The sequence below is a fragment of the Ruegeria sp. YTSA144 genome (genome assembly GCF_059610125.1).
The window spans coordinates 111,228-222,879 of sequence record NZ_JBXWNA010000001.1 but is presented as its reverse complement, the minus strand read 5'-3'; the positions used below and the strand labels follow the sequence as shown (position 1 = coordinate 222,879).

Here is a 111,652-nt window from a genome sequence, read left to right as displayed (position 1 = left end):
GGTTGCTGCGACATCGGGCAACAACGCTCCGGCCAGAAAGAACCCAAGAAGCAGACCCATGGTTCCACCGATCAGGGCCAGCCCCGTCAGTTCGGTCAGGATCAGGAAGACCAGCCGCCGCATCGAAACACCCAGCGCTCGCAGGGTACGGATCATGCCTCGGCGTTGGGCAAAAGCCAGCCCGACAGTGCCGTTCACGATGAACAGGCCAACGGCAAAGGACAACAGGCCAAAAGCCGACAGATTCAGGTGAAAACTGTCAGTCAGCCGTGCAGTATCGACTTGCGAGGATGGGCTGGCGCGCTCCAGTTCGGGCGCGATTTCGGCCAAGGGGGGGCGATCACGCGGCTGATCCGGCAAAACAATGAGGCGCGAGATGAAACCGGTTTGGTTCAGCAGGGCTTCGGCTGTGCCGATATCCGTCAGGATAACGTCTGGTGGCAGTGCCGTGGTGAGTGAAAACGGCGGAAGGTTGTCCTGGTCGCGCAACAGCGGCGCGAGTTCTGCCGCGATCAGAAGCCGCCCCGGGGCGGTCAGCATGTCCGCCGGCTCAGTCGGCGCGGTGCTTTGGTCGGCTTCGGTAACGGCTGGCAGGGCCGGGTAGGCAACCATGTCCACACCCATCAGACGCAAAGTGCGGCCTGCGATCCGATAGGGGCCCTCCAGAACGGCCGCCACCTGCCAGCCAGCACGACGCAGATCGACGTAACGCGAAACCGGGATCAGACCGGATGGATCGCGCAACTCGTCGAACTGGCCAAGGGCGAGTTGCGCGTTGGCCCGGGCATAGCTGGCACGAGCTTCGGCATTGATGGCCTGAACCGCGGACCAGAGACCCGTGGCCAACGCGATGCCTGTCAAAAGCGTTGCAAGCTGCAACCAGTGCACCCGCCAATGTGACATCAAAGCCTGAATGACGGCAGCTGTCATTGGATACGACCACCGCAGAGCTGGAGGCTGCGATCCAGTCGGGCCGCAATCTGTTGGGAATGCGTGACCAACAGAAGCGCTGCGCCGGTATCGGCCACAAGTGCCAGCATCAGATCCAGTACTGTTGCACTGGCGGTTTCATCCAGATTGCCCGTGGGCTCATCCGCCAGCAGCAGTTTCGGGCGCGCAGCCATCGCACGGCCAATCGCGACCCGCTGCTGTTGCCCGCCGGACAGGTTTTCGGGAAATCGGTCCAAAAGATCGGACAGGCCCAAGCGTTCGGTCAGATGCGCGGTCCAACCGGAATCCTCGACGCCGGCAAGGCGGGCGTGAAAGGAAAGGTTCTGCGCAACGGTCAGCGAAGGGATCAGATTGAACTGCTGAAACACCAGCGAGACCTGCCTGCGCCGCAACTCGGCCCGCCCGGCATCGTCCAAAGGGGACAGAGGCGTACCGTTCAGAGTGATTTCACCGCCGTCGAAACAATCGAGCGCAGCGGCAAGGTTCAGCAGAGTGCTTTTGCCACTGCCGCTTTCTCCGGTCAGGGCCAGAGTTTGCCCGTGATCAAGGGTCAGCGACACATCGCGCAGAACCGGGCGCCCGCCGGGATAGGTTTTCTGAACACGGTCGATGGTCAACAGCATGATCTGGCCTTTTTTCTTCCAAGGATGTGCGACGGAATTCCAAACTGTCCAGTGCGGACCGGTACCCGGTTCCATTCGCCGCAGGCTTGCGGCACGATCGCCGGGGTTGTGCCCCGCACCTCAAAGGGCCATTCTGCCCGGACGGTCCACTGTCGTAAATCAGGATGAAAAACATGACGTTGCTGCATCAGATCATATGGGGCAGTACATTTCTGGCGCTCTGCTTCTTGGTCGAGATTCTTTTGTTAACCTGGTGTACCGTTGCGATCATCAAGTGGGATGAAAGATGGTCCGCCAAGGGGGTGTTCTTTGGAACGGCAACACCAATCGCGGTATCTTTGGCGTTTATCGTCGCCACGCATACGATTCAGGTCTGGATCTGGGCCATCGTCTGGGTGTTGCTTGAGGTTCTGCCGGATTGGAACTCGGCCATCTATTTCTCACTGGTGACGTTCACGACTCTGGGATACGGCGATATCGTTTTGGGCGAAGGATTGCGTATCTTCGGGTCTTTTGCCGCGGTTGCTGGTCTGCTGGCCTTTGGTCTGTCGACCGCTTATCTGGTGGCGATGATGACGCGCGTCTTTCAAGAGAAATTCTTTTCCTAGAGGATAGGCGCAAACAGCCGCGCCAAGGGGGCGCCAAACCGGATATGCGCGGGTTGCTGGGCCAGACGGCGCGTCAACTCATAGCTCGCCTCGAAATCCGCGCGCAGCATGTGATCAACAGCCAAGGCTGCGCGGGCATCGAAAAACAGGGCCATCGCCTCGAAGTTCAGCCGGAAGGACCGGTTGTCCAGATTGGTCGTGCCGACCGCGGCCAGCGTGTCGTCAACCACCAGCACCTTCTGGTGCATGAATCCATCCGTATATCGGAACACTCGCACGCCGCAGTCGCGGATTTCGTCGAAATAGGCAAAAGCGGCCAGCCAGGGTAGCCGATGGTCGATCACATCCGGGACAAGGATGCGCACGTCCACCCCGCGCATCGCTGCATGTTGCAGGGCGGTCATGACGTCGATGTCGGGCACGAAATAGGGCGATGCGATCCACAGTCTTTCTTTCGCCTCGGCGATTGCCGAAAAGAACATCATGGCGCCGGTTTCGGTTTCGTCTCCGGGTCCGGTCGCCACCAATAGGGCATTCATGTCTTGCTCGGCCACGCTGCCTGCCCAGTCGAGATCATCAATCAGGTCTTCATCGCGGGCCCAGTGCCAGTCTTCGGTGAAGATGAGCTGCAATTGCCGGACGATGTGGCCGGTCATCTTGATATGCGTGTCACGCCAATGGCCGAAATGCGGGTCTTCTCCCAGGTATTCAACGCCCACGTTGTGACCGCCGATAAAGCCTGTTTCTCCGTCGATAACGACAGTCTTTCGGTGGTTTCGGTAATTCAGCTGAAACCGGAAATTCGGGCCGCGTTGACGGCGAGGGTCGGCCACGTCAATTCCCGCATCGCGCATCGTGTCCAGGTAGGTGCTTGGCAACCCATAACTGCCGACAGCATCGATCATGAAACGGACATGCACCCCACGTTTCGCGGCCTCGATCAGCTTGGTCTGAAGCTTGCGGCCCAGCGCGTCGTCTCGGACGATGTAGAACTGGATCAGGATATAGTTTCTGGCCTCGTCCAACGCCTCGAAAATGGCATCAAACGTTGCCTGACCATCAATCAGAAGCTGAGCGCCATTGCCACTGGAGACCGGAAGGTGAGCCAGAAACTCGAATGGTCGTGGATTGATCGACATCGTGGTCGGATCAGGTCGGGAATAGTCGGCAAAGGTCTTGATTCCTTCGACGACCCGTTCGCTTTGCTGGCGCGAGATGCGATAGCCGCGAAACCTGTGGTGCCCCAGAAACAGGTACATCGGCACCGCAAAAATCGGTGCCGATACCAAAAAGACCACCCAGCCAACGGCTCCTTGCGGCGTGCGCGCGGTTTGTGCAGCGCGCACCGAAAACACAATCGCAATTGCATAGAGCAAAAAAACAAAGGTGGAAACCAGCAATGTCCACATGGGCGGTAAGTCTTTCGGGTCGTTCAGTTTCCTCCAGTGTAGACCCGCGACCAGTCTTTCGCCATATCGACGATGACCCAGCCTTTGTCCGGCCCCTGATCCAGACCGTCAACCAACCGCCCAATCGGGCTTTCCCGATCATAGGCCCATTCCCGCTCGGCATCGGTATGGTGGATCAGAACACCCAGCCGTGGCCCATTGCCCGAGGTTGTCCAATCCAGCATGGCGAAATCGCCGTCTGAGTTTCCGGCGGCCAGAATGGGGCGTTTGCCGATTGTGCGTTCGATGTTGATGGGTTTGCCTTCCTTGTCGTCGATGAACGCAATCCCGGGGGCCTTGATTACGGTCGGAACGCCATCGACATCTTCGAAAGTCGAGTTTCCATAGGTGCCCAGAATCTGTTCCGGCGGAATGCCATAGGCTTGTTCCGCAAAGACCCGCATGAAGTGAATACCGCCACCCGAGACAATATAGGTCTTGAACCCTTCGTCCCGCAGATAGCGCAACAGCTCGACCATGGGCTGATAGGTCATCTGGTCATAAGGCAATCCGGTGTCCGGGTGTCGCGCTTCGGCCAGCCATTCCGCGACTGCGGCCTGAAACGCCTCGACAGTCGTCCCGGAATGTGACGCGTTGACAACTTCGATCAACGCATCGTGACCGCCTTGAAGAACCGTCGCAAGATCACCTTCGGCAGCGGCTTTCAAAGCAGGTGTGGACAGGATCGAAGGATCTTGTTCGGCCAGTTCAGAAAGCCGATCCATGGCGAAAATGAACTGGAAATACACCGGCTGTTCAGCCCAGAGCGTACCGTCATTGTCAAATACCGCGATCCGGGCTGCCGGGGTTACGTAGCTTTTGTTTTCAGGGTCTGTCACCGCCTCGACAAAGTCAACGATATGGTCCCGTGATTCCGTGTCCGCCCATGAGGGCAGCGGATCTGCGGATGCCGTGAAGCTCGCAAGTCCGCTCAGTACGACTGCAACAGCCAAGGCTAGGGGCTCTCTTGTCATGGCCTAATTCCTTCGACGCATGTTTCGGTAAGAAATACCGTGGATAAAACAAAAAACCCGCAGCGCCGATCAGGTGCTGCGGGTTCAGGTGTCGCGATTTTACTTGGAGCCGACCTGACTGAAGATCTTGTCCTTGGCGTCGCCAATCGTAAAGCTGCCCGGCTTCTGACGCGGCGGGAACTCTTCGAATGTTTCCAGGAACTGGCCCACATATTCTGCCGCAGGCAGCAGTAGGTAAACACGGTCGATATACCAATCCCAATAGGTGTTGGAAGTGACATTGGACCGTTCGTACGGATCGCGGCGCAGGTTGAAGAGCAACGGAATACGCAGTTCGGTCCAGGGCTCTGCCCAAGCACGCAAAGTCTGCGGATAGCGGTGCTCAAGAAACACTGCTTTCCAGTCATCGTAACGCAACGCAGTCAGATCACCATCGTCGGAGAAGTAGAAAATCTCGTGACGTGGGCCTTCATCTGTTTCACCCGTCAGGTACGGCAGGAAGTTGTATCCATCCAAATGCACTTTGTAGTCGCGTCCGCCGCCAACTTCAGCCACGGTGATCCCTTCAAGCAGCTGTTCCTTGATGTTCGGATTACCTGCAACCGCCAAATAGGTCGGCAACCAGTCCATGTGATGCATGATCTCGTTGCTGACCGAGCCGGCGTCGATTTTGCCGGGCCAGCGTACCATTGACGGAACACGCCAACCACCTTCGTAGTTTGTGTTCTTTTCCCCTCGGAACGGTGTCATCGCCGCATCCGGCCAGGTGTTCATGTGCGGGCCGTTGTCGGTGGAATAATGAACGATCGTGTTGTCCGCGATCCCCAGTTCATCCAGCAGGGCAAGGAATTGGCCGACATGCATGTCATGCTCGATCATCCCTGCTTGGTATTCATCCATATGCTTGCCGGCGATTTCGTCGGCTTTCGTGCGCATTTCGTCTTTGACATGAGTACGGAAGTGCATTCTGGTGCCGGACCACCAAACAAACCACGGAACACCTTCTTCCGTTTTGCGCGTGATGAAGTCGAGCGCGGCCGCAACCGTTTCGTCATCCACCGTTTCCATACGCTTTTTGGTCAGTGGGCCGGTGTCTTCGATCATTCCGTCAGCACTGGATTTTATGACCCCGCGCGGACCAAACCGTTCGCGGAATTCCGGGCTTTGCGGGTAGTCTTCGTTTTCAGGCTCTTCCTCGGCGTTCAGGTGGTAGAGATTTCCGAAAAACTCATCAAACCCATGATTGGTCGGCAACATTTCGTCCCGATCGCCCAAGTGGTTCTTTCCAAACTGACCGGTTGCATAACCTTGAGCTTTTAGTAGGCCGGCAATCGTAGGATCTTCAACCTGCATGCCCTCTTTTGCGCCCGGCAAACCAACTTTGGACAATCCGGTGCGGAACACAGACTGGCCCATGATGAACGAGGACCGACCAGCCGTACAGGATTGTTCACCGTAGTAGTCGGTAAAGATCATGCCTTCCTTGGCAACCCTGTCGATATTGGGGGTTTGATATCCCATCAGGCCCATGGTGTAGGCAGAGATGTTGGATTGACCGATGTCGTCGCCCCATATCACAAGAATATTGGGTTTTTGATCCTGCGCCCAGGCGGGCACGGCAAGGGCGGCAGTAACGGTCGCCACGGCGAACCGGCGCAGTGTTCTGCGCCAATTGTCTGCAATCATTCGTGGAGATGACATGAAGTGCTCCTGATCAGTCGGGTCTTAACGACCCGGAAAAGAAAAATAAATTTGAAGCCGCGAGCCTATACTTTGAAGCTGCAAGCAAGTTGTTGATTGCCCGCACAAAAAACAGATACTTGTTCGAGCAGTGAACACAGTTATTTTAAGCGATGAAACGTATCGAAAACTTATCATATGATTATTTTGAAAGATACAAATGTTTGATTCTGATGAGGATATGCGGATTCTGACCCAAACCGACTGGTTTGGCGCGCGCGATTCAAGGTTTCAGAATGATCTAATGACCGTCGCAGTTCACAGAACCTTCGATTCCGGAGAAACCCTTTACCACCACGGCGATCAGGCCAATGGTATTTTCGCGGTGCTTTCAGGCGCGCTTCAGATCACCGCACCTGCCGATGACGGACGGGAATTCGTCTTGCATCAGGATGGATCGGGTTTCTGGATCGGGGATCTTGCGCTTTTCTCCGGGGCGAAACGGCTGGTCAGCGTCGTGACAACGCAAAAGACCCGCACGTTGTTTTTTCCCGGTTCCCGCGTGGCAAGATTGGTTCGGAAAAATCCGGAATACATCCGTGATTTCTATGCGTTGACGCATGAAAACATGAAGACCGCACTGCGCATCATGGCCAATCTTGCGGTTACGGGGTCTGAAAAGCGTCTGGCGCTGCGCCTGTTGCATCTTGATGAAGGCACCTTGAAATCGGATGGGTGGATTGTCGTGTCTCAGGAAGAGCTTGCTGAAATGGTTGCGGTATCTCAGCCGACGTTGCACCGGCATCTGCACCACCTGGCGGATCTGGGCCTGGTGGAATTGGGCTATGGCCGGCTACGGTTGATCGATCGGCGCAAGCTGATCAGCAACTGTCAAAGTTGAAATCTAAGGGTTGAGCGGGGGCAAAGACCCGCCCTTGCGTTCTTTTGCGCTGTTCAGTGCACCCAGGTGTTGCATGGCCGCTTGCCAATCTTCCGGGCTGTTGCCAGCCGTCGCTGAATACCGCGCAGCACCGATCTTCATCAGGCTGTTCTCAAGATCCAAAGAACGCTCGGGATGCGCGCTGCGTGATTTCCAAAGATCCAATGCCTGATAAACCGCGCGCAGATCCCGTGAGTGCAAAGCGGATTGCAAGGCATCGACGGCATATCTCTCCGAAGCCAGATACCTGCGGCGCCGTTCCGTTTTCCAGGTTGCATAGCGCGGGCGCAGAAACCTTCCCAATGTCCACAATGCGAATACTGCAATGACAAGGAAAAGAACTGATTTGATGATGGTTTGCGCGTCTGGTGGCTGTCGCTTGGGGGGTGTCAGTGAAAGCGTGGTCGCGGGAAGTGATGCCGTTTCGATCTGACCGGTGTCCAGATTGAACCAGTCGATCGAAACGGCCGACAATTGTGTGTCGCCACCATCTTGGGCGATGTACACGGTTTCTTCGACCCGCTGCCCGGACAGGATGCCCCGGTCCTCTGTTTCTGAAAAGCGGGGTTCCTTGGGATAGGCGCGAAGCAGTTGGCTTTGATCCTGCGGCGTCAGCGCCGGGATTGTCAGGGCCGTGGTGCCAGAGATCTGCGCGCTTATCTCACGCGTGATGGAATCGCCGGCCTGCATATCGGTCGGGCCGTCCAGTTTCTGATCAAGAGAGAAACCGCTTGCGATGATCAGCGGGTCAAGACCCTGAGCGCCATCCGGGATTTCTGCATTGAGCTGTATGGGGGGAAGCGCTACCGAAACCTGAACCGGGTCATTGGACTGCGGATCGGCAAATGTCACGACAACCTCTTGCGCGTCATACGCGACCGGCCCTGGTGCCAACGGATACAGGCGATAACTGCGCTGCACCCCCGACCACGTCTCTCCGTCCACCGTTTCGCTTACCGGACCAGAAGCCCTTTCAGGCAGGCGAACCAGGATGTTTTGTTGCTCCAATGATGGGAATACGGGCGGTTGCGGCATGAAGGTCGGAACCAGAACCTTGATGCGGACGATGGCGGGCTGGCCGACGATGACGGCCTGGTTCGGGATGTCGACTGAAACCTGCGGTTGGTAGGATGAACTGTCCTGTGCGGACAAGGAAACCGGCATCAGCAGAATGAAGACAGCAAGGTATCTCATTCTGTTTGCTCCTGATTTTCCAACAGGAAACGGTTTTTCAGAAAGTCCTGCATATCGGTGTCGATCATACTGATCCACTGGTCGGCGGACAGTGACTGCGGCCCGTCCTCAGCGGCTTGAACCGTGGTGTCACTGCCGCGTGCTGCGTCGTTGTCAAACACCGTATCATCTGCACCGATGCCAGCTTCTTCGCCGGTATCGGACTGTTCGCGCGTCGTTTCGACATAGTCCAGGATGGCTTTGGATACCTCGAGATTATGCTGGGCTTCGGGCCAGTCGGGGCGACGGTCCAAGGCGGTTTCGAACGCCGATATGGCTGGGCGATACTCGCGGTTCCTTATGCGGGCCATTCCTTCGGCAAACGCAGCTTCCGGCGTGTCCAGCGTGGAAAAGACGGACGACGCCTTTTCGTATTGACCATCCCTGAGATAGGCATAGCCCCTGCGATATGGGTCTTCGAACATCTCGGCCGCGTCGCCAAACCGTTTTTGGTTCATCGCAATCTGGCCCTGTTGGTCAGGGGTGAAAAACCAGTCTCTCCATCCTTCCGCGCGCGCTCCGGATGCGGGCAACACAATCAAAGCCAGAATTGCCCATCGGACCACCCAGCCTTTCCGGAACCATAGCAGGGACAGCAGTGCAGCAGGCCAGGCCAGAATCCAGCCTTTGTCCTGCCAGTCCAGGCGGTCATCGTCATCCAGGGCGGCAGTATAGGCTGATTGGATACGGCGCGTCAGTTGAGTGACGTCCCGGTCGTCGTTCGAAAACGCCACCACTGATGCATTCTGGAGGTTGTCCAACTGAGCAATACGACCACCGTCAGGCAGCATGGTGAGAAAGAAAATATCAGTATTCGAAGCACTTAACCCAGATACCTGAGATGGATCGAGGTCATCCAGCACGAACAACACAGCCCCCGGGCCGTCGCTGTCATCCAGAATGGACAGAGCCAACGCAAGCGCATCGGCTGCGGCATCGCCGTCCTTCGGCATCACCTCGGGCGTCAACCCCTCAAGCAACGGACGAAGTATGTTCGCATCTTCGGTCAAAGGGGCAACGCGATGCGGGGTTCCTGCATAGGCGATCAGGGCGGTTCGAGCACCGGCGCGTTCGTTGATCAGGTCGGAAATCTTGAACCGTGCCCGATCCAGTCGGGATGGCGCCAGGTCCGAGCTTTCCATGCTGTCGGTGACTTTGAGAGCGATCACCAACGGAGCTGTATCCGCGATCAGCGGGTTGGGCGCACGCGACCATGTCGGGCCCGAGGCTGCCAATGTGACAAGCGCCGCAATGATCATCGCAACGTCAATGGGCTGGACGCGCCGGTTTTCTTCCTTGCCCAACAGCAAGGCCTCGGCAAGATGCGGGGCGATCCCTGACGGCCGTTTGGTTTCTGCCATCGGTCTGGGTCTGATCCGCCACCACAACGCAAAGATGGGGATGAGAAGCAGCAGGTAATAGCCTCGGATAAAATGGAAATCAGCCAGATCCATCGTCAAACGGCCCCCTGGTGTCGCTGTGAGAAATGAAACCCGGCCATGCTGACCAAAATGACGATCAGCGCGAATAGCAACGGAATATGGGCAAGGCTTTGTTTGGGGCGATAGCTTTGCGTTTCCACAATTCTGGGGTTCAGTGAATCAATGCGTTCATAGGTCTGTTCAAGGGCCGTTGCATCGTCGGCAAAGAAATACTCTCCGCCTGTGCGATCGGCTATGTCCTTCAATGCCTGAAGATCGACGCGGTCTTCGCCCGTGGCATTCGGGTCTCCGACACCAATCGTATAGACAACCACGTTCTTTTCCGCAGCAATGGCCGAAGCGTTGACCGGTGTCATGCGACTGGACGTATCGGCGCCATCGCTGAGGACAATCATCAGGCGCTGGTCAACCTCGCTGGATTCAAAGGTTCGAATGCCAAGTCCTATGGCATCGCCCAAAGCGGTGTTCGGACCCGCCATGCCAACTTGAGTTTGGTCCAGAAACCCATTCAAACTGTTCAGATCTTCCGTGAAGGGCGCTTGAATGAATGCGCGTGTTCCAAAGATGATCAGCGCCATCCTGTCACCATCTCTTTCAGAGATGAATTGCTTCAGAACCTCTTTGACCGCCTCCAGCCTTTGCATCGGGGCACCGGATCCGGTCTGAAAGTCGCGCTGATCCATCGAGCCGGAGATATCCAGTGCCAAAACCACATCGCGGGCTGACTTTTCCATCACGACGGGATCGCCCAGACGCTCCGGACGCGCCAGCGCCAGAACCAGAAGTATCCAGATCAAGGCGGCGCTTGCTGTTTGCAGCCGGGCCCGGGTTCGGATCATTGACCCGGATTGCGGCTCGACACCGGCCGCCTGGGCCACGCGGCGGAAAAACGGAATGCGAATGGACGCGGTTGTTTCCCGCCGGGGCGGAGCAATGGCGTAGACCAGCAGCGGCAGCGGCAGGAGCAAAAACACCCAAGGCGCAGAGAAGGAAAACATCACGGTCCCCGATGCGGTTTATGGGACTTGACCCAATGCCGAGCAAGTTGTGTCAAGGCGCGGTTTGGCGGCAGGTCCTTGTACGGCGCTTCGATCAGTGATTGTCCTGTGTTCGATAAAAATGTGGAATCATCAGATGTTTGCGAAAGGAAGCTCAACCAATCATCCCCGTGAATCCCTGCAACCTGCTTGCGCGGATATGCGACCAATGCGGTGCGGCGAAGGATTTCGGCAACCTTTGCCGACGTGATATCCGGGTCTGCCAGCTCGGCCAGCGCTTGGTGTCGATACGCGTTCGCCCGCCTTCGCCGGACGAAAAGAACACTGACCAGTCCAACAAACCCAAGCAGTATGACGGCCAGCGCCAACCATCCCCATGTCTGTGGAACCATCGAAATAGGCGTGGGTTCCGGTGCCGGCTCGAGCATATTCAGCAGATCAACCAGAGATTTCCCTGTCGTGTCGATGCTCATTTCTGCCCCCTGCGATGCCCGAACAGATACAGCAACTGATCCAGGGCGGGTTCCGCCGTTGTCAAAGGAACAACGGGAAAACCGTGTCGCCGGGACCATGTATGCAGGTGGTTCAACCTGTCCTCCATGGACTTGCGAATTTTCCCGGACAATTCGGGGTCGGAGCTGTCGATTTCGATCTGGTCGCTGCCGTCCGAGACCGTGAGTTTCAGATTGGGCGTCAGTCCCTTTGCTGTTTTGTCCGCAATATTGAACACGATCAGATCGTTTGAGACCGCAATGCGGCGCAGCAAGGATTCCGATCTTTCGTCAAGCCCGTCACAATCGGAAAACAGGCAAACCAGCCCGTTGGTTTGGGACATACGCGCGGCTTCCGACAACATGTCATTCAAAGCCACGGTTGGTTGCGGGTTCAAGGCAGCATGCAAGGCCGAATTGGCAGCCCCGATGGATGACAGAAACCGCATGAGCGCAGCAGCGCGGCGCTGCGGCCTGTGTTCCGCAACGCTCGTGTCGTTGAAGACCAGACCACCGACACGATCGCCCTGGCCGAGAACGCGATGCGCGGTGATTGCGGCAGCTTCGGCGGCGATGACCGATTTCATGTAGACCTCCGTTCCGAAAAACATCGAAACGCGTTGATCGACCAGCAACAGGGCAGGGCGGTCTCGTTCCTCGGTATAGACCCTGACATGGGGCTCACCGGTTCGCGCCGTGACTTTCCAGTCAATGGTGCGGATGTCGTCGCCCGGTTGGTAGTTGCGCAATTCTTCGAAGTTCAGGCCGCGTCCGCGCAGGCGTGATGCGTGTGTTCCATTCAGGATCGACCGGGCAGGCTGACGTGGCAAAAAGCTCAGGGCACGGGAATGCAGTTCCAGACGCAACAGGTGATCCGCAGTGACGTGAATGCGGGGATCATCGGGATATGCTGAGGATTGATGCACCCGGCCAACCCGAACCGTCAGGGCAGCGCGACGAGACGCAGGATTTCCGCGATCACGTCATCTGCCGTTTTGGCGTTCCCCTGCGCCTCGAAGCTCAGCGTGATGCGGTGACGGAACACGTCATGTGCTATGGCTCGAATATCCGCAGGGTCCACATAATCACGCTGGTTCATCCACGCATGCGCCCGACCGCATTTGTCCAATGCCAATGAGGCACGCGGGCTGGCACCGATTTCGATCGAGCTGGCCAGTTCTGCGCTGAACGCCGCAGGCGTCCGGGTCGCCTGAACCAGATCGGCCATATACCGGTCCATTGCATCCGAAACATGGATCTGCCCGATTTCCGAACGCGCTGCAAAAACGGCGTCCTGCGGGATCGTCGGTGGTGGCTCGCTTGACGCGCCTTTCCCGGCGGCGATCTCTTCGCCCCGTACCAGCCGGATCACTTCAACCTCGTCTTCGACCGGCGGATAGGTGATCTGAACATGCATCAGGAACCGGTCCATCTGCGCTTCGGGCAGGGGATAGGTGCCTTCTTGTTCAATGGGGTTCTGGGTTGCCATCACGATGAACAATGGTTCCATCTTGTGGGTGGTTCCGGATACAGTGACCTGCCGTTCTTCCATCGCTTCCAGCAAAGCGGCCTGTACCTTTGCCGGTGCCCTGTTGATCTCGTCAGCGAGGACGATGTTGGCAAAGATCGGCCCGGGTTCAAAGCGAAAGGTGCCGCCCTCATCAGTTTGTTGAAAAACCTCGGTTCCCGTCACGTCTGAAGGCAGCAGATCAGGCGTGAACTGGATCCTGCTGAACTCTGCGTCCAGATTGCGTGCCATCGCCTTGACTGCACGTGTTTTGGCCAATCCGGGCAGACCTTCGATCAGAAGGTTTCCGTTGGCCAGCATCCCGATCAGCAGTCGGTCGATGACCTCGGTTTGCCCGATGATGGACTGGCTCATGCGGGCCTTGAGATCAAGTATCTGATTAAGTGCATTCATAGGAGGTGGTCCAATCGGTGCCAAACTGAAAGAATTGAATTGATGACGGAACAGGGGTTGGGTCGGTCAGGAATATCCCGAAATGTCGGAATGTTAGCAGGCTTTGAAAGGCCGATCTACTGTCAATGTCTGGCGGTGAGGCGACGTAAACCGTCCTTCACTTCCTGTCGTATGGGGCCGGGGTTTGGCGCGTCTCGCAAACTGTTCAGCCAGTGGGGTTGAGGCGCCTGTCCTGCGGCCCTGCTCCAGGTCAGATCCCGCAGGATTTTCTGTGGAGCGTCGTCAAGTGTGTCAGGAACTTCAAAGTCATTCAGGGTGGCCCAAACGCCGCTCCACAATCGCCCTACGGACCAGGGGTTGTACCCTCCGCCGCCCAGAACCAGAAAACGAGCCGAAAGCTGCTTCAGCGCCGCGACCGTTCGCCAATGTGCGTTGTTGGACAGGGTCAAACGCGAAAGCGGGTCTTCGGCCACGGCGTCGGCCCCGCATTGCAGGACAATCGCTTGCGGTTTGAACGCCTCGGTGGCTGGCAGGATCAATTGATCCAGAATGGCGGTGAATTCTTCGTCATTCAGATGTCTTGGAACCGGCAGGTTGAAGGCCGCGCCACCGGCGTCTTCCTCAAGTTGGCCCGTGAACGGCCACCGCCGCGTTTCATGCACCGAGATCATCCGGACTCTGTCCGACCCGCGAAACGTAAGTTCAACCCCATCGCAATGATGGGCGTCGATGTCGACATAGACCACGCGATCCAGGCCAGCGTTCAATAGGGTCTGTATCGCCAGAACCGGATCGTTCAGATAGCAAAACCCGTTCGCCCGGTCCGCAAGGCCATGGTGGGTGCCGCCCGCAGGGTTGAAAACGATCCCTCCATCCCGGATCAGTTCGGCGGCCAGCATGGAACCACCGGCGGCGGTTGCTGGCCGGCGATACATCTCGGCGAAGACCGGGTTCGACAGAGTCCCCAAACCGTATTTATCCCGTGTTTCGTCCGTGACATGCTGGTCCGCTTCCGCCTTTTGCAGGGCGGCGATATAGTCCGGCGTATGAAACCTTTCCAATACACTTGGCTTTGCGCAGGGGCTGACGCGGTAGTTCTCGGAGGTCAACCATCCCAGTTCGCGACACAGATCGATGACGGTTGAAACCCGCGGGATGGCCAGCGGGTGTTTTGAACCGTAGGTCGAGTTGCGGTAGATATCGGATCCGATGAACAGGGGACGCTTCATGACCTAGCTTGCTGCGGCCTGACTGTTGTCCTCGCCCAATCTGCCATCCAGAGACATCAGTATGGCAACCGGCCGAAGGGCCGGGATGTGGCTGAAAACGATCAGGATGCATACGGTCAAAGGCACACTCAGAAACGCTCCGATCAGGCCCCAGACCGTTGTCCAGAAGGTCAGGGCCAGAATGACAAGAAAGGTCGACATGTTCAGGGATCGGCCAAGCATGGCCGGATCAAGGAAATTGCCGATCAGGAATTGGATCGTTCCACATCCCAGCACGATGACCAGGAAGGGGATGATCGTTTCGAATTGAACAAGTGCGATCATGGCCGGAAAAAACACCGCTATGATCGAACCGATCGAAGGAATGAAGTTCAGGGCAAAGGTCAGTACGGCCCATGTTTCCGCGTATTCCAGACCAAGCGAGCGGAAAACCGTATAGCTGATGGTTGCCGTTATCAGGCTGATCAGGGTTTTGACGCCGACATAGCGTTGCAAGCTGACCGAAATCGCATCGAGCATGGCGGAAAACTCGGCTGCGGCGACAGGATCTCCGGCGGCCAGTTGGATCTTTTTCCGAAACGCCAGTCGTTCGGCCATCAGAAAGGCGACATAAAGGCTGATCAGGAAGAACTGGTTCAACAATGAGGTGGCGCTGCCCAGCAATACGCGTGCGACATAGGACATGTCGATACTGACCAGATTGTCACGAATGAAGGTGGTCACGTCGTTGCCGACCAGCCCCGTTACACGCTCGACGGCACCATCAAACTGGTTTTCATAGGTGCTGATCGAGCGTGCAAACTGCGTCGCCTGACTGCCCAGCACGTACATGATCATGAACAAACCCGCCAGAACGACGGTCACACCGGCAATATTGGCCAGCCAGACCGGAGCGCGGGTCAGGGCGACGACGCGATCGCTCAGCGCGATGATCAGAACATTGACCAGCAGCGCCATGGCAAGCGGGATCAGGAAGTTTGCCCCGGCATAGAGGCCCAGCACGATCAGCGTCGCGATGATGCATGTATCCCGGACAACAGACAGTCGAAGCCTGGGACTAACCGTAATGTCTTTTTGATCCGGGGTCATTCGGTATCCTGTGTCTGGCGCATTTCCCGTCCTGCGCGACCCAATCCTGCACGCGAGGTCTTGTTTATGCAATGCGTTCAGGCGTTTGTTGGCCCTCATTCTCCAAATAGATATTCATGACGGGTTCTGTGTTCCATTTCGGCAGGTTAGGGTTGCCGCATGACCACTGCCGCGAATCCCCTGTTTGGCCGACCTGTTCAGGCGCTTTGGCTGTCGATCCGTCGGTTCAGCAGAAAGAACGGCTTTGTCATGAGCAGCCATGTGGCCATGTCGCTGATGATGGCGCTGTTTCCTTTTGTGCTGTTCACCGTGGCGCTGGCAGGGGCGTTGTCGCAAGGCTATGTCACGGATGAGTTGATTGACCTGATTTTCGGAGCGTGGCCCAAGGATGTCGCAGATCCCATCGTGGCCGAACTGCGGGCCGTTCTTGCCGGATCCGGTTCGGGTGTCATCACCTTGGGTGGTTTGCTGGCGATCTATTTTGCTTCCAACGGCGTTGCTGCCGTACGTGCAGCCATGAACCAGGCCTACCATGACGAAGACAGTTGGCCGTTCTGGAAAACCCGGCTGCTCTGCCTGGTGCTGGTCATTCTGGGTGGGTCGGCCATTCTGATCATCGCCGCCGTCGAGGTGGTTTTGCCGGTCTATACGAAACTGGTGGCCGAACACACGGAAGTTGCCGTGGCCAACTGGTTTTCCGTGGATCGCCTGCGCTGGACGTTCACGGTGGCGGTTCCTGCGGGCACCGTTCTTCTGGCACATCTCGTGCTGCCGACCCGCAGGCACAGCCTGATGCAAATTCTGCCCGGCGTCCTGCTGACTTTGGCCTTGTGGGCGGCCGGTGGATGGGCGTTTTCGATTTATATCAGTCAGTTCGCCACCTACAGCGCCACCTATGCAGGATTGGCGGGGGCCATGGCGGCATTGATTTTCCTGTATCTCTATTCCGCGATCCTGATTCTGGGGGCCGAATACAATGGTGCATTGATTGATCTGCAAAATGCCTCAGAAGGAGAAACGGCATGAGATTTGCCCTGATACTGGCCTGCCTTGCAATCGCTGGCGAAGTTCAGGCGCAGACCCCAGAATATGTGGGCTCAGATCAGTGTACTGACTGTCATCAGCAAGAAGCCGAAGCCTGGGCTGGGTCACATCATGCGCTGGCGTGGACAGATACCACTGACGGCGCTCTTGCGGCCGATTTTGACGGAACCCGGTTCGATCATGACGGTATGTCCGTCCAGTTCAAACGTGAGGCAGGCAGGTACTCGGCCCGCGTAACGGAAAAAGACGGTGCGACGACGGAATATGACGTGCATTCCGTCGTTGGAATCGAACCCTTGCAGCAATACCTTTTCGAGACCGAACCGGGCCGTTTGCAAAGTTTCGACGTGGTTTGGGACACAGAGCAAAAGCGCTGGTATCACCTGTACCCTGATCAGGACCTGCCGCCTGATGACGGGTTGCATTGGACAGGCCCCTACAAGAACTGGAACGCGCGCTGCGCTGAATGTCATGCCACGGGTTTTGAGAAGAACTACAATCCTCAAACCAGATCCTACACGTCTCAGCAGGCCGAAATCGGGGTCGGGTGCGAGGCCTGCCACGGGCCGGGGTCCGCTCATATCGATTGGGTCCGGGAACAGGGGTCTTCAGATGGCCTGGGCAATGCCGGCTTTCTGTTGAGTTGGGGCAAGGGGCGGACCGAAGAAGAAATACAGCAATGCGCCGGATGTCATTCCCGGCGCGAAGCGCATGGCAACGGAAACCCGGTTCCGGGAACTCCGTACCATGATGCGTATAATCTGGCTGTGCTGCGCCCCGGGACCTATCATCCCGACGGGCAGATACTGGATGAGGTTTACGTCTACGGCTCGTTCCTGCAATCCAAGATGTACGCGCAGGGCGTCGGATGCATGAACTGCCACGAGCCGCACAGCGCAGAATTGAAAGCCGAAGGAAACGGGGTTTGCACCCAGTGCCATTCGCCTGCCGGAAATCCGGAATTCGCCACCCTTGCCGCAAAGGACTATGACACGCCTGCGCATCACAATCACCTGGAAGGCGGGGAAGGGGCCCAATGCAAAAGCTGCCATATGATCCAGCGGACCTACATGGGTGTCGACGGTCGACGCGATCACAGCTTTCGCATACCCCGACCGGATCTTGGGTTGGGCGTTGATGCCTGCACTGACTGCCATCAAGACCAGGACCAGGCCTGGGCTGCAAGCCAGATTGAAGGCTGGTTTCCGGAATCGCCAAATCGACGCCCGCATTATGGGACAGTTTTCAAGGCTGCGGCCGAAAGGCAGCTCGACACGCCCGAGGGTTTGCTTGCCGTCGCAATGGATGCGTCGCAGCCCGGGATCGTAAGAGCAACCGCCGCATATCTTATGCAGCCGTTTGGCTCGCCAGAGATAGCCGCTGTCACAGCGTCGCTTTTGCAGGAAGATGACCCGCTGATACGAGCGAATGCAGCGGCGCTGCAACGTCAGGCCAGCCCGGCAGATCAGGTGCGCAGGCTCGAACCGTTGCTGTCTGATCCTCTGCGAAACGTGCGCATCGCTGCCGCCAAAGAGTTCCTGAGCATACCGCCGCAGGGTTTGACGGCCGAGCAACGGACCAAGCTTGGGCAGGGCATGTCGGAATGGCAGCAGTCGATTTCGAATAGGCTGGATGCCCCGGAAACCCACCTTGTACTGGGGGGCATGGCTTTGACGCTTCGCAATGCTCCTGCGGCTGAACAGGCCTTTCGCGAAGTTGTGACGCTGGACCCGCAGCGGGCCGAGGCGTGGCCGATGCTGGTACAACTGGCGCAGATCAATCGCGGTCCGGAAGCTGCGCGCATAGTGCTGCAAGAGGCGCTGGACAGGCTGCCGGATGATCCGAACCTGCTGCAATTGTCGCAACAACTCAGCCCCTGAACCGGCATATACGTGCCCGATTTGCTCCATGTTCGCGGCAAAATTCCCCGCTAACAACATTTCAGGTGTGCTGTTCAGAGGTGACGGATGTCCATTGAAGTGTCAAAGCAGAGACCAACGGGTGTACGATCTATTTCGTTGGCGCAACGTATTGAAGAGTTGCGCAGCCGCGAACCTGAATACCTGACCCATGGTGACACATTGATGTTGCAGGGCATGGCGGCCACGTCGTTGCGCGAACAACGCCTGAGCGGAATTCGCATTCGGTTGGATGATTAAGAATCGCCGCGAAACCCTGTTGCCACAACGAATTTTTCCGAACTGTCCGAGCGTGACGCAGGCGGTTTGACGTTGGCAACTTTCTGAAATTTCTGCTTCAGCAGTTTTTGCAGATCGCCTTCAGCACCACCGGCCAGAACTTTGGCGACGAAGGTTCCGCCTTCTTCCAGAACGTCAAACGCGAAATAAGCTGCGGCTTCGCACAGCGCCATGATTCGCAGGTGATCGGTCTGCTTGTGACCAGATGATGCCGCGGCCATATCCGACATCACGACGTCTGCCTTGCCGTCCAGCCAGTCTTTGACCTTCTGGTCGGCGTCATCTTCCATGAAGTCCAGCACATGGATCTCGGCGCCGGCGACCGGTTCGACCTCTTGCAGGTCAATGCCCAGCACCGATCCGATCCGTTTGCCTGATTTCTCGCCCAGCGCGTTCACCCGCTTGACGGCGACCTGACACCAGCCACCGGGCGCGCAACCCAGATCCACCACGCGCGCGCCGGGCACCAGAAAGCGGAATTTGTCGTCCAGTTCCAGAATTTTATATGCCGCTCGCCCACGATATCCATCGGCCTGAGCGCGTTTTACATAAGGATCGTTCAACTGCCGCTCGAGCCAGCGGGTCGAGCTGAGCTTGCGCCCGCGCGCTGTCTTGACCTTGACCTTCAGGTCGCGCTGTCCGCGGCCTGAATTGTTTTTTCCACTTGGTGTCTTCGCCATCAGAACGGTCCGTCTTCTAATACACCGTCCGCGCTCATCTGTGCATAAAGCAGACCTTCGCGCAGCCCCCGGTCCGCCACCGAAAGGCGGTCAGTGGGCCAGCAACGAAGCAAAGCCTGCAATATGGCCGAACCGGACATGATCAGGGCTTGCCGGTCTTCACCGATGCGAGGGTCCCGGCGCCGCCCATGAGGGCCGAGTTCTAAATACCCGCGTATGACTTTGTCAATCTGATCGCTGGTCATGCGCAGCCCGTCCACTTTGGTCCGGTCATACCGCTTGAGGCCCAGATGCGAGGCCGCCACAGTGGTGACCGTGCCGCTGGTGCCGACGATCTGAAACCCTTCGCGCGTCTGTTCGTCCTTGTAGGGCGCAAAATCGGCAAGGTTTTCCTCGAAAAACCAACTCATCAACGCGAAACGGGCGGCGTCATCCTCGACATCATTGAACTGGTCCCGCAGCGTGGCGACGCCCAGCGGTACGCTGATCCAGTCAACGACCTTGGCCGCGGGAAAAGGGCTGTCGACAGTGTGAAACCCGTGATGCAGCCGCATGATGGCCGCGGGTCGGTCGCGGCGTGGAACGGACGAGATGTCGATCCAGACCAATTCGGTCGAACCGCCTCCAATGTCGACGACCAGCAACTGCTCGGTCTTGGTCGAAACCAGCGGGGCACAGGAAATCACCGCCAGACGGGCTTCTTCCTCGGGCTGAATGATCTCAAGCGTGAGCCCGGTTTCGCGCTTCACCTGCCGGATGAATTCGCGCGAGTTCTTGGCGCGGCGGCACGCCTCGGTGGCGATCAGACGCATCCGTTTGACCTTGTTGCGTTTCAGCTTTTGCTGACAGATTCGCAATGCCTGAACGGTGCGCGACATCGACGCCCGCGACAGTCGTCCGGTGCGTTCCAGACCCGCGCCCAACTGCACGGATTTGGAGAAGCTGTCGACCACATGAAACCCACTTCCCTTGGGCTGGGCTATCAACATGCGGCAACTATTTGTCCCCAGATCCAGTGCCGCATAAAGAGCATCCGGATCGGGTCTTGCCGGCGCGGGGCTTTCGACCGCTTTCGGGAACGCGCCCGCACCTTTGGGACGCTTGGGCGCCATCGTTACGCCCTCCGATTTTCGAGTTACCCCGACCCTAGGCGGGGGATCGCCGACGTGCAAGTGATTTCAAGTTTGAAATTAACGCGCGTGTCACGTGCCGTTCATACTGGGGTGCGATGGGCATCCACGGAACCCTCAGCGGGATTCTTTACGAGCTTACAGCCAGGTATGGAGATTGCCATGAAAGACGATCACACCCTTTCCTTTGATGAATACGATGAAATCATAAGCCCACGACCCGAAGAATGTGACTTTGACCGCGTTGTCGAGCGTTCGTTGTCGCGTCGCGGGTTTATGGGGGGCGTTCTGGCGATGGGCAGTTTCGCTGCCGTTGGCGGCTCGGTTCTGCCGACAGGTGCCCGCGCGGCGGCGGACCGTTTCTCGTTCGAGGCGATTCCGGTTTCGACGGCGGACGAAGTGACTGTGCCTTCGGGCTACAAGGCCGAGGTCATGGTGCGCTGGGGTGATCCGCTGTGGTCGGACGTTCCGGAATTCGATCATGACACCCGAGGCACGGCGGCCAGTCAGGAACGCGCATTTGGTGACAACACGGATGGCCAGGATGTGTTTTTCCACGACGGCCATGTTCTGCTGGTGGTGAACAACGAATATACCAACCGCGGCATTCTTTGGGGCAACAATCCGGACGCCAAGCCAGCATCCGATGACGACATCGCAAAGGGCATGATGGCGCATGGTGTCACGATCGTGGAAATCGCGAACACCGATGGCAACTGGGGCATCGTAAAGGACAGCCCGTATAACCGCCGCGTTACACCGCAGACCGAAATGACCATCACGGGTCCGGCCGCCGGCCATGACTTGATGAAAACCGCCGCCGATCCGTCCGGCACGACGTGCAAGGGAACATGGAACAATTGCGGAAACGGCATGACACCGTGGGGCTCGTATCTGGCCTGTGAAGAGAACTTCAATGGTTACTTCTCGGCTGAGGATGAAAACCACGAGACCAGCCCGGAACTGAAACGCTATGGCGTATCGGCCAGCGATTGGGGCTATGGCTGGGCCAAGATCGACGACCGTTTCGACGTGTCCAAAAATCCCAATGAACCAAACCGTGCCGGTTATGTCGTCGAGATCGATCCGACCGATCCGGCATCGACACCGCGCAAGCTGACAGCACTGGGACGCTTCAAGCACGAAAACGCCGAAGTCATAGTGAACAATGACGGCCGTGTCGTTGTTTACATGGGCGATGATGAACGCGGCGAGTTTCTTTACCGCTTTGTCTCGGAAGGGGTTTATGCCGCTGGTGTGGATACCAACGCGCTGTTGGAAAAAGGCACACTTTCGGTTGCCAAGTTCAACGACGACGGAACCGGTGAGTGGCTCGATCTGACACCTGAAACCACCGGGCTTGCATCGCAGGCCGAGGTTTGCATCCACACCCGTCAGGCTGGTTCGGCGGTTGGAGCAACCACCATGGATCGTCCCGAGTGGGTCGCGGCCAATCCAAACGCGCCCGAGGTTTACTGTTGCCTGACCAACAACAAGAACCGTGGCGTCAAGCCGAATGCAGGGGGCGACGATACCTCGACCAACGGCCCGAACCCGCGGGACAAGAACCATTACGGTCAGATCCTACGCTGGCGTCCGGATGGCGGCGATCATGCTGCGGCTGGCTTCGGCTGGGATCTGTACGTGCTGGCAGGCAATCCCACGGTCCACGAAGACGCCTATGCCGGATCCGAGAACGTGAACGCCGACAACATGTTCAACTCGCCCGACGGTTTGAAGTTCGACAGCAATGGCTTGTTGTGGATCCAGACCGATGGCAATTACGGCAACGAAGGTGACTTTGCCGGTCAGGGCAACAACCAGATGCTGGCAGGTGACCCTGTCACCGGTGAAATCCGCCGCTTTCTGGTTGGACCGAATGGATGCGAGGTCACCGGTCTCAGCTGGTCGCCGGACCGTCGTACGATGTTCGTCGGCATTCAGCACCCGGGCGAAAAAGGCAACAGCCACTGGCCTGAAGGCGGTGACTCGGTGCCGCGTTCGGCCATTGTCGCCATTACCCGCGAAGATGGCGGTCTGGTCGGCTAAGGCCATTTGATCCATCACTTCTTGCCTCGGGCGGTTTTTCCCGTCCGGGGTTTTTCTTTTTCATGCAGCGCTTTCATAGTGACGATGAGAATTATGATATGCGCGTTTGCCGGAAAACTGGTTACAAGCCCGATACACCACCGTGGGCAAAAACGTCGCTGGAAAAGCGCCGTGTGTCGAAAATCGACCGACCCAGGCCTACATTGAAGTTTAGAACCGGCCCATCGGGTTAGGAGGAATCACAGCAATGCCTGACGTCACCATCGTGTATTGGCGCGACATTCCCGCTCAGGTCATCGTCGGCAAAGGCCGTCGTGGCGCAAAGCGGCAGTTGGAGGAACGGTTTGAACAAGCCATCGACCGTGCCGCGATGAAGGTGAACGCCAAGGACAGTGATGCCTATCTGGCCGAATGGCGCAAAGCCGAACCTTTCGCGGTCGAAGGCGATCCTTCCGAGATCGCCGAAGCCGAAGCTGTGCGTCTGGAAACGGAATACGATCAGGACCGCGTCAAAGCGCTGATCGCCAATGACGGTTGGGCATGAGCCCCAGACTTTATGGGAGGCCGAAATGGCTTTGCTGAACTTCAAGAAACGTGATGCGGTCGAAAACGGCCCAGTAAATCCGACCGTCGAAGCCTTTTTGCAGGGCTATTCGATCGAGGTCATGCCGCGTACCGCCGAAAAGGTCGATGACTTCCGCGCGCTGTTGCCCGAGGGGACGCGCGTTTACATCGCCCATATCGAGGGCACGCCGATCGAAGACATGGTAAAGACCGCCAAGCGGATTGCGGCGGAAGGTTACCCTGTCATGCCGCACTTCCCGGCACGGATCATCAAGGATGCGGCGACGTTGGAAAACTGGATCGCCATGTACCAGGGCGAAGCAGGCGTTGAACAGGCGTTGTTGCTGGCCGGCGGTGTCGCCAACCCGCTCGGCGATTTCGACAGCTCGATGCAGTTGCTTGAAACCGGTCTGTTTGACAAGGCGGGCTTCAAGCGCCTGCACGTGGCGGGCCACCCCGAAGGCAACAAGGACATCGACCCGGACGGCTCGACCAAGAATGTCGATGACGCGTTGCGCTGGAAGCAGAAGTTCAACGAGACCACGGATGCCGAAATGGCGCTGGCAACCCAGTTCGCCTTTGACGCCAAGCCGATCATCGCCTGGGCCGACAGCCTGAAAGAAGCGGGTATCGATCTGCCGATCCATATCGGAATCGCGGGTCCGGCCAAGCTGCAAACCCTGATCAAATTCGCCATCGCGTGTGGCGTTGGCCCGTCTCTGAAGGTTCTGCAAAAGCGTGCCATGGATGTCTCCAAGCTGTTGCTGCCCTACGAGCCGACCGATGTCGTGACCGAACTGGCCAACCACAAGGCGGCCAACCCGGATTTCAACATCACCAACGTACACTTCTTCCCGCTGGGCGGGATCAAGACCAACGCCAACTGGGCGATCAATAACGGCAGCGCTTCGGCAAAGCCTGTAAACTCCTAAGGAACGGACATGACCCGAACAGTCGTAGAATCAAAAACAAAAACAGCCGTCCTGGGCTTTGACGAACCGTTCTGCGTGATCGGTGAGCGGATCAACCCGACAGGCCGCAAGAAACTGGCCGCCGAGCTGGAAGCGGGCGATTTTTCGACCGTCGAAAAGGACGCCTTGGCTCAGGTGGCAGCTGGCGCGACCGTTCTGGATATCAATGCGGGCGTTGTCTACAACTCGAATCCCAACCCGAACGAGACCGAGCCGCCGCTGATGCGCCAGATTGTCGAACTGGTTCAGGGCCTGGTTGACGTGCCGCTGTGCATCGACTCGTCGGTGCCGGGTGCGTTGGAGGCCGGTCTTGAGGCGGCTGAAGGGCGTCCTCTGCTGAACTCGGTCACCGGAGAAGAAGAGCGTCTGGAGCTGGTTCTGCCGCTGGTCAAGAAGTACAACGTACCGGTTGTGGCGATCTCGAATGACGACACGGGTATTTCGGAAGATCCCGATGTGCGTTTCGAAGTGGCCAAGAAGATTGTCGAGCGCGCGGCTGATTTCGGCATTCCCGCGCATGACATCGTGGTCGACCCGCTGGTCATGCCCATCGGTGCGATGGCAACTGCTGGTCTGCAGGTATTCGCGCTGGTCCGTCGCTTGCGCGAAGAGCTGGGCGTAAACACCACCTGTGGTGCGTCCAACGTGTCGTTCGGCCTGCCAAATCGCCACGGCATCAACAACGCTTTCCTTCCAATGGCGATGGGTGCGGGCATGACCTCGGCAATCATGAACCCTGTTGCGTTGCCTGTAGGGCCCAAGAAGATCGCAGAGAAAAAGGCTGAGATTGAAGCCAAGGGTGTCATTCTGCCTGCGGACATGGATGATGAAACCTTCTGCCAGCTGTTCGGTCTTGGCTCGACCAAGCCGCGCGCCGGTAAGGAAATGGAGGCCATTCGCGCCGCCAACCTGCTGACCAACAACGACCCGCATGGCGGTGAGTGGATCCGGTTCAACAAAGCACCGGACGAGGCGGGCGCCGCTGGGGCCGCCGGTGGCCGTCGCGGTGGTGGCCGTCGCCGCCGCGCCTGATCTGAAGGACACGGACAGCAAAGGCCGGGCTCAGCGCCCGGCCTTTTCATTTGACCCTGATCAATGTCGAATTTGCAGAAGGCTTCAGGATATCCTGATCCAGGATGCATCGATCAGGTGGCAGCATGAGTAAACATCACCCCCCAAAACTCTCGGATGCGGATCTGACCAGGAAACTGGACAAAAAAGCCTACTTTGGTCAGTTGGTCGAATTGCAGACAAGATTGGCCAGAATTCAGCAAGCCTATCTGTTTCATGGGCTCAAAGGTGTGTTGGTGTTCGAAGGGTGGGACGCTGCCGGAAAAGGCGGAACCATTCGCAGGATCAGTCAGGCCCTGGACCCGCGCAGCTTCAAGGTCTGGCCCATCGGCGCACCCCGGAACTATTATCTCAACCGGCATTATCTGCTGCGGTTCTGGGAACGCCTGCCGCCTTCGGGAGCGATTTCCGCTTTCGACCGCAGCTGGTATGGTCGGGTTCTGGTGGAGCGGATTGAAAAGCTGACCCCGGAAACACGCTGGCGGGCCGCTTATCAGGAAATCAATGATTTCGAACGAATGCTGGTCGATGACGGGACTCGAATCGTAAAACTGTTCTTCCACATTTCACAGGAAGAGCAGATGCGCCGTTTTACCGAGCGTCTGACCAATCCGATGAAACGCTGGAAGCTGACTTACGAAGATTTCAGAAACCGCGAAAAATGGGATGTCGCTGAAGTGGCCGTGGACGAAATGCTGGCGCGGACGTCGACGGAAGTTGCGCCTTGGCACGTGATCCCGTCCAACAACAAGAAATACGCGCGGATCACAGCCATGAAGGCCATTGTTGACGCGTTTTCAAAAGGGGTGGATCTGAACCCCCAGCATCTCGATCGCCGAACTTTGGAGGCAGCAGGCGCCGCCTTGGATGTCGACCAGTCCCTGATCGACAGCCTGCGGGCCCGAACCGAGTAAGAAACCGAAAAAAGTTGGTTGCGATCCGGGTTGAACGTCTGGTTGTTCTGGTGCTATTTCATCTTACAGGGCGGGTATGATGTAATGGTAGCCTGTCAGCTTCCCAAGCTGAACGCGCGGGTTCGATTCCCGCTACCCGCTCCAGCAACGATCTGTAAAGTGCTGTTAATCAATCAAAAAGATGACGCCGCGTGGCTTTCCACCACCTTTACGGATCTAACCGGCGCATGTTTCCGTGGATCTGCTCAACGGGTTGATAAAGCCGGCGCTACCTGTTGAGGCCAAGCAGAGACTCTCTGCCTACGATGCGGGTCGGCAGTTCGACAGATTTGCCCGGTGCGTTGGATTCGATCATCTGTATCAACGCCAAAGCAGCCTTGCGTCCCATGTCACGATGAGGAACATGGACAGTTGTCAGGGCAGGGGCGACGATGCGCGCAAGCTCGATATCATCAAATCCGGTGATCGATACATCTTCGGGTACCCGAAGTCCCATCTGCTGAGCTTGCCGCACCGCACCGACGGCCAGAACGTCGTTGCCGCACAAAACCGCGGTCGGCGGGTTGTCATTCGACATGAGATGCTTGAATGCCTCGGCACCGTTTTCAATCTCGTACGAGGTTTCGATCACGACCAGATCGTCTTGCGAAAGGTCATGTCGGGACATCGCGTCTTTTATCCCCTGGATCCGTAGGCGCGCACGGTCGTTGCCCTTGCTGATGCCTGAAATCGTTGCCAACCGCGTATGGCCTAATTCGATGATCTTGCTTGTCAAAGCCTCCATCGCCCGTCTGTTGTCAAACCCGACGGACGGTATTGGTTCGTTTGGCAGGAAGGACCACGCGACCAGGGCCGGCACTTTACGCCTTTCGAGATAGTCGTAGATTTGCGCGTCACGGTCATGCCCGATCAGCAACAGCCCGTCGGCGCCCCGCGCAACCAGCGTTCGGATCTGTTCTTCTTCTGCGGCCGGTTGATAGGCCGAGCTGGAGACCAGCAAGGTGTAGCCCTGTTTGTGGATCTCCTCTTGAAACGCCTGCAACCCCCTTGCGAAGATTGCATTTTCCATCGTCGGGATTATCGCGCCAATCGTGAAAGAACGCCGTGCAGCCATCACGCGTGCCGCAAAGTTTGGCGTGTATCCCAGGGAGTCCACGGCAGACAGAACACGTTTCCGCGTTGCCTCGACCACCTGTTGCGGGGTGTTCAGGCACCGTGACACGGTGGCAGTGGAAACGCCTGCTGCCTTGGCAACGTCATCCAGCGTCGGTGCGGACCGATGTTTTGACATTCTCGAACTCTCAATTCCGGTTCGCCTAAGTTAGTCGCATTCTTCCAAGGATGAAAGCGTTTATGTAAGCGCTTGCATTTATGATGTAAGCGCTTACAAAGGTATTTGAGCCGATTCTGAAGGGAGTCCCGGAAATGTATCTCGCTGCATCAGTCATCGTTTTTGCGATCTATTTCGCAAATGTCGCTTTGGGTGCTTTTGCGAGCAGCGCGTTTCTTGGCGACGTTGGAGAGATGTTGGTTCTGTTCGCGGCTTCGATCCTGTTCGTTGTCGCAATTCTGAAAAAGGAAGCTGACCGGAACGCACAAGACGGCAGCTGAACTTTTGCTTGGGAGGGCAATTGATGAAAACCGACAAGACCGAACTGGCATCGGCCGAGCGCCGCAATTTTCTGAAACTGAGCGCCAGTGGCGCGTTCACGGCCGCAATGGTGGCTGGGGCAGGGGGCGTTTTGTGGTCTTCCGAGGCCGCTGCGCAGACCGCGAAGGAAGAGAGCGAGCGTGAAAAGGCCGCAGATCACGTGATGACCGTGGCCACGGCCTATGTGCTTGGCGCGTCGCGCAGCTATCCGATCATGCAGTTGGACCTGAAAGAAAACATTCAGAACGCCACAAACGGCAAGGTCTATGTCAAACTGGCCCCCGGCGGTCAGCTTGGTGCGGGTGGCGCACTGGTCCAGAAGGTGCAGGGCGGCACCATTCAGGCCGCGCAGCATTCGCTGTCGAATTTCGCGCCGTTCGCGTCGACAGTCGACCTGATCAACATGCCGTACCTGTGCGGCTCGAACCAGCGTTTCACCAACCTTGTCCATTCGGACACGTGGAAAAATGAGGTTCACCCCAAGGTCGAGGCCGCAGGATTCAAGGCCCTGTTCTATGTAAACATCGACCCGCGCGTGGTTGCGGTTCGTCAGGGCGGCAATGCCGTACTCACCCCCGGTGACATGAGCGGGATCAAGTTCCGCGTGCCGGGATCGAAGATGCTGCAACAATACTACCGGATGGTCGGCGCGAACCCGACGCCGGTAGCCTGGGGCGAGACCCCGTCGGCCATCAAGCAGGGCGTTGCGGATGCGCTCGATCCTTCGGTTGGCGCGCTCTATGTCTTCGGTTTCAAGGATATCCTCAGCCATGTGACCTTCACGCAGGCGGTGCCGGACAGCCAGGTTTATTCCTGTAACCTGGAATGGTTCAACTCGATGCCTGCCGATGTACAGGAAGGCATCATGTGGGGATCGGAAATGACCAGCCACCAGAACCTGTCCAAGGTTCCGTCGGCCCGCGCCTATGCCATGGCCGAGCTGAACAAGGCCGGGGTGCAGTTCCATTCGCTCAGTGACGATCAACTGGCGGAATGGCAGGATGCAGGCGGGTATCAGAACGCCGATTGGGATCCGTTCAAGATGGAACTGGCCGGATCGATGGAAAACTTCGAAAAGCTCGTCGAAGCCGCCGGTACTCAAGGCAAATATTACGTCCACGACGCCTAAGGCCCAAGCCGTGGACGCCTGACAGGCGTCCACGAACCTTACTTTCAGTCAGCCCGACAACATCCCGCTACGGCAGGCGCGGGCCTGGCTGTCCTTTCGTCGGAGGATCAGATGACCATTCTTCAAAACATAGACCGGAATGCAGAGCGCTGGTTGCTGCTGGTGTTCTACGTGATGCTGGTGATTACCATGGCCATCGAGGTGCTGCGGCGCGAGATTTTTGCCTATTCGTCGATCTGGGGCGAGGAAATTGTCCGGTATTCCTTCATCTACCTTGCCTGGATTGGTGCTGCCGCTGCGGTGAAGGAGCGGGCGCATATACGGATCGATGTGATCATGCACTACATCGGGCCACGACCCAAAGCGGTGCTTTATATTTTTGGCGATCTGGTGATGTTCGGCGTGGCGATCATCGCGCTCTACTGGTCGTATGAGGCGGTTCATGTTTCGGCCAAGTTCGGCTCGGTCACGGATGGGCTTCGGGTCTCGAAAGTCTGGTTTCTTATGGCCGTGCCTACTGGATTTGCCCTGATGATATGGCGGCTGATCCAATCCTTCCTGCGTGACCTGAAATCACTTCGTGACGGCACCCCCGTCTTCGAAGGCGACAAGCTGTTTGACTGAGGAGAATACGGATGCTTTGGAATTCCCTCAATCAAACCGTTGAACTGGGCTGGGATTTTTACCTGCCGGTGATCCTGTTCGTAGGCCTGATCGCCTTGGCCGTGCCCGTTTGGGCCGCCATAGGAACAGCGGCGATCGTGATGCTGATCATGTCCGGTGATCTACCTCTCAGCCTGGTCGGAGAAAGCCTGTTCACAGGTATCGACGCATTTGCCCTGACCGCGGTACCCTTGTTCATCCTGACCGGGGACGTTCTGGTACGGACCGGTCTGTCGCGCAAATTCCTGGACGTAGCCGAGGCGCTGACCTGCTTCGCCAAGGGCGGGTTCGGGTCGGCCACGGTTCTGGTCTGCGGTATGTTTGCCGCGATTTCAGGGTCGGATGCCGCCGGGGCGGCGGCGGTTGGTCGGATGACCATCAACCGGCTGGTGGAAAGCGGATATCCGCGCCCCTATGCCTGTGCTCTGGTTGCGGCTGGTGCCTGTACCGGCATCCTGATCCCGCCTTCGATCGCCTATATCATCATCGGCCTCGTGCTGGGTATTTCCGCCTCGACCCTGTTTCTAGCAGCCTTGATCCCGGGTCTGGCCATTCTGGTGTCGATCCTGATCACCAACATCATCATGAACCGTCTTTACGCCTATGAGGGCGGCGGCATGATGACCATGGGGGAATGGCTGGCCAATCTGGGCAAGGCGCTGAAATCGGGCTGGTACGCCTTCATCGTGCCGGGGATCATTTTCTACGGCATCTTCTCAGGTCGCCTGACCCCGACCGAAGCCGGCGCAACCGCCGTGATCGTCACCATCATCATGGGCTTCATCCTGCGCACACTGACGCTGGCGGACTTTCCATCGATGCTGGTCAGTTCGGCCAAGGTGAACGGAGTCATCCTGCCGATCATCGCCTTCTCGGCACCCTTGGCCGAAGCACTGGCGATCATGGGCGTGCCACAGGGCTTCGTGGCCTCGGTCACGTCGCTTACCGATGATCCGTATCTGTTGATCTTGCTGATGATCGGCATCCTGATCGCAGCGGGCTGCGTCATGGAGACAACGCCGAACATCGTGATCCTGGCGCCGATCCTGAAACCGCTGGCCGACAATATCGGCATGAATGAAATCCAGTTCTGCATCATGATGATCACCGCGCTGGGTGTGGGCTTCATCACGCCGCCGCTGGGTCTGAACCTGTTCGTCGTATCTGGCATTACCGGTGAGTCCATTCTGAAGATTGCTGCCCGGGCCATTCCTTTCGTATTGACCATGCTGATCGTGGTGATCCTGATCGCCTACGTGCCTGCTGTGTCGACCACACTGCTTCCTGAAATCTACCAATAGGACCTGCTGAACATGCCTCGTGAATATTTGAAAAAGGCGACTTTAACCGCTCAATCACATGCCTCAGAGGTGCATGATACGGTCAAGACCATCCTTGCCGATATCGAGGCCGGTGGCGATGCCAAGGCGCTGGAATACGCCGTCAAGTTCGACAAGTTCGAAGGAAACGTCCTGATGACGCAGGACGAGATTGATGCCGCCATCGCGCTGGTGCCGGAAAAACTGAAGGCCGATATACGCTTTGCCCATGACAACGTCCGACGCTTTGCCGAGACGCAGAAGGCTACCGTGTCGGACGTACAGATGGAGATCGTTCCCGGTTTCGTTGCGGGGCAAAAGGCGATCCCGGTGGATGCGGCAGGATGCTATGTTCCCGGTGGGCGCTACAGCCATATCGCCAGCGCGATCATGACGGTGACAACGGCCAAGGTCGCCGGGTGCCGTCATATCACCGCCTGTTCTCCTCCGCGACCGGGCGAAGGTGTTGCGCCCGCGATTGTCTATGCCGCGCATATCTGCGGAGCCGACAGCATTCTGGCCATGGGCGGTGTACAGGGCGTGGCTGCCATGACCTATGGTTTGTTCGGTTTGCCGCGCGCCAATATCCTTGTGGGGCCGGGCAACCAGTTCGTAGCCGAAGCCAAGCGCATCCTGTACGGCAAGGTTGGCATCGACATGATCGCGGGTCCGACCGACAGCCTGATCCTTGCCGACAGTTCCGCGGACGCCCATGTGGTGGCAACCGATCTGGTCAGTCAGGCAGAGCACGGGTACAATTCGCCCGTTTGGCTGGTAACGGATGATCGCGACCTTGCGCGGAAAGTGATGGAGCTGGTTCCGGTTTTGATCGACGATCTGCCAGAGCTGAACCGCGAAAATGCCTCGGCCGCGTGGCGCGACTATGCCGAAGTCATCGTCTGTTCCGACCGCGAAGAGATGGCCGCCTGTTCCGATGAATATGCGCCCGAGCACCTGACGGTTCAGGCCGAGGATCTGGATTGGTGGCTGGATCGGCTAACGTGTTATGGCTCGCTGTTCCTGGGTGAGGAAACCACCGTGTCCTACGGAGACAAGGCGACCGGGACGAACCATGTTCTGCCAACGTCCGGTGCGGCCAGCTATACCGGCGGTTTGAGTGTTCACAAATACATGAAGATCGTCACCTGGCAGCGGGCCACGCGTGAAGGTTCCAAATCGATCGCCGAAGCAACCGCCCGGATTTCCCGACTGGAAGGAATGGAGGGTCACGCCCGTGCAGCGGATGTGCGTCTGGCCAAGTATTTCCCGGATGAAACGTTCGACCTGACCGCCGATGGATGACCCGCGCGCATTGTTTGACCTGACGGGCCGGGTGGCCTGCATCACCGGCGCCAGTTCGGGGCTGGGGCGGCAGGTGGCGCGGACACTTGCCGCAGCCGGCGCGCGTGTTGTCGGCGTGGCCCGGCGCAGCGACGCGTTGGCGCAGATGCAGGCCGAAATCGGCAACAACGCAGAAGCGGTGGTCGCCGATGTTTCGGATCGTGACGGAATGAGCGAGCTGGTGCAGACGATCAATTCGAAGTTTGGAGCACCGGACATCATTGTACATGCGGCTGGGGTCAACACACGCGAGGCTGCCGACGATGTTACTCCTGAAGGATGGGATGCCACGCTTGCACTGAACCTCAGCGCGCCGTTTTTCCTCAGTCAGGCCATGGTGCCCGAAATGAAAAGGAAGGGGTGGGGGCGTATCGTCAATTTCGCCTCGCTGCAAACAACGCGCGCGTTTCCGGGCGGCATTGCCTATGGGGCCACCAAGGCCGGGATCGGGCAACTGACCCGCGCGATGGCCGAGGCCTGGTCGCCCTTTGGCATTACCGCCAACGCGATCGGTCCGGGGTTCTTTCCCACTGAACTGACGCAGGCCGTGTTCGACGACCCCGAGCGCGCAGAGCGGAACGCCGCTCAAACCTGCATTGGGCGCAATGGACAGATGCAGGACATCGATGGACCGATCCTGTTTTTGTGCTCGAACGCGTCCGGCTATGTCACGGGGCAGGTTCTTATGGTTGATGGAGGGTTCACGGCCAAATGAAGGCGCTGGTTTACCAAGGTGTGGAACAGATGGTGTTCGGTGAGGTGCCGGATGCCGAGGCCGGTCCATCCGAACATTTGATCCGGATCGAGGCGGTCGGCATCTGTGGATCGGACATGCATGCCTATCTGGGACACGATGCGCGTCGTCCGGCACCGCTGATCCTTGGGCACGAGGCGGCCGGTGTGATTGTTGACGGGAAACGCGCCGGTGATCGTGTGACGATCAACCCGCTGGTCAGCTGCGGTCAATGCGCGGCCTGCCTTGCCGGCCGGGAAAACCTGTGCCCGGATCGCCAGATCATCTCGATGCCGCCGCGCGAAGGGGCGTTCGCGCAATACGTCACCATGCCTGCCAGCAATCTTGTCGAAGTTCCGGAAGATATATCGTTTGCCAAAGCCGCGCTGGCGGAACCGCTGGCGGTAAGCTGGCATACGGTCCGGTTGGGGATCGAGGCGCTGCATCCGGCGATGGACCGTCGCGCACTGGTGATCGGCGGCGGGGCCATCGGCCTTGCGGCGGCCTTGGCCTTGCGGGCAATGGGCGTCGATGACGTGACAATCGCGGAACCAAATGAGCTGCGTCGGACTTACCTGGCGAAAATCGAAAGCTTTGCGCTGGTGGGTTCAGCCAAGGGGACTTACCCGTTGGTCATAGATGCCGTGGGCTATGCCGCGACGCGGTCGGTTGCCTCGGCCATGGCCGAACCGGGGGGCGTGATCGCGCATGTGGGGTTGGGAGAGGATGCCGGTGGCCTGGATATTCGCCGGATGACCTTGCAGGAAATCACATTCATCGGGACTTACACCTACACCGCCAAGGACTTTCGCCAGACGGCTCAGGCGATCTTTGACGGGCGGCTGGGGGCTCTGGACTGGATCGAAGAACGCGCCCTGGCCGACGGCGCGCAGGCGTTTTGCGATATCCGATCTGGCGCCGTGGCCGCACCCAAGATTATCCTGAAACCCTGGGGATAGAACTGACAGAACTGGAGACCTTCATGTACACGAAAATACTGGTCCCGTTGGCTTTGGATCACGGCATATCGCAACACACTCTGGAAATCGCACGGGCCTTGTCAGGAAAGGGCGCGGAAATAATTGCGCTGCATGTCTACGAGATGCCTCAGGGATCGGTCAGCGCCTATCTGGACAAATCGGTTGTCGCCGAAGGTTTCGAAAGGGCCCGTTTGCAATTGCTGCAAAAAATCGAGGGGCTTGAAGGGGTGACGGCCGAAATCGTCAAAGGCCATACCGCACGGTCCATCATCGATTATGCCAGCAGCAAAGATGTCGACTGTATCGTAATCGGCTCGCACAAACCGGACCTGAGCGACTACTTCCTGGGATCGACCGCTTCGCGCGTCGTCCGCCATGCCCCCTGTGCCGTGCACGTGCACCGAAGGGCGTGAATTCCTCAATCGCGCGTCTAGCGCCCCAAACAGGACCAAAAGCTGGATCATGAACATAGACAAGAAGATCACCGACGATCTGGTGGCGAACGATATCTCGTTTGTCACCACTGTCCCGTGCAAGCAATTGGCAGGTGTCATCGCGGAAATCGATGAGCGTGATGGCATCTATCACATTCCGTCCAACAAGGAAGACGAAGGGATGGGCCTGTGTGCAGGGGCGTGGATGGGCGGCAAGCGTCCCGCGATCATCATGCAGAACACGGCCATTGGCGTGACGATCAACACGCTGGCGACGCTGATCCAGTATTACCGGATGCCGCTGCCGATGCTGATCTCGTACCGGGGCGAACTGCGCGAGCCCATTGCCTGCCAGGTTGAAATGGCGGTTCACACCAAGGCGCTGTTGGCCCAGTTGAACATCCCCACCTACCACTTCCACCATCAGGCGGATGTCGAGGAGCTCGACGCGATCCTGAAATACACATTCATGTGCAACAAGCCGGTCGCCATCCTGACCGACGCCAATTTCTGGGGAGGCTATGGCGACCAATGATCCGTTCTGAAATACTAAAAGAAATCGCCCCGATCCTGCGTGATCAACTGGTTGTCTGCAACATCGGCATTCCCAGCCAGGAACTGCACGCCATCGACGACCAGCCAACCAATTTCTACATGCTGGGGACAATGGGCCTGGCGTCCTCGATCGGTCTGGGGCTTGCGCTGGCCCAGCCTAAACCGGTGATCGTCATTGATGGGGATGGCTCGATCCTGACCAATCTGGGGACGTTGCCGACCATCGCCAACAACGTGGCAGACAATTATATCCTGCTGATTGTTGACAATGGTTCGTACGGTTCGACCGGCGATCAGCCGACCTATGCCGGGCAAAAGACCTCTCTGGCCAAAATGGCCGAAGCAGCCGGGTGTGAGCGCGTGATCGAATGTGCCGCCGAAGACACCGGACGCGTGCTGCAAGAGGCGCTGGACGCCAAACAGATGACAATCATCGTCAGCAAATGTGAAAGCGGCAACGCCAAGATGCCGCCGATCACGATGGATCCAGTCGTCATCCGCGACCGCTTCATGAAGGCCGTTCAGGCCTGATGGGCGCAAGCGCCATCCACAGTGCCGAGGACGCCCGCCGCCTGGCGCGGCGGCGTCTTCCGTGGATGGTGTTCGACTATATTGATGGTGCAGCCGGGGCCGAGATGGGTGCCGGTCGCAATCGGTCCGCTTTGGATGCAATGACCTTGCGCCCGCGTATCCTGCGCGACGTCAGTGAAAGATCTCTGGCAAGTTCCCTGTTCGACCGGCCCGCGAAACGCCCGTTTGGTATCGCGCCGATGGGCATGTGCAATTTGTCCGCGCCGGGGGCCGACTTGATGCTGGCCCGCATCGCAGCACGCCATGAAGTGCCGCTTGGTGTTTCGACTGTCGCCTCGACCGCGATGGAGGATCTGATCGTCGAAGCTGAAGGCCATGCCTGGTTCCAGCTGTATTTCAGCGGCGATGGCAGCGGCACGTTCAAGCTTGTCGATCGCGCCAAGGCAGCGGGGTATGAAACACTGGTGCTGACCGTGGATGTGCCCGAGGTTGGACGACGCCCGCGCGAGTTGCGCCATGGGTTCAAGATGCCCTTCAAAATGGGTCCCAAGCAGGTGATGGATTTTGCCTTGCACCCGCGGTGGTCCTTGCCGGTGCTGCTGAAAGGCAAGCCGGAAATGGCGAATTTCCTGATGGATGGCTACGATTTCGACCGAACCGAAAGCCGCGCCAAGGCCACATGGGAGACATTGGCCCGCCTGCGCGACCAGTGGGCCGGGAATCTGGTAGTCAAAGGCGTATTGGATGCAGACGACGCGCAAAGGCTCAAGTCAGCGGGCGTGGACGCCATTCAGGTCTCAAGCCATGGTGCACGCCAGTTGGAAAGTGCGCCCGCGCCAATCACGGTTCTGCCCGAGATACGCAAGGCCGTCGGTCCGGATTTTCCGCTTTTCTACGACAGCGGGCTGCGCTCGGGTGAAGACGTCCTCAAGGCACTTGCGAACGGGGCGGACTTTGCCTTTTTCGGTCGCATCCTTCAGTTTGCAATAGCGGCCGAAGGCGAAGCGGGCCTTGAACAGCTATGGTCGGTACTCAGCGAAGAAATGAGCATCGCCATGGCCCAACTAGGCGTCACGTCGCTGGACGAGGTCCGACGCAACGCCTGTTATGGGTGAGGACAATGACCCGAGGTTTCCCACGGGTCACTGAACTGTCGGTTTAACCGCGACGCCTGCGACGACGTCCGCCACCTGCTTCGGTCTCGCCGCCGGTGTTGAAGCTTGGGTTGGGCAGTGTGACAACCTGGGCCAGTTCCGGGAACGGGTCGGTCTTGTGCGGGATCGCATTGGCGGCCACGAAATGATCCTGAAACTTCGGCTCGATGGCGGTTTCGATCTTGGTGATCTCGCGCACGACGCGTTCGATCTCGGCGCGCGATCCGATATTGCACAGCGCGATACGCGCGCCGGTACCTGCGGCGTTGCCCGCGCTCGAGACTTTCTCCAGCGGCGCATCGGGTATCATCCCCAGCACCATGGCGTGTTTGGTCGAGATATGCGCGCCGAACGCACCGGCCAAAACCACGCGATCCACCTTTTCGACGCCCATTTCGTCCATCAGCAGGCGTGCGCCTGCGTACAATGCGGATTTCGCAAGCTGAATGGCACGGATGTCACCCTGCGTGACGGTGATGCGGGGGCCGCCTTCGGCGCTGGCGTCGTGGATCAGATAGGCGTGTGTGCGACCTTCGGGCACGCAGCGGGCCGTACCGGTCTGTTCCGCCGATCCGATCAGGCCGCCTTCGTCCAGCAGGCCAGCGATACGCATCTCGGCCACTGCCTCGATTATACCCGAACCGCAGATGCCGGTGATCCCGGTCGTGGCGATATCCAGATCAAAGCCGTCTTCGTCGGACCATTTATCGGACCCGATGACGCGGAACCGGGGTTCCTTGGTGACGGGGTCTATCTCAATTCTTTCGATTGCGCCGGGTGCGGCGCGCTGGCCAGAACTGATCTGAGCGCCTTCGAAGGCAGGCCCGGTGGGCGAGGAACAGGCGAGCACGCGGCTGGTATTGCCCAGCAGGATTTCAGCGTTGGTGCCCACGTCGACGATCAGAACCAGATCTTCGGACTTGCCGGGTTCTTCGGACAGGGCCACCGCCGCGCAGTCCGCGCCCACATGGCCCGCGATACAGGGCAGGATATAGACCTGCGCGCGTGGGTTCATAGTGGTCAGATCCATCTCGCGCGCGGGCAGGGAGATGCTTTCCGACGTTGCCAGTGCAAACGGCGCCTGACCCAGTTCCACCGGGTCCAGCCCCAGCAGCAAGTGATGCATGACCGGGTTGCAGACGAATACCGTTTCCACGATCAGAGAGGCATCGATGCCCGCCTCTTCGGCAATCGACGTGGCCAGGTCATTGATCGCCTCGCGCACGGCCCTGGTCATCTCCTGATCACCGCCGGGGTTCATCATGGAATACGAAACACGGCTCATCAGGTCTTCACCAAAACGGATCTGGGGATTCATGAGGCCGGAGGATGCCTTGACCTCGCCGGTTTCCAGATCGGTCAGATGCGCGGCGATGGTGGTCGATCCGAGGTCGATGGCCAGACCATACAGCCCGCCTTCATGCAGGCCGGGCCAGATTTCGACGATACGCGCTACGCTGTCCTTGTGACCTTTGTGAACCGCCACGGTGACTTCCCATTTGCCCTTGCGCAGAACTGGTTGAAGTTTGGACATCAACGACAGGTCCGCCGTGACGGCTTCGATGCCCCACTGTTCGCGCAACGCGCGCTCGAGCCGTTCCAGATCGCCGGTGGGCGAATGCATGTCGGGTTCTTCCACCACAACGAAATAAAGGCGCGTGGCCGGGTCCATCGTGATGGCACGCGCGGCGGCCGCCTTGCGCACGACCTGCCGGTGTACCTGGCTTTCCGGCGGTACGTCGATCACCACGTCGCCCTGAACCGAGGCCTGACAGCCAAGACGGCGGCCCGGTTTCAACCCGCGCTTGTCGTCATAACGCTGTTCGACGGCGTTCCATTCGCTCAGCGCGCCCTCGGACACCGTGACGCCGTGCTTGGGAAATTCGCCATAGCTGGGTGTGATCTGGCACTTTGAACAGATGCCGCGGCCCCCACAGACCGAATCCAGATCCACCCCCAATTGACGGGCCGCCGTCAGTATTGGGGTGCCGACGGGGAAGTGCCCGCGTTTGCCGGACGGGGTAAAGACGACAAGAGGGTCGGTGGTCATCAGTGACATACCTTTTCATATTCGCGCGTATGCCGGGCAAGATATGGGTTTGAGCGAAAAGGGAAAGGCCATCAGCGGCACGATCTGCACAACGAGCGTCGTTTTCTTCCACTGCATCGACAGCCAGAGCCAAAGAGTTGCCCCCAAGGGCTTTTCCTTTGGTTCAATCCGTGTAATAGGGTCACCGCCAAACGGGCTTTTGCATGGGGTATTCAGATGCAGATTCGTGAGGCACTTACCTTTGACGACGTTCTCCTGGTTCCGGGCGCATCTTCCGTGCTGCCGGCAACGGCGGATACGACCACGCGTGTGACGCGCGAGATCACCATGAACATCCCGCTGCTGAGTTCGGCCATGGACACCGTGACCGAGGCGCGAATGGCCATTGCCATGGCGCAGGCGGGCGGCATCGGTGTGGTACACAAGAACCTTTCGGTGGAAGAACAGGCCCGCGAGGTCCGCCGGGTCAAGCGGTTCGAATCCGGTATTGTCTATAACCCCGTGACGTTGCGGGTGGATCAGACATTGGCCGACGCCAACGCGCTGGTACAGCGCTACAACTTCACCGGTTTTCCAGTCGTCGACGAGCAGGGCCGCGTGGTGGGTATCCTGACCAACCGCGACATGCGCTTTGCGAACTCGGACGATACGCCGGTACACGCGATGATGACTTCGGAAAATCTGGCGATGCTACAGGAACCGGCCGATCTGGAAGAAGCCAAAAGCCTGATGCGGGCGCGCCGTATCGAAAAGCTGCTGGTTGTCGATGGCGAAGGCAAGCTGACCGGTCTTCTGACGCTGAAGGATACGGAACAGGCCGTTTTGAACCCAACCGCCTGCAAGGACCGTCTGGGTCGCCTGCGGGTCGCTGCGGCGACGTCGGTCGGGGATGCCGGGTTCGAACGGTCCGAACAATTGGTGGATTCGGGTGTCGACATCATCGTCGTCGATACGGCGCATGGTCATTCGCAGGGCGTGCTGGACGCTGTGAGGCGGGTCAAGACCCTGTCGAACGAGGTTCAGATCATTGCCGGGAACGTTGCAACCGGCGAGGCGACCAAAGCGCTGATCGATGCTGGAGCCGACGCGATCAAGGTGGGTATTGGCCCGGGGTCGATCTGTACCACACGGATGGTGGCGGGGGTTGGTGTTCCTCAGTTGACCGCGATCAGCGATTGTGCGGCAGCAGCGGGCGACGTTCCGGTCATCGCGGATGGTGGTATCAAGTTCTCGGGTGACTTTGCAAAGGCGATTGCCGCCGGGGCATCCTGTGCCATGGTCGGGTCGATGATTGCGGGCACCGACGAAAGCCCGGGCGAGGTGATCCTGTATCAGGGTCGTTCGTTCAAATCTTATCGCGGGATGGGCAGCCTGGGCGCAATGGCGCGTGGATCAGCCGACCGCTATTTCCAGAAAGATGCAGCCAATGACAAACTGGTGCCCGAAGGCATCGAAGGTCAGGTGCCCTACAAAGGCTCGGCCAGTGCCGTGATCCACCAGCTGGTTGGTGGTTTGCGCGCGGCGATGGGGTATACCGGCTGCGCCACCATCGAAGAGATGCGCAAGAACTGCAATTTCGTGAAAATTACCGGCGCCGGTCTGAAAGAAAGCCACGTGCATGACGTTCAGATCACGCGCGAAAGCCCGAACTACCGGGTCATGTAAGCCATCCAGCAAGACACAAGGCACCCACGAGCGGGTGCCATTTTACCAATTGGATCGGCCAGCCGGGCCCATTTCCGCCGAGGTATTCCACCATGACACCCGCCGCCCGTGTTCAGGCCTCGATCGAAATTCTGGATGATATTCTGGCTGGCGCGCCGGTCGAAAAAGCACTCACCGGCTGGGCGCGGCGCAGTCGTTTCGCAGGGTCCAAGGATCGGGCGGCCATTCGCGATCACGTATTCGACGCGTTGCGACACAAGCGCTCGTACGCTGCGTTGGGAGGGTCCGACACCGGGCGCGGTTTGATGATCGGTGCGACCCGTGCGTCAGGCGGTGATCTGGCCGAGTTGTTTACCGGCGATCGTCACGCTCCGATGCCGGTTGAGGAAACGGAAACGGCGCGGGATTTCGCGTCCGAGGCCGAGAGATATGACATTCCGGAGTGGCTGTGGCCTCGGTTCGTTGACTCTCTGAAGGACGCCTTGGTTCCTTGCGCGATGTCATTGCAGAACCGGGCGCCCGTTCATCTGCGGGTCAACTTCCTTAAAACCGATCTGGGCGGGGCCATCGACGCCTTGAAGTCCGAGGGTATTGTCTCCCATCCGGTTCAGGTATGCCAAACCGCCCTTGAAGTGACAGAGGAGGCCCGGCGCATTGCCCAAAGCCAGGCCTATGCCCGGGGCCTGGTCGAGCTTCAGGACGCTGCAAGCCAGGCGGTTGTGGCCGCGCTGGATCTGCGGCCGGGAATGCGCGTTCTGGATTATTGCGCGGGTGGCGGTGGCAAGGCGCTGGCTCTTGCAGCGCACGAGGGCGTCGAAGTGTACGCACATGATGTGAATTCCGGCCGCATGAAAGATATTCCGACGCGGGCGGAACGAGCAGGCGCAAAGATAACCATCCTCAACTCCGATGACCTTTCAGGTGTTGATCCGTTTGATGTGGTTTTGGTTGATGCGCCGTGCTCTGGCAGCGGATCTTGGCGAAGGGCGCCAGCCGGAAAATGGGCCTTGACCGAGGATCGCTTGCGGGACCTCACCACCATTCAGGCCCGTATTCTATCCGACATTGTTCCTTTGGTGCATCCGGGCGGCCTGCTGGCTTACGCAACCTGTTCGGTTCTGAACGATGAAAACGGCGCGATCATAGACGGTTTTCTGGATCATTTTTCCCAGTGGCGGGAAACCTACCGGAAAACGTGGCACGTTACACACGAATCTGACGGGTTCTTTACGTCGCACTTGACGCGCTGAGCTTTTGGCAAATAACAACCTTGGGTAGATTGACGCTTTCCAAACGCCGTTAAGCGGGAATTAACCAATTTTGGCCGTTATAGCCGATAACTTTGCGCCCGAGCCGTTTATGTCTGACACAGCAGAATTTTTCAGCGACCCATCTCTTGCCCACACGCCCCCGGCATCTCGTCTTTGGTCGTTGGTGGCGGTGGCATTGTTGATCGGCATTGCGCCCTTGGTCGGGTTGCTGCCACCGGATTGGACCACGGGCATGATGGTCGCGGGGATTTCGCTTTTGATTGTGGCATTGTGCGTCGTGATCAAAGGCCAGGTCGCTGCCAGACACGCGCAACAAACCACTGCCGTCATGGCCGCTTTTGCAGAACAGGAAGAGTCACCCTTCCTGATCGCAAATGCCTATGGCGACATTCTGGCGTCCAACGCATCAGCGCGGGAACAGTTCGGCGCGGCGAAAGGAGCCAGCCTTGAAAGCTGCCTCGGTTCGACGTTCTCGACCCCTCAGGTGATTATGTTGAGGTTGCAATCTCAGGCCCGATCCTTCGGTCGGGCCCGCGAAGACTGCGTGATCAGGGGAAACACAAACAGTGTAACCGTGTTTCAATTGGCTCCCGACATTTTTTGCTGGCGGTTTCAACAGTCAGAACAGGAAAGCTGGCAGTCTCTCAACCTGCCGGTTCTGACCATCGGATGCGCGGATGAGGTGGTGCGCCCGAATCCGGCGGCGAAAAAGATGCTTGGGCCGCGTCCCGGACGGGTTCGCGACATCTTCGGTGATGCTGACCCCCAGGTCGGAGCCTCAAACATTATCAAGTCACAGGACGGGATGATTCCGGTGGCTGTGACGGAGCTTTCCCGATCCAGCAAGGAACGAAGCCTTGGGTTGGTGCCGCTCATTGACACTCAGGCGCCCGGGGCCAGCACGTCTTTTGCAGATCTTCCGGTTCCGGTTCTCACCCTGTCTCCGGCGGGGGCCATTCTGAATGCCAACAGGTTGGCGAACAAGTTGCTGGGAAATGAAAACCTGGAAGGCACCAACATAGCCGACATCATGCGGGGTATGGGGCACCCCATTCTTGATTGGCTGGCGCGGACAGCCGCGCAAGAAGACGCGCAACGATCCGAGTTTCTTCAGTTGACCCGAAAAGACAAGGAGGTCTTCGTACAGGTCACGCTGAGCCGTGTCGTTGTCGATGGCAAGATCTGTCTTATCGCGGTCCTGAATGATGCGACCGAGTTGAAAACTCTGGAAGCTCAATTTGTCCAAGGACAGAAAATGCAAGCTGTGGGCCAGTTGGCTGGCGGAGTCGCGCATGATTTCAACAACCTGCTGACGGCCATTTCCGGGCACTGCGATCTGCTGTTGTTGCGCCACGATCAGAATGACCCGGACTACGGGGATCTGGTGCAGATCAATCAGAACGCCAACCGGGCCGCTGCGCTGGTCAGCCAGCTTCTGGCATTCTCGCGCAAACAGACTCTCAGGCCCGAAGTTCTGGATTTGCGTGACACGATCTCGGACCTCATTCACTTGTTGAACCGGTTGGTGGGCGAGAAAGTTCTGCTGACTCTCAGCCATGATCCGGTATTAAAGCCGGTTCGGGCGGACAAACGGCAGTTGGAACAGGTGTTGATGAACTTGGTCGTCAACGCGCGCGACGCCATGCCGGACGGGGGCGAAATACGTATCGAGACCGAAGTGTTGAACCTGACGCAACCGCTCAGCAGGGACAGGGCGACCGTCCAGCCAGGCGAATATGTTACGGTCAGGGTCATGGACAGCGGCGTGGGAATACCTGCCGACAAACTGCAAAAGGTCTTCGAGCCGTTCTATACGACAAAGCGTACGGGCGAGGGTACAGGGCTTGGGCTTTCAACGGCCTATGGCATCGTCAAGCAGACGGGCGGTTTCATCTTTGTCGACAGCACGGTGGGCCGAGGCACTGAATTCACCGTTTTTCTACCGGTTTGCGCCACAGTGGCAGAGGCGGAACAGCATTCTCCGGCGCAACCCGAATCCCAAAGTGCCCGGCAAGGAGAGGGCGTCGTGCTTTTGGTTGAAGACGAAGCGCCGGTCCGCGCCTTCGCAACCAGGGCTCTGCGGCTCAAGGGCTATACCGTGCTGGAGGCGGATTCGGCCGAGGAAGCACTGCGGCTTCTGGAGGATCCGTCTTTGAACGTCGACGTATTTGTGACGGATGTGGTCATGCCCGGCATGGATGGGCCGACCTGGGTGCGCAAAGCTCGGGAAACACGCCCGGACGCCCGCGTGGTCTTCGTATCGGGTTATACGGAAGGTGCCTTTGGCGACTCAGAACCCGAGATCGCCAATTCGACCTTCCTGCCCAAGCCGTTTTCTCTCAACCAGTTGACCGAGGCGGTTTTCCAACAACTGAACTGAACATCCTACAATGCTGCATCGTGGAGCGCGAATTCCTCTGCGTGTCTTTTATGAAATTTCTGCCGTGTCTCGGGCGTCAGCGTCAGATCACCCGATGGTGATACATTCTCTTGCGGCAGGTCGATCTGCATGTTCAGTCGCGCTTGCAGGAAGTCGAGAATTTTGTCCTGGTTTTCGTATTTGAAGATATGAGTGGCACCGCGACCATTGCTGCGGGTACGGAAAAACTGGCTTTGGCTGCCAACATCGGCAAAATCCGGGCGCGGGTTTGTCATATAGGCCTGCACAAACGCGTCGAAACTCATGTCTCGGGTCGAATGGACGTGACCGATCAGGTCGGCGCGGCTGCGAAATCGATACCAGCTGCCCAGCCAGTCAACGGGTTCGCGAACAACTGCCAGGATCTCCATCTCGGTATCGTACATCTTGCGAAAAATGTTCTGGAAAAACCGATCATACCTGCGCACCGGAGCATGTTTGAGCTCGGGCGGATGAGTGACGACGATATCAGCGCGATCCCGCAACGCTGTGTGATAAGCCGTGCTGCCGGTTTTCGGAACGGCAAGGAAGGCAAGGCGTTCCTCATAGAAAACAAGCATTTAATTGCTCCAATTGTCACCCGGCTATGCGCGCAGATTGTCGTAAACGACTCCTTAATACAATTGAAGAAGAGTAAACCCTGTAAGTTTTTATTGAAATGTTCTCTTTTTGGTCCCATAAGGAACAAGAGGCGAACAAAGCAGCGATTGCCGCCCGATCAAGGGTGTGACAAAAGGGAAGGCGACAGGACAATGGCGGATCTTCTGACAATGAGCGACAAGAAAAACGCAGACAAGCAAAAGGCGCTCGACAGCGCGCTGGCCCAGATCGAACGGCAGTTCGGTAAGGGCTCCATCATGAAGCTGGGCGAAGGCGCCAAACAGGACATCGACGCAAGTTCGACAGGCTCGCTCGGGCTGGACATAGCGCTGGGAATTGGTGGTCTGCCGATGGGGCGGATCGTTGAGATTTACGGCCCCGAAAGCTCGGGGAAGACGACGCTGACGCTGCATTGCATTGCAGAACAGCAGAAACGCGGCGGCGTCTGCGCCTTTGTCGACGCCGAGCACGCGCTGGACCCGCAATATGCGCGAAAGCTGGGCGTTGATCTGGATGAGCTTCTGATCTCGCAGCCCGATACCGGAGAGCAGGCGCTTGAGATCACCGATACGCTGGTGCGTTCGGGCGCGGTCAACATGGTCGTGGTCGATTCGGTTGCGGCGCTTACGCCGAAATCCGAACTGGAAGGCGATATGGGTGACAGCAATGTTGGCGTTCAGGCCCGTCTGATGAGCCAGGCGATGCGGAAACTGACCGGCTCGATCAGCCGCTCGAACTGTATGGTGATCTTCATCAACCAGATCAGGATGAAAATCGGCGTGATGTTCGGCAGCCCCGAAACCACCACCGGCGGGAATGCTCTGAAATTCTACAGCTCGGTCCGTCTGGATATTCGCCGCATCGGCGCGATCAAGGACCGGGACGAAGTTGTCGGCAACCAGACGCGCGTCAAGGTCGTCAAGAACAAGGTTGCGCCGCCTTTCAAGCAGGTGGAATTCGACATCATGTACGGCGAGGGCATCAGCAAGATGGGCGAACTGCTGGATCTGGGTGTCAAAGCCGGTGTGGTCGAAAAGTCAGGGTCATGGTTCAGTTACGGCGACGAACGGATCGGGCAGGGGCGTGAGAACGCCAAACAGTATCTGCGCGACAACAGCCGCATTGCCTTTGAGATCGAAGACAAGATTCGGGCGGCTCACGGATTGGATTTCGACATGCCTCCGGGCGCAGCCGAAGATGATGACATCCTTGAAGCCTGACGGTCGCTGACGGGGGGCGTTACGTTTCCGGTCCGACGTGTTGTGTTGAAAATACCATGAACAAGGCGGTCCCCCGGGCCGCCTTGTTTCGTTCGGATACGCCTCTGCTGTGGACACTCGTTTGACAGGGGGATAAACCTGCGGGGACCAATTTTTTTGTGCGCCGAGAGAGCCCCATGCCAACCCTGAACGACATCCGATCGACCTTTCTGAACTACTTTGAAAAACAGGGGCATGAGGTCGTGGCGTCCAGCCCGCTGGTGCCGCGCAACGACCCGACGCTGATGTTCGTCAATTCGGGCATGGTGCAGTTCAAGAACCTGTTCACCGGCCTGGAAACACGTGACTACAAGCGCGCCACCACGGCGCAGAAATGTGTACGTGCCGGCGGCAAGCACAACGATCTCGACAATGTGGGTTACACCGCGCGCCACCATACATTCTTCGAGATGTTGGGGAACTTCTCGTTCGGTGATTACTTCAAACGCGAAGCGATCCCGTTCGCGTGGGAATTGATCACCAGGGAATTCGGGATCGACAAGAACCGCCTGCTGACAACGGTCTATCATACCGATGACGAGGCGTTTGAAATCTGGAAAAAGGTCGGTGTTCCCGAAGACCGGATCATCCGCATCGCCACCAGCGACAATTTCTGGCAGATGGGTCCGACCGGCCCCTGCGGCCCGTGTACCGAAATCTTTTATGATCATGGCGACCACATCTGGGGTGGTCCTCCGGGCTCTGCCGAAGAGGACGGCGATCGGTTCATTGAAATCTGGAACGTCGTCTTCATGCAAAACGAGCAGTTCGAAGACGGCTCGATGGTGGAACTCGACATGCAGTCGATCGATACGGGCATGGGGCTCGAGCGGATCGGCGCATTGTTGCAGGGCAGCCATGACAACTATGACACCGATCTGTTCAAGGCACTGATCGAGGCCTCGGCCGATGCGACTGGCGTGGATCCTTACGGGGATCAGAACGTACACCACCGTGTGATCGCGGACCACCTGCGTTCGACTTCGTTCCTGATTGCGGATGGCGTGATGCCCAGCAATGATGGCCGCGGTTATGTTCTGCGCCGCATCATGCGTCGTGCCATGCGTCATGCGCATCTGTTGGGTGCCAAGGATCCGGTCATGCACCGTCTTGTCCCGTCATTGGTACAACAGATGGGCGGTCACTATGCCGAGTTGACCCAGGCACAGCCATTGATCGAAGAAACCTTGTTGCTTGAAGAAACCCGCTTCAAGCAGACGCTGGACCGGGGGTTGAGGCTGCTGGACGATGAGGTGTCCGGCCTTTCCGAGGGTGCGCCTTTGTCCGGTGAAGCGGCCTTCAAACTGTATGACACTTACGGTTTCCCACTGGACCTGACGCAGGATGCGCTGCGTGAAAAAGGCCGGACAGTAGACACCGAAGGCTTTGAAACGGCGATGGCCGAACAAAAGGCCAAGGCGCGGGCTGCCTGGGCCGGGTCAGGTGAAGCCGCGGATCAGGCGGTTTGGTTCGATGTTCTGGACAGCGCCGGGGCGACCGACTTCCTTGGTTATGACACCGAGAAAGCCGAAGCTCAGGTTGCGGCACTGGTTGTCGACGGTGCCTTGGTTGACAAGATCGACGCGGGCAGCACCGGCTGGGTCGTGGTGAACCAGACGCCGTTCTACGGCGAAGCTGGTGGCCAGGTGGGCGATACTGGCGAGATGCGGCGCCTTGAAGATCGCGATCACCTCAGCCGGGTGGAGGACACCAGAAAATTCGCCGATGGGAAGGTCTATGCACATAAGGTGACGGTTGTCAGCGGTGCCGTGTCAAAAGGCGATGCTGTCGAGCTGGAAGTCGATCACGCACGCCGCACTGCAATCCGTGCCAACCACTCGGCCACGCACCTGCTGCATGAAGCGCTGCGGGAAACGCTGGGCGACCATGTGGCGCAGCGCGGTTCGCTGAATGCGGCGGATCGTCTGCGGTTCGACTTCAGCCATTCCAAAGCGCTGAGCCTGGAGGAAATCCAGAAGATCGAACGTGAGGTGAACGACTTCATCCGCCAGAACTCGGCCGTCGAGACACGGGTCATGACACCAGATGACGCGCGCAAACTGGGCGCGCAGGCACTGTTCGGCGAGAAATACGGTGACGAGGTGCGTGTTGTCTCGATGGGCAAGGCACCGACGGGCAAGGGCCATGATGGCGAAACCTGGTCGATCGAACTGTGCGGCGGTACTCATGTGCGTCAGACGGGTGACATCGGCACCTTTGTCATCCTGGGCGACAGCGCAAGCAGTGCCGGCGTGCGCCGCATCGAGGCACTGACCGGGGATGAAGCGTTCCGTTACCTTTCGGCACAGGATCACCGTCTTGCGCAGGTGGCGTCGGAACTGAAGGCGCAGCCGGATGATGTGGTGGCACGCGTGAAAAGCCTGCTGGAGGAACGCAAGTCATTGCAGAACGAAGTGGCGCAACTGCGTCGAGATCTGGCGATGGCCGGCGGGAGCGGGCAGGGCGGCGGTGCCGAAGCGCGTGATGTGAACGGCGTGAAGTTCATAGCGCAGGCCCTCAGCGGCGTGTCCGGCAAGGATCTTCCGGCATTGATCGACGAACACAAGGCGCGTCTTGGGTCGGGGGCGGTACTGCTCATCGCGGATACCGGCGGCAAGGCCGCGGTTGCGGCTGGCGTCACCGAAGACCTGACAGGAACCGTTTCGGCGGTCGACCTGGTCAAGGCCGCCGTGGTGGAATTGGGCGGCAAGGGCGGCGGCGGCCGCCCGGACATGGCCCAGGGCGGTGGTCGGGATGCGTCGAACGCGGATTCGGCGATCAAGGCCGCAGAACAGGTTTTGGGAGGATAAGATGGCTGCACTCTGGATTGCGCATGTGACGGTGACCGATGCCGAGGCGTATGGAAAATATGCGGAACTGGCCGGGCCAGCCATTGCCAAGCACGGGGGTACTTTCATCGCCCGTGCGGCGCGTTACGTTCAGTTGGAAGGCAAGGAACGGCCACGCAACGTGGTTGCCCGTTTCCCGTCGCTCGAAGCAGCCGTCGAATGCTACAACTCGGATGATTATCAGCAAGCATTGAGTCATGCGCGCGACGCCAGTGAACGTGAGTTGGTCGTGGTTGAAATCACGGAGTGAACGTCAGGTTTCACGGCTTGTAGCGCGGTTTACCCGGTAAACGGGCAGCGAATAGGCAATCATTGGCTTATGCCACGATCGGTCAGGGAAACTCAGCCCGCAAATATGGGCTGAGTTTATTATTTTATAATTTCAATTGCTTATCAGGCCGCGCTGTTGCGGATATGCGCGGTTTGCGCCTGAATTGTGGCTGCGCCACCCAAATTCTTGCGCAAAAAGGTCAGATTGACGGACGAATTTCCGCCCTTTTTCCCCTTCATCTTTTTAGGTGATTGCCTAGGTGGGTTTGTTCGCGGATAGTTTCACGAATCGGAATGCGACCCTGTTTGACGTGCAATCGTGCGAAAAACATCGGATTGGGGTACAGGCATGAAGCACTTTATAATTCTGGCCAGGCAGCTTGGCGCCAAACTTCTGCCAGTTTCAGCGCGGGTCGCTGGCATCAGTGTTTTGAGCATCTGTGCCATTACCATGACCCCTGTTGCGCATGCGTCTGGGAACGGGTTTATCCCAAGTGTTGCGTCTTCACCGCCTCCGTCCGGAGCCGCCAACTTGTGCGCTCAATACAATTGGGCCTGTGCAGGAAAGCGATCCGTGTCCATGTCCAGCCAGCAAGAACTGAAGGTTGTCGAACAGATAAACCGGCGTGTGAACAGATCGACGCGTGAAGTCACCGATCAATCTCAGTATAAAACGACCGAGCGTTGGGCGCTTCCGACGGCCAGGGGCGGCGATTGCGAAGACTTCGTGCTGTTGAAGAAAAGGGATTTGATCCATGCCGGCGTCGATCCAAGCAAACTCTTGATCGCTACTGTTCTGGACACGCGCCGAGTGCCTCATGCGGTGCTGGTGTACCGCTCTTCAAACGGTGATTTGGTTTTGGACAACCTCACAAACCGTATCAAACCCTGGACAGCGACGCGGTACCTGTTTCTTCGCATGCAAGACCCGAACCGGCCCGGACGTTGGGTTGGTGTTTACGGGCATAGCTGAGGAAAACTGAAAACTTTTTTGAGAAAGTGAAAACCGGTGCAATCGAATCTTGCACCGGTATTTTTGCTTCCAAATCAGAAGGTTTCGCCTTCACCTTCACCTTCACCTTCACCTTCACCTTCACCTTCACCTTCACCTTCACTTTCACCTTCGCCGCCGCCTTCACCTTCTCCGCCGCCTTCGCCGCCGCCTTCGCCGCCACCTTCGCCTTCGCCGCCGCCTTCGGTTTCACCACCGCCTTCGTTTTCACCACCAGTGCCGCCACCTTCACCGCCAGTGCCACCGCCTCCAGCGCCTGTGGTGCCAGTTCCACCACCTGAACCACCGCCGCCACCGAAAGCCGGGCTGCTGTCGACAGTCTCATCAGACGGACCATCTCCGGACCGTTGATCACTTGCGCCGATCGATGCCGTGGGAAAATCAGAAAGCAAATCTGCAAGTGGTGTGCATTCAGCTCCGACTCGCGCCAGAATTTGATCGAAATCGTGCCGGCGTTGAATGTACCGGATCATACCCGATGTCACCGCGTCGCACTCACATAACACCTGTGCGGAAGCTGCGGATTGTCTGGCTGTTTGAACGGTACATGTCCCGGCTGCGAAAGCTTCACCCGCAGGCGAAAACAAAAACGTCGTAGCAACAAAAAACAGCGGGATATTGCGGGACCGGATACCCATTTGGAACTCCTCGAAACTCGATACTTTACTACGTGTTCATATGAACCACCGAAGCGAGGGTGTTTATGAACGACGTCACACAACTGGCATATTTTCACCTTAAACGGGTCTCAATCACAATATGTGGGCCGGGGGAGTGGTGAAGAATTAATGCAACCTGAAGCAGAAAGCCGCCTGTTATCAAAAGAAAACCGGGCGAAGTGCCCGGTTGTCCATTTTTCGTCTTTTGTCCGTTTGGACGCAAAATTGCCACACTTGGGCAATTGTTTCTGATCGCGACGGTGGTCTGCCCGGAAAATCAGGCCGACTTGGCCATCCGCTTGCGCTCGTGCGGATCAAGATAACGCTTGCGCAAGCGCACCGCATTCGGGGTGACTTCGACCAGTTCATCGTCGTCAATATAGGCAATTGCCTCTTCCAGCGAGAATTGAACATGCGGCGTCAGGCGAACCGCATCGTCCGAGCCACTGGCGCGTACGTTTGTCAGTTTCTTGCCCTTCAGCGGGTTCACTTCCAGATCATTGTCACGAGAATGCTCGCCAATCACCATGCCTTGATAGACATCCGTTTGAGGGCCGACAAACATCCGGCCCCGCTCCTCCAGGTTCCACAGGGCGTAAGCGACGGCCTGACCGTTCTCCATCGAGATCAGAACGCCGGCCCGGCGGCCCGGGATCGAGCCTTTGTGCGGCGCCCAGCCATGGAACACGCGGTTCAGAACGCCTGTGCCGCGGGTGTCAGTCAGGAATTCGCCGTGATAGCCGATCAGACCACGGGACGGTACATGTGCGATGATGCGGGTCTTGCCGGCCCCAGCGGGGCGCATCTCGACCAACTCACCTTTGCGCGCCCCTGTGATCTTTTCGATCACCGAGCCCGAGTATTCATCATCCACGTCGATGGTGACTTCTTCGATGGGTTCCAGACGCTGTCCGTTTTCTTCGCGGAACAGAACCTGGGGGCGCGAAATGCTGAGCTCGAACCCTTCGCGACGCATGTTCTCGATCAGAACACCCATCTGCAATTCGCCTCGGCCGGCGACCTCGAAAGCCTCGCCGCCGGGTGTGTCGGTGACGCGGATAGCGACATTCGATTCGGCTTCTTTCATCAGGCGATCACGGATGACGCGCGACTGAACCTTCTTGCCGTCACGACCGGCCAGCGGAGAATCATTGATGCCAAAAGTTACGGTGATCGTCGGCGGGTCGATGGGCTGTGCAGGCAGGGCTTCTTCGACCTGCGGAGCAACCAGAGAATCCGCCACGGTGGCTTTGCTCATGCCGGCGATGGTGACGATGTCACCGGCTTCGGCCACATCGATAGGTTGCTGTGCCAGCCCACGGAATGCCAATATTTTTGAGGCGCGAAAGTTTTCGATCAACGATCCGTCACGGCTCAGGGCTTTCAGGCTGTCGCCAGCCTTCAATGTGCCGCTTTCCACACGACCGGTCAGAATGCGGCCGATGAAAGGATCGCTGCCCAAAGTGGTGGCCAGCATCCGGAACGGCTCACCCTTATGCGCGATCTGTTTCGGGGCAGGAACGTGATCGACGATCAGATCAAACAGGGCGCTCAGGTCCTTGCGCGGGCCGTCCAGCTCCATATCCGCCCAGCCGGAGCGGCCCGAGGCATACATGGCCGGGAAATCCAATTGATCATCATCGGCACCGAGGTTGGCAAACAGATCAAAGCATTCATCCAGTGCGCGATCAGGCTCCGCATCCGGCTTGTCGACCTTGTTCAGAACCACGATCGGGCGCAGGCCCAGCGCCAAGGCTTTCGACGTCACGAATTTGGTCTGCGGCATCGGGCCTTCGGCGGCGTCAACCAGCAGGACAACGCCATCGACCATGCTGAGGATACGCTCGACCTCACCACCGAAATCGGCGTGGCCCGGCGTGTCGACGATGTTGATGCGCGTGTCTTTCCATTCGACAGAAGTTGCCTTGGCCAGAATGGTGATGCCACGTTCGCGTTCCAGGTCGTTGCTGTCCATGGCGCGTTCCGCCACGGCCTGGTTTTCCCGGAACGCGCCGGATTGTTTGAGCAGCTCATCCACCAGGGTCGTCTTGCCGTGGTCCACGTGAGCGATGATTGCGATATTGCGCAGGTCCATGAGAGGTCAGCCTTTGAACGGGAAGTTGCCGCGCGCATAGCGCGGCGCGACAAAATATACCAGCCCTAACCGTGGATCAGTGGCCGGCAGTCTTGGAAAAGAGGTGAATGATCAGGATTCCGGACAAGATCAACGTCAACCCCAGGATCGCAGGCCAATCCAGCCTTTGGCCGAACGCGATGAATCCGATCACGGCGATCAGAAAGATGCCCAGACCTGACCAGATTGCATAAACGATACCGACAGGCATGAATTTCAGCGTCAGCGCCATGAGGTAAAACGCGACTCCGTACCCCATGACCACAAGGACGGACGGCCAGAACCGCGTGAATTGTTGACTGGCCTGCAAGGCCGTGGTGCCAATGGTTTCCGCAACAACAGCCAGCATCAGATACAGATAGGCTTGGGGCATTTTGATCCTCGAAACAGGAAAGATACCTCGCGTTGAGCATGAAACCGAAGGAGTGGGCAAGGCAATTTTGGGTCTGAAGATGGAAGAAAACCACCTGAGGTCAGGTATACCTGACTATTCAGAGAATCGAATTAGTGTAATGTTCTCAGCGTATTTTAGGATTTGTTATTGAGTATTGAGTTATGACGACATTTTCGAAATCCGTGATATTTGCTGCGGGTCTGATAGTGGCGATTGGGTGGCTTGCTGACGGGGGGTCCGTCGAAGTTGAAGCAGCCAACATGGTTGAACGGTTTGATGGTAGTAGTGTTTTTTAAGCGCCACGTAGAGCTTAGCAGGGAAAAAGGAGCCGTCGGGCTCCTTTTTTCTTTTCCGTCTAGTGATGTACAGCCTCGACGCTTTGGAAATGTGCTGCCAGTTGCGGTTGCAGCCAATCCCAAAGCCGAGGAGAACCTGCTGCAATCGCAGGCTGAACGCGTGCCTCAAGCTGGGCATATGTAACCTTGTAATCGACCCACGACCCGCCACCGGTTTCCAGATTGGCGACAGGTGTCTGAAAACGATCAACGGCTTTGGCGAACCTGGCTTCCGGGCTGTCTGCCGCTTCAAACTCCTGCCACAGTGTCGTGAAGGTGCTGCATTGCGTGTCGGGCAGCAGCCCGAACAAACGCTTGGCCGCCGCTTGTTCCTTGGCTGCTTGCGCTGCGTGGTCGACCTGCCCGTGGATCGGATTGTCGCCCGCGTCGATTTCAACGATATCGTGCAGCAGCAGCATTTGAAGGACCCGATCAACACTGATCTCTGAGGGCGCATTTTCAGCCAGAACCCAGGCGTAGAGCATGATGTGCCACGAGTGTTCTGCCGAGTTTTCGAAACGATCTCCCGCCATCAACCGCGAGGCGCGGAGAACGGATTTCAACTGATCGGCTTCGGTCAGAAACGCCAGCCGTGTCGTAAACGCGTTGGCCTTCGTATCTGCACCAGCCAGCAGGTTTGCGGCGTGCTCGTAGGCCAGTGGAAAAACCTGTGCCAGATAGGCGGCGCGACCGCCTTCGAGATTTGAACGCGCTATGTCCACGTGGTCCGGATCGGGGTTCGGGGCACACAGAACCTGAAACAGCGGCTGACACCGATCCAGAACTTTTGCAAACCGGGCGTCGGCGGTCTGATCCTCCTCGAATTCACGCCACAAAGCGTGGAGGGCATCAGCCTGATCCCCTGGCAACAGCCCAAACAGATCTTTGGCTGCGGCTTGCTCAGCCTCGGCAACCGAGTTCCAATCGGTTTCAAGATGAATGGGGTGGTCGCCGACGATGATCTCAACCAGGTCATGCAGCAACAGCATACGGATGACCCGATCAATCGAGACATCCGACCCTGCCAACGGGGCCATGACCAGGGCCCACAAGGCCAGATGCCAGCTGTGCTCCGCGGAATTCTCGGGTCTGGACTGGTCAAGCAGGACATTTGCCCGCTCGACCATTTTCAGTTCGTCGGCCCGTTTCAGAAATGCGATTTGCGCCGACAAACGGTCGGTCATTGTTTTTCGATCGCTTTCTGCTTCGCACGATGCGCAGACAAGCGTTTGATCACGAACTGCCTGGCTTTCCGTTCCGCCAACCGAACACGAATTTCCGTCAGAAACGCCTCTTCCAGAGACTGAGACGCAGCCCCGAGCACTTCTCCAACTTCGACGAAGAACCTGTCTTCGCCTGTCTCATCCATAACCTTCATCGTATCTTCGGCCAGTTTGGCGGCAAGAGATGTGATGGTGTCGGACATCAGCGGGTGTTCTCGGTCAGGCGGCGTTTCACATAGTCGCTGACATTGGTGATCAGCGTGTCCATGTGACGATCCTGAAAGAAGTGGTCCGCACCTTCCACTTCGGTGTGCGTGATGGTGATTCCCTTTTGCTCGTGCAGCTTGTTCACCAGCGAGGTCGTGTCAGCCGGAGGCGCCACCCTGTCAGCCGTGCCGTTGATGATCAGGCCGGAAGACGGGCAGGGGGCAAGGAACGAAAAGTCGTACATGTTTGCAGGGGGCGATACACTGATGAATCCCGTGATTTCAGGGCGGCGCATCAGCAGTTGCATACCGATCCACGCACCGAACGAGAAACCTGCGACCCAGCAGTGTTTCGAATTGTTGTTCATCGATTGCAGGTAGTCCAGCGCCGACGCCGCATCGCTCAGCTCGCCCACGCCCTGATCGTATTCGCCCTGGCTGCGACCGACGCCGCGAAAGTTGAAGCGCAACACGGTGAAGCCCATGTTGTAGAAGGCATAGTGCAGGTTGTAGACCACCTTGTTGTTCATGGTCCCGCCGAACTGAGGGTGCGGGTGAAGCACGATGGCGATCGGTGCGTCTTTTTCCTTTTGCGGGTGGTAGCGGCCTTCCAGGCGGCCTTCGGGTCCGGGAAAAATCACCTCGGGCATGTGTGCTTTGGTCCTGTCTTTTTCGTACAGATGCCCGGATATACTTGACGATAATCGTCGGGCACCTTAGAACGGTTCTAATTGCATTGCATGGCGCTTTTCTGCGCTGTCAGTCGGAGATACGCACTGGCAACGTCGGCGTCAATGATTTCGCGCAAATCCTGCTGAAAGGGGACATGGAATGAAGCTGTCGACCAAAGGGCGTTACGCAATGGTCGCTCTGGCGGATATTGCGCTTCAGCCGACGGAACGACTGGTAACGCTCGGGGAAATCTCCGAGAGGCAGGACATCTCGTTGCCATATCTCGAGCAGCTCTTCGTCAAACTGCGCCGGGCGAACTTGGTGTCCTCCGTGCGTGGGCCCGGCGGCGGGTATCGACTGGCGCGCCCGGCGTCCGAAATTCGCGTTGTCGAGATTCTGGCGGCCGTGGACGAAACCGTTGATGCGCTGCAAAAAGGGGCAGGAGCGTCCGGGGCTTCGTCCGGTAGCCGCGCACAATCGTTGACCAATCGGCTTTGGGAAAGTCTCAGCGCGCATGTCTATGTGTTCCTGCATCAAACCCGGTTGTCGGATGTGATCAAGAACGACCTCGCCCCATGCCCGGCCGTGCCGAGCCTGTTCTCTGTCGTAGATGAATGATCTGAGCGGGCGAGGTAAGAAATGAAGTCTGTCGGCAAAAAGATGTATCCATGAAACGTGTTTATCTGGATCACAATGCAACAACGCCGCTGCGCCCCGAAGCAAGGGACGCGATGATTGCGGCGATGGATGTCTGCGGCAACCCCTCGTCGGTTCATGCGGAAGGTCGGGCCGCCAAGGCTCTGATCGAGCGTGCTAGGGCTCAGGTTGCATCGGCCTTTGGGGCGGATGGAGCGGATATCGTCTTTACATCTGGTTCAACCGAAGGCGCGGCGCTGACATTGTCGGGGCGCAAATTGCACGGCGCAGCGATTGAGCATGACGCGGTAAGAGCCTGGATCAAAGAGGATCTTTCGGTTTCCGAGGCCGGAGACGTGCAGGTGGCCGCACCTGAAACGTCGACGTTGCAACTGGCAAACTCTGAGACGGGGATTGTTCAAACACTGCCGCCCGGTCTGGCCGTGACAGACGCCACACAGGCTTTTGGCAAGCTGCCCGTCGCGTTCAACTGGATGAATGCGCAGATGGCCTTGATTTCCGCCCATAAGCTGGGCGGCCCAAAGGGTGTCGGTGCTGTTGTGATGCATCGCGGAACAGATCTGGCGGCGCAGATCAAGGGGGGTGGTCAGGAAATGGGCCGCAGGTCAGGAACAGAAAATGTCATTGGTATCGCGGGGTTCGGCGCCGCAGCTGAAGCTGCTGCACGGGATCTGGCCAATGGCGTTTGGGAGCAGATCGAAGAATTTAGAAATATTCTAGAAAACGCTCTTGAGGCTGCTGTAAAATCACCTATTTTTGTCGGGAAAGGGCGGCAACGCCTGCCGAACACCCTGTGTTTTGCTGTGCCCGGTTGGAAGGGGGAAACCCAGGTCATGCAGATGGACCTGTCGGGTTTTGCCGTCAGTGCGGGCTCTGCCTGTTCCAGCGGCAAGGTTCGTGCCAGCGCGGTGCTTACCGCAATGGGATTTGACGAGGAAACTGCCAGCAGCGCAATCCGCGTGTCGCTGGGACCTCGGACAACGGAAGAAGATGTGCTGCGTTTCGCCGAGACGTGGCTTGAGAAAGAGAAAAAGCATCGCGCGCGGGCCGCGTGATCTGACGGAGGGCAAGTCATGGCCGCTTTGGACCAGACCCAGGTTAAAGAAGGTGTCGATCAGGAAACCGTGGATGCGGTGCGCGAGGCCGGAACCTACAAATACGGCTGGGAAACTGACATTGAGATGGAGTACGCGCCGAAAGGTGTGAACCCTGACATCGTCCGACTGATCTCGGAAAAGAATGAAGAACCGGAATGGATGACCGAATGGCGTCTGGCCGCGTTTGAGCGCTGGACCAAGATGGAAGAACCGAAATGGGCCATGGTCACCTATCCCGAGATCGATTTTCAGAACCAGTATTACTATGCCCGTCCGAAATCGATGGAAGAAAAGCCAAAGTCCTTGGATGAGGTCGATCCCAAGCTGTTGGCCACATACGAAAAGCTGGGTATCCCACTGAAAGAACAGATGATTTTGGCTGGCGTCGAAGGTGCTGAAGACACACCGGCCGAGGGTCGCAAGGTTGCTGTCGACGCGGTTTTTGACTCGGTTTCGGTTGGCACGACTTTTCAGGCCGAACTGAAGAAAGCCGGCGTGATCTTCTGTTCGATTTCAGAAGCGATCAAGGAACATCCTGAACTGGTCAAGAAGTATCTGGGCACTGTAGTTCCGGTGTCGGACAACTTTTATGCGACACTGAATTCAGCCGTGTTTTCGGATGGGTCTTTCGTCTACATTCCGCCCGGTGTCCGCTGCCCGATGGAGCTGAGCACCTATTTCCGCATCAACGCCGAAAACACCGGCCAGTTCGAACGAACATTGATCATCGCGGACAAAGGCTCGTACGTGTCCTATCTGGAAGGCTGCACAGCGCCCCAGCGCGACACCGCGCAGTTGCACGCAGCCGTGGTCGAAATCATCGTCGAGGAAGACGCCGAGGTGAAATACTCGACCGTCCAGAACTGGTTCCCCGGGGATGAGAACGGCAAGGGCGGCATCTACAACTTCGTGACCAAACGTGCCGACTGCCGGGGCGACAGGTCCAAGGTGATGTGGACGCAGGTCGAAACCGGCTCGGCCGTGACGTGGAAATACCCGTCCTGCATTCTGCGCGGCAACGAAAGCCAGGGTGAGTTCTATTCGATCGCGATTGCCAACAACTATCAGCAGGCCGATACCGGCACCAAGATGGTCCATCTGGGCAAGAACACCAAGTCGCGCATCGTGTCCAAGGGCATCAGCGCAGGCAAGGCGCAGAACACCTATCGCGGTCTGGTTTCGATGCATCCGAAGGCCAAGGACAGCCGCAACTATACCCAATGCGACAGCTTGCTGATCGGCGACAAATGCGGCGCGCATACGGTTCCGTATATCGAGGTCAAGAACAACTCGTCCCGGGTTGAGCATGAGGCGACGACATCCAAGGTGGATGACGATCAGCTGTTCTACTGCCGTCAGCGCGGCATGGACGAAGAAGAGGCCGTGGCCTTGGTGGTCAACGGGTTCTGCAAAGACGTTCTGCAAGCACTGCCGATGGAGTTCGCCATGGAAGCGCAGCAATTGGTGGCAATCTCGCTGGAAGGGTCGGTTGGCTGATGACGCGGGCGTCACGAAACGGCATCCGGAAAGAGGACGTGCTGACCTGGCTGGGGTACGCGTTGCCGGTTCTGGGCGGTCTGCTGGGTATGGCTTACGTCAACATCAACCACATGGAATTCATCAACCCGGTTTGGGCGGTTGGCGGAGGGGCGATCCTGGGTTGGATCGTCGCGCGGCTGATCCGCAAGTTTCTGGGATAGGAAGGTTTCGGGGCCACGGTGCCCCTTGCGATACGCAAAAGGATAAAAAATGCTGGAAATCAAGAATCTGCACGTGAAGCTTGAAGAAGAAGACAAGCAGATCCTCAAGGGTGTGGACCTGACGGTTGAGGCCGGCAAGGTACACGCGATCATGGGGCCGAACGGGTCAGGCAAGTCAACACTGAGCTATGTGCTGTCGGGCCGCGACGGGTACGAAGTGACCGAGGGTTCTGCCACGCTGGATGGCGAGGACCTGCTGGAGATGGAACCGGAAGAGCGCGCCGCTGCTGGCGTATTTCTGGCGTTCCAGTACCCCGTGGAAATTCCGGGCGTGGGCAACATGACTTTCCTGCGCACCGCCGTAAATGCTCAGCGCAAGGCGCGTGGTGAGGACGAGCTGTCCGCGGCGGATTTCCTCAAGGAAGTGCGTGCCAAAGCCAAGGCGTTGAAGATCGACGCGGACATGCTCAAGCGTCCGGTCAATGTGGGCTTCTCGGGTGGTGAGAAAAAGCGCAATGAAATCCTGCAAATGGCCATGCTGGAACCCAAGATGTGCATCATGGACGAAACCGACTCGGGTCTGGATGTGGACGCGATGAAGCTGGTAGCCGAAGGTGTGAATGCCCTGCGCGATGAAGGTCGTGGGTTCCTGGTCATCACCCATTACCAGCGCCTGCTGGATCACATCAAACCCGACGTCGTGCACATCATGGCCGATGGCCGTATTGTCAAGACCGGAGGCCCCGAACTGGCGCTTGAGGTTGAAAACAACGGTTATGCCGACATTCTTGCCGAGGTGAACTGATGGCCTTGCCCGAAGTCAAACAATCCGCAACCGAGGCCCGGCTGTCTGCCTTGACCATGCCCGATGCGGGCTGCACCCGCGTCGCGCGCGAAGACGCGCTGGCGCGTGTTCTGGAAACCGGTCTGCCCGGACGGCGTGACGAATATTGGAAATACACTCAACCGGATACGCTTGTCTCGCCAGACGCGCCTCCGGCGGCGGTGTTTGCCGATGATGAGCCGTTGATGTTCAGCGAGCTCGACCGGCTGAACATCGTCTTCGTGGACGGTGAATTCAGTGCCGAAGAGTCGGACGACCTGTCGCTGGAAGGCGTGACCATCGACCGGCTCGAGGATATCTGCTGCAAGGACATTCATTGGGCGAAAGACCTGTATGGCGTACTTGAAGCGCGCGGTCAGTCCCCGGTCCAGCGCCCGTTGGCGGCGTTGAACACGGCCTTTGCGTCGGATGGTGTGGCGATTCACGTTACTGGCAAACCGTCCAAACCGATCAACCTGATCTATCGTCATGCGTCGCCGACCTCGGATGCGATCCTGCACCATGTCGTTCGTGTGGAAAGCGGGGCCGAGGCCACCATTCTGGAAACCGGCCCGGCTGCGTCACGCTTCAACAAGTGCATGGAGATCGACATTGCCGACAAGGGCACGCTGCATCATGTGCGCGCGCAGGGCAGGGACCATGAACGTCGGGCCGCGACCCACATGTTCACCCGTCTGGGCACGGAATCGGTCTACAAGTCCTTCACTTTGACCGTGAACGGCGTGCTGACCCGCAATGAGCAGGTCGTCGAGCTGACCGGCGATGACGCGGTCGCCCATGTGGCCGGGGCCTGTGTTGGCGATGGCGACTTCCATCATGACGACACGGTCTTCATCACCCATGACGCGGTAAACTGCGAAAGCCGGCAGGTGTTCAAGAAAGTGCTGCGCAACGGGGCGACCGGCGTGTTCCAGGGCAAGATCCTGGTCAAGGAAGGCGCCCAGAAGACCGACGGTTACCAGATCAGCCAATCGCTGCTTCTGGACGGTGACAGCCAGTTCCTCGCCAAGCCCGAGCTTGAGATCTATGCTGATGACGTGGCGTGTTCGCATGGTTCGACCTCGGGTGCGATAGACGAAACCGCGCTGTTCTATCTGCGGTCCCGTGGCGTGCCGGTCAAGGACGCGACCAACATGCTGACTTTGGCCTTTCTTGCCGAAGCGGTGGATGAGATCGAAGACAGCGCCTTGACGGACGAGATCGTAAGCCGTCTGGAAGGGTGGCTGGCGCGTCGTGGCTGATGGCTGTCTCGTCTGACATACTGGCCACATACCGGGGGCCGGGGCGCGTGGTGCACCGGCTTCTAGAAATGGGTCAGCGGGAAGACAGGGCGCTGGTGTTTGTCATGGCCTTTTGCGTGGTGGCCTTTGTTGCGCAAATGCCCAGCCTTGCCCGCAAAGCGCATATTGAAGGCGTCGAGCTGAACATGCTTCTGGGCGGCGCCTTGCTGGGGTCGGTGTTCATATTGCCGTTGTTTTTCTATACGCTGGCGCTGGTTTCCTATTGGGCGGCGCGGATGGCGGGCGGGCAGGGCACAGCCTATGGCGCACGACTGGCCCTGTTCTGGGCGTTGTTGGCATCCGCCCCCCTGGTCTTGTTGAATGGTCTGGTTGCCGGGTTCATCGGGCCCGGGCCCGCTTTGACAATTGTGGGTGTCGCCTGGGTTGCTGTTTTTGTCTGGTTCTGGTTATCCGGTCTGAGACAAGTGCAAAGGTCCGCTGCATGACGATCAATTCCCTTGGCGCTCTGGCGGTTCTGACGATCAGAAGCCCCGACCAAGCCGCCCGCCAGCTGTTGTCCCTGAAGCCGGGGCGGGAAGGTTTGTGGTTGGCCTTTGCGCTGGCAGTGGTTCTGAACTGTCTCGTGCAGTTGGGCATCGATTTGTCGGTCCCCGTGCCGCAGGGTCAAATCGCACCGCCACCCGAAAGTATCCCCGTTGTTTTGCTGCGGTCCGCCGGAGCAATGCTGCTGAGCATCCTCGCGTTCTTCGTCGTCGGAAAAGCGATAGGCGGCAAAGCAAGCTTTGACGATCTGATGGTCCTGACAGTGTGGTTGCAGTTCCTGCAAATCGTTGCCCTGGTCATGACCCTTGTTCTAAGCCTGACGATGCCGTTTCTGATGATGATGATGCTGTTCGCGACGGCGATCCTGAGCCTTTACATCACGCTTCATTTCCTGAACGAAGCGCATCAATTCGGATCCCTTTGGAAATCCTTCGCCGTAATTCTGTTGTCAGCCCTGATTGCGGTTCCCTTCGTCCTGTATTTAACACCGGCCGCGCCTGTCTAGGAAAACCGTATCATGTATGATGTGCAGAAAATTCGCTCTGACTTTCCGATCCTGTCACGTCAGGTGAATGGCAAGCCGCTGACCTATCTGGACAACGGTGCGTCGGCTCAAAAGCCTCAGGTCGTCATCGATGCGGTGACCCGTGCCTATTCCGAAGAGTATTCGAATGTTCACCGTGGATTGCACTATCTGTCCAATCTGTCGACCGAGAAATACGAAGCCGTTCGCGGCATCATCGCCCGTTTCCTGGGGGCATCGACCGAGGATGAGATCGTTCTGAATTCCGGAACGACCGAAGGGATCAATCTTGTTGCCTATGGCTGGGCCATGCCGCGCCTCGAAGCCGGGGATGAGATCGTCCTGAGCGTCATGGAGCATCACGCCAACATCGTGCCCTGGCATTTCCTGCGGGAACGGCAGGGCGTCGTTCTGAAGTGGGTGGATGTGGACGCTGACGGAGGGCTGGATCCCCAGGCGGTGATCGATGCGATCGGCCCAAAAACCAAACTTGTGGCCGTGACGCAATGTTCCAATGTTCTGGGTACTGTCGTTGATGTCAAAGCCATCACCGAAGGTGCACATGCCAGGGGCGTTCCGGTGCTGGTTGATGGCAGTCAGGGCGCGGTGCATATGCCGGTGAACGTGCAGGACATCGGTTGCGACTTTTACGCCATCACCGGCCACAAGCTGTATGGCCCGTCGGGGTCGGGTGCGATCTACATCAAGTCCGAACGCATGGCCGAGATGCGCCCCTTTATCGGTGGCGGTGACATGATCAAAGAGGTCAGCAAGGATCAGGTGATCTACAACGATCCGCCTATGAAGTTCGAGGCCGGAACACCCGGCATTGTCCAAACCATCGGCCTGGGCGTTGCGCTGGAATACATGATGGATTTGGGAATGGAAAACATTGCCGCCCATGAATCCGGCTTGCGGGACTATGCGATGCAGCGCCTGAACGGTCTCAACTGGCTTCAGGTTCAGGGCACGCGGCCAGACAAGGCAGCCATCTTCAGCTTTACGCTGGACGGGGCCGGCCATGCGCATGATGTATCCACCATTCTGGACAAAAAAGGCGTTGCAGTCCGCGCCGGGCATCACTGCGCAGGCCCGCTTATGGATCACCTGGGCGTCACGGCGACCTGTCGTGCCAGCTTTGGTCTGTATAACACGACGGATGAGGTCGACACGCTGATCGAAGCGCTTGAATTGGCGCATGATCTTTTCGCCTGATTTTGGTTTCAAAGAGGGTGCAACAATCACGATTTTCAGTTGCACCCGGATTGGAACAAGGTTAGCTAACGGCCAAGGCACCTGTAGCTCAGCTGGATAGAGCGCTGCCCTCCGAAGGCAGAGGCCAGAGGTTCGAATCCTCTCAGGTGCGCCACCATCGCCATATTTCTAAGGTTTGTTGGGAAAAACAGCCGCTTCTGTACCACATTTGCAGGAGTTTAAGTACCACATGGCTATCGTGATGAAGATCAAATATCTCGACAAACTCAAGGAAGGCTTCAGGTTCAAACGAAGGTTCCCTAAGGACGTTGCTCAGATCACCGGACTGGAATTCTTTCAGGCTCGTTTCGCTGTGAAGGAAGAGGGGCCTGCTCTGCTCCGAGAACATGCCGCCTTGCCGAGTATGAAAAACGCGATCAGCAGCGCCTTGCGCTTTGGAAGAACAGATCTCGGGTCAATAAAGCATCCTTTTTGATTCAGGCAGCACCCTTGAGGCCCTAGGTCAATGTTTGGAGGATCGTGTTCAGGGGTGCGTGCGGTGTTCCGGGCTGCAATCCTTTTCGCAAGCCCCGAACAAGATCGAGACAGGGTTGCCGCGATTGTTCCATGAATATGCGTCTGGGAGATGTAAGATTGATTGAGTTCGGCAACTGCATCTCGAGACACGACCTCTCGCATTGATCATGTCAGCGCCTTTCCGTCTTATCGCTGCGCAGGCGGCCTTTTCAAAATTGCCAGCGCCGCCATGCTGATCGCAGTTGACGATTGCTTTCGAGGCTTGACCTCTCTGTCAGTGGTTTCTTGATGTACACTTTCCGAACAAGGCTGGCTTGCGTCAACTTTAACGGAGGAAAGAACGTGAAAGTCATCTCTTCAAAAAAAATGTTGATGGCCGTCGTGATTGTGGCCCTGTTGGTGTTGGGCGGCACAATTATGGGCCTTTCACTCTTAAACCTTTTGGGTTGGATCGTGGTCGCCGTAATTCTGGCGTTCATCCTTGGCAAGCTGACCGACAACGAAGAACCCGACAGCGACGAGGATTCAGAAGGCGACAATGCTTCCAGCTCCAATGCTGCCTCTGATACCGGGGATGAAAAGTCCCGTGAGACCAGCGCCACCACGGAAACGGCTTCCAGCAATGATAGCGGTGGCGGGGATGTCGGCGGCGGAGGTGGAGACGCAGGGATGTAGCCGGCCCTCCCGGCAAGCCCCTGTCAGACCGGCCGAGATTGCGAAGGCGCCGTCTTAGCCGCGCCAGGTGCGCACGACGCCGCAGTCCATATGCACGAAATTGGACCCGTAGTATTGGCCGACACCACCGGCCCGGCATGACATAGCTGCTTTGGCCATCTGCGAGACAGAGCGGGACGCCAGGCGCAAGTCTGCGGCTTGTCCCTGCATATGAAGCGATTTCCGGGCGACGCCACGAGAGCGGGCGCGGAGCATGGCGTTGGTCTGTGGAGAGCGATAGCCCGACAGCAACATATAAGGTTCATTGACATCCAGAAGGTTGTGTGATGCCGCCATGATATCAATCGTGCGTAAATCGATGGATTTTACCTGATCCGTGCGCCAATCCCGCATGAAATGGTTCACTTCTTTGACAGCGTCCTTGATATACTTACCATCGACCCAATAAATCATGTCCAACCGTTCGCCTGTGCGACCGGAATACATGCGAATGCGACGGATATCGCCGCCGCCGCGCAAAAAGCCTGCTGCATTGGAGTAGGTGGGTGCGGCTGCGACTGCGGTTGCTGCAAACGCCCCCAAAAGGGCACGCCGGGTCAAGCCCGAGGAACTGCTCTTGGTCATTTTGGTTCGTCCCGTACTGTTCCTGCCTGCGCACGATGTTACGCGCGCTGTCTTAATTTTTTCCCATCCCAGATGCGGAATTTATGACACAATCGGATTCGGCGGCCAAGAAGTGATTCACAGTCATCTTTTCAAGGGGGAATTTTCGGCAGTTTTTTGCGCAAATGTCACAGGCGGGCGCAGAATATTGGCAGGTGTCGGCTGCGCGCCACCGGGTCGATGCAAACGCGCATCAGACGACAACAGAAGCAATTTGGTAAGGAATTTGTGAATAGACAAGTCTGCGCAGTGGAATTCATAGTTGTTCGGCGCATGTATCACCAACCAAGTCATTGATTCCAAGGCCATCCAATGCTTTCTGTTTTCCGAGCCAGTACCAGTATCCTGTTTGCCGCCTGTTTTGCGGCCACGGCCAGTGTGGCGAATACCACCTCTGAACCCACGCACAACACGGCGTTTCAGATGGCCGTCGCAGAACATACTCCACGGGACTCCCAGATCGCAGAGTTTTATCGGACAAACGGGTTTTCGCCGATTTGGGTGGGTGAATCCGATGAGCATATGCAACGCCGGGCGGCATTGATCCAGGCACTGTCACATGCGCATCTGCACGGTCTGCCGCAGGCCGATGCGACAGTTTCATCCTTGATGCAGAAAATGCAGGATGCACGCTCGACACGTGACCTTGGCGCCGTCGAAGCGGAGCTGACCCGGGTTTTCGTGAAATTTGCCGACGCATTGTACTCGGGTGTTCTGCGACCGGGAAGCATCGACGACGGACTTGTTCGGTCGGTGGATCGTCGCAGCGCGGCCGAGCATCTGAACGGCCTGAACATACATGGCGCCGGGTATTTTACGCAGCTTGCTCCTCAAAGCCGTCAGTACCGGGCTTTGATGAAACAGAAGCTGGCGCTTCAGGCCTTGATAGATCAAGGCGGTTGGGGGGCAACTGTCCCGGAAACCAAGCTGGAATACGGTGATACCGGGCCCAATGTCGTGAAGCTTCGCAATCGGCTGGTGTTGATGGGCTACATGAAGCCATCGGCCAGCCCCTCCTTCGACGCCGCGCTGCTGGAAGGGGTCAGGGCCTTTCAAATCGCGCATGGATTGGAACCTGATGGCGTTGCAGGCAAGGGCACGATTGCCGAGTTGAATCGCCCGGCCGTGGACCGGCTCAAGGCTGTATATGTCGCTCTGGAACGGGAACGCTGGCTGCCTCGGGATCGCGGCGCACGTCATATTCTTGTCAACCAGACAGATTTTTCGGCAAAGATCGTGGATGACGGTCAAGTCACTTTTGAAACCCGTGCGGTGATCGGCAAGAACACGCATGATCGCCGCAGCCCGGAGTTCTCGGATGTGATGGAGCATATGGTGATAAACCCCAGCTGGTATGTTCCCCGCTCGATCATCACCAAGGAATACCTGCCGAAGCTGAAAGCGAACCCAAACGCGGTCGGTCATATCCAGATCACGGACAGCAGGGGGCGGCAGGTCAATCGCGGGGCGGTTGATTTCAATCAGTTCACCGCCCGGAGCTTTCCATTTGCGATGCGCCAGCCGCCCAGCAAAAGCAATGCTTTGGGGCTGGTCAAGTTCATGTTCCCCAACAAGTACAATATCTATCTGCATGATACGCCTCAGAAAAGCCTGTTCGCGCGTGAGGTGCGGGCGTTCTCGCACGGCTGCATCCGGCTGGCGCAGCCTTTCGAGTTTGCCTATGCATTGCTGGCCAAACAGGAAGAGGATCCCAAGGCCTTCTTTCATCGTGTTCTGAGCACGGGAAAGGAAACCAAGGTCGATTTGGAACAAAAAGTTCCGGTCCACCTGATCTATCGAACAGCCTATGTCGGACCAAAGGGCGACGTGCAGTATCGCCGTGATGTCTATGGCCGGGACCGCAAGATTTGGGAGGCCCTGCAAAAGGCAGGGGTGGCCCTGCCGGACGTTCAGGGTTAAGCACAGGGCAAATCCTGCCAAAAGGAAGCCCGAGATGCAGTTTACCATTCAGCAAATCGCCGACGCTTTGGGTGCCGAGTGCCAAGGTGATGGCGGCCTGACGATCGTGCGGGCGGCCGAACCGGGCGATGCCGGCCCAACCGATCTGGCCATGGCCATGTCTCCGAAATACGCCGAAGCGCTTTCGAAAGGGGACGCGCGCGCCGCCGTTCTATGGGAAGGCGCGGATTGGCAGGCCATGGGCTTGCGGGCGGCCGTTTTCGTGAAACGTCCGCGCATGGCGATGGCGGGGATCACTGCAATGCTGGATCGCGGGCAAGGGATTGAACCGGGCATTCACCCTTCCGCGGTAATCGATCCAACGGCTGAAATCGGATCTGACGTGGCCATAGGACCGCTGACCGTTGTTGGTGCGCGGGCGCGAATTGGTTCGGGCTCGGTCATCGGAGCACACTGCGTGGTGGGTATCGACGCCGTTCTAGGCGAACAGGCCCTGCTGCGGGAAATGGTCAGCATTGGCGCGCGGGCCCAAATCGGGGATCGGTTCATCGCGCAGCCCGGCGCAAGGATTGGCGGTGACGGATTCAGTTTCGTAACGCCCGAGGTCTCTGGCGCCGAGAACGCCCGAAAAACGTTGGGCGACCAGGGCGGCGCCAAGGCCCAAAGCTGGCTTCGCATCCATTCTTTGGGCGCGGTTGAGATCGGGGACGATGTCGAAGTTGGCGCCAATTGCACCGTCGACAATGGAACCATCCGCAACACGCGGATCGGTGACGGCACCAAGCTGGATAATCTGGTCCATGTCGGGCACAACACCCGCGTCGGGCAGGATTGTCTGCTGTGCGGTCAGACGGGTGTGTCCGGCTCGGTCGAGATCGGCAACAACGTTGTTCTGGGTGGTCAGACCGGAGTGGTCGACAATATTTTCATAGGGGACGGCGTCATTTCGGGCGGGGGCACGAAGATTCTGTCAAATGTGCCCGCCGGGCGCGTCATCATGGGGTATCCGGGCATCAAAATGGAGACCCATACCGATGTCTACAAGGCGCAGCGGCGACTGCCCCGCATGGCACGCGACGTTGAGGCATTGAAAAAGGCTGTTTTCAAACAGACCCCAAGCGATTAAATCATCGTCAAACTGAAAATCAGGGGATCGACATGAGCATCAGCGACCGCGTCATCGCAATCATTGCAGAGCAGGCCGTGCTGGAGCCATCGGACGTGACGCCCGAAAGCACGCTGGAAGATCTGGGAATCGACAGCCTTGGTCTGGTCGAAAGCATATTCGCCATCGAGGAAGAGTTCGACATTTCAATTCCGTTCAACGCCAATGAACCCGAGGCCAACGATTTTGATATCTCGAATGTTGCTGCGATCATTGCCGGGATCGAAAAGCTCGTGTCGGAAAAGGTCTGACAAACGCTCATGAAACGTGTTGTCATTACCGGCGCAGGTACGATCAATTCACTGGGCCATTCGGTTCCTGACACGCTGGAAGCCATGCGAGAAGGTCGCTGTGGGATCTCGGAACTGAAGTTCCGGGACGTTGACCGGTTGGCCATCAAGATCGGCGGGCAGGTTCGTGACTTTGAGGCCGAAGGGCGGTTCAACCGTCAACAGATGTCGCTGTATGACCGGTTCACCCAGTTCACTCTGACCGCCGCCAAAGAGGCCATTGACCAGTCCGGCATCGAGTTTCACGGAGAGCTTGCTGCAAAGTCAGGTGTTGTCCTGGGGACCGCCGGGGGTGGCGTGTCGACGTGGGACGACAATTACCGATCGGTCTATGAGGATGGCAAGAACAGGGTACACCCTTTTGTTGTTCCCAAACTCATGAACAACGCGGCGGCCAGCCATGTTTCCATGGAACACAACCTCAAGGGCCCCAGCTTCACCGTGTCGACCGCCTGTGCATCGTCGAACCATGCCATGGCTCAGGCCTTTCAGATGGTCCGCAGCGGTATTGCACCGGTCATGGTCACAGGCGGGTCCGAATCCATGTTGTGTTTCGGTGGCGTCAAAGCCTGGGAAGGGCTGCGCGTGATGTCGAAGGACGCATGCCGACCGTTCAGTGCCAACCGCAACGGAATGGTACAGGGGGAAGGGGCCGGTATCTTTGTTTTCGAAGAATACGAACACGCCCATGCCCGGGGCGCCGAGATAATGTGCGAAGTCGTCGGTTTCGCTATGTCGTCAGACGCGGCCGATATCGTGATGCCCAGCAAACAAGGGGCTTCGCGGGCCATGTCAGGTGCTTTGGCCGATGCCAGGTTGAATGCAAGCGATGTGGGCTACATCAACGCGCATGGCACCGGAACGGCCGCGAATGACAAAACCGAATGTGCCGCAGTGGCGGATGTATTTGGACCCCATGCCGACGATCTGATGATATCGTCGACCAAATCCATGCATGGTCACTTGATTGGTGGAACCGGTGCGGTGGAACTGTTGGCATGTATCATGGCGCTGCGGGACGGAGTGATTGCACCCACCATCGGATACGAGGAACCGGATCCGGAATGCGCACTTGATGTTGTGCCGAACGAAGCTCGGGAAGCCAAAGTCGACGTCGCGCTCAGCAATGCCTTCGCCTTTGGCGGGCTGAACGCGGTTTTGGCGCTGAAGCGAGTTTAAAGAACAACGCTCAAAACAAGGCCGCCGCATTCAGAGCGGCCTTTGTCTGCGATGTGTCAGTTTTGCAGGACTTCCAACTGATCGTAACCAACGGTGAATCCATCCAGCGACATTTCGATTTGCAACAGTTGGCTGGGGGCCAGAATGGACACCAGCGAAATCGTTGCCTTACTGCCTGCTTTCATGGCGTCTATATCGCCTTGCGTAAAGCCCAATTGCGCGACGCAGCCTACCGGGTTGCAGTGATGATAGTTGTATCTTTTGCCCGGTGCGCCGTCTATGGACACAGCAATTTGCGCTTGCAGCATGGTCTCCAACGGCACAGTCAACCTAGCTCCGGCAACGGCCTCTGTACCTTCGGGAAGCTTGTTTATCGAGATTTCCGCAATCGGCTGGCCTTCGGCACCGGAAAGAACTTGACGCAGCAGGCAAGGATCATCGCCCTCTTCGGTCCGTAGACAGGTTATGCTCCAGGCACCACTTGTTTCTTTGACGTATTGTTCGCCTATACGTGGGCCGGTTTCTCCCAGATCCAGTTCCTGTGCAGCTTCGGTTTGGGCCGACTCGTCCTGCTGCTGGCTTTCGTCGTTGGCCTCCTGGGCGTAGACTGCGCTGCTTAGAAAGGCGACGGCCATTGCATTTGCGGTTAGAAGTTGCTTGATCATGAGTGCCTCGATTTGATGCTTGAGCTTTTTGCTTCGTTTAACACTCTTCTGAACTGGTGTCAGGCACTAACAGAACGGCAGGTCTGAACGTGAACGGATTCTTGCCAGAACACCAGAAACGACCTGCACTGAGACAGAAAAAGAGAGCTGTATAAACCAGCTCTCTTCTCCAAAAGGTTCTCCCCGTCGGACTGGCCGACTTATTTATGCGCAAACCCTACGAGAGGGTCGCAGACGGGTCAACAGCTATCCTCAAATTTTAATACTGCGGTCAGAGCTTTGAAACCATTTTTGAACCTGCAAAAAAGCCGTGCCCGAAGGCACGGCCAGTCGACAGGGAGGAAGTCTGCCCCACGTGAGGGAAACAAGCGCGGGGCAAATTGACTATCGCAGTCAAAGGTTAACTTTGTATGCTGGTCACGGATCGGTGAAACATAAGGCAGTGTTAATGGGCAAGAATGTATTTTTGGGTGGCGGAGGCGAAGGCTATGGCCAACCGCAGGAACTGGCGCTGAAATATGCGAACCGCCACGGGCTGATTGCCGGCGCCACCGGGACCGGTAAGACCGTAACTTTGCAAATCCTCGCGGAAGGCTTTTCCCAAGCCGGGGTTCCGGTGTTTTTGTCCGATGTCAAAGGTGATCTGTCGGGCCTGGCTTTGCCCGGAAGCGACGCGCACAAACTGCATCAGGCATTTATGGATCGTGCCAAACGCATTGGGTTCGACGATTTTTCCTATTCTGCCTGTCCGGTTGCGTTCTGGGATCTTTTTGGCGAACAGGGCCATCCGGTGCGGACGACGGTCACTGAAATGGGCCCTTTGCTGCTGTCCCGGTTGATGGAATTGAGCGAAGCGCAGGAAGGTATTTTGAACATCGCGTTCCGCGTGGCCGATGAAGAGGGAATGCCGCTTCTGGATCTCAAGGATCTTCAGGCGCTGCTGGTCTGGATCGGCGAGAACCGGGCCCAGCTTTCATTGCGATATGGCAATGTATCGACATCTTCGGTCGGTGCGATCCAGCGGCGTTTGCTGGTGTTGGAAAACCAGGGTGGAACAAAGCTGTTTGGCGAACCCGCGCTGGATCTGTCCGATCTGATGCGCACCGATGAAAACGGGCAGGGGATGGTGAACATCCTTGCCTCGGACAAACTGATGGCCGCGCCACGGCTGTATGCGACGTTCCTGCTGTGGCTGCTGAGCGAATTGTTTGAAGAGCTTCCCGAAGTCGGTGATCCTGAAAAACCCAAGCTGGTGTTCTTCTTTGACGAGGCGCATCTGCTGTTTGACGGCGCTCCGAAAGTGCTGGTGGACAAGGTCGAACAGGTTGCCCGCCTGATCCGGTCCAAAGGGGTGGGGGTCTATTTCATCACCCAGAATCCCGCCGATATACCCGAGGATATTCTGGGACAGTTGGGCAATCGCGTTCAGCACGCTTTGCGGGCGTTCACGGCGCGTGACCGAAAGAACCTGCGTCTGGCGGCGGAAACCTATCGCGAGAACCCCGCCTTCGACACCGAAGCCGCAATCCGCGAGGTGGGCGTCGGTGAGGCTGTCACGTCGATGCTTCAGAAAAAAGGCGTTCCAGGAATCGTCGAGCGCACATTGATTCGTCCGCCGGGGTCCCAGTTGGGGCCTATTTCCGATGCCCAGCGGCGGGCCATTCTCGATGCCTCTCCGATGGCGTCGAAATATGACAATGGTATTGATCGACAGTCGGCCTTTGAAATCCTTCAGGCTCGGGCTGAGGCTGCCGCCAAGGCCGCTGAACAGGCAGAGGCCGATGAAGTGCTGGAGGCACAATCACCGATGGAGCGAGAATATTCTTCGGCTCGCAGATATTCGGGAAGCCGGGTCGGCAGATCCTCGTCCCGGGTGCAACGCCGGAAAGACACGTTTGCTTCGGCGATGACCGACGCGGTGATCAAGGAATTGAAGGGAACGACCGGACGCCGGATCGTTCGAGGTATTCTTGGCGGTTTGTTCCGCAACAGATGACGGAACGGCGCCCATCACGGGCGCCGTAATGTTCACTTCAGACGGCGCTGGCCTTCCTGACGGCAATAGGCGTCAGCCTCTGACACGGACATTTTCGTAGCTGGCAGGTCAATCGCCCGGTCCCAGGTCACCCGATCGTGACGATACAGCTGACAGGTTACGACACCCTTGGGCGTCTGGACCTTGACGGGGGTCGTCTCAAGGTCTTCCGGAGACGGAATACAGGCAGCTGTTACAACGGCAACAACCGGAAACAGAAGCAGTGTCTTGAACCGTGGTGCTTTCATTTTTGACTCTTTTCAAAACGTGTGAGTGATCGTTACAGATCGGTGTAGACGGGTGTGAGTGCCGGCAACATACCGCAAAAAGAAAACACTGCGGTGGGTCCGTTTATTCAGAAAATCGTTAAGAATCAAGAAACCGTGCCGAAGTAAAGGCACGGTTTCGCTTATTGAAGGGGGAAGCGATCTATTTCTCCGGGATCAGCCCTCTTGGGCTGAATCTGAGAACAATCAACAGGATCAGGCCCATCGTGAACAGGCGCATATGTGCAGCACTGTCCAACAGGTGGGCTTTCAGTGCGCTTCCGTCCGGCATGCCCGCGGTAACGACATTCATCAGCCACAACCCGATCGGTTCAACCTGAACCCACAGGAACCAGATCAGGAATGCACCCAGAACTGCCCCGAAGTTGTTGCCCGAACCACCCACGATCACCATCACCCAGACCAGAAAGGTAAAGCGCAGCGGTTGGTAGGCGCTTGGCGTCAGCTGGCCGTCCAGCGTTGTCATCATTGCCCCAGCGATACCGCAAACGGCCGAACCAAGTACGAAGATTTGCAGATGACGACGGGTGACATCCTTGCCCATGGCCTCGGCCGCGACTTCATTGTCACGGATTGCGCGCATCATCCGGCCCCACGGGCTTTTCAGCGCCATCTGAGCCATCCAGAGCAGCACCAGAAGCACGATCATGAACAGCAGCGAATAACCGAGTTTGACCGAAAGGGTGGACGCGGTGACGGGATCCAATCCCAACCATTCAGCCCGCGCAAGAAAGGCCGGGTCGTTCTGCAAATCCACTTCGTAGCCCACAACAGGGGACGGGCGTGGGATGCCGTAGACGTTCTTGACGCCTCGGGCCAGCCAGTCTTCGTTTTTCATGACTGCAATGATGATTTCGGCGATACCCAATGTGGCAATCGCCAGATAATCCGAACGAAGGCCCAGCGCCGTTTTACCGATCAGCCACGCAGCGCCCGCCGCCAGCAAACCGCCCGCCGGCCAGGCCAGCAGAACGGGTAGGTTAAGACCTCCGATATTGCCGGAAATCGCCGGGTCGATTGCCTCGACCGCTGAAATGCTGGGGTCGAAAACTGCGCGATAGACGAAAAAGCCGACGACAAGAACGGCGATGATCGTCAGGGTTTGCACTCGACCTTTCGGTATTCTCGTTGCTACCAGAACAGCCGCCACCACTGTCGCGGCGCCCAGCAGCAAAGCCAGAACGATACCATAGCCGCCCGCAGCCCATGCACCGGGCGTAGGCGGTGTTGAAACCAGCACGACGGCCAGACCGCCCAGGGCGACAAAGCCCATGACGCCCACATTGAACAGACCGGCAAAACCCCATTGCAGGTTTACACCGATTGCCATGATGGCGGAAATCAGCCCCATATTCAGGATCAGGATCGCGGTGTTCCAGCTTTGCGTGAAACCGGTCAACAGGATCAGGCCGCCGACAATTGCGAAGAGCAGCGAATTTTTGACAGCGTCGGTCATACTGCTTTCCCCTTGAAAAGGCCCGTGGGCTTGAACAGAAGCACGATCAGCAGGATGACAAAGCTGACGGCGAATTTGTAATCGGTCGAGAGGAGTTGCACCAATCCTGACGGCTCAAGGTTTTCCGGCGCAAGATATGTCAGCACCTTCTTCCAGGCGTATGTTATCGTCACCTCGGAAAACGCGATGATAAACCCGCCTGCGATGGCGCCCAGTGGGTTCCCCAAACCACCCACGATGGCCGAGGCAAAGATTGGAAGCAGAAGCTGGAAATAGACGAAGGGTTTGAAGCTTTTGTCCAGCCCGTAAAGAACGCCGGCAGTTGTGGCCAGCGCCGCAACGATGATCCATGTGATCATCACCACACGTTCCGGGTTGATGCCTGACAATAGCGCCAGATCCTCGTTGTCCGAATAGGCCCGCATCGACTTGCCGGTGCGCGTTTTGTTGAGAAACCAGAACAGCAGCGCCACGGCAACAACGGCGACGATCACCGTGATACCTTGCGACGTCTTGATGGCCAGCCCCTCGCGCAGACCGGTCATCGCCTTGAAATCGCGCGCCGACACAATGAACCGAGCACCGTCCGAAAACCTTTGGTCGTCTGGCCCGATGATGAACCGGACAAGGCCGTTCATGATGAACATCACGCCCATGGAGACGATCACCAAAATGACGGGCTTCGCCTTCTGTTCACGGTAGAATTTGTAGACCAGCCTGTCGGTGATCAGCACCAGCACGATACAGCCCAGGATGGCAAAGGGCAGGGCGAGCAGGGCGGTTGGCAACGGTCCAAAGCTGATCCCGGCGGCCTGCAACCCCCATGTGACCAGCACGGCGATCATCGCGCCAAAGGCCATTGTGTCGCCATGGGCAAAGTTCGAAAACCGCAGAATGCCGTAGATCAGGGTCACGCCAAGCGCGCCCAACGCCAGTTGGCTGCCATAAGCGACCGCAGGCACCAACACAAAATTCGCAAGCGCAACAAGCGCGTTGAGTAGATCCATTATTTCTTCTCACTGTCCGGGTGCGGTCTTATGGCATGACGGTCCGCGCAGGCACAATGTTTCCTGCGCTGTTTTGCGTCATATTTTTCTGCTGGTTGTGAAAAAAAATCCACGAGAAAACCGGAAGCAGGCAAGACTATTCAGTTTTGGCCTGGCTCAGTCACGCACCGGCCAATTCCGGTGGGTGACTGAGATGGTAAGAAGCGGGATCAGGCGTCCGTCTCGGTGCAGGTGCCATGATCGGTTCCCGCGTGAGGACCCTTGACCGAGAGGTCAAAGGACATGTCGTCATAATGCACGACAAAGGTCATGACATCTTCGCCTTCAATATGGACAAACGTCATGTTGCCAACGCCTTTGAACACCATCGCGTCGCCGGAGATGTTCGCAGTTTCGATATTGCCCTTGTCTCCTTCCGGTGCCCGGTTGAGGCGCACTTCGCTGCCGTCACGATCCGAGATGCAGACAAAGTGGCGTTCTTCGGCAATTGCGGCGGTTGCGAACAATGTGGCGACGGCCACACACATCCATTTTTTCATTTTTGGGTCCTGAACAGAGTTTTTCATTCAGAAGGTTCGCTTGATTTCACGGAACTTGATTTGTTTGGCCGGGAAACCGTTTCCTTCACAGCGCCCGGCGCTAAACGCACAATGTGACCGGATTGCAGCCGACGCATGGAAATCTTGGGATGGCGGAATAATTTGAGCGTGGGGAGAATACGTGCCCAGTCTCAGCCCGTTGGCTCAAACAACAACGGGAATAGTGAGGAGGCCATTAGTTGGCCACCTGACAAGCGCCACGAAAAGAAGCTACGGACGGTACGCCGCTCGTGAGTTTCACGTGAACACTGATTCGTCCGCTATCTGACAACATGACGTCCCAATTCTCAAAATCATCCAAAGGCGGCTGACCTTTCAACAGTACCAAAACTTCATTCTGTTGGTTTTCCAGAGCAATCTTTGCGCCTGATAAAACGAACTTTTCATGGCCAGCAAGAGCGAACATGCCATACTGTTTTTGATCGTTAGTATCTTCCGCCTTAAGAGGCTGAAAAGCGAAGCTCAGGGAATCCTTGCAATACCCCTTGCGCGGTTTGCAGTCCTTGAAATCATCTCCACCGCAATCAAGAGGCGGGTTGCAATCGTGTTTTGCGGTGCAGTGCATCTCAGCACCGTTCGCCTTCAAACGCAGAATTTCTGCGAACCCGTTTCCGGGCATAAGAAAGAAAGTGGAAACCGCGACGAATTTAGCAAAGTGTTTCATCCTCACCCACCCAAGAAACTCTTCCGAACCTCCGGATCGGCCAGCAGTTCCTTGCCCGTGCCGGTATAGGCATTGCGCCCCTGAACCAGAACGTATCCCTTGTCGGCAATCTCCAAAGCCTGGCGGGCGTTCTGTTCGACCATCAGGATCGGCAGGCCGGTGCGGGACACTTCGATGATCCGGTCGAACAGTTCATCCATCACGATCGGCGAAACGCCCGCAGTCGGTTCGTCCAGCATCAGCACCTTGGGCTGGGTCATCAGCGCGCGGCCAACTGCGACCTGTTGGCGTTGTCCGCCCGACAACTCTCCGGCGGGCTGGTTGCGCTTGTCGCGGAGGATCGGGAAGAGGTCATAGACCTGCTCCATCGTCTGGCTGATGTCGTCGCGGCGGATGAAGGCACCCATTTCAAGGTTCTCTTCCACCGTCATCGAGGTAAAGATGTTCTGTGTCTGCGGCACGAAACCCATGCCACGCATGACCCGGTCTTGCGGGCTGAGATTGGTGATATCCTCGCCATCCAGACGCACGGACCCTGAACGGACATCCAGCATCCCGAACACAGCTTTCATCGCCGTCGACTTGCCCGCACCGTTGGGGCCGACGATGACTGCGATTTCACCCTTGTCCACGGCGATGGTGCAATCATGCAGAATGTCCGGCCCTTTGCCGTAACCACCCGTCATGGTGTCGCCGATCAGAAACGGGCCACCTTCGACCTTATGGGTCGCACCACTTTTGCGATGGGCCGGGGTCATGGTGCCGACACCGTGCGGATTGGTGATCGAGGCGTCCTTGTTGCCCTTGTCATCCTGATAGGGGTTGTCGCTCACGCGCCTGCCTCCAGTTTGTCTTTGTTCTTCAGGCCGGTGCCCAGATAGGCTTCGATCACGTGCTCGTTCGCCTTGATCTCGTCCAAGGTACCCTCGGCCAGTACCTTGCCTTCGGCCATGCAGATGACCGGATCACAGATCTTGCCGATGAAATCCATGTCGTGCTCGATGACGACGAAGGTGTATCCACGCTCCTTGTTCAGACGCAGGATCGTGTCGGCAATGGTCATCAGAAGGGTGCGGTTCACACCTGCGCCGACCTCGTCCAGAAACACGATCTTGGCGTCGACCATCATGGTGCGGCCAAGCTCCAGCAACTTTTTCTGACCACCCGAGACCTGACCCGCCTTGTGATCGGCCAGATGTTCAATCGTCAGAAACTCCAGCACCTCATCGGCCTTGGCCTTCAGTGCGCGTTCTTCGTCAGCGATGCGTTTGCGGCCGAACCACGTGTTCCACAGCGACTCGCCTGATTGCGCGCCAGGCACCATCATCAGGTTTTCACGGCAGGTCATCGACGGGAATTCATGTGCAATCTGAAACGTGCGCAACAGCCCCTTGTGGAACAGCTCATGAGGGGGCAGGCCGGTGATATCCTCGCCGTCCATCACCACCTTGCCGCTGGTCGGCGGCAAAACACCCGCGATCACATTGAACAGAGTGGTTTTTCCTGCCCCGTTGGGCCCGATCAGGCCGGTGATCGACCCTTTCTGGATTTCCAGCGATGCCCCGTCCACCGCATGAAATCCGCCGAAATGCTTGTGCACGTCCTCGACGACGATCATCTTTTCCCCTTGCCGCCTGTCCGGCGCTGTTGTCTCGACCCCGTTGATCGGGTGCGGTCTTTTTTCATTGAAACAGCCCGGACACAAGGCCCGGGCTGCTTTCATTCATAGCCTTTGAAGATCAATCAACGGAAGTTGACGGTCTTGTTTTCACCGTCGGTCACTTCGATCTCACGATAGGAACCAGCGCTTTCGCCGGGGCCGATCAGTTCGACACCGGACGCACCGACATAGTCGATGTCCTGACCGTTTGCCAGCAATTCCAGACCCTTGGCCAGTTCGCCGGGATAGATCTTTTCACCCGGAGCGTTGGCAACGTCCATGATCTTGCCGCCATAGTCGGCCGGATTGGTCGATCCGGCAGCCTGCATGGCCAGCATGAACAAAGCCGCAGCGTCATAGGATTCGGGCGAATAGGGCGACGAACCGTCGAAGCCTGCGGCTTCGGCCATGGCGAAATACTTCTCGGCGCCTTCACCACCCGAACCGGCGATCTGACCGAACGAGCCGTTCAGGTCGGGGCCGACATTGGCCGGCAGCGAGTCACCGATCATGCCGCCCGGCAGGCCAAAGGTGTCAAACGCACCGCTGTCCAGCGCCGACTGGATGATGCCCAGGCCGCCCTGATCCAGATAGCCCGCAACAACCAGAATGTCGCCACCGGCCGAGGCCAGAGCACCAACTTCGGCCGAGTAGTCGGCTTTGCCGTCCTCGTGCGCTGCAACGATGGTCACTTCACCACCTGCTGCCTCGAAAGAGGTTTGGATCGCGTCCGCCAGACCCTTGCCGTAGTCATTGTTGGTGTAGGTCAGAGCAATCGAGTTGATGCCGCGATCTTTCAGGATATCCGCCATCACCTGACCTTCGCGCGCATCTGACGGCGCGGTGCGGAAGAACAGGCCGTTGTCTTCCATGGTCGACAAGCCCGGCGAGGTCGCCGAGGGCGAGATCATGACCATGCCATTCGGAATCGCGACATTCTGAAGGATCGCACCGGTCACGCCCGAGCAATCGCCGCCGATGATGCCGGCAACACCGTCCGCAATCATGCGTTCGCCGTTCGAAGTCGCCAGACCGTTATCAATGCAGCCGGTGTCAGCGCGCGATGCGGTCACTTTGGATCCATCCAGCAGTTTTCCGGATTCGGTGACTTCCGCCATCGCCAGTTCAGCGCCCGAACCCATTGCAGGTGCCAGCGATTCAATTGGGCCGGTGAATCCGAACAAAACACCAAGCGTGATGTCTTCGGCCAACGCAGGTCCGGCCAGCAAAGCGGATGCTGCAGTTGCTGTAAGCAGCTTTTTCATATGGTTACTCCCTATTGTGAACGTGTTCGTTCTGGCCACGAACCTAGGCAAGCTGCCCGGAAAAGAAAAGTCCTAACGCAATCGTGTTTTTATCGATCGGAAATCTATCTGTTTTGTTAGGGTTTGCCTTGGATTGTCCGGAGAAGGATCAACATGCTCAGAGCTGCCGCGATTCTGTTCGTCACTTTTTGCACCGAAAGTGCCTTGGCACAGGTGTTGTCGACCTCGGTCGGGAATACTGAAATCACCGAAATGGCAGGCGGGTTGGATACGCCCTGGGCCGTCGGCATCCTGCCAGACGGCAGTTTTCTTGTCACCGAACGGGACGGAAACCTGCTGTATGTTCAGGACGGAGAGGCGAATGCCGTATCCGGGGCTCCCAAGGTTGCAGCTTCGGGGCAGGGCGGATTGCTGGACGTCACGATCCCGCGCGATTTCAATAAAAGCCGCGAGGTTTTTCTGACCTTTTCAAAACCGCAAAAGGGTGGCGCAGGCACGGCTGTCGCAGTCGCACGCCTGTCCGAGAACGGCACGCGCCTGACGAATCTGCGGGTCATTTTCGAGGCTTCTCCCGGCGGATCAGGCGGGCGGCATTTCGGCTCTCGCGTAGTAGAAGCCAATGACGGCACGCTTTTTGTAACCATTGGAGATCGAGGGGATGGGCCGCAGGCGCAGGATCGCTCGAACGTCATAGGGTCCGTGATCCGTATCAACCGCGACGGCTCGGTGCCGTCAGACAATCCTTTCATCGGACAGGCAGAGATCCGACCTGAAATCTGGTCCTATGGGCACCGCAACCCACAGGGGGCCGATCTGGATACGCGCGGCCAATTGTGGGTGTCGGAACACGGTGCGCGCGGCGGCGACGAGGTGAACCTTGTCAAACCCGGCGCCAATTACGGCTGGCCGGTCATCTCGTACGGCAAACATTATTCCGGAGAGAAGATCGGCGAAGGCACCAGCAAGCCCGGCATGGAACAGCCGCGCCTGTATTGGGACCCGTCGATCGCGCCGTCGGGGTTGATGGTCTATTCGGGCGACATGTTTCCTGAATGGCGGGGCGACATTTTTGTGGGCTCGCTGAAATTCGACTATGTCGCGCGGCTGTCCGGAGACCCGCTGCGCGAGGTCGAGCAGATCAAGGGCCCCGAGACCGAACGGGTCCGTGACATCGTGCAGGCCCCGGATGGGGCGATCTGGTTCATTTCAGTCGGGCAGGGCGCGGTTTACAGGATGTCTGTGAAACAGTGACATACGAGGCATGCCAGCAGATTCTACAATTCCATTTGCGCGTTTCCATCGTCGCAGTCACTCTGTCCAACAGGTTACACGGTTAAGGGGATATCAATGAGTGATTTCGACATTGAATTGTGCACAAGTATCCCGCCAAGAACCGAGCTGAATAAGATTTTGATGCAATATTATGCTCTTATCGCTCAAAGAATGCAGGATATGGGGTTTGAATTGGATCCGTCCGCACCGCAAAGCGCACTTGCGGAATTCTGGGCAAATACGGATGACTACATGCCTCCGAACGGATGCCTGATCGTCGCAAGAAACCGCGGTGGCAAAATCGTGGGGTGTGGAATGATGAAACGGTTTGATCAGTATACCGGCGAGTTGAAACGTGTATTTGTAACCGAAGACGCTCGGGGCTCCGGAGTGGGGCGCGCATTGATTCAAGCACGAGAAAAAGCCGCCAGAGCCATGGGGCTGAAGCGGTTAATCGCAGATACACTCACCCCAAATGTGGAAATGCGATCTTTGTATCCCAAGCTTGGGTTTGTTGAACTGGACTCTCCGATCAAGACAACAACCTACAAAGATCAGCCCATGCTCCGACCGTACTTGCACTATTTCGTCAAAGAGCTTTGACGCTGGGCTTTAGACCGACAGCCGTCCGCTCTGCGCACCACGCTCGCGATAGGGCGTGGTGTTGTAATGCGCCCGATAGCATTTCGAGAAATGGCTGGGCGAGGCGAACCCACAGGCCAGCGCCACGTTGATGACGCTCATATCGGTCTGCATCAGCAGGTTCCGGGCCTTGTGCAGGCGCAGCTCCATGTAATAGCGCTTGGGGGAACGGCTGAGGTACCGGCGGAAAAGACGCTCCAACTGGCGGGTCGACATACCCACGTCCTTGGCCAGAATCGAGGGCGAGATCGGCTCTTCGATGTTCTTTTCCATCATCAGGATAACCTGGCTCAACTTCGGATGCCGCACACCGATTCGGGTCGGAGTTGACAGGCGCTGCGTGTCCTGGTCGGTTCGGATCGAGGAATAGATCATCTGATCCGCCACCGCGTTGGCCAGATCCTCGCCATAGTCATCCGCAATCAGCTTGAGCATCAGGTCGATCGACGAGGTGCCGCCCGCGGTCGTCATGCGGCTGCCATCGATCTGAAAGACGGCTTTGGTCAGTTCGACCTCATCGAATTCCTCGATGAAACTGTCAGAGTTCTCCCAGTGGATCGTCGCTTTCTTGTTGTCCAGCAACCCGGCCTTTGCCAGAGTATAGGCCGCCGTGCAGAGGCCCCCGATCCGCAAGCCCCTTCGGGCTTCGCGCCGCAGCCAGTTCAGCACGCGCTTGGTGGTGGCCGCCTGAACGTCCACACCACCGCAGATCAAAACGACGTCGTCGCGCTGTAGCTCTACCAGATCACTGTCCAGCTTGAACTCGGTCCCGGCCGAGCAGGTTACCGTTTCCCCGCCTTCTCCCATCAGCTTCCAGGTATAAAGCTGTCTGTTCGCCATGCGGTTGGCGATGCGCAGACTGTCAAGCGCCGAAGCAAAGGACAGCAGCGAGAATTTGTCCAAAAGGACAAAAACGAAATTCCGGGGTGGGGCCGCAGTGTCTTCCACCGTGACAACTTGGCGTTGCTCTTGCATGGCGAGATGTCCTTGCTTCGCTGCTGGTCAGTTTATTATCCAGCAGCAGATTTGACAGCCACCATGATCAAAGCTTGTTTACGTCGTCAAGAGGCGCAAATGGGATATGGTCACTCTTCATTGCATTTTGTATAGAGACCACCTGAAAACTTCAGCGGAGACCAAAGCTATGACCGAATGGCAAAAAACGAACTGGCGCAACAAGCCCCGGGTTCAGATGCCAGATTATACCGACGCGGCCGCGCTGGCCAAGGTCGAGGCTCAGCTTTCAAAGTATCCCCCGCTGGTCTTTGCCGGCGAGGCGCGGCGTCTCAAACAGCATCTGGGTGCCGCCGGGCGCGGCGAGGCCTTCCTTCTGCAAGGCGGGGATTGCGCTGAAAGCTTTGAACAATTCAGCGCTGATGCGATCCGTGACACGTTCAAGGTGATGCTGCAAATGGCGATGGTTCTGACTTATGGCGCCAAGGTGCCGGTGGTCAAGGTCGGTCGTATGGCCGGACAATTTGCCAAGCCACGCAGTGCCCCGACCGAAGTTGTGGATGGTGTGGAACTGCCCAGCTACCGCGGCGACATCATCAACGAATTGGCCTTCACACCCGAAGCCAGGATTCCGAATCCCAACAAGATGTTGCAGGCCTATACGCAAGCGGCGGCGACACTTAACTTGCTGCGCGCTTTCTCAACCGGTGGATTCGCGGATATGAGCCGCGTGCATGCCTGGACTCTGGGTTTTGCGGATGAACAGGACGTTCAGAAATACTCCGAGGTAGCGGACCGTATTCAGGACACCATCGACTTCATGGAAGCCGCTGGCATCACTGCGGAAACGACCCATGAGTTCTCGACCGTTGAATTCTACACCAGCCACGAAGGGCTGTTGCTGGAATATGAAGAGGCGCTGACGCGTCTGGATTCGACCTCGGGCAACTGGCTGGCCGGCTCTGGTCACATGATCTGGATCGGCGACCGAACCCGTCAGCCCGATGGCGCGCATGTCGAGTTCTGCCGCGGGGTTCTGAACCCGATCGGTCTGAAATGCGGCCCGACCACCACGGCCGAAGACCTGAAGGTTCTGATGTCCAAGCTGAACCCCGACAACGAAGAGGGGCGTCTGACCCTGATCGCGCGCTTTGGCGCGGGCAAGGCGGGCGAGCACCTGCCGCGTCTGATCAAGGCGGTCAAGGAAGAGGGCGCCAAGGTGACCTGGGTCTGCGACCCGATGCACGGCAACACGATCAAATCGGCCACGGGTTACAAAACCCGCCCGTTTGATTCAGTTCTGCGCGAGGTGCGTGACTTCTTTGGTGTGCATCAGGCCGAGGGCACCATCCCCGGCGGCGTGCATTTCGAAATGACCGGCCTGGATGTGACCGAATGTACCGGTGGTGTACGCGCCGTGACCGAAGAGGATCTGTCGGATCGCTACCACACCGCCTGCGATCCGCGCTTGAACGCGTCGCAATCGCTGGAACTTGCGTTCCTGGTGGCGGAAGAGCTGACCAACCTGCGCCGCAACGGCTCGAAACGCGCGGTAAGCTAAGCGCAATTGTAACACTGACAACAGCGGGCTATCGGTCCGCTGTTTTTTGTTCACGGCTATCTTACGTGTTTCAATCGTCGCGAGACACCACCAGATGAAGATGGCCGGCAGAGCGTTTGAATTCGCGTTGTTCCTCGGCAAAACCTTCCACAGGACGGCGCAGATTGGGCGCGGGCACCTGAATTTCAGAAACCGGTTTGATCCGCGTATCGGCCAGTGAAAACCGGCGCGGTGTCTTGCCGATTGCGCCATCGGCGATCATGACCCCCAAAACACGACTGACATCCCCAAGGTCGCTTTTCAGTGGCAAAAGGATCATCCGGGCCTGCATCCGGGTACGTCCCAACACCCCGCCCGAGGTCAGACTCAATTCGGCAACAGCGGGGGATGCAAATACCTGCTCCAGAACATCCTTGGTCTGCGCACGGGCATCCGGTTGAAAGAACGCGGTCAACGGCATCCCTCGCACTTCCATCCCTGCTAGTGCGTTCAGATGGCTGCCTGCCAGACGAAATCGTGCCAGGCCGGGTGCGATGCGTTCCAGGATGAAAGTATATTCAAGAACATTCTCAAGACCGCGCGGGTCGATTTGAGACCGCATTGGTACGCTGTCACCGCTCAACAACGCGATCCAATACGCCTCGGCCTGGCGGATCGGCGATAGGCTGCGCCCACTGTCAAAGCGATCCATTGCGACGATCTTTCCAAATTCTGACCCGGAACCTATCCCGAAAAAGGTTTTCATTTTCATCACCCTAACGTCAATTGGCCGCCTTTTTCATAAAATGCAACACATTGGAAGCATCCACGGCCCGCAAACCATTGCTATGGGCAGTTTGACTCGGGTTAATTCAATTTTGGAGCAATTCTTTAACGAATGGTTAACTTGCGCCAAACAAATGCGTCTTCAGCAAACTCTTGCTCTGCACCAGTCAATAGCATTAGGTGCGGCACATGCTCGAAACAGCAAGGGAACAGGAAAGGGCCATCATGATCAGATCCATGACCGGATTTGCCTCGGGGAAGGGAACTTTCGGACCGCACAGCTGGTCGTGGGAACTTCGCAGCGTAAACGGCAAAGGGCTGGACATGCGACTGCGCGTGCCCGACTGGTTGACCGGTCTCGAAGTCGCGTTGCGGGCGTCGCTGTCCAAATCCCTGAGCCGGGGAAACGTGACCCTGTCGATGCGCTTGAACCGCGAGGATTCTGCCCCGGACCTGGCCTTGAACGAAACCGCGATGGCTGCGGCCCTGACCGCTCTTGAACGAACGGAAGCGCTGGCAGCTGCGCGCGGCATCACGCTTGCGCCGTCGCGTGCGTCAGATCTTTTGGCGCTCAAGGGGATGATGGATGCAGGAACCGAGGCCGACGATCCGGCTCCGCTTGTTGCTCATCTGACGTCCGAGTTCAAAGATCTTCTGGCGGCGTTCATAGATATGCGCAAAACCGAAGGGGCAGCTTTGGCGGTGGTCTTGAACACGCAACTGGGACGGGTCGCGGAACTGACGACGCAAGCCGCGGCCATTGCCGAGCAACGCAAGGACGAGATGACCGAGGGGCTGCGTGAGAATCTCGCGCGGGTGCTGGAGAACACGCAAGGCGCGGATCCTGATCGTGTCGCGCAAGAGCTGGCGATGATCGCGGTCAAGGCGGATATCACCGAAGAAATCGACCGCCTGACCGCGCATGTAGGGGCCGCGCGTGAGTTGTTGGCACAGGAAGGGGCCGTGGGCCGCAAGCTGGATTTCCTGATGCAGGAGTTCAATCGCGAAGCCAACACGCTGTGTTCCAAGGCGCAAAGCTCGGACCTGACATCGGTCGGGCTGGAACTGAAAGCGGTGATCGATCAGATGCGCGAGCAAGTGCAGAATGTGGAATAAGAATGGGAACGACTGACATGGCGGACCGCCGAGGCCTACTAATCATCCTGTCTTCTCCGTCCGGAGCGGGCAAATCGACCTTGGCCAGACGGCTGATGGCCTGGGATACGGATCTGAAATTCTCGATCTCGGCGACGACCCGGGCTCCGCGCCCCGGCGAAGAGCATGGGCGCGAGTATTTCTTCCTGTCCGAGGACGAATTCAAACAGCAGGTCGCTGATGGGCAGATGCTGGAACATGCCCATGTATTCGGAAACTTCTATGGCTCGCCTGCCGAGCCGGTCAAAAATTCGATCAATGCCGGCAAGGACGTGCTGTTCGACGTCGACTGGCAGGGTGAAGTGCAGATCCGAAATTCGGATCTGGGCAAGCACGCGTTGTCGATCTTCATTCTGCCGCCGTCCATCCCCGAGCTGCGCCGCCGGCTGGAAACGCGCGGACAGGACAGTGATGACGTCATCGGCCGCCGTATGCTCAAAAGCTGGGATGAAATCAGCCACTGGGGCTATTACGATTACGTCCTGATCAACGATGACCTCGAGGCAACCGAAGAAAAGCTGAAAACCATCGTCAGCGCTGAACGGATGCGCCGCATTCAGCAACCCAGGTTGCAACAGCACGTCCGCAAGTTGCAGAGAGAATTCGAGGGACTGTCATGACCATTTACGCTTTGGGCGAGCACGCTCCGCACATTCACGAGGACACCTGGGTCGCGCCGGATGCCAATCTGATTGGCAAGGTTGTGCTCGAGAAGGGGGCCTCGGTCTGGTTCGGCTGCACGATTCGCGCGGATCACGAAGAAATCCGGATCGGCGAGGGCAGCAACGTTCAGGAAAACTGCGTGATGCATATCGATGCCGGTTTTCCCCTGACGATTGGTCGAAACTGCACCATCGGGCACAAGGTGATGCTGCATGGCTGCACCATAGGCGAAAACACCTTGGTCGGAATGGGCGCAATCGTTCTGAACGGCGCGAAGATCGGCCGGAACTGTCTGATCGGAGCAGGGGCCCTGATCACCGAGGGCAAGGAAATTCCCGACAATTCGCTTGTCATGGGATCGCCGGGTAAGGTCGTGCGCCAGCTGGATGAGGCCGCGGCCCAAAGGATCACCTTCAGTGCGCTGCACTATCAGGAAAACATGCGCAAATTCCGCGAAACCCTGAAACCTGCGCTTTGACGCGGCGGAATGAGTGGGTTTTGAACCATGACCGAAGACGTTCTTGAGGACATTGTTCTTGCGATCCCGTTGCCGGCGCTGATGGTGGATCAGACCGAACGGATCATTGCGGCGAACACGGATGCAACGTCTCTTCTGGGCCAGAACATTGTTGGACGTCATTTTGCGACCATATTGCGACAGCCGCAGGTTCTGGACGCCATCGAGCAAAGCCTGACAAGCAGAAGCGCAAAGAAAGCACGTCATCTGTCCAATGACGGCGCGCAGGACACAACATACACAGTCGAATGCAGATACATGAACGGTGTCGCTTCCGAAGGGGCCGTCATGGTCACGTTTCAGGATACCACCCATCTGGAACACGCCAGCCAGATGCGACGGGATTTCGTAGCCAATGTCAGTCATGAATTGCGCACGCCGTTGACCGCCTTGATGGGTTTCATTGAAACCTTGCGTGGTCCGGCACGCGAAGACCCCGCGGCACGGGATCGGTTCCTCAAGATCATGGCCGATGAAGCCAACAGGATGAATCGTCTGGTCGGGGATCTGTTGTCGTTGAACCGGGTCGAAAGCGAAGAACGTGTTCGACCCAGGCAACAGCTGGAGCTTACCGGTCTTCTTCAATCCACGATAAACTCTTTGCGGCCCCTTGCGGAAGACGCTGGCGTGGTTCTGTCGCTGGACGTGAAAAACGGTCCGCTTTCAGTCACCGGCGACGGTGATCAATTGCGACAGGTTTTCACCAATCTCATCGAGAACGGGATCAAATATGGCGCCAGTGGCGGCAGCGTCACCGTACGTGTCTTGCCTGTGGACAGGGATCCGGCGATGCGCGGCCCGGCTGTCCGAATCCAGTTCATAGACAAGGGGCCCGGCATAGATGCCGTTCACCTGCCGCGCCTGACTGAGCGATTCTATCGCGCCGACAGCCACAGGTCGCGGCAACTGGGCGGAACGGGGCTTGGTCTTGCGATTGTGAAGCACATCGTCAATCGCCATCGTGGAAGACTTCGCGTCGAAAGCGAATTGGGAAAAGGCTCTGTTTTTACAGTTGTTTTACCTCGTTGAAACAACTTGGAATGCAAGTCTGCTTTTATTCTGACCCTTTGGGGCATTGGCGTTTCTTTGAATAAAACGCAAAAAAACGCCTGCTGTCATAAAACCGTTACGCATGTGTCACAAAAGGCTTACGCACGCGCCATAAGGGTCCCCGCAGGATCATCATGGTGGTGATCAAGCATACCTTTTCAGGGAGACTGAAATGTCCTTTGTAAAACTGTCGGCATCTGCGCTGGCTATCGCTGCCGTCTCGGCGACCACTGCTGCGGCGCGTGACAACGTTCAGATCGCCGGTTCGTCGACCGTTCTGCCTTATGCCTCGATCGTAGCCGAACTGTTCGGTGAAAACACAGACTTTCCAACTCCGGTTGTTGAATCCGGCGGGTCGTCGGCTGGTCTGAAGCGTTTCTGCGAAGGCGTTGGCGAAAACACCATCGACGTTGCAAACGCGTCGCGCGCGATCCGTGAAAAAGAGATCAAAGCCTGCGCCGAAAACGGTGTGACCGACATCATGGAAATCCGCATCGGTTATGACGGCATCGTATTCGCAAGCCAGCAGACCGGGCCTGACTTCACCGCGTTCGAGCCGTCCGACATTTTCAACGCTCTGGGCGCAAAAGTTCTGAAAGACGGTCAGATCGTTGACAACCCGTACAACACCTGGGCCGAGTTCAACCCGGACCTGCCCGATGTTGAAATCGCTGGCTTCATCCCGGGCACCAAGCACGGCACCCGCGAAGTGTTCGAAGAAAAAGTTCTGCTGATCGGTTGTGAAGAAACCGGCGCCATGGAAGCCATGATTGCTGGCGGCATGAGCGAAGACGATGCCGAAGATGCCTGTCTGGCGGTTCGCACCGATGGCAAATCGGTCGATATCGACGGTGACTATACCGAAACCCTGGCGCGTATCGACACCAACCCCAACGGTATCGGCGTGTTTGGTCTGGCGTTCTACGAGAACAACACCGACAAGTTGAAGGTTGCCACCATGTCGGGTGTCGCACCGTCGACCGAAACGATCTCGACCGGCGAATATCCGGTTTCCCGCCCGCTGTTCTTCTACGTGAAGAAAGCTCATATCGGCGTAATCCCCGGTTTGAAGGAATACGCGCAGTTCTTCACCCATGACGAAATCGCCGGTCCGTCGGGCCCGCTTGCCAACTATGGCCTGGTCGCCGATCCTGAGCTGGCAAAAACTCAGGACGCAATCGCCAACGAAGTCACCATGGGTTCGGGCAGCTGAGCCTGACGTCAGTGTAACGCAAATGGGGGCGACGGATCAGTCGCCCCTTCACTGTCTTTTTACTACTCGCAATCGAAGGCAATGGGGGTGTCATGCCGATACTTTGGCTCTTTCTGATCGTTTCGGCGATCGCGGCTGTCGGCTATCTGTTGGGACGTACGCGCGCACTGCAAAACGCAGGGGGTGACAGTCGGAACCTGCATTCCCTGCCATCTTTTTACGGTGCAAACGTTGCACTGAAGACACTTGTGCCGGCCTTCGGTCTCTTGATTGTATGGCTGTTGGCGCAGCCTTTCTTCCTCAATGCGCAGGTGTCGGACATGATACCGGACTCCGTGATAAAGGAAGGTTCCTCCCGCAGCCTGGTGATGGCCGAAATACGCCGCACCGCCGCCGGGCTGGACAACGCGGTTGCGCAAGGCACTCTGACCCAGAACGCCGCCAGTGATGCCGATGCAAATGTCGCCGAGATCACCCAGCTTTTGAAGGACGCGGGGCAGGTGGTGACCTCGGACATCACTCAACCGGTACTGCGCGCTGCGCAGAGCTATCGCGCCATGAGTTCGACCGGGTACGCAATCATGTCCGTTGCCGTTGTCGCGGTTGCCTTGATCGGTGCCGTAGCGGGCTGGTTGCAAACCAACGCCGAATACCGTGCGCGCAACGTTGTGGAACAGGGGGTTCGTGTCCTGCTTCTGGCGGCCGCGTCGGTTGCCATTCTAACAACGGTGGGCATTGTCCTGTCCCTTGTGTTCAACACCTGGGAATTCTTCAAACTGTACCCGGCGTCAGATTTCTTTTTCGGCATGACTTGGGCACCCAGCTTTTCGGGCCGCGGCGGGTTGTCCGAACTCGGTATCTTGCCGCTGCTGTGGGGGACGCTCTACATCTCTGTCGTGGCGCTGCTGGTTGCAGTGCCGATCGGATTGTTCGCCGCGATCTATCTCAGCGAATACGCTTCGTCCCGCTTGCGGTCTGTCGCCAAGCCGCTGCTTGAGGTGCTGGCCGGGATTCCGACCATCGTTTACGGTCTCTTCGCCTTGTTGACCGTTGGCCCGCTGCTGTTGGACGTATTTGGTGAAAGTGGCCTGGGCTGGATGAAAGCGGGCACTGCCGTCATGACTGCGGGCCTGGTGATGGGGATCATGTTGATCCCGTTTGTCTCATCGCTGTCTGACGACATCATCAACGCGGTGCCGCAGGCCATGCGCGACGGTTCTTATGGCCTTGGCGCCACGCAATCCGAAACCATCCGTCAGGTCGTTCTGCCCGCCGCGTTGCCCGGTATCGTCGGCGCGATCCTTCTGGCGGCATCGCGCGCCATCGGCGAGACCATGATCGTGGTTCTCGGGGCAGGGGCCGCGGCCCGCCTCAGCCTGAACCCTTTCGAAGCCATGACAACCGTGACAGCCAAGATCGTCAGCCAGTTGACGGGGGACGCCGACTTTGCCTCACCCGAGGCGCTGGTCGCCTTCGCACTTGGCATGACCCTTTTCATTCTCACCTTGGGGCTCAACGTGTGTGCCCTTTATATCGTGCGCAAGTACCGGGAGCAGTACGAATGACCGACACCAGTATGCAAAGCCCCCAATCCGGTCGCCATACGATCTCGCTTACGGCTTCGGATGAACGCACGAAAAAACGCGCCAAGGCCGAGAAACGGTTCCGTGCTTATGGCATCGCCGCAATCGCAACCGGTCTGTTCTTTCTGGTTGTTCTGTTTGCTTCGATCCTGTCGCAGGGGATTCCGGCCTTCCAACGCACGGTCGTCAGCATTGATTTCACACTGACCGAACCGCAGCGGGACGAGGCCGAAGGGGCCCTTTTCAAGACAAAAGTCTATTCCAACCTGTTCGTCGCCCAGTTGAACAGTGAACTTGCCGAACGCGGAATCAGCGTTGATTTTGATGAGGCCGCGATCGAGCGTCTTTTGGGAAAAGTCGGCGGGACGATCCGGACCTTCTATACCGAAAATCCAGACAAGCTGGGTGAGGCGGTCAGTTTCGATCTGGCGGCATCCAGCCGGGTGGACGGGTATTTCAAAGGCCGCGTATCCCGCGACACGATACAGGACAGCCGGTTTCTGCAAAAAAGCGATCTGGATCTGGTCGATGCGCTGGAACAGGCAGGCATCATCAGGCAGGCATTCAACTGGCCCTTCATCACCGGCGCGGACGCAGGCGTGGACAACCCCGGCGGCGCAGGTATCGGTGTCTCGGTTGTGGGTTCATTCTTCATGATGCTGGTCGTTCTGTGTCTGTCGCTTCCGATTGGCGTTGCAGCTTCGATCTACCTCGAAGAATTTGCGCCGCAGAACAAGCTGACTGACCTGATCGAAGTGAACATTTCGAACCTGGCCGCGGTTCCGTCCATCGTCTTCGGCATTCTGGGCCTGGCCGTTTTCATTCAGTTCATGCACCTGCCGCAATCGGCACCGCTGGTCGGCGGTCTGGTTCTGACCCTGATGACGCTTCCGACGATCATCATCTCGACCCGTGCGTCTTTGAAGGCCGTGCCTCCGTCGATCCGCGATGCGGCATTGGGGGTAGGGGCGTCGAAAATGCAGGCGGTGTTTCACCACGTGCTGCCACTGGCTGCGCCGGGCATTCTGACAGGTACCATCATCGGTCTGGCGCAAGCCTTGGGAGAAACCGCGCCCCTCCTGCTGATCGGCATGGTTGGATTTGTCGCGCGCGGATATCCCGACGGCTTTCTTGCAGGCTTTACCGAGCCGAACTCGGCCATGCCCGCCCAGATCTATACATGGGCCGCACGCGCTGACGCGGGCTTTTACGAGAAGGCGTGGGGTGGGATCATCATACTTTTGATGTTCCTGCTGACCATGAATATCATCGCAATCATCTTGCGCCGCCGCTTTGAACGCCGCTGGTAAATGGGGGCTGGAATGAACGACATGACACGAGTGGAGAGAACCGTGGACTCCAAAGACATCAAGATCAACGCCAAGAACGTACAGGTTTTCTACGGTGAGACCCATGCCATCAAGGACGTGAGCGTTGAGATCGAAGACAAGACCGTCACGGCCTTTATCGGGCCATCTGGTTGTGGCAAGTCCACCTTCCTGCGCTGCCTGAACCGGATGAACGACACCATCGATATCTGCCGCGTCGAAGGCGACATCCTGCTGGATGGTGAAGATATCTATGACAAGCGTGTCGATCCGGTCCAGTTGCGCGCCAAGGTCGGGATGGTGTTCCAAAAACCCAACCCGTTCCCGAAATCGATCTACGACAACGTGGCCTATGGCCCGCGCATTCACGGCATGGCCCGCAACAAGGCGGAACTGGATGAAATAGTAGAAAAATCCTTGCGCCGAGGTGCAATCTGGGATGAGGTCAAGGATCGTCTGGATGCACCTGGCACCGGCCTGTCCGGCGGCCAGCAACAGCGTTTGTGCATCGCCCGGGCCGTCGCCACCGAACCCGAAGTTCTGTTGATGGACGAGCCGTGCTCGGCCCTTGACCCGATTGCGACAGCACAGGTCGAAGAGTTGATCGATGAACTGAGGTCGCGGTTTTCCGTTGTGATCGTCACCCACTCGATGCAGCAGGCGGCGCGGGTCAGTCAGAAAACGGCCTTTTTCCACTTGGGCAATCTGGTTGAATTCGGTGAAACCGGGCAGATTTTTACCAATCCGATAGATCCGCGCACGGAAAGCTACATTACCGGCCGCATCGGCTAAGCACAGGTATCTGACAATGAGCGAACAACATATTGCAACTGCTTTTGACCGCGACCTCGAGGCGATCCAAGCGCATATCATGAAGATGGGCGGGCTGGTCGAGGCCGCCATCATAGGTGCGGCCCGCTCGCTGGAAACCCGCGATGAAGAGTTGGCGCAAGAGGTGCGAAAAGGCGACAAAGCCATCGACGCGCTTGAAGAACTGATCAATGAAGAAACCGCCAGGTTGATTGCGCTGCGTGCACCCACGGCCGGTGACTTGCGGCTGATCCTGTCGGTTCTGAAGGTATCTGGCAACCTTGAGCGCATTGGCGACTATGCCAAGAATATCGCCAAACGAACCACGGTTCTGGTCAATGCCAGCGAGATCTCCGGAAGCGCTGCGGCCTTGCGCCGGATGGCACGCGAGGTCGAACGGATGCTGCGTGATGCGCTGGATGCCTATATTCAGCGCGATGCGGAACTGGCCACAGACGTCATCAACCGCGATGAAGAAGTTGACCAGATGTATAACGGCCTGTTCCGGGAATTTCTGACCTTCATGGCCGAAGACCCGCGCAATATTTCGGCCTGCATGCACCTGCATTTCATCGCCAAGAATATCGAACGCATGGGCGATCACGTAACCTCGATCGCCGAACAGGTTGTGTACCTGGTCACCGGCGACCGCCCGACCGAGGCTCGGCCCAAGGCCGACAACACGTCGCAAACCGTGTAGGAGGCGAGCGAGATGTCCGCAGATCAGCCTACCGTTCTGGTTGTAGAGGATGAAATGGCTCAGCGCGAAGTTCTGGCCTACAATCTTGAAGCAGAAGGATTTCGGGTTTCAAAGGCTGCCAACGGTGAAGAAGCCATGTTGTTGGTGGATGAAGACAGTCCGGACATCATCGTCCTGGACTGGATGATGCCCAATCTGAGCGGTATCGAGGTCTGTCGTCGTCTGAAAAGCCGCCCGGACACGCGTTCAATCCCGATAATCATGCTGTCGGCCCGGTCCGAGGAAGTGGACAAGGTTCGCGGTCTTGAAACCGGGGCGGATGACTACGTGGTCAAGCCATACTCCGTTGTCGAGCTGATGGCGCGCGTGCGCACGCAATTGCGCCGCGTCCGTCCTTCGACAGTTGGTTTGCGCCTGGAATTCGATGACATTATTCTTGATTCCGAGACGCACAAAGTCAGCCGGGACAACAAACCACTCAAGCTCGGGCCGACCGAGTTCCGGCTTCTCAGCACGTTCATGGAAAAGCCGGGCAGGGTCTGGAGCCGCGAGCAATTGCTGGACCGGGTTTGGGGCCGCGACATCTATGTCGATACTCGAACGGTCGATGTGCATATCGGACGTCTGCGCAAAGCTCTGACGCAATATGGCGGAACCGATCCAGTGCGAACCGTCCGCGGCGCAGGATACGCGTTGGGGTAGCTATTTGGTGTGGGCTTGTAACGTGCAAACCATGTGAACTTAAACAGGGGTCGCACTTCGGATGTGAATCCACCATGCTCACCTAATGGACGCATAATTGGTATTATGGTGAATAATGTCCGCTTGTAACTTGACCGCAAAGTGAACACGTTGACCAGGACACACAAGATTTGTTTTGGGATGCGCTATGGAGCTCAGAGATAGAACTGTCATCGTGACCGGAGCCGCAGATGGCATTGGCCGGGGTTTGGCGGAACGCTTTGCTCAGGAAGGTGCGCGCGTCATCTGTTCGGATATTGACGCAGCCGGAGCCCGTGAAGTCGCAACCCAAACTGGCGGCGTTGCCTTCACATGTGACGTCTCGGATGAGGATCAGATCAAGGCGTTGATTGATTACACCGAAAACACTGTCGGCCCAATTGATCTGTTCTGCGCAAATGCCGGCATCCTGACGCTTGGCGGTCTGGATGTTCCGGACGATCAATGGGAGAAAATTTGGAAAATCAACGTGATGTCGCACGTGTGGACAGCGCGACATCTGGTGCCTCGCATGATCGGTCGCGGCGGCGGTTATATTTTGACGACGGCCTCTGCGGCGGGTTTGCTGAACCAACCCGGTGCGGCGCCATACGGCGTCACGAAACACGCGGCGGTCGGATTTGCCGAGTGGCTGTCGCTGACATATGGCACCAAAGGTCTGCGGGTCTCGGTTCTTTGTCCTCAGGCGGTTCGGTCGCAGATGACTGAAGGACACGAGGTTTCAGTGGCATCGATCGACGGAATGCTGGAGCCCGAAGACGTCGCTGAAGCCTGCGTACAAGCCATCCGGGAAGAACGGTTTCTTGTTCTTCCACATCCGCAGGTTCTGGATTATCTGCAACTCAAAGCGGCCGATTATGATCGCTGGCTGGGCGGAATGCGCAAGTTTAATCAACGCTTTACGCCAGATATTTAACGTTTTCCCTGCGCCTTCCGCATAAGACCTTCCTGAGCCACCGACGCGACAAGGGTTCCGTCTTCTGAATAAATCGATCCACGATTGAAGCTGCGTCCCTGCCCTGTCCACGGAGAATCCATCACATACAGATGCCAGTTCTGAAATTTAACGGGTGCATGAAACCACAGAGCATGGTCCAGGCTGGCGCCGTTGAACTCTCCGGAAAACCAACTCAGCCCGTGAGGTCGCAAGCCCGACGACATGAGGTTCATATCCGACGCATAGGCCAACAGAAGATGTTGAGTTTTCGCATCCGCAGACGCGGCGGCCGCCATGCGAAACCATGTCTGGTTGCGGTCGTCTGACACTTCGGGGTTGAACGGATCCAGATGATCCACCTCCCGGACTTCGATCGGGCGTTCACGCAGAAGTTCACCGCGAAAACCTTCGGGCACGCGATCTACATATGCTTGTCGAAGCTCGGAGCGGGATGGGTATGTCTGGGGTGGATTCACGGTTGGCATCGGATGCTGATGATCCCAACCTTCATCCTGAACGTGAAAGGATGCCGACATGTTCAGGATCTGTTTGCCATTTTGAATGGCAACGACGCGGCGGGTAGTGAACGACCCCCCGTCACGCGCCCTATCAACTTGATAAATAACGGGTTTATCTGGGTCTCCGGGTCGGATGAAATAGGCGTGCAGGGAATGGCACAACCGGTCTTCCACGGTTCTGTACGCCGCGGCCAAGGCCTGCGCAATGACCTGACCGCCGAAAATCCGGGTTGGTGTTTCTCCACCTGATCCTGTGCCGCGGAAAAGATCGACTTCAAGCCGTTCGATATCCAGAAGATCCAGTAAGATGCGTTCCGCTTCGGTCATTGTTTGCTCTCAGGCTGATTATTTGAAACCCGGGTATCAGCCTGAGCAAGATCATTCAATCATGGCGGCGTGCACCAATGCCTTGAGTTCAGCCCGGGATGGATAAGAACTGGACGGCGACAGTTGCGTGAAGAACACAGCCGTCAGGTCGTTCTGCCAGTCGATCCAGAAATAGGTCGAGGCCATGCCACCCCAACTGAAATCACCAACGGAACCGGGCACACGCACCCGACCCGGATTCAGAACAATCGATCCGGCAAGGCCAAACCCCATGCCTTCCATCGGCTGTTCTGCAAAGCTCTTTGGACCCATCGAAGCGATATCACCCGGCAAGTGGTTGCGCATCATGAAGTCCACCGTTTTCGGGCCAAGCAGTTGATGGCCATTTCCGGCCCCTCGATTACGTAGCATCTCGACGAATTTGGCATAGTCGTCGATTGTGGACACCAGCCCGCCGCCGCCTGAAAAGGTCGTCGCGTTCTCGAATGGCGAGCCCTCGTAAGAATCGATCAATCGTAGTGGATCACTTCCTTGGTCAAGCGAGTTCAACGCCATCGCATCGCCGGCCAGCGGCGTGTAAAGGGATGCGAACCGGTCCCCTGCCCCGGCTGGTACTGAAAACCCGGTTTCGCCCATCTCGAGGGGCGCCAAGATTTCCTGCCGGAAAAATTGTTCCAGGGTCTGTCCCGAGACGACCTCGACAACGCGTCCAAGCACGTCGGTTCCGACAGAGTATTCCCACCGTGTTCCGGGTTGGAATGCCAAAGGAAACTCTGCCAGGTCACGTACGCGATCTTTCAGAGGCCCTTGATCCGGTTTGAAGATAAGACCCTTTTCATCCATCGCCTCCGGCAGTATCCCGGGGTTGAACGGATAGCTGAGACCACTGGTGTGGGTGAGTAACTGATGTAGAGTTGGGGGGGCTGCGTCTTCGGTTTGATCCAGCCTTTCCGCGCCGGGTACCAGAGCCTGCATCTGATTGAATTCGGGCAGGAAATCGGACAGAGGCGCGTCAAGTTGAAACAGTCCGCGTTCCGCCAACGTCATCAAGGCAACAGAGGTGACGGGTTTGGTCATCGAGTAGATGCGCGCCAGCGTGTCGCGTTGGAACGGCAGAGCCTCTTCCAGGTTTCGAAAACCGCTGGAGTGGAAAAAAACCTCATCCCCTTTGTGCTTCAGCAAAAAGGACGAGCCCGCGTATTTACGCTGATCAACATAGCGGTCCATCCAGATGCGAATCCGGTTCAGACGCGTTTCATCGAACATGGCTTGTTTTCGAAGCATTTTTTGAGTTCCACCAGAAGTTGACTAATATCGTGCGTGCGTGGGGCCTGAAACAACAGCAAAACCCGGGCTGAAATGAATGGTTATACAAGCAGAGCCAAGAGGCACGCCTTTCAACCAAGTGATACAATGAATCCGATACAGATTCGCTTGTAAATTGTTGGATGGGGTCATGTCGGACCGGCCTGGAGGAACATCATGACGCAAAACATAGATTTCGTTTACGATTTTTGCAGCCCAAATGCCTTTCTGGCTCACAAGATGCTGCCAGAGCTCGCTGCGCGGCATAATGCCAGGATCACGTATTCCCCTGTCCTTCTGCCTGTTGTTTTCAAGGCAACGCACAACCAGAGCCCGTTTCAGGCGTTTTCCGAAAACCGCCAGAAAACCGCCTATCTTACCCATGACTTGCATCGGTTCGCGCGACGTCGCGGGCTGAGCTTTCACATGAGCCCGCATTTTCCGATAAATACAAAATTTGCGATGCGTGGCGCCCACTTTGCCAGAGGAAAATCATGGGAAAATAGATATATAAGCGCCGTTTTTGATGCGATTTGGGTGCATGGACAAAAAGCTGACGAGTTGGCTGTTCTCGTCGATATTCTGCAAGAAAACGAACTGCCGGTTCGCAAGCTGCGCGAGGCAATGACAAGCCCTGAAATCAAACAGGATCTGAAGGATCAGACCAAATCGTTCGTGCGGCGCGGCGTTTTCGGCGTTCCCAGCCTGTTTTACGGGTCTGAAATGTTCTTTGGCAAGAACAGCTTGCCGAACCTGGAAATTGAGCTGTCGAAACACAAGAAACGGCACAAATCCAACACGTTGTGAACGGGATCAGCTCTGACCGCTGCGTGGCTTAGAAGGCTTCGGCAAAGATATTGCCCGACGTAACTACGTTGATCCCACCGGAAACCGGGATAATCGAACCGGTTACGTAACTGCCGCCGCGTCCGCACAGAAACAGCACACATCCCGCTATATCTTCATCACAGCCGACGCGCCCAAGCGGCACTGACTTGCCGACCTTTTCACGCTTGTCCTCATCCGCCGTAGCAAAGGCCGTCATCCGCGATACGAACGGCCCCGGAGCCAGCGCGTTGACCGTCACGTGGTAAGGCGACAGTTCCTTGGCCATGATTTTCGTCAGATGCAGAACCGCAGCCTTCGAGGCTGAATAGCTGTAGGCGCCATCCCCCATGGGAACCTCTCCCATCACGGACCCGACATTCACGACCCTGGCCGGATCGTCTGCGGTTCCGGATTGCATCAACATCGGCAGCAGCCTCTGGGTAAGCTCGAAAACCCCTGCCACGTTGACCGACATCACCTTGTCCCACGCGTCATACGGAAACTGCCCCAAGGGCGCGCCCCAGGTCACGCCAGAGTTATTCATAAGAATATCAAGCCTTTCCGTTCGGTCCTGAATGTCTGAAACCAGTTTGGCGATACTTGCCTCGCTGCCGATGTCTCCGGCAAACCCCTCGGCACTTCCCGGTGCCTCCAGCGCATTCAACTCGGCGGCGGCCGCGACACAGGCGTCCCCGTTTCGGGAGGCAATCAAAACACGCGCACCGGCCCTGACCAGCGCTTCAGCGGCCATTCGACCGATACCCGTGGCGCCGCCTGTTACCAATGCGGTTTTGCCGGGCAGCGAGAAAAGGGTATCCGGGGTCATTGTCGTGTTCCTCTGCCAAATCTGATTTCGTTTGCATTCCGACCCGGTTCAAAGCCTTATCGTCTTTGCGGCAATCAGCCGCCCGCTGCGTTGACACGAACCCGGGTTGCACCAAAACTTCACACGACAATCTACAATCGCATCAGAGACGGTTTGCAAGTATTACTCAGCGTCGCAAGGGGCCGACCGAAAACCCCGGACAGTTCCTGTTTTCAGATCGTGAACTCGACGGCAATGCGCCTGAAATCCTGTTTTCCCAAAAACGAAAAACGGACGTAAATATACGGCCCAATTCCAAACGGACGTGCGGTATCGTCATGCCGAATGACTGAAGATGGTTTTCTCTTCCATCACAAGTTCTGTTTTCCTGGCACCTGTCTGTATTCAATCCGTTAATGTCAGGTAGACAACCCGGCCTTTTCGCGTCTATGAACCATAGTATGGGGATCGTGAAAACATGCATAACGTCTTGGTATTGAATGGCCCTAACCTCAATCTGCTTGGTACACGGCAGCCCGAGGTTTACGGCGACACAACATTGCACATGATCGAGGACCGCTGCGTTCAGCATGGGGCGTCCATAGGGCTGGATGTAACGCATCTGCAATCCAATCACGAAGGTGTGCTGCTTGACGCCATTCATGCGGCCCGTGGTGTGCAAAGCGGGCTGGTACTGAACGCAGGGGCGTTCACGCATACGTCGATTGCCCTCATGGATGCCATTGCATCAGTAGAGTTACCGGTTGTCGAAGTGCATCTTTCCAACATTCATGCCCGAGAAGCCTTCCGGCACAGGTCCTACGTAGCCCCTGTCGCATTGGGTCAGATCTGTGGCTTCGGTGCCCAAAGCTATATCCTCGCGCTGGACGCGCTCGCGGCTCATCTGAAAGCGGGCAACACGACATGAAGCTCAAGGAATATCTTCGGTTTGTCAGCTACACCAAAACCCTGGAAGACCTTTGGGATGCTCATTGCCGCAAAATGGCCGAGTTCGGATTTACCCGCCTGATCTATGGGTACACGCAATACCGGACAGAGACGTCTCTGGGTGATCCGGAAGATTTCGTAATCCTGACGAACCACAAACGGGCTTATGTGGACGGATTCCTCAAGGATGGTCTGTATTTTCACGCTCCGATGTTGAAGTGGGCATTGGACAACGAAGGCGCCGCCAGCTGGAAAATGTTGCAGGAGATGAACTCGGGCGGAACAATGACCGCCAAGGAGCGCGAAGTTTTCGAGTTCAACAAATCCATGGGCGTGGTTTCCGGCTATACCGTCAGCTTCAACTCGGTTTCCATGCGCTCGAAAGGGGCGATTTCTCTGTCGGCCGCCAATGGGCTCAGCCAGGAAGATGTGGATGCGGTCTGGGAAGAGCACGGCGACGACATTTTGCTCATGAACAATGTCGTCCACCTGAAAATCCTGACATTGCCGTTCCATCCGCCGAACCGGGCACTGACCAAACGTCAACGCGAAGCTCTGCAATGGGTTGGTGACGGGAAAACCACTCAGGATATCGCGCTGTTGATGGGACTGACATCGGCAACGGTAGAAAAGCACCTGCGACTCGCGCGCGAAGCTCTTTCGGTCGAAACGACGGCGCAAGCGGTTCTCAAGGCGTCACTGCACAACCAGATGTTCATTATGGAAGCATAACCGCAATATCTTGACGCTATCCCGCGTCAGTTTACCCTAGGTAAGGAAATCACTACTTTTCAAAACAATCCTAAAAGTTGCAAAGTGAGAGTGTTCCGTGAGTGGTGGCTTTAGCCAGGGAACATTGGATTGGATCTTTGCAATAACAAAGCTCTCCGATCAATCTGACAAGGGGGCGCCTATTTGTCCGCGTGCCGGTGTCGGAATTTTGGGGGGCCTCGACCATCCCCATCATGCGGGGCCCTCCAATTCTTCTCTACAGTGCTTTCAAGTCCGCCGGTGGCAGAAAAAAAAGGGTTACGCGGCGCGCAACCCTTCAATTTTGTTGGGAAAGGCCGTTGCCGGCACTTTCCCTGTGCCCTTTTAGCCTTGCGCGGCTTTGGCGACTTCGGCGGCGAAATCTTCTTTTTCAACCACGATGCCTTCGCCAACTTCCAGACGGATGAAACCGGTGATGGTCGCGCCCGCTTCCTTGGCCGCTGCTTCGACGGTCAGGTCAGGGTTCACGACAAACTGCTGGTTCAGCAGGGTCGATTCCGCGACGAATTTCTTCATGCGGCCTTCGATCATCTTTTCGATCACCTGCTCCGGCTTGCCGGATTCGCGGGCGATGTCCATCTGGACCTGCTTTTCTTTCTCGACAACGGCCGGGTCCATGTCTGCTTCGGACAGGGCCGCCGGGTTCACGGCCGCGATGTGCATTGCAACTTGCTTGCCGATTGCCTCGTCGCCACCGGTCAAAGCAACCAGAACGCCGATTTTGCCCATGCCGTTGGTGGCCGCATTGTGGACGTAGGACACGACGGTGTCGCCCGACAGTTTCGCCATGCGGCGCACCGACATGTTCTCACCAATCGTGGCGATCTTGTCGGTCAGGGTGTCGGCGACGGATTTGCCGCCCAGATCAGCTGCCAGCAGCTCTTCTACGTTGTCTACGCCTTCAGCCGCGTAAGCAATCTTGCCGACCATTTCCTGGAACTCGGCGTTTTTTGCGACAAAGTCGGTTTCCGAGTTCACTTCAACAGCTACACCGTTGCCGCCATCGACGTGGACTGCAACCAGACCTTCTGCTGCGGTACGGCCCGATTTCTTGGCCGCCTTGGCCAGACCTTTGGTGCGCAGCCAGTCAACGGCTTCATCCATGTTGCCGCCGGTTTCAGTCAGCGCTTTTTTCGCGTCCATCATGCCTGCGCCGGTCGAGTCGCGCAGTTCTTTAACCATTGCTGCTGTGATTGCCATCTTTAGGCTCTCCTCAATTCAAATGGAATTGGGGCAGGTCTACCCTGCCCCATATGTCATTTACGTGACGGGCAGCTTACGCTTCGGCTTTGGCTTCCGGAGCAGCTTCTTCAGCGGGTGCTTCTTCCGCAACGGCTTCTTCAACCGGTGCTTCTTCGAACGCGCCCAGGTCAACGCCTGCGGCACCCAGCTGAGCGGTCATGCCGTCCAGTGCGGCACGTGCGGCCAGGTCGCAGTACAGTGCGATTGCACGCGCTGCGTCGTCGTTGCCGGGGATGATGTAGTCAACGCCATCGGGCGAGCAGTTGGTGTCGACAACAGCCACGACCGGGATACCCAGCTTGTTGGCTTCTGCGATGGCCAGTGCTTCTTTCTTGACGTCGATGACGAACAGCAGATCCGGAACGCCGCCCATCTCGCGGATACCGCCCAGCGAAGCTTGCAGCTTGGCCTGGTCACGCTCCATGCCCAGACGCTCTTTCTTGGTCAGGCCTTCGGCGCCCGATTCCATCGCTTCGTCGATCTGGTTCAGACGGTTGATCGACTGGGAAACGGTTTTCCAGTTGGTCAGGGTGCCGCCCAGCCAGCGGTGGTTCATGTAGTACTGAGCCGATTTTTCAGCCGCTTCTGCGATCGGGCCGGCAGCCTGACGCTTGGTGCCGACGAACAGAACGCGGCCACCTTTTGCGACGGTGTCACGAACGGCTTGCAGCGCCTGGTCCAGCATCGGAACGGTCTGGGTCAGGTCCATGATGTGGATGCCATTGCGCGAGCCGTAGATGAACGGGCCCATGCGGGGATTCCAACGCTGTGTCTGGTGACCGAAGTGCACGCCAGCTTCCAGCAGCTGACGCATGGTGAACTCGGGAAGAGCCATGCTTTGTTTTCCTTTTCCGGTTTACGCCTCGGCGGGGGTGAAAGAAGCGGATGCTCCAACCGGCGGGCCGGATAGGGATGTCTCCCCTACAAGGCCCAAACCCCACCTGCGGGTTTGAATGGCGCGCGTATACGGCAGGTTTGGACGCAGTGCAAGGGTCAATGCCCTTATTTTTCAAGCCGCGCCAATGCATGCGCGTGGCGCACCGCCGCTTCGCAATGGGCCGCCAGTTCCTTGCGATTGGCGAAGTCCCTGACCCGGGCCGGCGAATGATAGATCAGTTCAACGGATCCTTGTCTGCGCGCACCCAAAGTCTTGAGCAGGTGCGGCGCGAAATCCATATCGCCCCACCAGCCATAGAACCGGTCAGGCTGACCTTTCGGCGCGTGGAAAATCACCGAGACCGGTTGCACATACATGAAATCCCGCAATTCATCCGCGAAGAAAGCGGCAAAGAGCGTTGTTTTGAATGGCAAAACACGCAATCCGTCGGTCGAGGTGCCCTCGGGGAAAAACAACAGTTTATGTCCGGCCTTCAGACGTTCTTCGAAGATCGCCGTCTGCTCGCGCGCCTTTTTGCGATCCCGCTCGATGAATACGGTTCCGGTGGCCCGTGCCAACCATCCGATACCCGGCCAGTTTGCGACTTCTGCCTTGGACACGAAGTAGACCCTTTTGCGGGCGTTCAGGGCAAAGATATCCAGCCAGGATGTGTGGTTGGCAACAACTGCGCCGTGTTCCTTCATCAACGCGCCCGAGCAGCGGAATCCGATTCCCAGGATTCGGAACGCGTTTCGGCACACGAACTGGCTGATGAACGGTGTGACAGGGCGTCGAACGCCACAAAGCGGCAGCTCGATCAGTCGAATGGCCAACAGAACAAGCAGCCCACCGAACACAAGGATGGCCAGGGGCAAGCCCCTCAGGATCACAAGAATCCAGCCGACAAAACCCAGTTCCATCGGATCCGGCGCATCCTCACTGTTCCAAAGCGGATCATTCACCGGATCAAGCCCCGCCATAGATGCGCTTCTGCCGCTCGTTCATACGGGTCGTATCCAGGATCAGGCACACGTCGGTGGTATTGAAGGTATGATCGATGAACGCCCCTTCACCCACAAAACCGCCAAGCCTCAGATAGGCTTTGATCAGGGCCGGAACCTGCACCATGGCGCGGCGGCGATCCAGCCCGTCCGGTGCGACAAGATCCATGGTCTGAAACACGCTCGGCTGAGCCCTCACCCGCAGGTCTGGCGGTGCCAGATGATTGTGATGCAGCATGGACAACGGCTGGGCCAGTTCCTGCACATCCGTGCCATGAAAACTGGCGACGCCGAACAGAACTTCGATCTGACGTTCGGCCACATACCGAGAGAGACCATTCCAGAGATGATACATGGCCGTACCGCCCCGGTAGTCCCTGTGCAGGCAGGACCGGCCCAGTTCCAGCAACTTGCGGCCACTTTGCTTGAGAACGCTCAGATCGTATTCGTCTTCGGAATAAAACTGCCCCAAGTCAGCGGCGCGATCCCCCGGTAACAGCCTGTAAACGCCGACAACTTCTCCGGTCGCATCATCGATGGCCAGCATGTGATCGAAATAGGGATCAAACCGGTCCCGTTCCAGCCCGGTCACATGATCGATCAGCTCACCCCCGCCGCCGAGTTCACGCACAAACACGTCATAGCGCAACCGCTGCGCGGCGCGCAGTTCGTCCTGGGTTTCTGCCAATTTGATCGTGAACGAGGGGCCAGCGTCCGGCATGTAAGACTTATCGATCCTGTTTTATCAACGCGGCTGATACCCCAGTTCTTGAGGGGAAGGCAACAAGTGGGCATCTGGCCTTTTCTGTTAACTCTTCTTAAACCAGTTTCACGGATCAAAGACCGGCATCAGGGCGATGCGCGTTCCGTCGATTACCACTTTCCCCTGCTCGCGAAAGTTCACGGTGATCTTGCCTGCGATGTTGGACTGAACCTGTCCGACGCCCCATTCGGGGAAATCCGGGTGGCGAACAAACATGCCCGGTGCAAGAATAGCATTCATGTCTGTCATTTGGGGCTTCCGGTTCCTGCGGCAGATACCGCAGGAGGTACGCATGGGCAACACGAACGTCAACCTGGCTGAATTGATCGGCTCACGGATCTGCCACGATCTGATCAGCCCGATCGGGGCGATCACCAACGGGCTGGAACTGTTGGACATGGTTGGCGCTGTCCAGGGCCCCGAGATGGAGTTGATCTCGGGCAGTGTCGGCAGTGCGGGCGCGCGTATCCGGTTTTTCCGGGTTGCCTTCGGATCAGCAGGAGAACAGCCGCTGGGCCGTGCCGAAGTGGCCGAGCTGCTCAAGGACATCGAACGCACCGGACGGGTGAGGGTTATCTGGAATCTGAAGGAACCCGTGCCCCGAAATCAGGTCAAACTGGCCTTTTTGGCAATCATGTGTTTCGAAAGCGCCATGCCACTGGGCGGCACAGTCGAAATCACGACCCAGGATGGAAAATGGTCGGTCATCGGGACAGCGGACAAGCTGAACGTGGACACTGAACTGTGGAAACACGTTGCAACCGGCCGGTTTCCCAACAAGATTACACCCGCGCAGGTCCAGTTCGCTCTGCTGCCCGAAACCGCAAATGCGATGGGTCGGCGCGTTGCGGCGGAAACCGCCGCAACCCGCGTAGCGCTGCGTTTTTAATCCCGAATCGTTCCGTTTCCGCGCACCAGATATTTGAAACTGGTCAACTGGGCGGCCCCCACCGGGCCGCGGGCATGCATTTTGCCCGTGGCGATACCGATCTCGGCGCCCATCCCGAACTCGCCACCATCGGCGAACTGAGTCGAAGCGTTGTGCATCAGGATCGCGCTATCGAGGCGCTCAAAGAAACGGGCTACGGCCGTGTCATCCTCGGTCATGATACAATCGGTATGGTTTGATCCGTATCGCCGGATATGCGCAATGGCGGCGTCGATGTCGGCGACGGTCTTGGCCGCGATCACGCTGTCCAGAAACTCTTTTCCCCAATCCTCCGCCGTCGCGGAAACTGTGCCCTCGACCGCAAGTGTGCCTTCGGCGTGAACTTCGACCCCTGCTTTCAGCAGTGCGGCGATCACGTCTCGCCCCAGCGTTTCGGCGATGTCCTGATGAATCAGCAGACATTCGGCAGCGCCGCAGATGCCGGTACGGCGCGTCTTGGCGTTCAGCACCACGTCCAGTGTTTTCTGCGGATCAGCACCCTTGTCGACATAGATGTGCACGATGCCTTCAAGATGCGCAAAGACAGGCACACGGGCCTCACGCTGGACCAGCCCGACCAACCCCTTGCCGCCGCGCGGAACGATGACGTCGACATAGTCGGTCAGGGTCAGCAATTCCTGAACCGCCGCGCGGTCACGTGTCGGCACCAGTTGAATCGCATCTTCCGGCAGATTGGCGGCCTTCAGCCCTTCAACCAGGCAGGCATGAATCGCGGTCGAAGAATGAAAACTCTCGGACCCTCCGCGCAGGATAACGGCATTTCCGGATTTCAGACACAGCGCGCCTGCGTCAGCGGTGACATTCGGGCGGCTTTCATAGATCACGCCGATCACACCCAGCGGGGTGCGTACGCGCTGAATATTCAATCCAGTCGGACGGTCCCATTCGGCCAGCACTTCGCCCACCGGATCGGTCTGATCAGCCACCGCCCGCAAACCATCGACCATGCCCTGAACACGCGCCTCATCCAGCATAAGGCGGTCCATCATCGCCGGGCTAAGGCCCTTCTCGCGGCCGAACTCCAGATCCTTCCGGTTGGCTTCGATGATCTGCGCCCGATTGGCCCAAACCGCGTCGGCTGCCGCAATCAGGGCGGCATGTTTGCGTTCAGAGCTTGCAAAAGCCAGATCGCGCGATGCCGCTTTGGCACGTTTTCCAAGATCAGCCATCAGAGCCGGAATGCTGTCGAAATCTTTCATGTCGCGTGCCTTTCAGGTCGTCTTTTTCAGTATCTACAGGGCCAGATCATCCCGGTGGATCAAGGCCGCACGGCCGGGATATCCAAGGGTCGCCTCGATCTCGGACGACTTGCGCCCCTTGATCGCGTCAGCCTCCTGCGCGGTGTAACGGCTGATTCCCTGCGCCAGCCGGCGAGCTTTGGGGTCAAGGATCGCGACGGGGTCGCCGCGCCCGAAATCGCCGGTCACTTCGACAATACCTGCGGGCAACAGGCTTTTGCCATTTGCCAGCGCGTTGGCAGCCCCTTCATCGATGGTGATTTCGCCACGCGGTTTCATTGCTGAAATCCAGCGTTTGCGCGCAGCATGCGGGTCCAGCGTTGCGGTAAACCACGTCGAATTCGCTCCATCTTCCAGCGTTTTCAGAGGGTTCAGAACCGATCCTTCCGTGATCGCCATCGCACAACCGCCCGCGGTGGCCATCTTGGCGGCCAGCAGCTTTGTCTTCATTCCGCCCTTTGACAGGCCAGAGCCCGCATCGCCCGCCATGGCTTCGATCTCGGGCGTGATCATGTCGATCGTTTCGAAACGCGTGGCCGAGGCGTCCTCGTTGGGGTTGCCCGAATAGAAGCCATCGACATCTGACAGCAGGATCAACTGATCCGCCCCGACCGTTACCGCGATTTGCGCGGCCAGACGATCGTTGTCGCCATACCGGATCTCATCCGTTGCCACGGTGTCGTTTTCGTTGACGATCGGCACGACACCCAAGCCCAGCAGAGTTTCCAGGGTCGCCCGTGAATTCAGATAGCGGCGACGATCCTCGCTGTCTTCCAATGTCACCAAAACCTGAGCCGTGGTAATCCCATGAGGCGTCAATGCCTCTTCATATGCGCGCGCCAGACGAATTTGCCCGACGGCAGCGGCAGCTTGCGACTTTTCCAATGGCAATGTCGCCATGGACAGCCCCAAAACGCCGCGTCCCAGTGCAATAGATCCGGACGAGACAAGGATCACATCTGTCCCCTGCCCCTTGAGCCACGCGACATCCTGCGCCAACGAAAACAACCATTCATTGCGCAACTGGCCGGTTTCGCGATCAACCAGCAAAGCTGACCCGATTTTGACAACCAATCGGCGCGCAGAAGTCAGGGTTGCCAAGGCTGCGCCTCCTCAGCGGGTTTCTGACGAACACGATTGTCATCGATCTGGCCGCGCAACGCGCGCAGAACCTCGGTTACACCTTGATGAGCAACGCCGGACATCGTCATCACGGGGCCGCCAACGGCCTCTTCCAGTTCGGCTTTGGCCAGATCACGTTCTTCATCATCCAACGCATCAACCTTGTTCAGAACGGTGATCCGGGGTTGCTGGGCCAGTTCGCCGCCATAGGCCTCAAGCTCGTGAATAATCGTGCGGTAGTCATCGGCAACCGTTTCCGAGGTACCATCGACAAGATGCAGCAGCACGGCGCAGCGCTCGACATGACCAAGGAAGCGATCTCCGATCCCGCGCCCTTCATGGGCGCCTTCGATCAGGCCGGGGATGTCGGCCACCACGAATTCCACGTTGTCGACCCCCACGACACCCAGATTTGGGTGCAGCGTGGTAAACGGATAATCCGCGATCTTGGGCCGCGCGTTGGACGTGGCTGCAAGAAAGGTCGATTTGCCTGCATTCGGCATGCCCAGCAGTCCTACATCGGCGATCAGTTTCAGACGCAGCCAAATCGTACGGTCAATGCCTGCCTGCCCCGGATTTGCACGCCGGGGGGCCTGGTTGGTGGCCGATTTGAAGTGCAGGTTGCCGAAACCGCCATTGCCGCCCTTGGCCAGCAGAACGCGCTGGCCCACTTCGGTCAGATCGCAGATGACGGTTTCCTCGTCTTCGTCCAGAATCTCGGTGCCGACGGGCACGCGCAGGACAATGTCATCACCGTCCTTGCCGGTACGTTGCTGCCCCCTGCCCGGCTGGCCGTTCTTGGCAAAGAAATGCTGTTGATAGCGGAAGTCGATCAGGGTGTTCAGCCCGTCCACGACCTCGACCCAGACGGAACCGCCCTTACCGCCGTCCCCGCCATCAGGGCCGCCGTATTCGATGTACTTTTCGCGTCGGAAGCTGACGCAGCCGCTACCGCCGGCCCCGGACCGGATGTAGACCTTTGCAAGATCGAGAAATTTCATGGTCTGTCCCCTACTGCAAAGGCACCATCGGCCACAAGTCAGAGTTTTTTGCTGTACGTCCAGGTGGGCACATTCGCATCACGCGCTACCGAATAGCTTTCTGCATCGCCAAGATACTGGAACCCGCAATGAGTCAGGACCCGGGCCGAGGCCGGATTGTCCTGAAACACACTGGCAAACATCGTCGCGTTTTTCAGCGGGTTGGCATTTACCAGTGCTTCGACAGCCATAGAGGCAATGCCGGTATTCCAATAGATCGGCGCAACCCAATAGCCGACTTCGGACTGATTCCGATCCAGCCGTTTCAGCGTGATCAGACCAATCAGTTCCGGACCGCCGTCCTTGGTGGCATCCATGACCCAGACGTCCTCGTCCCGGTCCTCGGCCATCGAGCGCGTCACAAAGGCCTCGGTCGAGCCGGGGGCCAAAGGATGTGCGATACTGGTTGTCATACGTGCCACACGCTCATCGCCGGCATAGTGCTCGATCAGCCCCATATCCGACCGACGCAGAGGACGCAGATCGAACCGCTCGGTTTCTATGACCGGCTGATTTATTATTGTTTCAAGTTTCATGGGTGTGTTCCTCCTCCGAACAACACGAAAAGTACGGACGCAACCGTAAGGCCTGCCAATGTCCACATCAGATATTTTTCAACGGGTCGTCCTTCAACCGCGTGGGCAATTCTATCGCCCGCAAAAGTCCAGATCGGATGAAGGATCACCTGGCAAAACAACAAACACAGAGCAATCGTAACCGTCGCTTCGAAACTGGGGGTGCCCGCAGCCACGAACCCGGTGAACCCGGCAATGATCATGGCCCAGGCCTTGGGGTTGAGCGGATGAACAATCAGCCCGGCCAGAAAGCCGGGGGCGTTCCCCTCAGCCTGCTGTCGCGACAACCGCGTGTTGGCAATCTTCCACGCCAGCCAAAAAATATAGGCCGCTGACGCGTATTTAAGTACCGCAAACACCGCGGGCGCCTGATCCGCGAGATGCAGCAACCCAAAACCGACCGGCCAAATGATCAACTGCTTCCCAAGGATAACACCCCCGACAAAAGGCAACGCGGCGCGAAAGCCAAAACGCGCACCAGTACCCAGCAGGACCATGTTGGCCGGTCCCGGCGTGCCGACCTGGCTGGCGGCAAAAATCAGGAAACTGGTGGTTGCGACTGTCATCGGTTTGTTTGATCACGACTGCGTTAAAACGAAAAAGGGACCGGCACTTTGTGCCGGTCCCCCATGAATTTTTCTTAAACCTTCTGGGTTTCGGCTTACTCTGCGGCCTCCGCCACTGGCAGGACCGAAATGAAGGTGCGGTTTTTCAGTCCCTTGTGGAACTTCACGGCGCCATCGGTGGTTGCAAAGATGGTGTGATCCTTGCCCATACCGACGCCTTCGCCCGGCCAGAACTTGGTGCCGCGCTGACGCACGATGATGTTGCCTGCGATGGCAGCTTGGCCACCATACAGTTTCACGCCAAGGCGACGACCCGCTGAGTCGCGGCCGTTACGGGAGGAACCGCCAGCTTTTTTATGTGCCATTCTCTCTCTCCTTAGCCTTTGGCCAGCTCTTTGGCCTGCTCAACCCATTCGGGTTTCACTTTGACCGTTTCGATAGCAGCAATCTGCTCGTCCGACAAGGCGGCCAGAGCGGCAAAGCTCTCGATTCCGGCTTCGGCAAGCTTCTTGGCAGCGGCAGGGCCGACGCCGTTCAGCTTGGTCAGATCGTCCGCAGCAGCAGCGGCAGGTGCCTCTGCCTTGGCTTCGGCTTTCTTGGCAGGCTTTGCAGCAGGTGCCGCTTCGCCAGCCGGAGCCGAACCGGTTGCAGCCTTGATGCCCGACTTGTCAGCGCCCGACGACAGGATGTCGGTGATTTTGACCAGTGTCAGCTTCTGACGGTGGCCAACGGTACGCTTCGAGCTGTGCTTACGACGACGCTTGACGAACTTGATGACCTTGTCACCTTTGATCTGTTCGATCACTTCGGCCTGAACGCCTGCGCCTTCGATGAACGGTGCGCCAACGACCGGAGCGTCGCCACCCAGCATCAGAACATCGTTGAATTGAACTTTTTCACCTGCGTCGGCAGCCAGCTTTTCAACGCGGAGGATATCACCCGCCTGAACCTTGTACTGCTTGCCGCCAGTCTTGAGGACCGCAAACATGCGTCTTTCCTTTGTCTAACCGCGTTCTGTGGTCCCCTTACGGGAGTTTCCGGCTCCAAGACACTTGAAAGCCACCTCGAACAGCGCGCCCTTTTCGGGCTGTGTGAATGACCATCAGGACATCCCAAGGGTCAAATAATAACGATACCCGGCGCGGAATACCGGCCGGGATGCGCGCTTATCCATGGATCGCCGGGAAAAGTCAACACCAAAGCGTCGTCAGAGATCAGACGCCCTGAGCGTCTGTGCGATCGCCCGTCCCAACCGGAAAGATAT

The 111,652-nt window shown here is 57.6% G+C and carries 114 protein-coding genes and 2 tRNA genes (2 of these 116 only partly in view); 64 read left to right on the top strand and 52 right to left on the bottom strand.

Annotated elements, in window-relative coordinates; genetic code table 11:
• Positions 1-930, bottom strand: partial view of an ABC transporter permease gene (locus AC2FF8_RS01160; protein ID WP_496878722.1) — the beginning only. 1,485 nt of this gene lie to the left of the window's left edge; the window shows 930 of its 2,415 coding nt (coding positions 1-930); it begins with the start codon at positions 928-930; the stop codon falls past the left edge of the window.
• Entirely contained in the window at positions 927-1,574 is a 648-nt protein-coding gene (locus AC2FF8_RS01155; RefSeq protein WP_257600784.1) for an ABC transporter ATP-binding protein, read from the bottom strand. Before AC2FF8_RS01155 ends, AC2FF8_RS01160 begins: the two co-directional genes overlap by 4 nt.
• 173 nt (positions 1,575-1,747) lie before the next feature.
• On the opposite strand from AC2FF8_RS01155, the gene AC2FF8_RS01150 reads away from it, so the two are divergent.
• Positions 1,748-2,182: an ion channel gene (locus tag AC2FF8_RS01150; RefSeq protein WP_257600783.1), complete on the top strand. Its 435-nt coding sequence runs from the start codon at positions 1,748-1,750 to the stop codon at positions 2,180-2,182.
• On the opposite strand, the gene cls is transcribed toward AC2FF8_RS01150, so the two are convergent.
• The 3 genes from cls to AC2FF8_RS01135 all read right to left on the bottom strand — a co-directional run bounded on the left by cls (position 2,179) and on the right by AC2FF8_RS01135 (position 6,305).
• Positions 2,179-3,591: a cardiolipin synthase gene (cls, locus tag AC2FF8_RS01145; RefSeq protein ID WP_496878721.1), complete on the bottom strand. Its 1,413-nt coding sequence runs from the start codon at positions 3,589-3,591 to the stop codon at positions 2,179-2,181. The two genes, AC2FF8_RS01150 and cls, sit on opposite strands and share 4 nt — an antisense overlap.
• 23 nt (positions 3,592-3,614) lie before the next feature.
• Positions 3,615-4,604, bottom strand: coding sequence for an HAD family hydrolase (locus tag AC2FF8_RS01140; RefSeq protein WP_257600781.1), 990 nt, complete (start codon positions 4,602-4,604; stop codon positions 3,615-3,617).
• A 99-nt stretch (positions 4,605-4,703) separates the two neighbouring features.
• Positions 4,704-6,305 (bottom strand): arylsulfatase, encoded by a 1,602-nt coding sequence (locus AC2FF8_RS01135; RefSeq protein ID WP_496878720.1) that lies wholly within the window; start codon positions 6,303-6,305, stop codon positions 4,704-4,706.
• A gap of 199 nt (positions 6,306-6,504) precedes the next feature.
• On the opposite strand from AC2FF8_RS01135, the gene AC2FF8_RS01130 reads away from it, so the two are divergent.
• On the top strand, positions 6,505-7,185 hold the full coding sequence (locus AC2FF8_RS01130; RefSeq protein WP_496878719.1) for a Crp/Fnr family transcriptional regulator: 681 nt from the start codon (positions 6,505-6,507) through the stop codon (positions 7,183-7,185).
• A 3-nt stretch (positions 7,186-7,188) separates the two neighbouring features.
• Here the strand turns inward: AC2FF8_RS01130 and AC2FF8_RS01125 are convergent, their stop codons facing one another.
• From AC2FF8_RS01125 to AC2FF8_RS01090, 8 genes are all read right to left on the bottom strand, one after another.
• Complete coding sequence (locus AC2FF8_RS01125; protein WP_496878718.1) at positions 7,189-8,418, bottom strand: hypothetical protein; 1,230 nt, start codon at positions 8,416-8,418, stop codon at positions 7,189-7,191.
• Complete coding sequence (locus AC2FF8_RS01120; RefSeq protein WP_496878717.1) at positions 8,415-9,911, bottom strand: VWA domain-containing protein; 1,497 nt, start codon at positions 9,909-9,911, stop codon at positions 8,415-8,417. The genes AC2FF8_RS01125 and AC2FF8_RS01120 overlap by 4 nt, the downstream gene beginning before the upstream one ends.
• A 2-nt stretch (positions 9,912-9,913) precedes the next feature.
• Positions 9,914-10,897, bottom strand: coding sequence for a VWA domain-containing protein (locus AC2FF8_RS01115; protein WP_425078302.1), 984 nt, complete (start codon positions 10,895-10,897; stop codon positions 9,914-9,916).
• Positions 10,897-11,370: a DUF4381 domain-containing protein gene (locus AC2FF8_RS01110; protein WP_425078301.1), complete on the bottom strand. Its 474-nt coding sequence runs from the start codon at positions 11,368-11,370 to the stop codon at positions 10,897-10,899. Before AC2FF8_RS01110 ends, AC2FF8_RS01115 begins: the two co-directional genes overlap by 1 nt.
• Positions 11,367-12,314, bottom strand: a complete 948-nt coding sequence (locus AC2FF8_RS01105) for a DUF58 domain-containing protein (RefSeq protein WP_496878716.1) — start codon at positions 12,312-12,314, stop codon at positions 11,367-11,369. The genes AC2FF8_RS01110 and AC2FF8_RS01105 overlap by 4 nt, the downstream gene beginning before the upstream one ends.
• A gap of 17 nt (positions 12,315-12,331) precedes the next feature.
• Positions 12,332-13,309 (bottom strand): AAA family ATPase, encoded by a 978-nt coding sequence (locus AC2FF8_RS01100; protein WP_496878715.1) that lies wholly within the window; start codon positions 13,307-13,309, stop codon positions 12,332-12,334.
• Between the two features lie 122 nt (positions 13,310-13,431).
• Positions 13,432-14,538, bottom strand: coding sequence for an acetoin utilization protein AcuC (locus tag AC2FF8_RS01095; protein ID WP_496878714.1), 1,107 nt, complete (start codon positions 14,536-14,538; stop codon positions 13,432-13,434).
• Positions 14,539-14,541: 3 nt separating this feature from the next.
• A complete protein-coding gene (locus AC2FF8_RS01090) occupies positions 14,542-15,627 on the bottom strand; it encodes an AI-2E family transporter (RefSeq protein WP_425078297.1) in 1,086 nt (361 codons plus the stop codon).
• Between the two features lie 159 nt (positions 15,628-15,786).
• Between AC2FF8_RS01090 and AC2FF8_RS01085 the strand changes: the two genes are divergently transcribed.
• The 3 genes from AC2FF8_RS01085 (at position 15,787) to AC2FF8_RS01075 (ending at position 18,830) form a co-directional block, all read left to right on the top strand.
• A complete protein-coding gene (locus tag AC2FF8_RS01085; RefSeq protein WP_257600769.1) occupies positions 15,787-16,653 on the top strand; it encodes a YihY/virulence factor BrkB family protein in 867 nt (288 codons plus the stop codon).
• Positions 16,650-18,551, top strand: a complete 1,902-nt coding sequence (locus AC2FF8_RS01080; protein WP_496878713.1) for a cytochrome c3 family protein — start codon at positions 16,650-16,652, stop codon at positions 18,549-18,551. The genes AC2FF8_RS01085 and AC2FF8_RS01080 overlap by 4 nt, the downstream gene beginning before the upstream one ends.
• Positions 18,552-18,689: 138 nt before the next feature.
• A complete protein-coding gene (locus AC2FF8_RS01075; protein WP_496878712.1) occupies positions 18,690-18,830 on the top strand; it encodes a hypothetical protein in 141 nt (46 codons plus the stop codon).
• Here AC2FF8_RS01075 and AC2FF8_RS01070 read toward each other — a convergent pair.
• Entirely contained in the window at positions 18,827-19,549 is a 723-nt protein-coding gene (locus AC2FF8_RS01070; protein WP_170344195.1) for an RlmE family RNA methyltransferase, read from the bottom strand. The genes AC2FF8_RS01075 and AC2FF8_RS01070 overlap by 4 nt on opposite strands.
• A complete protein-coding gene (locus tag AC2FF8_RS01065; RefSeq protein ID WP_170344196.1) occupies positions 19,549-20,661 on the bottom strand; it encodes a Ppx/GppA phosphatase family protein in 1,113 nt (370 codons plus the stop codon). Before AC2FF8_RS01065 ends, AC2FF8_RS01070 begins: the two co-directional genes overlap by 1 nt.
• Before the next feature lie 180 nt (positions 20,662-20,841).
• Here AC2FF8_RS01065 and AC2FF8_RS01060 point away from each other — a divergent pair, with 180 nt between their 5' ends.
• From AC2FF8_RS01060 to AC2FF8_RS01035, 6 genes are all read left to right on the top strand, one after another.
• Positions 20,842-22,728, top strand: a complete 1,887-nt coding sequence (locus AC2FF8_RS01060) for a PhoX family protein (protein ID WP_496878711.1) — start codon at positions 20,842-20,844, stop codon at positions 22,726-22,728.
• Positions 22,729-22,975: 247 nt separating this feature from the next.
• A complete protein-coding gene (locus AC2FF8_RS01055) occupies positions 22,976-23,272 on the top strand; it encodes a virulence factor (protein WP_496878710.1) in 297 nt (98 codons plus the stop codon).
• A 25-nt stretch (positions 23,273-23,297) separates the two neighbouring features.
• Positions 23,298-24,224: a methylenetetrahydrofolate reductase gene (locus AC2FF8_RS01050; RefSeq protein ID WP_496878709.1), complete on the top strand. Its 927-nt coding sequence runs from the start codon at positions 23,298-23,300 to the stop codon at positions 24,222-24,224.
• 9 nt (positions 24,225-24,233) lie between these two features.
• Entirely contained in the window at positions 24,234-25,295 is a 1,062-nt protein-coding gene (locus AC2FF8_RS01045; protein ID WP_170344199.1) for a methyltetrahydrofolate cobalamin methyltransferase, read from the top strand.
• 125 nt (positions 25,296-25,420) lie between these two features.
• Positions 25,421-26,248, top strand: a complete 828-nt coding sequence (locus tag AC2FF8_RS01040) for a polyphosphate kinase 2 family protein (protein ID WP_496878708.1) — start codon at positions 25,421-25,423, stop codon at positions 26,246-26,248.
• A gap of 70 nt (positions 26,249-26,318) precedes the next feature.
• Positions 26,319-26,392 (top strand) — tRNA-Gly (locus AC2FF8_RS01035).
• A 124-nt stretch (positions 26,393-26,516) separates the two neighbouring features.
• Here the strand turns inward: AC2FF8_RS01035 and AC2FF8_RS01030 are convergent.
• Positions 26,517-27,539, bottom strand: a complete 1,023-nt coding sequence (locus AC2FF8_RS01030) for a LacI family DNA-binding transcriptional regulator (RefSeq protein ID WP_257600764.1) — start codon at positions 27,537-27,539, stop codon at positions 26,517-26,519.
• A gap of 134 nt (positions 27,540-27,673) precedes the next feature.
• Between AC2FF8_RS01030 and AC2FF8_RS01025 the strand changes: the two genes are divergently transcribed.
• The 11 genes from AC2FF8_RS01025 (at position 27,674) to AC2FF8_RS00975 (ending at position 36,699) form a co-directional block, all read left to right on the top strand.
• Positions 27,674-27,859, top strand: coding sequence for a hypothetical protein (locus tag AC2FF8_RS01025; RefSeq protein ID WP_170344203.1), 186 nt, complete (start codon positions 27,674-27,676; stop codon positions 27,857-27,859).
• Between the two features lie 23 nt (positions 27,860-27,882).
• On the top strand, positions 27,883-29,028 hold the full coding sequence (locus AC2FF8_RS01020; RefSeq protein ID WP_171362834.1) for a TRAP transporter substrate-binding protein: 1,146 nt from the start codon (positions 27,883-27,885) through the stop codon (positions 29,026-29,028).
• Between the two features lie 111 nt (positions 29,029-29,139).
• The gene (locus AC2FF8_RS01015; RefSeq protein ID WP_170344207.1) at positions 29,140-29,652 is read left to right on the top strand and encodes a TRAP transporter small permease; all 513 of its coding nucleotides are present in this window, start codon (positions 29,140-29,142) and stop codon (positions 29,650-29,652) included.
• A gap of 11 nt (positions 29,653-29,663) precedes the next feature.
• Positions 29,664-30,992: a TRAP transporter large permease gene (locus AC2FF8_RS01010; protein WP_496878707.1), complete on the top strand. Its 1,329-nt coding sequence runs from the start codon at positions 29,664-29,666 to the stop codon at positions 30,990-30,992.
• Positions 30,993-31,004: 12 nt separating this feature from the next.
• Entirely contained in the window at positions 31,005-32,312 is a 1,308-nt protein-coding gene (gene hisD, locus AC2FF8_RS01005; RefSeq protein WP_171725392.1) for a histidinol dehydrogenase, read from the top strand.
• Entirely contained in the window at positions 32,305-33,066 is a 762-nt protein-coding gene (locus AC2FF8_RS01000) for an SDR family NAD(P)-dependent oxidoreductase (RefSeq protein ID WP_496878706.1), read from the top strand. Before hisD ends, AC2FF8_RS01000 begins: the two co-directional genes overlap by 8 nt.
• Entirely contained in the window at positions 33,063-34,043 is a 981-nt protein-coding gene (locus tag AC2FF8_RS00995) for a zinc-dependent alcohol dehydrogenase (protein ID WP_170344213.1), read from the top strand. The genes AC2FF8_RS01000 and AC2FF8_RS00995 overlap by 4 nt, the downstream gene beginning before the upstream one ends.
• 23 nt (positions 34,044-34,066) lie before the next feature.
• Positions 34,067-34,477 (top strand): universal stress protein, encoded by a 411-nt coding sequence (locus AC2FF8_RS00990; RefSeq protein ID WP_170344215.1) that lies wholly within the window; start codon positions 34,067-34,069, stop codon positions 34,475-34,477.
• A gap of 49 nt (positions 34,478-34,526) precedes the next feature.
• Positions 34,527-35,033 (top strand): sulfopyruvate decarboxylase subunit alpha, encoded by a 507-nt coding sequence (gene comD, locus AC2FF8_RS00985; protein ID WP_117868908.1) that lies wholly within the window; start codon positions 34,527-34,529, stop codon positions 35,031-35,033.
• Positions 35,030-35,584, top strand: a complete 555-nt coding sequence (comE, locus tag AC2FF8_RS00980; protein ID WP_496878705.1) for a sulfopyruvate decarboxylase subunit beta — start codon at positions 35,030-35,032, stop codon at positions 35,582-35,584. The genes comD and comE overlap by 4 nt, the downstream gene beginning before the upstream one ends.
• Complete coding sequence (locus tag AC2FF8_RS00975; RefSeq protein ID WP_496878704.1) at positions 35,584-36,699, top strand: alpha-hydroxy acid oxidase; 1,116 nt, start codon at positions 35,584-35,586, stop codon at positions 36,697-36,699. The genes comE and AC2FF8_RS00975 overlap by 1 nt, the downstream gene beginning before the upstream one ends.
• A gap of 43 nt (positions 36,700-36,742) precedes the next feature.
• Here AC2FF8_RS00975 and AC2FF8_RS00970 read toward each other — a convergent pair whose 3' ends face one another.
• On the bottom strand, positions 36,743-38,788 hold the full coding sequence (locus AC2FF8_RS00970) for an ASKHA domain-containing protein (protein ID WP_496879259.1): 2,046 nt from the start codon (positions 38,786-38,788) through the stop codon (positions 36,743-36,745).
• A gap of 216 nt (positions 38,789-39,004) precedes the next feature.
• Between AC2FF8_RS00970 and guaB the strand changes: the two genes are divergently transcribed.
• The 3 genes from guaB (at position 39,005) to AC2FF8_RS00955 (ending at position 44,104) form a co-directional block, all read left to right on the top strand.
• A complete protein-coding gene (gene guaB / locus AC2FF8_RS00965) occupies positions 39,005-40,453 on the top strand; it encodes an IMP dehydrogenase (protein WP_170344221.1) in 1,449 nt (482 codons plus the stop codon).
• 92 nt (positions 40,454-40,545) lie between these two features.
• Entirely contained in the window at positions 40,546-41,703 is a 1,158-nt protein-coding gene (locus AC2FF8_RS00960; protein ID WP_496878703.1) for an RsmB/NOP family class I SAM-dependent RNA methyltransferase, read from the top strand.
• Positions 41,704-41,812: 109 nt separating this feature from the next.
• On the top strand, positions 41,813-44,104 hold the full coding sequence (locus AC2FF8_RS00955) for an ATP-binding protein (RefSeq protein ID WP_496878702.1): 2,292 nt from the start codon (positions 41,813-41,815) through the stop codon (positions 44,102-44,104).
• 5 nt (positions 44,105-44,109) lie between these two features.
• Here AC2FF8_RS00955 and AC2FF8_RS00950 read toward each other — a convergent pair whose 3' ends face one another.
• Positions 44,110-44,703 carry a gamma-glutamyl kinase gene (locus AC2FF8_RS00950; RefSeq protein ID WP_496878701.1) on the bottom strand — a complete coding sequence of 198 codons (594 nt, stop codon included), beginning with the start codon at positions 44,701-44,703 and terminating at the stop codon, positions 44,110-44,112.
• A gap of 192 nt (positions 44,704-44,895) precedes the next feature.
• Here AC2FF8_RS00950 and recA point away from each other — a divergent pair, with 192 nt between their 5' ends.
• The 4 genes from recA (at position 44,896) to AC2FF8_RS00930 (ending at position 50,094) form a co-directional block, all read left to right on the top strand.
• On the top strand, positions 44,896-45,963 hold the full coding sequence (recA, locus tag AC2FF8_RS00945) for a recombinase RecA (protein ID WP_152458025.1): 1,068 nt from the start codon (positions 44,896-44,898) through the stop codon (positions 45,961-45,963).
• Between the two features lie 176 nt (positions 45,964-46,139).
• A complete protein-coding gene (alaS, locus tag AC2FF8_RS00940; RefSeq protein WP_170344226.1) occupies positions 46,140-48,812 on the top strand; it encodes an alanine--tRNA ligase in 2,673 nt (890 codons plus the stop codon).
• 1 nt (position 48,813) lies between these two features.
• Entirely contained in the window at positions 48,814-49,101 is a 288-nt protein-coding gene (locus tag AC2FF8_RS00935; RefSeq protein WP_170344227.1) for a DUF1330 domain-containing protein, read from the top strand.
• Between the two features lie 369 nt (positions 49,102-49,470).
• Complete coding sequence (locus AC2FF8_RS00930; RefSeq protein ID WP_496878700.1) at positions 49,471-50,094, top strand: transglutaminase-like cysteine peptidase; 624 nt, start codon at positions 49,471-49,473, stop codon at positions 50,092-50,094.
• Here AC2FF8_RS00930 and AC2FF8_RS00925 read toward each other — a convergent pair.
• From AC2FF8_RS00925 to AC2FF8_RS00900, 6 genes are all read right to left on the bottom strand, one after another.
• Positions 50,003-50,458: a hypothetical protein gene (locus AC2FF8_RS00925; RefSeq protein ID WP_496879275.1), complete on the bottom strand. Its 456-nt coding sequence runs from the start codon at positions 50,456-50,458 to the stop codon at positions 50,003-50,005. The two genes, AC2FF8_RS00930 and AC2FF8_RS00925, sit on opposite strands and share 92 nt — an antisense overlap.
• A 611-nt stretch (positions 50,459-51,069) precedes the next feature.
• Entirely contained in the window at positions 51,070-52,887 is a 1,818-nt protein-coding gene (typA, locus tag AC2FF8_RS00920; protein ID WP_496878699.1) for a translational GTPase TypA, read from the bottom strand.
• Between the two features lie 76 nt (positions 52,888-52,963).
• Positions 52,964-53,299: a DMT family transporter gene (locus AC2FF8_RS00915; protein WP_496878698.1), complete on the bottom strand. Its 336-nt coding sequence runs from the start codon at positions 53,297-53,299 to the stop codon at positions 52,964-52,966.
• A gap of 376 nt (positions 53,300-53,675) precedes the next feature.
• Entirely contained in the window at positions 53,676-54,839 is a 1,164-nt protein-coding gene (locus AC2FF8_RS00910; protein WP_496878697.1) for an HD domain-containing protein, read from the bottom strand.
• Positions 54,836-55,081 carry a hypothetical protein gene (locus AC2FF8_RS00905; RefSeq protein WP_152458018.1) on the bottom strand — a complete coding sequence of 82 codons (246 nt, stop codon included), beginning with the start codon at positions 55,079-55,081 and terminating at the stop codon, positions 54,836-54,838. Before AC2FF8_RS00905 ends, AC2FF8_RS00910 begins: the two co-directional genes overlap by 4 nt.
• Entirely contained in the window at positions 55,081-55,734 is a 654-nt protein-coding gene (locus tag AC2FF8_RS00900; protein ID WP_152458017.1) for an alpha/beta hydrolase, read from the bottom strand. Before AC2FF8_RS00900 ends, AC2FF8_RS00905 begins: the two co-directional genes overlap by 1 nt.
• A 181-nt stretch (positions 55,735-55,915) precedes the next feature.
• Here AC2FF8_RS00900 and iscR point away from each other — a divergent pair, with 181 nt between their 5' ends.
• The 12 genes from iscR to AC2FF8_RS00840 all read left to right on the top strand — a co-directional run bounded on the left by iscR (position 55,916) and on the right by AC2FF8_RS00840 (position 64,767).
• A complete protein-coding gene (gene iscR, locus AC2FF8_RS00895) occupies positions 55,916-56,374 on the top strand; it encodes a Fe-S cluster assembly transcriptional regulator IscR (RefSeq protein ID WP_170344232.1) in 459 nt (152 codons plus the stop codon).
• A 50-nt stretch (positions 56,375-56,424) separates the two neighbouring features.
• The gene (locus AC2FF8_RS00890; RefSeq protein ID WP_496873544.1) at positions 56,425-57,468 is read left to right on the top strand and encodes a cysteine desulfurase family protein; all 1,044 of its coding nucleotides are present in this window, start codon (positions 56,425-56,427) and stop codon (positions 57,466-57,468) included.
• An 18-nt stretch (positions 57,469-57,486) separates the two neighbouring features.
• Positions 57,487-59,007 (top strand): Fe-S cluster assembly protein SufB, encoded by a 1,521-nt coding sequence (gene sufB, locus AC2FF8_RS00885; RefSeq protein ID WP_496878696.1) that lies wholly within the window; start codon positions 57,487-57,489, stop codon positions 59,005-59,007.
• Positions 59,007-59,210 carry a hypothetical protein gene (locus tag AC2FF8_RS00880; protein WP_170344237.1) on the top strand — a complete coding sequence of 68 codons (204 nt, stop codon included), beginning with the start codon at positions 59,007-59,009 and terminating at the stop codon, positions 59,208-59,210. The genes sufB and AC2FF8_RS00880 overlap by 1 nt, the downstream gene beginning before the upstream one ends.
• Positions 59,211-59,259: 49 nt before the next feature.
• A complete protein-coding gene (gene sufC / locus AC2FF8_RS00875; protein WP_496878695.1) occupies positions 59,260-60,015 on the top strand; it encodes a Fe-S cluster assembly ATPase SufC in 756 nt (251 codons plus the stop codon).
• Positions 60,015-61,295: a SufB/SufD family protein gene (locus AC2FF8_RS00870; protein ID WP_496878694.1), complete on the top strand. Its 1,281-nt coding sequence runs from the start codon at positions 60,015-60,017 to the stop codon at positions 61,293-61,295. Before sufC ends, AC2FF8_RS00870 begins: the two co-directional genes overlap by 1 nt.
• Positions 61,295-61,780 carry a YIP1 family protein gene (locus AC2FF8_RS00865; RefSeq protein ID WP_170344241.1) on the top strand — a complete coding sequence of 162 codons (486 nt, stop codon included), beginning with the start codon at positions 61,295-61,297 and terminating at the stop codon, positions 61,778-61,780. Before AC2FF8_RS00870 ends, AC2FF8_RS00865 begins: the two co-directional genes overlap by 1 nt.
• On the top strand, positions 61,777-62,343 hold the full coding sequence (locus tag AC2FF8_RS00860) for a YIP1 family protein (RefSeq protein WP_171168083.1): 567 nt from the start codon (positions 61,777-61,779) through the stop codon (positions 62,341-62,343). Before AC2FF8_RS00865 ends, AC2FF8_RS00860 begins: the two co-directional genes overlap by 4 nt.
• Positions 62,344-62,355: 12 nt before the next feature.
• A complete protein-coding gene (locus tag AC2FF8_RS00855) occupies positions 62,356-63,576 on the top strand; it encodes a cysteine desulfurase (protein WP_496878693.1) in 1,221 nt (406 codons plus the stop codon).
• 77 nt (positions 63,577-63,653) lie between these two features.
• A tRNA-Arg gene (locus tag AC2FF8_RS00850) sits at positions 63,654-63,730 on the top strand.
• A 75-nt stretch (positions 63,731-63,805) separates the two neighbouring features.
• Positions 63,806-64,051, top strand: a complete 246-nt coding sequence (locus AC2FF8_RS00845) for a hypothetical protein (protein ID WP_496878692.1) — start codon at positions 63,806-63,808, stop codon at positions 64,049-64,051.
• A gap of 413 nt (positions 64,052-64,464) precedes the next feature.
• Positions 64,465-64,767 carry a hypothetical protein gene (locus AC2FF8_RS00840; RefSeq protein ID WP_496878691.1) on the top strand — a complete coding sequence of 101 codons (303 nt, stop codon included), beginning with the start codon at positions 64,465-64,467 and terminating at the stop codon, positions 64,765-64,767.
• A gap of 54 nt (positions 64,768-64,821) precedes the next feature.
• On the opposite strand, the gene mepK is transcribed toward AC2FF8_RS00840, so the two are convergent.
• A complete protein-coding gene (mepK, locus tag AC2FF8_RS00835) occupies positions 64,822-65,391 on the bottom strand; it encodes a peptidoglycan L,D-endopeptidase MepK (protein WP_170344246.1) in 570 nt (189 codons plus the stop codon).
• A 351-nt stretch (positions 65,392-65,742) separates the two neighbouring features.
• Between mepK and AC2FF8_RS00830 the strand changes: the two genes are divergently transcribed.
• From AC2FF8_RS00830 to AC2FF8_RS00815, 4 genes are read left to right on the top strand one after another with little or no spacing between them, the layout of a single operon-like run.
• Entirely contained in the window at positions 65,743-67,350 is a 1,608-nt protein-coding gene (locus AC2FF8_RS00830; protein WP_496878690.1) for a L,D-transpeptidase family protein, read from the top strand.
• Between the two features lie 34 nt (positions 67,351-67,384).
• Entirely contained in the window at positions 67,385-68,476 is a 1,092-nt protein-coding gene (gene lpxD / locus AC2FF8_RS00825; RefSeq protein ID WP_257600748.1) for a UDP-3-O-(3-hydroxymyristoyl)glucosamine N-acyltransferase, read from the top strand.
• 32 nt (positions 68,477-68,508) lie between these two features.
• Complete coding sequence (locus AC2FF8_RS00820; RefSeq protein WP_152458003.1) at positions 68,509-68,766, top strand: acyl carrier protein; 258 nt, start codon at positions 68,509-68,511, stop codon at positions 68,764-68,766.
• Positions 68,767-68,775: 9 nt separating this feature from the next.
• Positions 68,776-69,984, top strand: a complete 1,209-nt coding sequence (locus tag AC2FF8_RS00815) for a beta-ketoacyl-[acyl-carrier-protein] synthase family protein (protein WP_496878689.1) — start codon at positions 68,776-68,778, stop codon at positions 69,982-69,984.
• A 56-nt stretch (positions 69,985-70,040) separates the two neighbouring features.
• On the opposite strand, the gene AC2FF8_RS00810 is transcribed toward AC2FF8_RS00815, so the two are convergent.
• Positions 70,041-70,649, bottom strand: coding sequence for an invasion associated locus B family protein (locus AC2FF8_RS00810; protein WP_496878688.1), 609 nt, complete (start codon positions 70,647-70,649; stop codon positions 70,041-70,043).
• 448 nt (positions 70,650-71,097) lie between these two features.
• Here AC2FF8_RS00810 and AC2FF8_RS00805 point away from each other — a divergent pair, with 448 nt between their 5' ends.
• Positions 71,098-72,645, top strand: coding sequence for a helicase HerA-like domain-containing protein (locus tag AC2FF8_RS00805; protein ID WP_170344253.1), 1,548 nt, complete (start codon positions 71,098-71,100; stop codon positions 72,643-72,645).
• Between the two features lie 32 nt (positions 72,646-72,677).
• On the opposite strand, the gene AC2FF8_RS00800 is transcribed toward AC2FF8_RS00805, so the two are convergent.
• The 8 genes from AC2FF8_RS00800 to AC2FF8_RS00765 form a co-directional block, all read right to left on the bottom strand.
• Positions 72,678-72,932 carry a hypothetical protein gene (locus tag AC2FF8_RS00800; protein WP_496878687.1) on the bottom strand — a complete coding sequence of 85 codons (255 nt, stop codon included), beginning with the start codon at positions 72,930-72,932 and terminating at the stop codon, positions 72,678-72,680.
• Positions 72,933-73,113: 181 nt separating this feature from the next.
• Entirely contained in the window at positions 73,114-74,427 is a 1,314-nt protein-coding gene (locus AC2FF8_RS00795) for a branched-chain amino acid ABC transporter permease (RefSeq protein WP_170344256.1), read from the bottom strand.
• A complete protein-coding gene (locus tag AC2FF8_RS00790; RefSeq protein WP_170344258.1) occupies positions 74,424-75,434 on the bottom strand; it encodes a branched-chain amino acid ABC transporter permease in 1,011 nt (336 codons plus the stop codon). The genes AC2FF8_RS00795 and AC2FF8_RS00790 overlap by 4 nt, the downstream gene beginning before the upstream one ends.
• 209 nt (positions 75,435-75,643) lie before the next feature.
• Entirely contained in the window at positions 75,644-75,973 is a 330-nt protein-coding gene (locus AC2FF8_RS00785; RefSeq protein WP_496878686.1) for a hypothetical protein, read from the bottom strand.
• Between the two features lie 235 nt (positions 75,974-76,208).
• Complete coding sequence (locus AC2FF8_RS00780) at positions 76,209-76,697, bottom strand: hypothetical protein (protein WP_496878685.1); 489 nt, start codon at positions 76,695-76,697, stop codon at positions 76,209-76,211.
• Positions 76,698-76,699: 2 nt separating this feature from the next.
• The gene (locus AC2FF8_RS00775; protein ID WP_496878684.1) at positions 76,700-77,530 is read right to left on the bottom strand and encodes an ABC transporter ATP-binding protein; all 831 of its coding nucleotides are present in this window, start codon (positions 77,528-77,530) and stop codon (positions 76,700-76,702) included.
• Positions 77,527-78,315 (bottom strand): ABC transporter ATP-binding protein, encoded by a 789-nt coding sequence (locus tag AC2FF8_RS00770; RefSeq protein WP_152457994.1) that lies wholly within the window; start codon positions 78,313-78,315, stop codon positions 77,527-77,529. The genes AC2FF8_RS00775 and AC2FF8_RS00770 overlap by 4 nt, the downstream gene beginning before the upstream one ends.
• 125 nt (positions 78,316-78,440) lie before the next feature.
• On the bottom strand, positions 78,441-79,622 hold the full coding sequence (locus AC2FF8_RS00765; RefSeq protein ID WP_152457993.1) for an ABC transporter substrate-binding protein: 1,182 nt from the start codon (positions 79,620-79,622) through the stop codon (positions 78,441-78,443).
• Between the two features lie 153 nt (positions 79,623-79,775).
• On the opposite strand from AC2FF8_RS00765, the gene AC2FF8_RS00760 reads away from it, so the two are divergent.
• Together AC2FF8_RS00760 and AC2FF8_RS00755 are read left to right on the top strand one after the other, a co-directional pair.
• A complete protein-coding gene (locus AC2FF8_RS00760) occupies positions 79,776-80,873 on the top strand; it encodes a PQQ-dependent sugar dehydrogenase (RefSeq protein ID WP_496878683.1) in 1,098 nt (365 codons plus the stop codon).
• 96 nt (positions 80,874-80,969) lie between these two features.
• The gene (locus tag AC2FF8_RS00755) at positions 80,970-81,497 is read left to right on the top strand and encodes a GNAT family N-acetyltransferase (RefSeq protein WP_496878682.1); all 528 of its coding nucleotides are present in this window, start codon (positions 80,970-80,972) and stop codon (positions 81,495-81,497) included.
• Between the two features lie 9 nt (positions 81,498-81,506).
• On the opposite strand, the gene AC2FF8_RS00750 is transcribed toward AC2FF8_RS00755, so the two are convergent.
• A complete protein-coding gene (locus tag AC2FF8_RS00750) occupies positions 81,507-82,511 on the bottom strand; it encodes a GlxA family transcriptional regulator (protein WP_170344270.1) in 1,005 nt (334 codons plus the stop codon).
• A 169-nt stretch (positions 82,512-82,680) separates the two neighbouring features.
• Here AC2FF8_RS00750 and AC2FF8_RS00745 point away from each other — a divergent pair, with 169 nt between their 5' ends.
• On the top strand, positions 82,681-84,051 hold the full coding sequence (locus AC2FF8_RS00745; RefSeq protein ID WP_496878681.1) for a class II 3-deoxy-7-phosphoheptulonate synthase: 1,371 nt from the start codon (positions 82,681-82,683) through the stop codon (positions 84,049-84,051).
• 70 nt (positions 84,052-84,121) lie between these two features.
• Here the strand turns inward: AC2FF8_RS00745 and AC2FF8_RS00740 are convergent, their stop codons facing one another.
• Positions 84,122-84,796, bottom strand: a complete 675-nt coding sequence (locus AC2FF8_RS00740) for a PAS domain-containing protein (protein WP_496878680.1) — start codon at positions 84,794-84,796, stop codon at positions 84,122-84,124.
• Between the two features lie 245 nt (positions 84,797-85,041).
• Here AC2FF8_RS00740 and AC2FF8_RS00735 point away from each other — a divergent pair, with 245 nt between their 5' ends.
• From AC2FF8_RS00735 to AC2FF8_RS00685, 11 genes are all read left to right on the top strand, one after another.
• A complete protein-coding gene (locus AC2FF8_RS00735) occupies positions 85,042-85,932 on the top strand; it encodes a YicC/YloC family endoribonuclease (RefSeq protein WP_496878679.1) in 891 nt (296 codons plus the stop codon).
• 17 nt (positions 85,933-85,949) lie between these two features.
• A complete protein-coding gene (gmk, locus tag AC2FF8_RS00730; protein WP_496878678.1) occupies positions 85,950-86,591 on the top strand; it encodes a guanylate kinase in 642 nt (213 codons plus the stop codon).
• Positions 86,588-87,112: a gamma carbonic anhydrase family protein gene (locus AC2FF8_RS00725; protein ID WP_496878677.1), complete on the top strand. Its 525-nt coding sequence runs from the start codon at positions 86,588-86,590 to the stop codon at positions 87,110-87,112. Before gmk ends, AC2FF8_RS00725 begins: the two co-directional genes overlap by 4 nt.
• A gap of 27 nt (positions 87,113-87,139) precedes the next feature.
• Positions 87,140-88,180 carry a sensor histidine kinase gene (locus AC2FF8_RS00720; protein ID WP_496878676.1) on the top strand — a complete coding sequence of 347 codons (1,041 nt, stop codon included), beginning with the start codon at positions 87,140-87,142 and terminating at the stop codon, positions 88,178-88,180.
• Between the two features lie 193 nt (positions 88,181-88,373).
• Complete coding sequence (locus tag AC2FF8_RS00715) at positions 88,374-89,414, top strand: substrate-binding domain-containing protein (protein ID WP_496878675.1); 1,041 nt, start codon at positions 88,374-88,376, stop codon at positions 89,412-89,414.
• Between the two features lie 92 nt (positions 89,415-89,506).
• Positions 89,507-90,979, top strand: coding sequence for a phosphate ABC transporter permease subunit PstC (gene pstC / locus AC2FF8_RS00710; protein ID WP_496878674.1), 1,473 nt, complete (start codon positions 89,507-89,509; stop codon positions 90,977-90,979).
• Complete coding sequence (pstA, locus tag AC2FF8_RS00705; protein WP_425078259.1) at positions 90,976-92,307, top strand: phosphate ABC transporter permease PstA; 1,332 nt, start codon at positions 90,976-90,978, stop codon at positions 92,305-92,307. Before pstC ends, pstA begins: the two co-directional genes overlap by 4 nt.
• A gap of 12 nt (positions 92,308-92,319) precedes the next feature.
• A complete protein-coding gene (gene pstB, locus AC2FF8_RS00700) occupies positions 92,320-93,117 on the top strand; it encodes a phosphate ABC transporter ATP-binding protein PstB (protein WP_152457980.1) in 798 nt (265 codons plus the stop codon).
• A gap of 16 nt (positions 93,118-93,133) precedes the next feature.
• Complete coding sequence (gene phoU, locus AC2FF8_RS00695; RefSeq protein WP_170344289.1) at positions 93,134-93,835, top strand: phosphate signaling complex protein PhoU; 702 nt, start codon at positions 93,134-93,136, stop codon at positions 93,833-93,835.
• A 12-nt stretch (positions 93,836-93,847) separates the two neighbouring features.
• The gene (phoB, locus tag AC2FF8_RS00690; protein ID WP_170344290.1) at positions 93,848-94,537 is read left to right on the top strand and encodes a phosphate regulon transcriptional regulator PhoB; all 690 of its coding nucleotides are present in this window, start codon (positions 93,848-93,850) and stop codon (positions 94,535-94,537) included.
• A gap of 187 nt (positions 94,538-94,724) precedes the next feature.
• The gene (locus tag AC2FF8_RS00685) at positions 94,725-95,492 is read left to right on the top strand and encodes an SDR family oxidoreductase (protein ID WP_496878673.1); all 768 of its coding nucleotides are present in this window, start codon (positions 94,725-94,727) and stop codon (positions 95,490-95,492) included.
• On the opposite strand, the gene AC2FF8_RS00680 is transcribed toward AC2FF8_RS00685, so the two are convergent.
• Positions 95,489-96,358, bottom strand: coding sequence for an acyl-CoA thioesterase (locus AC2FF8_RS00680; protein WP_257600729.1), 870 nt, complete (start codon positions 96,356-96,358; stop codon positions 95,489-95,491). The genes AC2FF8_RS00685 and AC2FF8_RS00680 overlap by 4 nt on opposite strands.
• A 51-nt stretch (positions 96,359-96,409) precedes the next feature.
• Entirely contained in the window at positions 96,410-97,642 is a 1,233-nt protein-coding gene (locus AC2FF8_RS00675) for a serine hydrolase domain-containing protein (RefSeq protein ID WP_496878672.1), read from the bottom strand.
• 198 nt (positions 97,643-97,840) lie between these two features.
• Here AC2FF8_RS00675 and AC2FF8_RS00670 point away from each other — a divergent pair, with 198 nt between their 5' ends.
• Positions 97,841-98,470 carry a 2-hydroxychromene-2-carboxylate isomerase gene (locus AC2FF8_RS00670; protein WP_170344296.1) on the top strand — a complete coding sequence of 210 codons (630 nt, stop codon included), beginning with the start codon at positions 97,841-97,843 and terminating at the stop codon, positions 98,468-98,470.
• A 28-nt stretch (positions 98,471-98,498) separates the two neighbouring features.
• Here AC2FF8_RS00670 and AC2FF8_RS00665 read toward each other — a convergent pair whose 3' ends face one another.
• Complete coding sequence (locus AC2FF8_RS00665) at positions 98,499-99,317, bottom strand: SDR family oxidoreductase (RefSeq protein WP_257600725.1); 819 nt, start codon at positions 99,315-99,317, stop codon at positions 98,499-98,501.
• Between the two features lie 457 nt (positions 99,318-99,774).
• Between AC2FF8_RS00665 and aroQ the strand changes: the two genes are divergently transcribed.
• The gene (gene aroQ, locus AC2FF8_RS00660; RefSeq protein WP_170344299.1) at positions 99,775-100,224 is read left to right on the top strand and encodes a type II 3-dehydroquinate dehydratase; all 450 of its coding nucleotides are present in this window, start codon (positions 99,775-99,777) and stop codon (positions 100,222-100,224) included.
• The gene (locus AC2FF8_RS00655; protein ID WP_170344301.1) at positions 100,221-100,976 is read left to right on the top strand and encodes an autoinducer binding domain-containing protein; all 756 of its coding nucleotides are present in this window, start codon (positions 100,221-100,223) and stop codon (positions 100,974-100,976) included. Before aroQ ends, AC2FF8_RS00655 begins: the two co-directional genes overlap by 4 nt.
• 363 nt (positions 100,977-101,339) lie before the next feature.
• On the opposite strand, the gene tsf is transcribed toward AC2FF8_RS00655, so the two are convergent.
• The 5 genes from tsf to AC2FF8_RS00630 form a co-directional block, all read right to left on the bottom strand.
• Positions 101,340-102,215: a translation elongation factor Ts gene (gene tsf / locus AC2FF8_RS00650; protein ID WP_152457972.1), complete on the bottom strand. Its 876-nt coding sequence runs from the start codon at positions 102,213-102,215 to the stop codon at positions 101,340-101,342.
• Between the two features lie 76 nt (positions 102,216-102,291).
• Entirely contained in the window at positions 102,292-103,092 is an 801-nt protein-coding gene (gene rpsB / locus AC2FF8_RS00645) for a 30S ribosomal protein S2 (RefSeq protein ID WP_224855776.1), read from the bottom strand.
• A gap of 167 nt (positions 103,093-103,259) precedes the next feature.
• Positions 103,260-104,114, bottom strand: a complete 855-nt coding sequence (gene olsA / locus AC2FF8_RS00640) for a lyso-ornithine lipid O-acyltransferase (protein WP_496878671.1) — start codon at positions 104,112-104,114, stop codon at positions 103,260-103,262.
• Entirely contained in the window at positions 104,101-104,856 is a 756-nt protein-coding gene (gene olsB, locus AC2FF8_RS00635; protein ID WP_170344307.1) for an L-ornithine N(alpha)-acyltransferase, read from the bottom strand. Before olsB ends, olsA begins: the two co-directional genes overlap by 14 nt.
• Before the next feature lie 108 nt (positions 104,857-104,964).
• Entirely contained in the window at positions 104,965-105,147 is a 183-nt protein-coding gene (locus AC2FF8_RS00630) for a DUF3553 domain-containing protein (RefSeq protein ID WP_050602459.1), read from the bottom strand.
• Between the two features lie 43 nt (positions 105,148-105,190).
• Here AC2FF8_RS00630 and AC2FF8_RS00625 point away from each other — a divergent pair, with 43 nt between their 5' ends.
• Positions 105,191-105,787: a histidine phosphotransferase family protein gene (locus tag AC2FF8_RS00625; protein WP_496878670.1), complete on the top strand. Its 597-nt coding sequence runs from the start codon at positions 105,191-105,193 to the stop codon at positions 105,785-105,787.
• Here AC2FF8_RS00625 and AC2FF8_RS00620 read toward each other — a convergent pair.
• From AC2FF8_RS00620 to AC2FF8_RS00585, 8 genes are all read right to left on the bottom strand, one after another.
• Positions 105,784-107,046 carry a glutamate-5-semialdehyde dehydrogenase gene (locus AC2FF8_RS00620; RefSeq protein ID WP_496878669.1) on the bottom strand — a complete coding sequence of 421 codons (1,263 nt, stop codon included), beginning with the start codon at positions 107,044-107,046 and terminating at the stop codon, positions 105,784-105,786. The two genes, AC2FF8_RS00625 and AC2FF8_RS00620, sit on opposite strands and share 4 nt — an antisense overlap.
• A gap of 33 nt (positions 107,047-107,079) precedes the next feature.
• Positions 107,080-108,186, bottom strand: a complete 1,107-nt coding sequence (proB, locus tag AC2FF8_RS00615) for a glutamate 5-kinase (RefSeq protein ID WP_496878668.1) — start codon at positions 108,184-108,186, stop codon at positions 107,080-107,082.
• Complete coding sequence (gene obgE, locus AC2FF8_RS00610; protein ID WP_496878667.1) at positions 108,174-109,208, bottom strand: GTPase ObgE; 1,035 nt, start codon at positions 109,206-109,208, stop codon at positions 108,174-108,176. The genes proB and obgE overlap by 13 nt, the downstream gene beginning before the upstream one ends.
• Positions 109,209-109,246: 38 nt before the next feature.
• A complete protein-coding gene (locus AC2FF8_RS00605; protein ID WP_152457964.1) occupies positions 109,247-109,783 on the bottom strand; it encodes a GNAT family N-acetyltransferase in 537 nt (178 codons plus the stop codon).
• A complete protein-coding gene (locus AC2FF8_RS00600) occupies positions 109,780-110,388 on the bottom strand; it encodes a LysE family translocator (protein ID WP_496878666.1) in 609 nt (202 codons plus the stop codon). The genes AC2FF8_RS00605 and AC2FF8_RS00600 overlap by 4 nt, the downstream gene beginning before the upstream one ends.
• Positions 110,389-110,483: 95 nt before the next feature.
• Entirely contained in the window at positions 110,484-110,753 is a 270-nt protein-coding gene (rpmA, locus tag AC2FF8_RS00595) for a 50S ribosomal protein L27 (RefSeq protein WP_039535512.1), read from the bottom strand.
• An 11-nt stretch (positions 110,754-110,764) separates the two neighbouring features.
• Complete coding sequence (locus tag AC2FF8_RS00590; protein ID WP_152457962.1) at positions 110,765-111,376, bottom strand: 50S ribosomal protein L21; 612 nt, start codon at positions 111,374-111,376, stop codon at positions 110,765-110,767.
• A 219-nt stretch (positions 111,377-111,595) separates the two neighbouring features.
• Positions 111,596-111,652: the 3' end of a DUF2059 domain-containing protein gene (locus tag AC2FF8_RS00585; protein ID WP_496878665.1), read on the bottom strand. It continues 744 nt past the right edge of the window; the window shows 57 of its 801 coding nt (coding positions 745-801); its start codon lies off the right edge, out of view — the gene reads right to left on this strand; its stop codon occupies positions 111,596-111,598.

What these genes read in the sequence shown, in the direction of transcription:
- AC2FF8_RS01155 (WP_257600784.1), bottom strand. Translation starts at nt 1,574, where the DNA reads ATGCTGTTGACCATCGACCGTGTTCAGAAAACCTATCCCGGCGGGCGC.
- AC2FF8_RS01150 (WP_257600783.1), top strand. Translation starts at nt 1,748, where the DNA reads ATGACGTTGCTGCATCAGATCATATGGGGCAGTACATTTCTGGCGCTC.
- cls (WP_496878721.1), bottom strand. Translation starts at nt 3,591, where the DNA reads ATGTGGACATTGCTGGTTTCCACCTTTGTTTTTTTGCTCTATGCAATT.
- AC2FF8_RS01140 (WP_257600781.1), bottom strand. Translation starts at nt 4,604, where the DNA reads ATGACAAGAGAGCCCCTAGCCTTGGCTGTTGCAGTCGTACTGAGCGGA.
- AC2FF8_RS01135 (WP_496878720.1), bottom strand. Translation starts at nt 6,305, where the DNA reads ATGTCATCTCCACGAATGATTGCAGACAATTGGCGCAGAACACTGCGC.
- AC2FF8_RS01130 (WP_496878719.1), top strand. Translation starts at nt 6,505, where the DNA reads ATGTTTGATTCTGATGAGGATATGCGGATTCTGACCCAAACCGACTGG.
- AC2FF8_RS01125 (WP_496878718.1), bottom strand. Translation starts at nt 8,418, where the DNA reads ATGAGATACCTTGCTGTCTTCATTCTGCTGATGCCGGTTTCCTTGTCC.
- AC2FF8_RS01120 (WP_496878717.1), bottom strand. Translation starts at nt 9,911, where the DNA reads ATGGATCTGGCTGATTTCCATTTTATCCGAGGCTATTACCTGCTGCTT.
- AC2FF8_RS01115 (WP_425078302.1), bottom strand. Translation starts at nt 10,897, where the DNA reads ATGTTTTCCTTCTCTGCGCCTTGGGTGTTTTTGCTCCTGCCGCTGCCG.
- AC2FF8_RS01110 (WP_425078301.1), bottom strand. Translation starts at nt 11,370, where the DNA reads ATGAGCATCGACACGACAGGGAAATCTCTGGTTGATCTGCTGAATATG.
- AC2FF8_RS01100 (WP_496878715.1), bottom strand. Translation starts at nt 13,309, where the DNA reads ATGAATGCACTTAATCAGATACTTGATCTCAAGGCCCGCATGAGCCAG.
- AC2FF8_RS01095 (WP_496878714.1), bottom strand. Translation starts at nt 14,538, where the DNA reads ATGAAGCGTCCCCTGTTCATCGGATCCGATATCTACCGCAACTCGACC.
- AC2FF8_RS01090 (WP_425078297.1), bottom strand. Translation starts at nt 15,627, where the DNA reads ATGACCCCGGATCAAAAAGACATTACGGTTAGTCCCAGGCTTCGACTG.
- AC2FF8_RS01085 (WP_257600769.1), top strand. Translation starts at nt 15,787, where the DNA reads ATGACCACTGCCGCGAATCCCCTGTTTGGCCGACCTGTTCAGGCGCTT.
- AC2FF8_RS01080 (WP_496878713.1), top strand. Translation starts at nt 16,650, where the DNA reads ATGAGATTTGCCCTGATACTGGCCTGCCTTGCAATCGCTGGCGAAGTT.
- AC2FF8_RS01070 (WP_170344195.1), bottom strand. Translation starts at nt 19,549, where the DNA reads ATGGCGAAGACACCAAGTGGAAAAAACAATTCAGGCCGCGGACAGCGC.
- AC2FF8_RS01065 (WP_170344196.1), bottom strand. Translation starts at nt 20,661, where the DNA reads ATGGCGCCCAAGCGTCCCAAAGGTGCGGGCGCGTTCCCGAAAGCGGTC.
- AC2FF8_RS01060 (WP_496878711.1), top strand. Translation starts at nt 20,842, where the DNA reads ATGAAAGACGATCACACCCTTTCCTTTGATGAATACGATGAAATCATA.
- AC2FF8_RS01055 (WP_496878710.1), top strand. Translation starts at nt 22,976, where the DNA reads ATGCCTGACGTCACCATCGTGTATTGGCGCGACATTCCCGCTCAGGTC.
- AC2FF8_RS01050 (WP_496878709.1), top strand. Translation starts at nt 23,298, where the DNA reads ATGGCTTTGCTGAACTTCAAGAAACGTGATGCGGTCGAAAACGGCCCA.
- AC2FF8_RS01045 (WP_170344199.1), top strand. Translation starts at nt 24,234, where the DNA reads ATGACCCGAACAGTCGTAGAATCAAAAACAAAAACAGCCGTCCTGGGC.
- AC2FF8_RS01040 (WP_496878708.1), top strand. Translation starts at nt 25,421, where the DNA reads ATGAGTAAACATCACCCCCCAAAACTCTCGGATGCGGATCTGACCAGG.
- AC2FF8_RS01030 (WP_257600764.1), bottom strand. Translation starts at nt 27,539, where the DNA reads ATGTCAAAACATCGGTCCGCACCGACGCTGGATGACGTTGCCAAGGCA.
- AC2FF8_RS01025 (WP_170344203.1), top strand. Translation starts at nt 27,674, where the DNA reads ATGTATCTCGCTGCATCAGTCATCGTTTTTGCGATCTATTTCGCAAAT.
- AC2FF8_RS01020 (WP_171362834.1), top strand. Translation starts at nt 27,883, where the DNA reads ATGAAAACCGACAAGACCGAACTGGCATCGGCCGAGCGCCGCAATTTT.
- AC2FF8_RS01015 (WP_170344207.1), top strand. Translation starts at nt 29,140, where the DNA reads ATGACCATTCTTCAAAACATAGACCGGAATGCAGAGCGCTGGTTGCTG.
- AC2FF8_RS01010 (WP_496878707.1), top strand. Translation starts at nt 29,664, where the DNA reads ATGCTTTGGAATTCCCTCAATCAAACCGTTGAACTGGGCTGGGATTTT.
- hisD (WP_171725392.1), top strand. Translation starts at nt 31,005, where the DNA reads ATGCCTCGTGAATATTTGAAAAAGGCGACTTTAACCGCTCAATCACAT.
- AC2FF8_RS01000 (WP_496878706.1), top strand. Translation starts at nt 32,305, where the DNA reads ATGGATGACCCGCGCGCATTGTTTGACCTGACGGGCCGGGTGGCCTGC.
- AC2FF8_RS00995 (WP_170344213.1), top strand. Translation starts at nt 33,063, where the DNA reads ATGAAGGCGCTGGTTTACCAAGGTGTGGAACAGATGGTGTTCGGTGAG.
- AC2FF8_RS00990 (WP_170344215.1), top strand. Translation starts at nt 34,067, where the DNA reads ATGTACACGAAAATACTGGTCCCGTTGGCTTTGGATCACGGCATATCG.
- comD (WP_117868908.1), top strand. Translation starts at nt 34,527, where the DNA reads ATGAACATAGACAAGAAGATCACCGACGATCTGGTGGCGAACGATATC.
- comE (WP_496878705.1), top strand. Translation starts at nt 35,030, where the DNA reads ATGATCCGTTCTGAAATACTAAAAGAAATCGCCCCGATCCTGCGTGAT.
- AC2FF8_RS00975 (WP_496878704.1), top strand. Translation starts at nt 35,584, where the DNA reads ATGGGCGCAAGCGCCATCCACAGTGCCGAGGACGCCCGCCGCCTGGCG.
- AC2FF8_RS00970 (WP_496879259.1), bottom strand. Translation starts at nt 38,788, where the DNA reads ATGACCACCGACCCTCTTGTCGTCTTTACCCCGTCCGGCAAACGCGGG.
- guaB (WP_170344221.1), top strand. Translation starts at nt 39,005, where the DNA reads ATGCAGATTCGTGAGGCACTTACCTTTGACGACGTTCTCCTGGTTCCG.
- AC2FF8_RS00960 (WP_496878703.1), top strand. Translation starts at nt 40,546, where the DNA reads ATGACACCCGCCGCCCGTGTTCAGGCCTCGATCGAAATTCTGGATGAT.
- AC2FF8_RS00955 (WP_496878702.1), top strand. Translation starts at nt 41,813, where the DNA reads ATGTCTGACACAGCAGAATTTTTCAGCGACCCATCTCTTGCCCACACG.
- AC2FF8_RS00950 (WP_496878701.1), bottom strand. Translation starts at nt 44,703, where the DNA reads ATGCTTGTTTTCTATGAGGAACGCCTTGCCTTCCTTGCCGTTCCGAAA.
- recA (WP_152458025.1), top strand. Translation starts at nt 44,896, where the DNA reads ATGGCGGATCTTCTGACAATGAGCGACAAGAAAAACGCAGACAAGCAA.
- alaS (WP_170344226.1), top strand. Translation starts at nt 46,140, where the DNA reads ATGCCAACCCTGAACGACATCCGATCGACCTTTCTGAACTACTTTGAA.
- AC2FF8_RS00935 (WP_170344227.1), top strand. Translation starts at nt 48,814, where the DNA reads ATGGCTGCACTCTGGATTGCGCATGTGACGGTGACCGATGCCGAGGCG.
- AC2FF8_RS00930 (WP_496878700.1), top strand. Translation starts at nt 49,471, where the DNA reads ATGAAGCACTTTATAATTCTGGCCAGGCAGCTTGGCGCCAAACTTCTG.
- AC2FF8_RS00925 (WP_496879275.1), bottom strand. Translation starts at nt 50,458, where the DNA reads ATGAGACTGTCGACAGCAGCCCGGCTTTCGGTGGCGGCGGTGGTTCAG.
- typA (WP_496878699.1), bottom strand. Translation starts at nt 52,887, where the DNA reads ATGGACCTGCGCAATATCGCAATCATCGCTCACGTGGACCACGGCAAG.
- AC2FF8_RS00915 (WP_496878698.1), bottom strand. Translation starts at nt 53,299, where the DNA reads ATGCCCCAAGCCTATCTGTATCTGATGCTGGCTGTTGTTGCGGAAACC.
- AC2FF8_RS00910 (WP_496878697.1), bottom strand. Translation starts at nt 54,839, where the DNA reads ATGACCGACCGTTTGTCGGCGCAAATCGCATTTCTGAAACGGGCCGAC.
- AC2FF8_RS00905 (WP_152458018.1), bottom strand. Translation starts at nt 55,081, where the DNA reads ATGTCCGACACCATCACATCTCTTGCCGCCAAACTGGCCGAAGATACG.
- AC2FF8_RS00900 (WP_152458017.1), bottom strand. Translation starts at nt 55,734, where the DNA reads ATGCCCGAGGTGATTTTTCCCGGACCCGAAGGCCGCCTGGAAGGCCGC.
- iscR (WP_170344232.1), top strand. Translation starts at nt 55,916, where the DNA reads ATGAAGCTGTCGACCAAAGGGCGTTACGCAATGGTCGCTCTGGCGGAT.
- AC2FF8_RS00890 (WP_496873544.1), top strand. Translation starts at nt 56,425, where the DNA reads ATGAAACGTGTTTATCTGGATCACAATGCAACAACGCCGCTGCGCCCC.
- sufB (WP_496878696.1), top strand. Translation starts at nt 57,487, where the DNA reads ATGGCCGCTTTGGACCAGACCCAGGTTAAAGAAGGTGTCGATCAGGAA.
- AC2FF8_RS00880 (WP_170344237.1), top strand. Translation starts at nt 59,007, where the DNA reads ATGACGCGGGCGTCACGAAACGGCATCCGGAAAGAGGACGTGCTGACC.
- sufC (WP_496878695.1), top strand. Translation starts at nt 59,260, where the DNA reads ATGCTGGAAATCAAGAATCTGCACGTGAAGCTTGAAGAAGAAGACAAG.
- AC2FF8_RS00870 (WP_496878694.1), top strand. Translation starts at nt 60,015, where the DNA reads ATGGCCTTGCCCGAAGTCAAACAATCCGCAACCGAGGCCCGGCTGTCT.
- AC2FF8_RS00865 (WP_170344241.1), top strand. Translation starts at nt 61,295, where the DNA reads ATGGCTGTCTCGTCTGACATACTGGCCACATACCGGGGGCCGGGGCGC.
- AC2FF8_RS00860 (WP_171168083.1), top strand. Translation starts at nt 61,777, where the DNA reads ATGACGATCAATTCCCTTGGCGCTCTGGCGGTTCTGACGATCAGAAGC.
- AC2FF8_RS00855 (WP_496878693.1), top strand. Translation starts at nt 62,356, where the DNA reads ATGTATGATGTGCAGAAAATTCGCTCTGACTTTCCGATCCTGTCACGT.
- AC2FF8_RS00845 (WP_496878692.1), top strand. Translation starts at nt 63,806, where the DNA reads ATGGCTATCGTGATGAAGATCAAATATCTCGACAAACTCAAGGAAGGC.
- AC2FF8_RS00840 (WP_496878691.1), top strand. Translation starts at nt 64,465, where the DNA reads ATGGCCGTCGTGATTGTGGCCCTGTTGGTGTTGGGCGGCACAATTATG.
- mepK (WP_170344246.1), bottom strand. Translation starts at nt 65,391, where the DNA reads ATGACCAAGAGCAGTTCCTCGGGCTTGACCCGGCGTGCCCTTTTGGGG.
- AC2FF8_RS00830 (WP_496878690.1), top strand. Translation starts at nt 65,743, where the DNA reads ATGCTTTCTGTTTTCCGAGCCAGTACCAGTATCCTGTTTGCCGCCTGT.
- lpxD (WP_257600748.1), top strand. Translation starts at nt 67,385, where the DNA reads ATGCAGTTTACCATTCAGCAAATCGCCGACGCTTTGGGTGCCGAGTGC.
- AC2FF8_RS00820 (WP_152458003.1), top strand. Translation starts at nt 68,509, where the DNA reads ATGAGCATCAGCGACCGCGTCATCGCAATCATTGCAGAGCAGGCCGTG.
- AC2FF8_RS00815 (WP_496878689.1), top strand. Translation starts at nt 68,776, where the DNA reads ATGAAACGTGTTGTCATTACCGGCGCAGGTACGATCAATTCACTGGGC.
- AC2FF8_RS00810 (WP_496878688.1), bottom strand. Translation starts at nt 70,649, where the DNA reads ATGATCAAGCAACTTCTAACCGCAAATGCAATGGCCGTCGCCTTTCTA.
- AC2FF8_RS00805 (WP_170344253.1), top strand. Translation starts at nt 71,098, where the DNA reads ATGGGCAAGAATGTATTTTTGGGTGGCGGAGGCGAAGGCTATGGCCAA.
- AC2FF8_RS00800 (WP_496878687.1), bottom strand. Translation starts at nt 72,932, where the DNA reads ATGAAAGCACCACGGTTCAAGACACTGCTTCTGTTTCCGGTTGTTGCC.
- AC2FF8_RS00795 (WP_170344256.1), bottom strand. Translation starts at nt 74,427, where the DNA reads ATGACCGACGCTGTCAAAAATTCGCTGCTCTTCGCAATTGTCGGCGGC.
- AC2FF8_RS00790 (WP_170344258.1), bottom strand. Translation starts at nt 75,434, where the DNA reads ATGGATCTACTCAACGCGCTTGTTGCGCTTGCGAATTTTGTGTTGGTG.
- AC2FF8_RS00785 (WP_496878686.1), bottom strand. Translation starts at nt 75,973, where the DNA reads ATGAAAAAATGGATGTGTGTGGCCGTCGCCACATTGTTCGCAACCGCC.
- AC2FF8_RS00780 (WP_496878685.1), bottom strand. Translation starts at nt 76,697, where the DNA reads ATGAAACACTTTGCTAAATTCGTCGCGGTTTCCACTTTCTTTCTTATG.
- AC2FF8_RS00770 (WP_152457994.1), bottom strand. Translation starts at nt 78,315, where the DNA reads ATGATCGTCGTCGAGGACGTGCACAAGCATTTCGGCGGATTTCATGCG.
- AC2FF8_RS00765 (WP_152457993.1), bottom strand. Translation starts at nt 79,622, where the DNA reads ATGAAAAAGCTGCTTACAGCAACTGCAGCATCCGCTTTGCTGGCCGGA.
- AC2FF8_RS00760 (WP_496878683.1), top strand. Translation starts at nt 79,776, where the DNA reads ATGCTCAGAGCTGCCGCGATTCTGTTCGTCACTTTTTGCACCGAAAGT.
- AC2FF8_RS00755 (WP_496878682.1), top strand. Translation starts at nt 80,970, where the DNA reads ATGAGTGATTTCGACATTGAATTGTGCACAAGTATCCCGCCAAGAACC.
- AC2FF8_RS00750 (WP_170344270.1), bottom strand. Translation starts at nt 82,511, where the DNA reads ATGCAAGAGCAACGCCAAGTTGTCACGGTGGAAGACACTGCGGCCCCA.
- AC2FF8_RS00745 (WP_496878681.1), top strand. Translation starts at nt 82,681, where the DNA reads ATGACCGAATGGCAAAAAACGAACTGGCGCAACAAGCCCCGGGTTCAG.
- AC2FF8_RS00740 (WP_496878680.1), bottom strand. Translation starts at nt 84,796, where the DNA reads ATGAAAACCTTTTTCGGGATAGGTTCCGGGTCAGAATTTGGAAAGATC.
- AC2FF8_RS00735 (WP_496878679.1), top strand. Translation starts at nt 85,042, where the DNA reads ATGATCAGATCCATGACCGGATTTGCCTCGGGGAAGGGAACTTTCGGA.
- gmk (WP_496878678.1), top strand. Translation starts at nt 85,950, where the DNA reads ATGGCGGACCGCCGAGGCCTACTAATCATCCTGTCTTCTCCGTCCGGA.
- AC2FF8_RS00725 (WP_496878677.1), top strand. Translation starts at nt 86,588, where the DNA reads ATGACCATTTACGCTTTGGGCGAGCACGCTCCGCACATTCACGAGGAC.
- AC2FF8_RS00720 (WP_496878676.1), top strand. Translation starts at nt 87,140, where the DNA reads ATGACCGAAGACGTTCTTGAGGACATTGTTCTTGCGATCCCGTTGCCG.
- AC2FF8_RS00715 (WP_496878675.1), top strand. Translation starts at nt 88,374, where the DNA reads ATGTCCTTTGTAAAACTGTCGGCATCTGCGCTGGCTATCGCTGCCGTC.
- pstC (WP_496878674.1), top strand. Translation starts at nt 89,507, where the DNA reads ATGCCGATACTTTGGCTCTTTCTGATCGTTTCGGCGATCGCGGCTGTC.
- pstA (WP_425078259.1), top strand. Translation starts at nt 90,976, where the DNA reads ATGACCGACACCAGTATGCAAAGCCCCCAATCCGGTCGCCATACGATC.
- pstB (WP_152457980.1), top strand. Translation starts at nt 92,320, where the DNA reads ATGAACGACATGACACGAGTGGAGAGAACCGTGGACTCCAAAGACATC.
- phoU (WP_170344289.1), top strand. Translation starts at nt 93,134, where the DNA reads ATGAGCGAACAACATATTGCAACTGCTTTTGACCGCGACCTCGAGGCG.
- phoB (WP_170344290.1), top strand. Translation starts at nt 93,848, where the DNA reads ATGTCCGCAGATCAGCCTACCGTTCTGGTTGTAGAGGATGAAATGGCT.
- AC2FF8_RS00685 (WP_496878673.1), top strand. Translation starts at nt 94,725, where the DNA reads ATGGAGCTCAGAGATAGAACTGTCATCGTGACCGGAGCCGCAGATGGC.
- AC2FF8_RS00680 (WP_257600729.1), bottom strand. Translation starts at nt 96,358, where the DNA reads ATGACCGAAGCGGAACGCATCTTACTGGATCTTCTGGATATCGAACGG.
- AC2FF8_RS00675 (WP_496878672.1), bottom strand. Translation starts at nt 97,642, where the DNA reads ATGCTTCGAAAACAAGCCATGTTCGATGAAACGCGTCTGAACCGGATT.
- AC2FF8_RS00670 (WP_170344296.1), top strand. Translation starts at nt 97,841, where the DNA reads ATGACGCAAAACATAGATTTCGTTTACGATTTTTGCAGCCCAAATGCC.
- AC2FF8_RS00665 (WP_257600725.1), bottom strand. Translation starts at nt 99,317, where the DNA reads ATGACCCCGGATACCCTTTTCTCGCTGCCCGGCAAAACCGCATTGGTA.
- aroQ (WP_170344299.1), top strand. Translation starts at nt 99,775, where the DNA reads ATGCATAACGTCTTGGTATTGAATGGCCCTAACCTCAATCTGCTTGGT.
- AC2FF8_RS00655 (WP_170344301.1), top strand. Translation starts at nt 100,221, where the DNA reads ATGAAGCTCAAGGAATATCTTCGGTTTGTCAGCTACACCAAAACCCTG.
- tsf (WP_152457972.1), bottom strand. Translation starts at nt 102,215, where the DNA reads ATGGCAATCACAGCAGCAATGGTTAAAGAACTGCGCGACTCGACCGGC.
- rpsB (WP_224855776.1), bottom strand. Translation starts at nt 103,092, where the DNA reads ATGGCTCTTCCCGAGTTCACCATGCGTCAGCTGCTGGAAGCTGGCGTG.
- olsA (WP_496878671.1), bottom strand. Translation starts at nt 104,114, where the DNA reads ATGGCGGGGCTTGATCCGGTGAATGATCCGCTTTGGAACAGTGAGGAT.
- olsB (WP_170344307.1), bottom strand. Translation starts at nt 104,856, where the DNA reads ATGCCGGACGCTGGCCCCTCGTTCACGATCAAATTGGCAGAAACCCAG.
- AC2FF8_RS00630 (WP_050602459.1), bottom strand. Translation starts at nt 105,147, where the DNA reads ATGACAGACATGAATGCTATTCTTGCACCGGGCATGTTTGTTCGCCAC.
- AC2FF8_RS00625 (WP_496878670.1), top strand. Translation starts at nt 105,191, where the DNA reads ATGGGCAACACGAACGTCAACCTGGCTGAATTGATCGGCTCACGGATC.
- AC2FF8_RS00620 (WP_496878669.1), bottom strand. Translation starts at nt 107,046, where the DNA reads ATGAAAGATTTCGACAGCATTCCGGCTCTGATGGCTGATCTTGGAAAA.
- obgE (WP_496878667.1), bottom strand. Translation starts at nt 109,208, where the DNA reads ATGAAATTTCTCGATCTTGCAAAGGTCTACATCCGGTCCGGGGCCGGC.
- AC2FF8_RS00605 (WP_152457964.1), bottom strand. Translation starts at nt 109,783, where the DNA reads ATGAAACTTGAAACAATAATAAATCAGCCGGTCATAGAAACCGAGCGG.
- AC2FF8_RS00600 (WP_496878666.1), bottom strand. Translation starts at nt 110,388, where the DNA reads ATGACAGTCGCAACCACCAGTTTCCTGATTTTTGCCGCCAGCCAGGTC.
- rpmA (WP_039535512.1), bottom strand. Translation starts at nt 110,753, where the DNA reads ATGGCACATAAAAAAGCTGGCGGTTCCTCCCGTAACGGCCGCGACTCA.
- AC2FF8_RS00590 (WP_152457962.1), bottom strand. Translation starts at nt 111,376, where the DNA reads ATGTTTGCGGTCCTCAAGACTGGCGGCAAGCAGTACAAGGTTCAGGCG.